This is a genomic window from Ekhidna lutea, assembly GCF_900188325.1.
Classification (GTDB): domain Bacteria; phylum Bacteroidota; class Bacteroidia; order Cytophagales; family Cyclobacteriaceae; genus Ekhidna; species Ekhidna lutea.
Window position 1 is genome coordinate 1 of record NZ_FZPD01000002.1, and the last position, 115,343, is coordinate 115,343.

The 115,343-nt window shown below is 40.6% G+C and carries 66 protein-coding genes (1 of these 66 running past the window's edge); 42 read left to right on the forward strand and 24 right to left on the reverse strand.

Annotation, left to right across the window (positions count from 1 at the left end; translation table 11 throughout):
- The 3 genes from CHB71_RS04030 to CHB71_RS04045 form a co-directional block, all read right to left on the reverse strand.
- Nucleotides 1-10,532: LamG-like jellyroll fold domain-containing protein (locus CHB71_RS04030; protein WP_221406673.1), on the reverse strand; the 10,532-nt coding region annotated here is incomplete at its 3' end.
- Nucleotides 10,533-10,756: 224 nt separating this feature from the next.
- Nucleotides 10,757-14,074 carry an FG-GAP-like repeat-containing protein gene (locus CHB71_RS04040; protein ID WP_179213299.1) on the reverse strand — a complete coding sequence of 1,106 codons (3,318 nt, stop codon included), beginning with the start codon at nt 14,072-14,074 and terminating at the stop codon, nt 10,757-10,759.
- A 44-nt stretch (nt 14,075-14,118) separates the two neighbouring features.
- Nucleotides 14,119-15,912: a PorP/SprF family type IX secretion system membrane protein gene (locus tag CHB71_RS04045; RefSeq protein ID WP_179213300.1), complete on the reverse strand. Its 1,794-nt coding sequence runs from the start codon at nt 15,910-15,912 to the stop codon at nt 14,119-14,121.
- A gap of 218 nt (nt 15,913-16,130) precedes the next feature.
- On the opposite strand from CHB71_RS04045, the gene CHB71_RS04050 reads away from it, so the two are divergent.
- The 7 genes from CHB71_RS04050 to CHB71_RS04080 all read left to right on the forward strand — a co-directional run bounded on the left by CHB71_RS04050 (nt 16,131) and on the right by CHB71_RS04080 (nt 45,776).
- The gene (locus tag CHB71_RS04050; protein WP_089355623.1) at nt 16,131-16,949 is read left to right on the forward strand and encodes a porin family protein; all 819 of its coding nucleotides are present in this window, start codon (nt 16,131-16,133) and stop codon (nt 16,947-16,949) included.
- 111 nt (nt 16,950-17,060) lie between these two features.
- On the forward strand, nt 17,061-20,315 hold the full coding sequence (locus CHB71_RS04055; RefSeq protein WP_089355624.1) for a cyclic nucleotide-binding domain-containing protein: 3,255 nt from the start codon (nt 17,061-17,063) through the stop codon (nt 20,313-20,315).
- Between the two features lie 75 nt (nt 20,316-20,390).
- Nucleotides 20,391-21,902 (forward strand): DUF4062 domain-containing protein, encoded by a 1,512-nt coding sequence (locus tag CHB71_RS04060; protein WP_089355625.1) that lies wholly within the window; start codon nt 20,391-20,393, stop codon nt 21,900-21,902.
- Entirely contained in the window at nt 21,902-25,186 is a 3,285-nt protein-coding gene (locus tag CHB71_RS04065; RefSeq protein WP_089355626.1) for an nSTAND1 domain-containing NTPase, read from the forward strand. The genes CHB71_RS04060 and CHB71_RS04065 overlap by 1 nt, the downstream gene beginning before the upstream one ends.
- Before the next feature lie 9 nt (nt 25,187-25,195).
- Nucleotides 25,196-26,317: an outer membrane beta-barrel protein gene (locus CHB71_RS04070; protein ID WP_089355627.1), complete on the forward strand. Its 1,122-nt coding sequence runs from the start codon at nt 25,196-25,198 to the stop codon at nt 26,315-26,317.
- A gap of 9 nt (nt 26,318-26,326) precedes the next feature.
- Nucleotides 26,327-27,709, forward strand: a complete 1,383-nt coding sequence (locus CHB71_RS04075) for a delta-60 repeat domain-containing protein (protein WP_089355628.1) — start codon at nt 26,327-26,329, stop codon at nt 27,707-27,709.
- Nucleotides 27,710-27,887: 178 nt separating this feature from the next.
- Nucleotides 27,888-45,776 (forward strand): T9SS type A sorting domain-containing protein, encoded by a 17,889-nt coding sequence (locus CHB71_RS04080; protein WP_089355629.1) that lies wholly within the window; start codon nt 27,888-27,890, stop codon nt 45,774-45,776.
- Between the two features lie 137 nt (nt 45,777-45,913).
- Here CHB71_RS04080 and CHB71_RS04085 read toward each other — a convergent pair whose 3' ends face one another.
- Nucleotides 45,914-48,829, reverse strand: coding sequence for a leucine--tRNA ligase (locus CHB71_RS04085; RefSeq protein WP_089355630.1), 2,916 nt, complete (start codon nt 48,827-48,829; stop codon nt 45,914-45,916).
- A gap of 223 nt (nt 48,830-49,052) precedes the next feature.
- On the opposite strand from CHB71_RS04085, the gene CHB71_RS04090 reads away from it, so the two are divergent.
- The gene (locus tag CHB71_RS04090; RefSeq protein ID WP_089355631.1) at nt 49,053-49,820 is read left to right on the forward strand and encodes a hypothetical protein; all 768 of its coding nucleotides are present in this window, start codon (nt 49,053-49,055) and stop codon (nt 49,818-49,820) included.
- Nucleotides 49,821-49,899: 79 nt separating this feature from the next.
- Here the strand turns inward: CHB71_RS04090 and CHB71_RS04095 are convergent, their stop codons facing one another.
- On the reverse strand, nt 49,900-52,449 hold the full coding sequence (locus CHB71_RS04095) for a DUF7151 family protein (RefSeq protein ID WP_089355632.1): 2,550 nt from the start codon (nt 52,447-52,449) through the stop codon (nt 49,900-49,902).
- A gap of 222 nt (nt 52,450-52,671) precedes the next feature.
- Here CHB71_RS04095 and CHB71_RS04100 point away from each other — a divergent pair, with 222 nt between their 5' ends.
- Nucleotides 52,672-55,125: an ABC transporter permease gene (locus CHB71_RS04100; protein WP_089355633.1), complete on the forward strand. Its 2,454-nt coding sequence runs from the start codon at nt 52,672-52,674 to the stop codon at nt 55,123-55,125.
- Here CHB71_RS04100 and CHB71_RS04105 read toward each other — a convergent pair whose 3' ends face one another.
- Both CHB71_RS04105 and CHB71_RS04110 read right to left on the reverse strand, forming a co-directional pair.
- Nucleotides 55,126-55,575, reverse strand: a complete 450-nt coding sequence (locus CHB71_RS04105) for a peroxiredoxin (protein ID WP_089355634.1) — start codon at nt 55,573-55,575, stop codon at nt 55,126-55,128.
- Nucleotides 55,559-57,787, reverse strand: a complete 2,229-nt coding sequence (locus CHB71_RS04110) for an efflux RND transporter permease subunit (protein ID WP_221406674.1) — start codon at nt 57,785-57,787, stop codon at nt 55,559-55,561. The genes CHB71_RS04105 and CHB71_RS04110 overlap by 17 nt, the downstream gene beginning before the upstream one ends.
- Before the next feature lie 79 nt (nt 57,788-57,866).
- Here CHB71_RS04110 and CHB71_RS04115 point away from each other — a divergent pair, with 79 nt between their 5' ends.
- From CHB71_RS04115 to CHB71_RS04160, 10 genes are all read left to right on the forward strand, one after another.
- Complete coding sequence (locus tag CHB71_RS04115) at nt 57,867-58,661, forward strand: thymidylate synthase (protein WP_089355636.1); 795 nt, start codon at nt 57,867-57,869, stop codon at nt 58,659-58,661.
- Between the two features lie 42 nt (nt 58,662-58,703).
- Nucleotides 58,704-59,381: an L-serine ammonia-lyase, iron-sulfur-dependent subunit beta gene (sdaAB, locus tag CHB71_RS04120; RefSeq protein WP_089355637.1), complete on the forward strand. Its 678-nt coding sequence runs from the start codon at nt 58,704-58,706 to the stop codon at nt 59,379-59,381.
- A 1-nt stretch (nt 59,382) separates the two neighbouring features.
- Nucleotides 59,383-60,819, forward strand: a complete 1,437-nt coding sequence (locus CHB71_RS04125; protein WP_089355638.1) for a TolC family protein — start codon at nt 59,383-59,385, stop codon at nt 60,817-60,819.
- A gap of 33 nt (nt 60,820-60,852) precedes the next feature.
- Entirely contained in the window at nt 60,853-62,208 is a 1,356-nt protein-coding gene (locus CHB71_RS04130; protein ID WP_089355639.1) for an efflux RND transporter periplasmic adaptor subunit, read from the forward strand.
- 101 nt (nt 62,209-62,309) lie between these two features.
- On the forward strand, nt 62,310-62,840 hold the full coding sequence (locus CHB71_RS04135; protein WP_089355640.1) for a DUF5004 domain-containing protein: 531 nt from the start codon (nt 62,310-62,312) through the stop codon (nt 62,838-62,840).
- Nucleotides 62,841-62,852: 12 nt separating this feature from the next.
- A complete protein-coding gene (locus CHB71_RS04140; RefSeq protein ID WP_179213301.1) occupies nt 62,853-66,161 on the forward strand; it encodes a SusC/RagA family TonB-linked outer membrane protein in 3,309 nt (1,102 codons plus the stop codon).
- A 1-nt stretch (nt 66,162) separates the two neighbouring features.
- On the forward strand, nt 66,163-67,635 hold the full coding sequence (locus CHB71_RS04145) for a RagB/SusD family nutrient uptake outer membrane protein (protein ID WP_089355642.1): 1,473 nt from the start codon (nt 66,163-66,165) through the stop codon (nt 67,633-67,635).
- A 50-nt stretch (nt 67,636-67,685) separates the two neighbouring features.
- Nucleotides 67,686-68,516, forward strand: a complete 831-nt coding sequence (locus tag CHB71_RS04150; protein WP_221406675.1) for a substrate import-associated zinc metallohydrolase lipoprotein — start codon at nt 67,686-67,688, stop codon at nt 68,514-68,516.
- Nucleotides 68,513-69,904 carry a DUF4302 domain-containing protein gene (locus CHB71_RS04155; RefSeq protein ID WP_089355644.1) on the forward strand — a complete coding sequence of 464 codons (1,392 nt, stop codon included), beginning with the start codon at nt 68,513-68,515 and terminating at the stop codon, nt 69,902-69,904. The genes CHB71_RS04150 and CHB71_RS04155 overlap by 4 nt, the downstream gene beginning before the upstream one ends.
- Nucleotides 69,905-70,021: 117 nt before the next feature.
- On the forward strand, nt 70,022-72,847 hold the full coding sequence (locus CHB71_RS04160; RefSeq protein WP_089355645.1) for a M16 family metallopeptidase: 2,826 nt from the start codon (nt 70,022-70,024) through the stop codon (nt 72,845-72,847).
- A 46-nt stretch (nt 72,848-72,893) separates the two neighbouring features.
- On the opposite strand, the gene CHB71_RS04165 is transcribed toward CHB71_RS04160, so the two are convergent.
- Nucleotides 72,894-73,577, reverse strand: a complete 684-nt coding sequence (locus CHB71_RS04165) for a hypothetical protein (protein ID WP_089355646.1) — start codon at nt 73,575-73,577, stop codon at nt 72,894-72,896.
- Nucleotides 73,578-73,632: 55 nt separating this feature from the next.
- Nucleotides 73,633-74,193: a hypothetical protein gene (locus tag CHB71_RS04170; RefSeq protein ID WP_089355647.1), complete on the reverse strand. Its 561-nt coding sequence runs from the start codon at nt 74,191-74,193 to the stop codon at nt 73,633-73,635.
- 109 nt (nt 74,194-74,302) lie between these two features.
- Between CHB71_RS04170 and CHB71_RS04175 the strand changes: the two genes are divergently transcribed.
- Entirely contained in the window at nt 74,303-76,219 is a 1,917-nt protein-coding gene (locus CHB71_RS04175; RefSeq protein ID WP_089355648.1) for an OmpA family protein, read from the forward strand.
- Here the strand turns inward: CHB71_RS04175 and CHB71_RS04180 are convergent.
- Nucleotides 76,216-76,578 (reverse strand): DUF5615 family PIN-like protein, encoded by a 363-nt coding sequence (locus tag CHB71_RS04180; protein ID WP_089355649.1) that lies wholly within the window; start codon nt 76,576-76,578, stop codon nt 76,216-76,218. The two genes, CHB71_RS04175 and CHB71_RS04180, sit on opposite strands and share 4 nt — an antisense overlap.
- A 64-nt stretch (nt 76,579-76,642) precedes the next feature.
- Here CHB71_RS04180 and CHB71_RS04185 point away from each other — a divergent pair, with 64 nt between their 5' ends.
- Nucleotides 76,643-78,163, forward strand: coding sequence for a GH3 family domain-containing protein (locus CHB71_RS04185; protein ID WP_089355650.1), 1,521 nt, complete (start codon nt 76,643-76,645; stop codon nt 78,161-78,163).
- On the opposite strand, the gene CHB71_RS04190 is transcribed toward CHB71_RS04185, so the two are convergent.
- The 4 genes from CHB71_RS04190 to accC are packed head-to-tail and all read right to left on the reverse strand — an operon-like array spanning nt 78,151 to nt 82,141.
- Complete coding sequence (locus CHB71_RS04190; RefSeq protein WP_089355651.1) at nt 78,151-78,726, reverse strand: M48 family metalloprotease; 576 nt, start codon at nt 78,724-78,726, stop codon at nt 78,151-78,153. The two genes, CHB71_RS04185 and CHB71_RS04190, sit on opposite strands and share 13 nt — an antisense overlap.
- A 39-nt stretch (nt 78,727-78,765) precedes the next feature.
- Complete coding sequence (locus tag CHB71_RS04195; protein WP_089355652.1) at nt 78,766-79,338, reverse strand: Maf family nucleotide pyrophosphatase; 573 nt, start codon at nt 79,336-79,338, stop codon at nt 78,766-78,768.
- Nucleotides 79,322-80,623, reverse strand: a complete 1,302-nt coding sequence (locus tag CHB71_RS04200) for a DUF1015 domain-containing protein (RefSeq protein ID WP_089355653.1) — start codon at nt 80,621-80,623, stop codon at nt 79,322-79,324. Before CHB71_RS04200 ends, CHB71_RS04195 begins: the two co-directional genes overlap by 17 nt.
- Before the next feature lie 24 nt (nt 80,624-80,647).
- Nucleotides 80,648-82,141 (reverse strand): acetyl-CoA carboxylase biotin carboxylase subunit, encoded by a 1,494-nt coding sequence (gene accC / locus CHB71_RS04205; RefSeq protein ID WP_407918762.1) that lies wholly within the window; start codon nt 82,139-82,141, stop codon nt 80,648-80,650.
- 101 nt (nt 82,142-82,242) lie between these two features.
- On the opposite strand from accC, the gene CHB71_RS04210 reads away from it, so the two are divergent.
- The 7 genes from CHB71_RS04210 to CHB71_RS04245 all read left to right on the forward strand — a co-directional run bounded on the left by CHB71_RS04210 (nt 82,243) and on the right by CHB71_RS04245 (nt 88,095).
- Nucleotides 82,243-83,505 carry an aminotransferase class I/II-fold pyridoxal phosphate-dependent enzyme gene (locus CHB71_RS04210; RefSeq protein WP_089355655.1) on the forward strand — a complete coding sequence of 421 codons (1,263 nt, stop codon included), beginning with the start codon at nt 82,243-82,245 and terminating at the stop codon, nt 83,503-83,505.
- Nucleotides 83,506-83,594: 89 nt separating this feature from the next.
- Entirely contained in the window at nt 83,595-83,771 is a 177-nt protein-coding gene (locus CHB71_RS04215) for a histone H1 (RefSeq protein WP_089355656.1), read from the forward strand.
- Nucleotides 83,772-83,971: 200 nt separating this feature from the next.
- Entirely contained in the window at nt 83,972-85,012 is a 1,041-nt protein-coding gene (locus tag CHB71_RS04220; RefSeq protein ID WP_089355657.1) for an RHS repeat-associated core domain-containing protein, read from the forward strand.
- A 3-nt stretch (nt 85,013-85,015) separates the two neighbouring features.
- The gene (locus CHB71_RS04225) at nt 85,016-85,609 is read left to right on the forward strand and encodes a hypothetical protein (RefSeq protein ID WP_089355658.1); all 594 of its coding nucleotides are present in this window, start codon (nt 85,016-85,018) and stop codon (nt 85,607-85,609) included.
- A 232-nt stretch (nt 85,610-85,841) separates the two neighbouring features.
- Nucleotides 85,842-86,387, forward strand: coding sequence for an REP-associated tyrosine transposase (locus CHB71_RS04230; protein WP_089355659.1), 546 nt, complete (start codon nt 85,842-85,844; stop codon nt 86,385-86,387).
- A gap of 131 nt (nt 86,388-86,518) precedes the next feature.
- The gene (locus CHB71_RS04240) at nt 86,519-86,854 is read left to right on the forward strand and encodes a type II toxin-antitoxin system HicB family antitoxin (RefSeq protein ID WP_089355660.1); all 336 of its coding nucleotides are present in this window, start codon (nt 86,519-86,521) and stop codon (nt 86,852-86,854) included.
- Nucleotides 86,855-86,994: 140 nt separating this feature from the next.
- The gene (locus tag CHB71_RS04245) at nt 86,995-88,095 is read left to right on the forward strand and encodes an outer membrane beta-barrel protein (RefSeq protein ID WP_089355661.1); all 1,101 of its coding nucleotides are present in this window, start codon (nt 86,995-86,997) and stop codon (nt 88,093-88,095) included.
- Nucleotides 88,096-88,121: 26 nt separating this feature from the next.
- Here the strand turns inward: CHB71_RS04245 and CHB71_RS04250 are convergent, their stop codons facing one another.
- The 4 genes from CHB71_RS04250 to ligA all read right to left on the reverse strand — a co-directional run bounded on the left by CHB71_RS04250 (nt 88,122) and on the right by ligA (nt 92,205).
- Nucleotides 88,122-88,547, reverse strand: coding sequence for an ester cyclase (locus CHB71_RS04250; protein ID WP_179213302.1), 426 nt, complete (start codon nt 88,545-88,547; stop codon nt 88,122-88,124).
- An 80-nt stretch (nt 88,548-88,627) separates the two neighbouring features.
- The gene (dapA, locus tag CHB71_RS04255; RefSeq protein ID WP_089355663.1) at nt 88,628-89,497 is read right to left on the reverse strand and encodes a 4-hydroxy-tetrahydrodipicolinate synthase; all 870 of its coding nucleotides are present in this window, start codon (nt 89,495-89,497) and stop codon (nt 88,628-88,630) included.
- Nucleotides 89,498-89,651: 154 nt separating this feature from the next.
- On the reverse strand, nt 89,652-90,131 hold the full coding sequence (locus tag CHB71_RS04260; RefSeq protein WP_089355664.1) for a DUF6913 domain-containing protein: 480 nt from the start codon (nt 90,129-90,131) through the stop codon (nt 89,652-89,654).
- Nucleotides 90,124-92,205, reverse strand: coding sequence for an NAD-dependent DNA ligase LigA (gene ligA / locus CHB71_RS04265; RefSeq protein ID WP_089355665.1), 2,082 nt, complete (start codon nt 92,203-92,205; stop codon nt 90,124-90,126). The genes CHB71_RS04260 and ligA overlap by 8 nt, the downstream gene beginning before the upstream one ends.
- A 92-nt stretch (nt 92,206-92,297) precedes the next feature.
- Here ligA and CHB71_RS04270 point away from each other — a divergent pair, with 92 nt between their 5' ends.
- From CHB71_RS04270 to CHB71_RS04280, 3 genes are read left to right on the forward strand one after another with little or no spacing between them, the layout of a single operon-like run.
- The gene (locus tag CHB71_RS04270; RefSeq protein ID WP_179213303.1) at nt 92,298-92,945 is read left to right on the forward strand and encodes a TetR/AcrR family transcriptional regulator; all 648 of its coding nucleotides are present in this window, start codon (nt 92,298-92,300) and stop codon (nt 92,943-92,945) included.
- Between the two features lie 20 nt (nt 92,946-92,965).
- Nucleotides 92,966-94,417: a CCA tRNA nucleotidyltransferase gene (locus tag CHB71_RS04275; protein WP_089355667.1), complete on the forward strand. Its 1,452-nt coding sequence runs from the start codon at nt 92,966-92,968 to the stop codon at nt 94,415-94,417.
- 34 nt (nt 94,418-94,451) lie between these two features.
- A complete protein-coding gene (locus tag CHB71_RS04280; protein WP_089355668.1) occupies nt 94,452-95,171 on the forward strand; it encodes a tetratricopeptide repeat protein in 720 nt (239 codons plus the stop codon).
- 2 nt (nt 95,172-95,173) lie between these two features.
- On the opposite strand, the gene CHB71_RS04285 is transcribed toward CHB71_RS04280, so the two are convergent.
- Both CHB71_RS04285 and CHB71_RS04290 read right to left on the reverse strand, forming a co-directional pair.
- A complete protein-coding gene (locus CHB71_RS04285; protein WP_089355669.1) occupies nt 95,174-95,629 on the reverse strand; it encodes an SRPBCC family protein in 456 nt (151 codons plus the stop codon).
- A gap of 31 nt (nt 95,630-95,660) precedes the next feature.
- The gene (locus CHB71_RS04290) at nt 95,661-96,881 is read right to left on the reverse strand and encodes a cation:proton antiporter domain-containing protein (RefSeq protein ID WP_089355670.1); all 1,221 of its coding nucleotides are present in this window, start codon (nt 96,879-96,881) and stop codon (nt 95,661-95,663) included.
- Nucleotides 96,882-96,989: 108 nt separating this feature from the next.
- On the opposite strand from CHB71_RS04290, the gene msrA reads away from it, so the two are divergent.
- Nucleotides 96,990-97,517: a peptide-methionine (S)-S-oxide reductase MsrA gene (gene msrA / locus CHB71_RS04295; RefSeq protein WP_089355671.1), complete on the forward strand. Its 528-nt coding sequence runs from the start codon at nt 96,990-96,992 to the stop codon at nt 97,515-97,517.
- Here msrA and CHB71_RS04300 read toward each other — a convergent pair.
- Nucleotides 97,514-98,044: a hypothetical protein gene (locus CHB71_RS04300; RefSeq protein ID WP_089355672.1), complete on the reverse strand. Its 531-nt coding sequence runs from the start codon at nt 98,042-98,044 to the stop codon at nt 97,514-97,516. The genes msrA and CHB71_RS04300 overlap by 4 nt on opposite strands.
- 147 nt (nt 98,045-98,191) lie before the next feature.
- On the opposite strand from CHB71_RS04300, the gene CHB71_RS04305 reads away from it, so the two are divergent.
- The 8 genes from CHB71_RS04305 to CHB71_RS04345 all read left to right on the forward strand — a co-directional run bounded on the left by CHB71_RS04305 (nt 98,192) and on the right by CHB71_RS04345 (nt 105,604).
- Entirely contained in the window at nt 98,192-98,566 is a 375-nt protein-coding gene (locus CHB71_RS04305; RefSeq protein ID WP_089355673.1) for a rhodanese-like domain-containing protein, read from the forward strand.
- A 396-nt stretch (nt 98,567-98,962) separates the two neighbouring features.
- Nucleotides 98,963-99,526, forward strand: coding sequence for a carbonic anhydrase (locus CHB71_RS04315; RefSeq protein WP_089355675.1), 564 nt, complete (start codon nt 98,963-98,965; stop codon nt 99,524-99,526).
- 243 nt (nt 99,527-99,769) lie between these two features.
- Nucleotides 99,770-101,203: a sodium:solute symporter family protein gene (locus CHB71_RS04320; RefSeq protein WP_089355676.1), complete on the forward strand. Its 1,434-nt coding sequence runs from the start codon at nt 99,770-99,772 to the stop codon at nt 101,201-101,203.
- Entirely contained in the window at nt 101,200-101,649 is a 450-nt protein-coding gene (locus CHB71_RS04325) for a GNAT family N-acetyltransferase (RefSeq protein ID WP_089355677.1), read from the forward strand. Before CHB71_RS04320 ends, CHB71_RS04325 begins: the two co-directional genes overlap by 4 nt.
- Nucleotides 101,631-102,767 (forward strand): amidohydrolase, encoded by a 1,137-nt coding sequence (locus CHB71_RS04330; RefSeq protein WP_089355678.1) that lies wholly within the window; start codon nt 101,631-101,633, stop codon nt 102,765-102,767. The genes CHB71_RS04325 and CHB71_RS04330 overlap by 19 nt, the downstream gene beginning before the upstream one ends.
- The gene (gene alr, locus CHB71_RS04335) at nt 102,760-103,911 is read left to right on the forward strand and encodes an alanine racemase (protein WP_089355679.1); all 1,152 of its coding nucleotides are present in this window, start codon (nt 102,760-102,762) and stop codon (nt 103,909-103,911) included. Before CHB71_RS04330 ends, alr begins: the two co-directional genes overlap by 8 nt.
- Before the next feature lies 1 nt (nt 103,912).
- Nucleotides 103,913-104,983, forward strand: a complete 1,071-nt coding sequence (locus CHB71_RS04340) for an alanine racemase (protein WP_089355680.1) — start codon at nt 103,913-103,915, stop codon at nt 104,981-104,983.
- 42 nt (nt 104,984-105,025) lie between these two features.
- Nucleotides 105,026-105,604 (forward strand): EF-hand domain-containing protein, encoded by a 579-nt coding sequence (locus CHB71_RS04345; RefSeq protein ID WP_089355681.1) that lies wholly within the window; start codon nt 105,026-105,028, stop codon nt 105,602-105,604.
- Here CHB71_RS04345 and CHB71_RS04350 read toward each other — a convergent pair whose 3' ends face one another.
- From CHB71_RS04350 to CHB71_RS04360, 3 genes are all read right to left on the reverse strand, one after another.
- A complete protein-coding gene (locus CHB71_RS04350; protein ID WP_089355682.1) occupies nt 105,605-107,605 on the reverse strand; it encodes a urocanate hydratase in 2,001 nt (666 codons plus the stop codon).
- Nucleotides 107,606-107,684: 79 nt separating this feature from the next.
- Nucleotides 107,685-109,265 (reverse strand): histidine ammonia-lyase, encoded by a 1,581-nt coding sequence (hutH, locus tag CHB71_RS04355; protein ID WP_089355683.1) that lies wholly within the window; start codon nt 109,263-109,265, stop codon nt 107,685-107,687.
- 63 nt (nt 109,266-109,328) lie between these two features.
- Entirely contained in the window at nt 109,329-112,373 is a 3,045-nt protein-coding gene (locus tag CHB71_RS04360; protein WP_089355684.1) for a T9SS C-terminal target domain-containing protein, read from the reverse strand.
- Nucleotides 112,374-112,628: 255 nt separating this feature from the next.
- On the opposite strand from CHB71_RS04360, the gene CHB71_RS04365 reads away from it, so the two are divergent.
- Complete coding sequence (locus CHB71_RS04365) at nt 112,629-113,852, forward strand: ATP-grasp domain-containing protein (RefSeq protein WP_089355685.1); 1,224 nt, start codon at nt 112,629-112,631, stop codon at nt 113,850-113,852.
- Between the two features lie 23 nt (nt 113,853-113,875).
- Nucleotides 113,876-115,343, forward strand: the 5' portion of a protein-coding gene (locus CHB71_RS04370) for a hypothetical protein (RefSeq protein ID WP_089355686.1). It continues 521 nt past the right edge of the window; the window shows 1,468 of its 1,989 coding nt (coding positions 1-1,468); it begins with the start codon at nt 113,876-113,878; the stop codon falls past the right edge of the window.

Sequence of the window (115,343 nt, forward strand, 5' to 3'; positions counted from 1 at the left end):
CTCATATTGACGAGCACATTGTTGACATAGATACTGTTGACTCTGATCGCTCCGTTCGGTGTACCGAAACAGTTGTTATTATCCACAAAAGTGATGTTAGACTGTCTGATCTCGACGACCGGATTATTTTCTTCGACCTCATAGGTAACCAGCGCTTTACATCCAAGGAATGGTTGCTCGCGATCATAAGCCACTACGGTATAGATACCTGACGGTAATCCAAGTATTTGCGTACTGTCAGCATTCGCAGCGATTGTACCAGCGGTGGCATATCCACCATCGGTGATTTCGTTTGCGACTATCGTTGTATCGGTACCGATCCACCATCTGAAGTAGTAGTTAGTAGAACCATTACCATCGACATCCACGGTGATCTGTCCGTCTCCTGTATCAGCGCTAGGATCACAGAATGTGTCATCTGTAAGGCTAGTTAGACTGATGACCGGATTAGTTGTGTCGTCATCAATAGTGAATGAAATAGAGTCACTAGAGCAGTAAGTAACATTGTTTGTAATAACAGCCTTGTAAGTGCCTGCTGAAAGGCCACCTAAGCTATCGCCAGCGATCGTTTTAGTTCCAATACTTGCGCCAGGAACATTCGTACTCCACGCAATTGAATAATCAGCTGATACTGGGAAAGCAACTCCATCTTCTCTGACGGAATTAATCACAATAGTTCCATTATCTGGACCAGCACAGTTATTATTATCAGTTGCAACAGCATCACCAGCCGCAATATTTACATTGATTGTTTTAACATCTTCATTAACAGTTATTGTGGTGAATACAGCACACTCATCATCAGGAGTGGATCTGTCTACAATCGCTAGCGTATAGATACCTTCATCTACATTTTTTAATGTGTCAACAAATGTTGCACCAGCTGCAACTGTTTCAGTAGACGTAATATTTTCAATTATACCTCCACCACCATTGTTATTGATGACAGTAGTTGTATCAGATCCGGCAAACCATTTATAATAATAGTCACCGGCGGTCGCAGTTGTATTTTCTATTACAAATCGGATTTGACCAGCTCCTTCATCTGTGCCAGGATTAACAACACATGCACTGTCAATTGCAACAACTGAGGCAGTAATAGCAGGTAAAGTATTGATAATTGGAACTTCTACAATTAATGAATCTGTGATACACCCTGTATCGTTATGTCTAGCAAGTACATAGTATGTGTCAGGTTCTAAATTGGAGTAAATAGGACCACCACCATACGCTTGATCAATAGTTGCAGGGCTTAATGTTCCAAATTCAAATTGATAATCTGTTCTGTCACCACTTGAAACATCAATGTCTCGGATTTCTATTTGTCCTTGATTAGTTGGACTACAATCAAATACCGTATCGATATCTGCTGCAAATAAGCTATGGACTTCCAAATCATTTTGAATGGTGAAAGTTATTGTGTCAGAATAGCAGGTATTAGCACCTGTTATTGATGAAATTGTTTCCAGGACTAATGTATAATCTCCAGCAGCCAATAATGAGTCAGCAGAGGTGTCTCCATATACCGCTTCAAATGGAGCTGTATTGTCCGTATCCAGATCAACCACTCCTCCTGAAACATCTGGTCCTGCATACCATCTAAAGTTAATTCCTATAGTCGTTGAATCGTCCGGGTCTAGCTTAGCTCTGGCATACAGAGCTCCATTACTATTACCTACAAACCCCGGATCACAAATTGAATTGTTTGTAACCCGACTTGAATCAAGCTGAGGGAAGAATGCTTTTTGAGCAACCGTGTCAGTTGCTGCTAATGTCCAACATTCTGAGGCGCTGAACGCACTAATTTCTCTTGCTATGGCAGAATAAGTTCCGGACGGGAGTGAACCAAAAGTGGCTTCCGCAGCTCCTGATATTCCTCCAGGTGAAGTTACCACTGAGCTATCACCATTGTATAAATCTCCATTTAGCGCATCAAAAACATAAGGGAATATTAAGGTTCCTCCCGTTGAGTTTGTGACATTATATGCAGAATCTCTTTTTGGAGGCACACCACTACCTGAATAGAGGTAAATAGCATAGTTCTCAATTGCATCTACACCTGCTCTTGTTCCAAACCCAGCTACTGTTGTTCCGGTCATTTGGCCTGTTAAAGATGAGTTATCAATCACGTCTCCATTAGAAAATGTTCCAGAAATTAATGATGCCTGAAGCGTTCCTGTTGATTGATTTGTGGTATCATTTACAATTGCAAATGCGGAACCGTTAGTAATTGTGTCCAATAAATTAAAGTTTCCGGTAATTGTCCCAGAAAGTGAGAAATTATCAGAAAGGGCAACCCGAGCCTGACCATTGTCAGGACATTCATCCACATCTTCAATAGTAATCGTTGTAGTGGTTTGAACACCATTATATGGTAGGTCAAACGATTGCTGATAACGGCAAAGTGTATTCTGATCAATGATAACTAAGGTATAAAGACCTGAAACAATAGAATCTAATTCAGCAGTAGCAGTTGTTCCTGCTCCAGGATTAATCGTTATATCCAGTACTCTTCCCCCTGGATTGTTTGCCAAATTGTCCCCTGTCTGAAGTTCATTTCCAGATCCTGTCGAATATAAATTGGCATAATCAGCAGATCCCTCAAACCATTCAAAAGTCAGTGAATTACCTAATGGGTTATTAGTAACTGTGACTGAAATCTCACCATTATCGCCATCGCATGCACCTGGGACAACATCTGCAGTGAATTCAACAGTAGGGGCATTTGCACTTACACCATCAACAACCTGAATTGTTTTTGCTGTGCTTGCGCATGTAGTTCCCTTTAATGTTACAACTACTGTATAAAAACCTTCGGTTACATTGGTTTCTTCAAAGTTTGTTCCCAAAGCTGTGCCAGAGGTATTTGATCCTTCATACCATTGGAAATCATAACTATCAGGGAATGTAGGCACAAAGGCTGCATTTGCTGAGTCTGGAGTGCCTGAGCTAAATGTCGTAGTAACACCTGTAACTCTCGCAACTCCGTTTGGCGAACAATTAGTTTGATCTGTTTGACCAAGCGTTACTGCTAATGAAGGTTGAGTATCTAAAATATTCACTTGAGATGTGCTAAAGCAATTTGTAGCATCATCTATCAATTTCACCGTGTACAAGCCACCTGGAATATTGAATATTGAATCATTATTTGCACTGAAGGTTACTGTTGGGATAGTGGCAGCACTAACCAGATTACCTGGTGATGTTGAAGCACCTTGATACCATTCAATTGAATATGTCGATCCTCCATCTACAAAATCAAGAGCAGCAATACCTATTGGAGAATTAACAGCGCAATTGTAGTCATCTTGCACATTTTCGACCGAGTTGATGGTTGGGTTTGTGGTCGCATCATCAACAGTAAATGTTACTGATGGTGAAGTACAACCTGTTTCTCGATCAATGATTTGAACCGTATAAGATCCAGGATCAATGTTTTGAAGGAACGTCGAATCAGATAAATCCACATTTTGGCTGAAGGCACTTCCACCTTTAAGGGTTCCGATATTATCACCATCAGTAATTATGTTAGAAGCGTTAACTGACCCTCCGAAATACCAGTTAATCTCAAAATTTGATGAGCTGTTAGGAATCAAATCATTTATCCTAAGTGATCCATTTGGATAGTTAACGTGACCAACACAAACAGTAACGTCAACTGTATCCACGTCAGCTATATCAGTGACATCTACCTCAGAGGAAGCTCCGTCATCGATTATGTCAAATTGTAATACTTGCCCACAACCATTGGATTTACTTTCCAGAAGAAGAGAGTAAGTTCCTCCTGGCACATTATTCAAAATAATAGATGTTCCATTTGATGTAGTATCGGAGTTTGCAATATTATCCGGAAGGATATTACCAGTTGTATCAGAACTTTCATACCATTTATAAGTGTAGTCTGAAGGAGTTCCAACGTCTGGAATTACAGTGATTACCCCGTTATATGTATTTGTGCTGGTTAATGAAATATCACATACGGTGTTATCAAAAGTATTGCCACCATCTAGTGTAGCAGTTGGATTATCCGGTATAAAGTCGATGTTTCCTGTGGCAGACTGAGAGATACATCCGGAAAGGTTATCTACGACAGTGACGGTGAAGTCCCCAGCCGGTAGGTTATCGAACACGCCATCGGTGTTAGTGCTGTCCGGAGCACCCACAGCAGAGTTTCCTTCATAGATTCGGTAGGTATAGTCACCAGATCCATCAGGGAACCCACTGACATCTACGGTAAGGGTACCATTATCGTCATTACATGAAGTATCGTTGGTCACATTGGCGACCGGAGTATTGTCTTCGATGTTGGTAGTAATATCATCGATGATATTTACTTCAATTAGTGTATCACATGCATTACCAGCGGTATTAATAATGTTGGCAGTATATATGCCACCCTGGAGGCCGGTGTAAGGGTTTCCAGTAAAGTCAGCAGCACCTGTAGTATCGGTACCATTGTACCATTCGATGGTGTAGTCACCAATACTTCCTGTTACGATATCGACCTGAACCTGTCCATTGTAAGTAATCGCCGGGCTTGTCAGCGCCGGATCACAGACGGTGTTGTCGGAGGTTCCTGCAGCAGAAGCTTCAAAGTCGGGGACGGTGGGGTTAGCGTTGATGGTAACATTCAATGTATCCGAATAACAACTCGAAGTACTTGAGGTTACTACCACTTTATACGTATCATCGACAACTCCAGTCAAGTCAGCTGTAGCGCTTCCGGATACCGTTCCTCCATCAGTTACCTGGGTGCCGTTTGAATAGAAGTATTCAAAAGTGTATGTATCAGCTGGTGTTGCTGATACATGTATTTCCCCAGTGTTTGAAGCAGCATCACAACTGGTATTGTCTTCAGTACTTACAAGAGAAAGGGTAGGGTCAGTTTCGTTCTCTGTCAGGATGATTGACTCATTTCCTGAACATCCCAAATTTGTATGCGTCATCACTACAGAGTAGTTGTTCAAGTCCCCTGTAAGCCCTGAGACGGTTGCTGAGGTTACACCAGATGGATTGGAGTTGTTCCCCGGATCTACTCCATCTGTCATGTCTACTCCATTATATCTCCACTGGAAAGTATAATTAGACGTACACTCATTACACGATGCTAAATCAGGATCACTTGTAGCATAAGCTCTCAGAGAGCCGTTCCCCACATCACATGAAGTGTCAGCATTCTCTTCAACAATAACCACATCCGGAGTGAATAAATCATCTGTAATGTTCAGTGTTAATTCTACTGTCTCACATCCTGTTGTTGTATTTCGGGCAACTACAGTGTAGTCTCCCTGATCAAGGTCGTTAATTTGATTAGAAGATGAACCTAATACAATAGATGGAGATGCTGATGAGGCTCCATCGTACCAATCAAACTCATAACCTGCATTACCGCCTTGGATATTTACTGAAATGAATCCATTGGCAGTTGAACATGATGTATTGTCAACTACTGTTGGTGTTGCAGTGAATTGTGGTGTGGTAGGGTTGTTCCCCACAAGTACATCAACATAGTCTGTACATTGGGTGTCGTCATTAGTAACCCTGATTCGATAGCTTCCGTCTTCAAGGTTTTCGAATGTGTGCCCAGTCGATCCATCAGCTACTGAAATATCAGAAATTGAAGTTAACTCGGTAGTAAAACTATGGCCATCGAAAATTTCATAGGTATAAGCAGAAGGCTCGGTTCCATTTACCTGACTCGTGACGGCAATTTCACCAGAACCATTTATACAATAGGTATCATCTGTAATCGTAGTTGCAATGATAGGAATGTCAGGAGCGGAAGCAATCGATAAATTCAAAGGATCTGTTTCACAATCTGAGTCAGTATCTCTTACAACTACGGTATAAAATCCATCAACAAGATCACTGAAGATGCCAGTTGTGTTGGTTGTACTAGTGCTATCTGTACCATACCCAAGATATAATGTGTATTCATAGTTACCACCAATGGGATCAACCTTACCGGTCATATCAATCTCTCCGTTTGGAAGAGAGGGATCACAACTGGTATTACTTACCACATCAGATAATGGGCATGTGTAGTCGGCCGCCACCCAATTAATCGCACCTGCGGCATTTCCCGTTTTTTCTACTGTTCCATTTAATCCATTGCCGCTTTGGTCAATAATAGGATCACCATCATTTGTTCCGGTTTCCGTATTAAAATTATAATATAGGTATGGACCGCTTGCTGCGGCAGTAGGATCACAAACTGCAGCTAAAATATCGTCAGAGGTGAGTGCTCTATGATAAACTCTAAATTCATCGATGTTACCAAAGAATTTATTTTTACCAAGGTTTCCATCGCGAGCAAAATACATATCTGATCCGCCATCATCCAGACCTGTACCATGAGGACCAGGGTGTGTAATTTCACTTACTTTCACCCCATCTATCAATAATTGTAGAAGATTGGTAGCTTCATCCCAACTGAAGGCTACATTCACCCAACCTACAGGAGAGAAGTTTGAGTAAGCAGTTGCTGCTCCTGCGCCCGTCGTGATTGTGGCTGATATACCTTCTGTTTCATCTGCCCAAATTCCCATTACTGTTTTAGCATTATCTCCAGCAGAGAAAAATGCATGATTGTTTGCATAGTTGTTTGCTGAAAGCTCTACCCAGAACGAAACGGTAACTGCTGATTCTCCTGCAAGTGCCTGAGGCATGGTAGTATATGCTTTATCTGTAACTGATAAGACATTTCCTGCATTAATATTTGTAAGGAAGTTATATTCCAGTTCCACAACATTATCCGGAACATTTACCGTAATTGTATCGGTACAATTAGTGGCATCATCTTCAACTATAATCGTGTAATCACCATCCAGCAGTCCAGTCATTTCATGGTCTCCTGCTCCGAACGCTGAACCAGCCTGCGCGGCAGGAAGCTCATTAGCCGGAAGGGTATTATTACCCTCAAACCAGGTAAACGTATAACCGGCAGTGGTTCCAGCACCATCACCGTCTGCAATTGCAGTTCCATTTCCGGTTGTTTCACAACTTGTATTAGCAGTGGCCGTTGCGGTTGGGGTAGGGGCATTTGATAAGTCATCTACAGTTACAGTTACAGGATTTGATGTACACCCTGATGAGTTTAGGGTTGCAGTTACTGTATATTGACCTGGATTAGAAACTGTGTATGTATCACCCGTAAAGTCAACAGATGGTTTAATGCTGTTTCCATTGTACCATTCGAAAGTATACCCTCCGGTAGATCCTCCGACTGTTGCGGACATTTCCCCAGTGCCCCCGCAAGTTGCAATGTCAGTAACACTTACAGTTGGTGCAGCAGGATTTGAAACTGACGTTGATACTGTTCTACTTTCAGAAACTGTACAACCGGATATATCTTCTGTCACTTCAACTGTATAACCGATTGCATCAAGGTTGGACATAATATCACCAGTACCAATTGGAGTGACACCCTCAGACTGGATGAACCATGTGAATGCGTATCCATCTGCTGTAGTTAAAGTATCCTGCGGGATTCCACCGCTTTCTTGTGTGAAGGCAAAAGCTCCTAGAGATCCATCAGGGGATTTACAATCTGTTAACGGGCTTATTTCATACACGTGAACATTGAACTCGGGTGTATTTATCAAATTGATCGTTACAGTATCTAACTCAGAATAACATTTGGTTGCATCATAATAACCTTGAACGATGTAATCTCCATCAGCCATTTGAGGGAACTGACTTCCTGTATAAATTGAGTTGCTAGTATCTCCTGGTAGGTACCAGTCAAATACAAATCCGTCCGGTTCTGTGAATTCTTGCGTTATGCTTGGGCCGGTTCCATCAAGGGTGATATTATCAATGTAGTGATGCTCTGAAGAGCTGGTACTGTGGATTTGAACTGTTATTACAAGAATGGAATCAGTTCCAGCGGAATTTAGGTTAGATAAGGACGCTTGTTCATACGAGTAATCACCATACTGAGATCCGTTGGATAATGTGCCAGAAGCGGAAACGGAATTGCTTTTATCTCTAACTTCATAAGTTGCTATTACAAAATCTCTCCACTTACCAGAACTTTCCTGATTTCCGCTTTCGAAAATATCTATGGTCAGATTTACATCCGTGAAATTGGAGATGTCAATGTCCTCAGATGTCCATGTGACAGATCCTACGTCATTACCGGTACCTGTTTTTGTTGTTCCAAACATATTAGAACCATTGTAAGAAGTAACACCATAAAAATCGGGTGTTTCACTTCCTCCATCTGAGCTCCACGCTGTTTCATCTGTGTCTGATTTAACTCCGGCTGATCGGTCTTCAAAATTTTCAGTCCAAAACGTTTGATTACCCCCAGGAGTTGGACCAAAATAGTAGGCTCTGGCACCACCATTGTCTGGTTTAGAAGGATCACACTTTTGATTATCACTTAGTTTCTCAACAGTCAATTCAAAAGGCTCAAACCCCACTTGAGTACTCTGAATGTTGTTACCTGTTTCACATTCAGGAATTGTTGCAGTAGGCAATGGATCGTCGAGTGGGGGAGTGCCACCATTATCATTGATTACTACAAACAGTTCAAAATCACCTCCTAAACCACTGATGGTCTGAGAGATGGTGAGTGTTTCGCCAACATCAAAACCTTCAAGTAATGTAACTTCTGTATCTAATAATGTGGAATTAGCTGTTTGAGGATCACCTGCATAATACGAAACTGGGAGGTTTCCTGAAATATCAATATCACCCGTATTGGTGATCTCAAATATTACAGTGATTTCAGCATCAGGACACTGTGCAGGAGTGGCTGAAACAATTCCTACAAAATTTATATCTGGGGAAGCAAACTCTACACATCCTTCTTCATTCAGGATGGGTGCCTGGTTGAGAAATGTATTTAGAGGCCGACTGGGAAATGGAACTAAAGTGCCATCTGCATATTCACATTGCCCTGATGAGAATACAACTGAGTGGTCCTGAACTTCTTCAGGGATAGTTAGGTCATCATTGATATTTACGTTGTAATAACCATGCTGATTCCAAACACCACGCGCCGGCATCCAGGCTTCCCCGTCTGATTCATAAACTCGTATTTGAGAATATCTAGTATTGCTATATGGACTAAATGGAGTGGAATTGTTGAAGTAACATGAAACGCATATTTCGCTACTTCCATCACCATCAACGTCTGCTATTACAGGGTATTCTTCCTGTGTTCTTGATACACACGCAATTTCATTTCTTTCGGAAGTAGTATTGTCACCATTCCCTACTCCATCAACAATGAGAAGAGATTCTTCACTTCGGTAAACTACTTCAACTGCACCATCACCATCAAAATCAAAAAGGGAGCACCCAGTAAATCCGGATGATCCCTCTTTGATTGGGTGAATCCAGTGGACATTGAAATTCTCATCTAATGAGTAAAGTTTTTGGTCCATTACGAACGTGGCATTTAACTGCCCATCGCCATCTACATCTCCAATATTCACTCGACCAGGACCTCTAACAAAATCATTTGTGGGGTCATGGTAAGTGATTACGTTTCCGTTTGTTATGTCCCAAAAGAATATGGTGGTTTCACCATTATATTCTTCGGAAGAGGTACCAAGCGCACCGGTTATAATTACATCAATGTTTCCATCCAGATTATAATCTGCAGCTGAAACCGTAGACCATTGATCATCCCAACTTGGATAATATTTTGGATAATAGTTAAGGTTTGGATCTATATCATCATGAATATCATCATCCATATCAGCAACCAGGGTGCGGGTTCCGGCAGCCTCATTGATAGACCACACTTCATTACCTGAAATCAGCTCAAGTCCATCGCAATCGGCGCAAAAAGCGTCTGGGAAAATATCCACAGCAATTGTACCATGAACATAATCTTCTTCCCAATTCCCATCACCTGCTACAATCACATTTCCTGTGAGTGCGTCCATCACCTCATTACGATAATAGATTTCAACATCTCCATCTTCGTCAAAGTCAGCTACACCAGGGAGACCAATGGGTTGATTTTGAGAGGCTGTCTGTCTCCATCTTTCGGTCAAGGTACCAGTTGAGAAATCAACATTATAGAGAGCTATGTCATCTCCCTTATTTTGTGATACGATTATATCACCAATTTCGTCTCCATCAATTTCAGCTACAATCGGGGCGTTTTCGGGAGTGAATCCGATATCAGCGGAAGCTATTGTTGCGCCTGTGGCTCCATTAAGTACAAAAAGGTCTAACGTACCATAGTTATTGATTGAAATAACCTCAGGTATTCCATTTCCATCCAAATCACCTATAGCAGGTGTGACATGACTTGTTGCAGTCTCATCTGCCGAACCCCATTGTTGTCTGATCGCAAACGTTGTTACATCAATGTCGTCAGCACAAACTATCTGATTACCAAAAAAGAAATCATCACATGCCCCAGCTGTAGAGCAGTCTCCATCATAGCAGTCAATGAGGCCATCGCCATCATCATCTGTTCCGTTATCACAAATTTCTGTTTGTGCGCTTGCTACGACTGTGGTGACAGAAAAAAATATTAAAAGGAATAATTTCCAGTAGCTTTTCATGGTATTAGTTGAAATGGATACGGACATAGATACACTTTTAAGGCATAATGTAACCCATACGGGTAAGGTAGATAAACCCCTTGAAAATCAAAAGGTAGACCAATCCAATGTAAAGGTACACTATATTTCAAGGCAGAATTATATCAATATAAAATATAATTATTCAAAGGTCAATTATTAGATAAACCTATGATTTTTATAGGTAAAATCATTTAAATGGGTGATTATCTGGCTAGTAAAATGCTTCCAGATTTAGTAAAATTGGAATCATCGCATTTTAAAACGAAATAATAAACGCCTTCCGGGACAGGAGAATTATTGAAATTCCCATCCCAAACACAATTATTATTTGCTTCAAAATTATCTTTTGTGTTTATGTTTCTGCCTCTGGAATCAAAGACAAAAACTTTACACCCATTAGCATTTCCAAGCTCACCAATATTAAGGATTTCCCAGCAATCGTTCATCCCATCTCCGTTAGGTGAAAAGGTTCTCTTAGGTCTAATATTATCTAAAATAATTCTGACTTCTGAGGAGACGGGACATCCGTTTGCATCTGTTGCTGTAAGCGTAACCACACTTTCTGGATTTTGAGGAAAGAAGGTTGTATTTGCCGCGACCGGGTCACTGAAATTTTCAGCTGGTTCCCAGGAAATGTTTGAAGCGGCATTTTCAGCAGTTAGGCTTATTGAAAGCGCTTCTTCCAGAAGAGCAGAATCAAATTCCAGAACGCTTGAAAAGTCTTGAGAACTTATGTTTAAATCTGATTGGAAATTTCGAATTCTAATGCTGTCTCTAACCTGGCAACCTATGTTAGTTGTAATGTTCACAACTGCCCAGACAGTATCCACATTTACTGGTGTTGACACATCTATTGTGTTCGTGCTAGCGGTGCTTATAACACTGTTGTCATTTGGATTACGGATAGTCCATGCATAAGAATCGATCGAGCCAGCATTGGGTGATGAAACGCCAACTGTTACGATATCAGCCTGACACTTTGCCGTAAGGTCAGCTTGATCCAGTGAAAGGGTAGGAGGATTTGAAACGGTAATGTTAAACACTTCAATATCACTACAACTTTCAACCTCTGTGGCTTCATATGAGGTTGTTAATGTAACTGTGTGGTTTCCAGCGGTAGTAAAGGTTGTTAAAAGTTGGGTAGGGTCTGTTGGGTTAACAGGATTTCCATCTACCTGCCAAGCATACGTTAAGGTAAACCCAGCTTCTCCTGTACTACCTGCGGTAAATGCGGTTTCAAAATCAACACATGTTTCGGTTGGACCATTGACTACTGAAGAAGGCTCAGCAATTTCGTTTACGGTATACGATGCTGTCTCTGAAATACAGGAACTTGCGTCTGTAATTTCAACGGTATAATCACCTGTTTGATTTGCTGTTAGTGAAGCTCCGGTTTCTCCGGTTATGTCTGTTCCATCTCTTTGCCATTGATAGTTAAAGTCGGAGGTAAAATCCGGAACCTGTAAGGTGACCGAGCTACCAGCACAAAAGTTATCCAGATCCTGGTTTATGATCTCAAACACAGGCAGTTGTTTCACGTCAATATTTTGAGCTACCTCAACACTCGAACATCCTCCATCGTTTCTTACTCGTAAAGTGTACTCACCTGCATCCGCAGTTGCAATAGAATTAAAACTAATGGTTGCAGAGGTACTAGTTGAGCCATCAGGCAGTGTCCACAAGTATTCGTTAAAAGTGCCAGAAGTTGCCAATGTAATATCATCACCTGCACAGATATCTCCCCCATCAGTATCGGTGACTGTAATTGTTGGAGTACTGGTTACGGATCCAGGTTCATAATTTACAGTGTACTCAGTTGTAGGAGGGGATGCACATCCGGTTTGGCCAGTGATTTGTAAATCAATTCTTGCATCAGAAGCAGAAGTTAAATTAAAGGTGGCAGAATTCCCTGACTGTGAAACTATTGTGCCTGTTCCGCTCCCTATACTCCAAGAGTAGTTACCTTCTACTATGTTTGTTGCAGATAGTGTAAAATTTTCTCCGGTACAAAATGAGAATGATTCAGGGGAAATGACCGGTTCAATACATGTTTGATTTATCCGGATTCCTAAATCCCCTTGACGATTACTTCTGGAATCATGTGAGTAGGCAATATCAGGCTTGGAATCTCCATTAAGGTCTCCTATATAAATATTTCTTGCATCTGCTTGTGTTGATAATGCAGTAGGAGTGTTGAAACTTATACTACTACTAGAGGTATTCTCAATGACATAATTAGAACCAGTGCTTACTCCCAGCGCGGCAACCACCAGGTCGATTAATCCATCACCGTTTAAGTCACCTGCATCTAGCCCCCAAGGTAAGTTAGCCGGAATGGTAATCGTTTCTGCAGTTGAAAATGTAATCGATGTGCCGCTTGAGGTATTTTGATAGATAGTAACTGTCTCATTTCCTGTAATGCCGGAGAGGGTCGCATCAGCAGTTGCCGCTAAATCGTTCAATCCATCATTGTCAAAGTCTGCAATTAAAATGTTTCTTCTCTGATCTGTAGTTGAAATTCCGGCTTGTAAAGAAAAGTTAAAGCTTCCGGGAATGCTTTCATTTCTAAGAACATAGATCTCTTCATTAGACTGAACAGCAGGGACAACAACGATATCAGGTTTACCATCGTTATCCAAATCTCCAATATCAATTGCACCAGTCGTAGTTGCGTCACTAACAGTTACTTCAACAGCAGTTGAAAATGAGTAGCTTCCAGGGCTGCTTGTGTTTGGAAAAATATGTAAAGTGTTGTCATTCTCATTACCAATAACAATGTCCATTTTCCCATCTCCATCTATGTCCGAAACCTTGACACGACGAGGTACTCTTTTATCGCCATTACCATCTGTTGGCAAGCTCAAACTCAAACTACTTACGTAGCTCAATGATACACTTCCAGAACTGGTGTTATCATAGATGTAAATCTGTTTGATATTTGTTGTATTATCAGTTGTGAAAATAACTTCTGGATCTCCATCATTGTCGAGATCAGCACATGTAGTTGCAATAAATCCACCTACACTATTGTCGGCATTATCTGTTAAGCCAATATCTGAGAAAACCTCATTTGAAAAAGTGCTTTGATTTTCAAAAACAGTAGCTTCTTTTCCCGTTCCTGTAACCAGGTTGTGAGTTAGAATAACATCATTCAGGCCATCACGATCCAAGTCACACAAACAAACATCATAAACATTTTTATTTGGAGCTATGCTTTCCAGATATTCAGCTCGCCAAGTGCTGCTAGAGGTACTCGAGAAGCTCAGGAAAAATTGTTGCCTTGATTCAGTAACCAGATTGCCAGTTGTTCTTACTGCTACGGGTCCGTAAGTGGCACCTGCAGGTACAGTTGCTTCAATAAGGTTATCAGAAATCACATTAATATCTGCGCCAGTTACGGATGCTGCTCCAAAAACTACTTGGTTGACATTTGTCAAATTAGTACCCGTGATAGTTATTGTTCCACCTACTTCAACATTAGTAGGTGAGATGCTATTGATGAATGGCTTTTGTTGCGCCATTATTAGCAACGGAGAAAATAATAGTATGATTAATGCTTTTCTCATCATTCTGTCACTTGAAGAACCCATGCTTTTGACAGCTTAGGTATTTTTCTAATGTCATCTCTTTTTGAACGTACCTGACTCATATTACCAGATTCATAAACAACAACATAATAGTAGCCTCGCGCGCTGTTATAGCCAACTATGGTGTCATGAAATCCCATTTGAAATAGCTCGTCACTGTAATCTTCTGCATTCTGAAATACTGAAAAGGCTCCAGCTATCACATAATTACCTTCAGGTAATTCAAGTAGGTGATCTCCTCTTTTAGTCACAACATGATCATTGGATTCAGCTAGCTCATCATGTGTCCTGAAATCCTGAGTTAATTCCGGATCCCCTTTGGCCACTTCATCATGATGTTCTTCAGTCAATTCTGGATTTTCAGATATTGTTTCTGCTTGTGTTTCGTTGATAGCTTTATCCCATTTGATAATATGCTCTACGCTTCCATCAGGATTAGATTTCTCATATTTTACACCAACTTCTTTTGATCCGTCAGGCAATTCACGCTCTAGATGACCATCATCGGCAACATTGAGATTATCAGCTTCTTCGGATGGTACCCAGCTAATGACTACATTTTTTTCTCCTTCAGCATTTGGCTTTTCCAATCTAATTCCAGTTTCTTCTTCCCCAAACTGATTTACTCTGGAAATTTTCTCATGTTCTTCCTGATGATCCCAGTCATCTGCTTTTTTGGTTGGCACATCTGATTCAGTTTCGGTCTCGTCCAGCACAGTTGGTTTGGCAATGCTCAGTGCATCCTCATCATCTTCTTCATCTGGTCTACTTTGTTGCAATGCTGCCAGCTGCCTTTGCCTTTCAAGTTCAGCTTTTCGCGCACGCTCTTCAGCCGAAAGTCTGTGACTTTTTATAAATGACGATACATGTTCAGCATGCTCTTTCTTTGTACCTAGATGATAACCAAGATTCACTTCAAGTGTAGGCCCAAGTTGAGAGGAGATGTTGGAATTGCCAAGTTCGTAGGCAAACCCAACTGCAAATTTCTCTGCCACTTTTGCGCCAGCCAAGCCAATAATTCCTGCATCTTGTCTGTATGATGCTCCAACCCATACTATGTGATAGAGGTGGGCGATCATCACTGCTTCGTATTGATGGGGAATTACATTGCTGTATCTATATATAATATGAGGCTCAAAAGCGAAATCGTCGCTAATGTGTCCCCGATAGTTCATTTTGAATAACACATTATCAGTAGGAGAAAATTCAATATCGGCTACTTCCTTCTGTGTAATAGGGTTATAATTAAAAAGATTAGGTAATGAAACTCCAACATTGAAATGGCCAAAGTGATAGGCGACCCCAACATCCCCAATAAAAAAAGTGGATTGATCAAGAAAGTTATCAAACGCAGCATCTCCAGGAGAATCAAACTCTGTGATATTTACAGAATTAATTCCTGCGCCCAAAGACATTCCAAACCTTAAGAAATGAGTCCTGTCTATATTTAATAGGTAAGAAGCTGAAGCTTTTGCTGCCGATGTGGTCAGCAGGCCCTGAGAAATATTAAAAGCAGCCCCACCAAATGCAATCCCTCCTTGCATTGGAACATGAAAGCTTGCATGAGAGATTTGTGGCGACCCCTCAACATTTGTCCACTGGTCTCTATACATAACGAAAATAGCAGCGTGCCCTTCAACACCCGCATATGCGGGATTGTACATATATGGGTTCATGAAGAACTGATTGTACACCTGCGGTTGTTGAGCATTAGCTGTAAAAAGAGAAGTGACGAAGAAACCAATAAGGGAAATTTGGCTTACCCTTTTCACACAGACCATTGTAGAGAGAATTAATCGTTTCAAGTACAGCTGATTCCTTTGATCTAAACCCTAAATTAGGGAAAATATTGTATTTAACATCACCCGTAACAAATATGGCGGAATAAGTTGATCTTTTTATGATCAATCTTTGAAAAGAATGTAGTTTAGTAGATAATAGTACTCATAATGATTTCGTATTATTACAGGAAGAAAGAATATATGTTGAAATGAGAGGCATTCTATCGTTTTGTTTGGTTACCTGCCTGGCTTCAGTTGCGTACACTCAATATTGGTTCGGACCTAAGGTAGGGGTAAGTTATATCGATCATGTATATCAGGATAAGTTATATAAAGATACTTTTGATGTAAAGCCAAATGTCAATATGCAATATGGAGTAGCTATGAGCTATACAGCTACAGATATGTATGCGGTTTATGGGGAGTTGGTATATGAGCGCATAGGAAAACGAGTAAATGATATTAGGAGTGGTGGTGAGGATGTCAATATGAGTATGACAAATCATTTTCTTTCAGCTCCAGTAATGTTGAGAGTTACACTTGGTACCGTACCATTTCACTATTATGTTAATGGTGGTCCGAGGTTAAGCTATTGGCTTGGCGGATCAGGAAAGCAGTTTTTGACTGAATTTGTAGAAAATTTACCGGACCCGGAAGATACAGATGCAGCAATTAAAGATTATACAATAAAATTCGATAGAAGTAAAGTTGAAACTAACGGAAACACAGCTTATATTGATCGTCCTAATCGATTACAATTTGGACTGACGGTGGGAGGAGGAATGTTTTTTGATATTCAGGGAGGAGCCAGGTTGCAACTTGATTTTCGTTATACCTGGGTACATAGTAACATGGGATCTAATTCAGGTCCAGATGACATTAACTTTAACTACGAAAACTACAGGGAGAATTTTGAGTACTATCATAATATAGCAACAGTAGGAGTTGCTTATTTATTTGGATATAACAGTGAGCTAAAACGCAAAGGAAAAAGCACAAGTAAGGAAAGTAATAAAAGGAAGAAATAATAGTACATTTCCATGTTAAATACCCCGTAAATACTGTCTTTTATTGTTTTATTCCTATAATTACCACTAAATACCTAACTTAGGCTTAAAGCCTGTAAATTTTCACTAGCTGTGGTAAAAGCATTCTTAAAATTCCTCGGAGGGGAGCAAGGAGAAGAAAAGCAAATGCTTCTCTTATTAGGCAAGGGTTTCTTTATGGGAATTCTTTTGGCTACCTATCAGATTGGTGCTGAGACGCTTTTTCTTACAGTAATGGGTGATGAGTGGCTGGATGTTGCCTTTTTCACCGCTGGTGGTGCTGGAATTATTTCTGCAGCATTGTTTGTATTTCTTCAGAGAAAAATAAACTTCTCAACACTCGTAATTTCCACAACATTCGTAATACTACTTTTTATTGGGGGCATTCGCGCCGCATTTGAATTTATAGGGTATGATAATACCATATCGGGAGAATTTCAGATCATTCCTTTTATTCTGTTTGTAATGATTGGTCCTGTGACCTCAATTATCCTTTTGGGTTTTTGGGGCGTTTTTGGACGAGTATTTGATTTGCGGCAGAGTAAGCGTATAATAGGAGGTATTGATACTGGTCAATTAATGGCCACTATGATTGCCTTTTTCAGTATTCCAATACTGACAAACTGGGTCATTGATCAGACCTATGATCTTTTGTTTGTTTCGGCGATTGCGAGCTTTGGTGTTTTTATATTCACTCTACTATTAGCTATTAATTATAATCTGGATAAGGCTACAAAGGTTATAAAAGGAGAAGAGGTTCAGAAGGTGAGTTTCTTCACTTTGATGAAGGATAAATATTTGCGACTACTTTCAATATTTCTCATTTTCTCCATGGGTGCGGCGGTTTTTGTGAATTATACGTTTTTAAGCGCGACAGAAACGATGTATCCTGATGAGAAGGATTTGTCCAATTTTTTATCATTTTTCTCCGGAACTGTTATAGTTGTTTCATTCCTTATTCAGAGTTTCATTAATGATATTATAATTGGGAAGTTTGGATTGCGTGTTGCATTGATGACAATGCCTCTAATATTGATTTTGTTCACAGTTGGTGCTATCGTGGTTGGGCACATTTTTGGTTATCAATCCAAAACGGATGAATTTATCATGTTCTTCGTATTAACAGCTGTAGGCAAACTCTTTACTGCTTCCTTAAAAGATGCACTTGAAAACCCCGCATTTAAACTTTTCTTCCTTCCACTTGATATAAAAATCAGATTCGATATTCAAACTAGAATTGAAGGAGTTGTGAATGAAATAGCTACTTTCCTTGCTGGAGGTGCTCAGATGGCTCTTGGTTTGCTGGTTTTCTTTGAATTAATTCACTATTCCTATTTTATTCTAGTACTTGCAGCAGGAGTTATCTATCTGGCTGGTAAGCTGTTTGAGGAATACAAACGAACACTAAAAACCACACTGGAAAAACAAAAAGCCAGCCTGGAAGGGCAAGGAAAAAGAAATGAAAATAATACATTAAGCATCCTCAAAGATGAAATAGTTTCAAAAGATGTGGATCAGGTTCTGACAGCTTTGCGACTTTTCGAAAAGTTGGAGCCTATTGAATTTGAGTTTGTTTTACTAGACCTGTTAAATCACCGAAAGCCAATATTGCGAAGTTTCGCATATAAGAAATTAGGGGATCGGTTATGCTGGGAAGCAATCGATATTATAGAGAAAGATCTTAATACCGAAGGGAACGAAAAGGTATTAAAAGTAGCCAAAGCATCTTTTCAGAAACTTAAAGAGGCTGCTGAGTTTAAGCTGACCGATGTATCAATAAAAGAATTGGTTCGATCTACAGATGCAACTGACCGTGAAAGGGGTGCAAGATTATTAGCCAAGGCAACAGAAGACAGGCACATTGCATTCATAGTTGAGCTTTTAAGAGATATTAATCCCAATGTAAGATCAGCTGCGATGATTACTGCAGGAAAGGTAAAACGACCAGAGTTGTGGCCAATTTTGATTGAAAACTTACATTTATCTACTTACGGAAATGTGGCAATGTCTGCGCTCAAGGCTTCCGGAGAGGCGGCATTTCATACTGTTGATACAGCTTTTTACAAGACTGGTCAATACCATGCTACCATGCTGAGAATTATTCAGGTTTTGGGAAGAATAGGAGGAAGGGGTGCCACTGAATTGCTTTGGAAAAAAATTGATTATCCAGACAGGAAAATTGTATCTCAATTGCTGCTTTCGTTATCCTATATAGGATTTGTTGCGAGAGATTTTCAGTCAGCACGGATTAAAATAGCCATAGAGGGTGAAATCGGAGATATAGCCTGGAATATAAAGTCTTCACTAGAAATTCCTGATGAAGACCCTGTTGATAGTTTAATTAAAGAAGCCATGTCTGAAGAGGATGTGAAAAACTATCAAAACATTTTCATGTTGCTGGGGATGATATACGACCCCCAAAGTGTATTACTAGCAAAAGAAAATATTCAAAATGGTACAACTGAGAGTATAACTTTTGCGGTAGAGATGATGGATATCTTTATCGATGAGGAGTTGAAAGATAAGCTTCTTCCGGTCATGGATGAATTAAAAATTCATGAACGTCTTGCAAAACTTCAAAATCATTATCCGCCAGAATACTTTGATTCATACGAAGATTTGTTGCTTCAGATAATAAATCGGGATTATAATAGATTAAACAGGTACACGAAAGCATTGGCCATGTACCGATTTAGCCAAATAAGTACACATGTCACTGCTGATTTGATTGCTAACTTGTTTAATCCTGATCCATTCTTACTTCAAACGGCCGCCTTGTCGATTTATAGAATTAACAAAGATTCATATCATGAACACACGAAACGTCTGCGTCCAATAACGAAGAAGGAACTTGATCGAGCTATTTTACCACCGGTATTTAGGCATGAAGACGAGGAGTATCATCAAAAGCTTTTGCTTATTGAACGAGTTGTTGAGTTGAAGAAAATAGAGATATTCAAAAGTATTCCGGGTGAGTTAATCACTTATATGGCTGAATGTCTAGAAGAAGTAAGGGTTAAGCTTGGCTCAACTATAATCAGAGAAGGGGATAGTGGTATGGAGCCAATGTATATTGTGCTAGAGGGGTCAGTAGACATATATGAAGGTGATCATAAAGTAGCTGAGAGAGAAAGAGGCGGGGTGTTTGGTGAAAAGAATGTAACTGAAACTGATACATTTTCATTCACAGCTCTCGCGAGAACAGAGTGCACACTTTTGCTAATGAGAAAAGAGGAACTACTTAATCTGATGTCACGACATATAGATATTTTGGATTGTTGGGTAGATATAATGAATGGAGTGGCAGAAGAGGATGAGCCTGAGATTGTAGATGTACTATTTGGATGATATTTCGACGAACCAACTTTGGAGAGAGTAAAAAAATAAGTTATTTCACTATATAAAAACCACCTAATCGCATAAATGAGTAACAATAGGACCATAGCATTAATTTATTCGGAGCAGGATGATGCGATGATAGAAGGTGGCATTAAAGGATGGGTTTCAAACTTTCATAAGTTCCTGTCCACACTGATGTACCAAATCACCAGAGAGAATCCTGAAATAAAGCTGATAAATGAGTCTGAATTTTCAGCTGCAGAGCTGGATGATTACAGCGTTATTATTTCGGTTATTACCTCAAATCTGGCGAAAGAAAAGGCATTAATGAAAGCCCTCAATGCTCATGGTAAGGAGATGAAAGATCAGGGAAGGCTAGTTGCAGATGGTGTTTCAAGATTTTTCAAAGTACTTAAAAGACCATATGATCCTGATGGAGTTCTTCCTGAACTCGAAGATCTCTTAACTTATGATTTTTATCTTGTAGATCCTCTCACAGGCGATCCGCAAGAGTTTACCCGCTTTTTCGGCTCAGATGCGGAGCGTAGCTATTGGATGAAGCTGGTAGACATGGCATATGATATCAATCATGTTTTGCATGCTAAGGATATTTCTGAAGGTGGCTCTTATGAAACAATTCCCAGAGAGAAAACAGTATATCTTGCCAGCACCGGGGTAGATATGGTAATTCAGCGTGACATTATAAAAAGAGAATTGATCCGTCATGGGTATAAAGTACTACCTGATCATAGTTTACCAAAAGAAGTAAAAGCGCTCGATCGGATGGTGCGTGATGATTTAGATAGGTGCCGTTTATCAATTCACCTGGTTGGAGAAGATTACGGGTACAAACCTCGTGGGTCAGAATTATCTGTTGTCGACATTCAAAACAGGGTAGCCTCAGATCATACCTACCAAATGGTGGAAAAGAATAAAGAAGCAAAAGATGGGGAGAAAAAGCCTTTTAGTAGGCTTATTTGGGTTTCTCCGGACCTGAAAAATGTAACAGAAAGACAGAAAATATTCATCGAGGATTTGAAAAGTGATGCTGCTGCTTTAGAAGAGGCAGAGGTTTTGCAAATCTCACTTCAGGAATTGAAAACCATCATTAGAGAAGAATTAGTTACTGGTGGGCGTTTCAATACTAAACGTGATATCAAAGGACTGGGGCAGGAGAAGAAGGATGATAAAACCAAAATGATTTATCTAATTGCAGATAAACGAGACGTTGATGATATAGATGATATTCAAAGTTACTTGAAAGATCAGGGGTTCAATGTTGTCTCACCTAGTTATGAAGGTGATTTGGTTGACCTCAGATATATTCATCAAGAGAATTTGAGAAGGTGCGATGCATCGATAATATACTTCGGTAAAGCAACCGAAGATTGGATTAAGACAAAGCTACAGGACCTGTTGAAGGCGCCTGGATTTGGCCGTGAGAAGCCTTTAACAGCAAAAGCGGTTTACTTTAGGGGGGAGAAGGATGTGGATATGGAGCATTATAAAAAAAATAAGGCTATGGTTTTGGGGAATAATGGCGGATCATTTAATCCGGAGCACCTCAAGCCTTTTCTAACTAAAATAGAAAGCTGATGAGCGATAAAGAAATTGATGTTCAGGACCAAGAGGTTCAGGATATTGTTGACATTACCCAATTAATCAATCCCTTCCCGGGGCTAAGGCCTTTCGGGATTGAAGAAAGTCACCTTTTCTTCGGAAGAGAGGGACAAAGTGATGAGGTATTAGTCAAGCTATCAGAAAATAAATTCGTTGCAATACTTGGTGCATCCGGTAGCGGAAAGTCATCTCTAATGTATTGTGGTCTGATCCCGACACTTTATGGGGGCTTCATGACGGAGGCAGGCTCCAACTGGCGAATAGTTGTCACAAGACCCGGTGGTGGTCCAATCGATAATCTGGCTGAAGCGCTTCTTATTAAGGATAAGGAATATTCTAATCTGGGTGCTGAGGACAAATTGATACGAAAAACGATCATCAGTACAGTGCTACGAAGTAGCTCGCTAGGTTTGGTGGAAGTTGTTCGTCAGCTTAAAACAGATGATTTTCAGAATGTACTTATCCTGGTTGACCAGTTTGAAGAACTTTTCAGGTATCGTAAACTTGAGTCAGCCACATCAGATTTAGATGAGTCATCAGCTTTTGTAAACCTTTTACTGGAAGCCATTCATCAATATGATGAGCCGGTATATATCGCGCTGACAATGCGTTCTGACTTCATTGGAGAGTGTGCACAGTTTCCTGATCTAACACAAATGATCAACGACTCTCACTATCTGATTCCACAGATGACACGAGATCAAAAGCGTACTGCCATCGAAGGTCCGGTTGCAGTGGGAGGAGGTAAAATAGCGCCACGTTTGACCCAGCAATTACTCAATGATGTAGGAGATAATCCGGATCAGCTCCCGATTTTGCAGCATGCTCTGATGCGTACATGGTCCTATTGGACTGACAACAGGAAGATCGGTGAACCTATTGACCTTAGGCATTATAATTCCATCGGTACTCTGAGGGAGGCGCTATCTATGCACGCCAATGAAGCATACGATTCATTGAGCAAGCGCGAAAAAGAGATTTGTGAGGTAATGTTCAAAGCTCTCACAGAAAGAGGCTCTGAAAACCAGGGCATAAGACGACCGACAAAAATGGCTACAATAGCCGCTATTGCCGGGGTGAATGAGGAAGAAGTAGCAAGGGTTGTAGGTAGGTTTAGAGAACCTGGTAGGTCGTTATTAATGCCACCTTATGGAGTGAATCTGGAATCTGATACCGTTATAGATATTTCGCATGAAAGCTTGATGCGGATTTGGGTACGATTGAAGCGGTGGTTGCAGGAGGAATCCAAAGCTGCTGAGATGTACCTCAAGCTATCAGAAGCAGCGGAAAGATATCAGGAAGGAAAAGCTGGACTTTGGCAAATGCCAGATTTGCAGTTGGCACTAAACTGGAGAGAAGAAAACAGGCCAACATTAGTTTGGGGTCAGCGTTACAACCCTGCCTTTGAGCGTACGATGGTGTTCCTGGAAACCTCAGAGAAGGCCTACTTAACAGAACAGCGCAATAAAGAGATCCTCCAAAGGCGTCAGGTAAAGCGGATGCGTATCACAGCTATTGTACTTGCTATAGCTACCTTGATTACACTAACACTTGTAATCTTCGCATTTATTAAAGCCAATGATGCTGAGAAGGAGAAACAAGCAGCTGATGAAGCCAGGATTGAAGCAGAAAAGTTGAGAGATAATGCGGTTATACTTCAAAAGAACGCTGAAGAATCTGCTGCTGAGGCCTTACGTGAAAAGGCTAATGCAGATAGAGCACGAGAAGATGCTGAGAAAAATCTGATTATAGCTAATCAGCAAACCGAACTAGCCAATCAAAGGCAAAGAGAAGCTATGGAAGCACAGCAACGTGCGGAGGATGCTCAAAAAGATGCTCAAGAACAGGCGAGAATTGCACGTGAACAAGAACAAGCAGCAAAAGACGCAGAAGCATTGGCCCAATTAGAAAGAGATAATGCAGAACGTCTTCGTTATCAAGCGATCGCTCAGTCCATGGCCATCAAAGCAAAAAACATTTTGCCAGATGATCAGGATCAGGCGGAGTTGAAAGCCATAGTTGCAAGGCAGGCATATTTATTTTACCAGGATTATAAGGAAGAAGGAAGGGATTACAATGGAGATATTTATGCCGGTATTTACAATGCACTTCAGGGTTTGTATGAAAGAGAAGCGGTAAACAATGGATTAGAATCTACGAAAGGAGATTCGATTTTCAATCACTATCATAAACCGGTAGATCCTAATTCAGAGAATACAATAGTCGCAGTTAGATCAGTGGTATACTCAAGGGATGGAAAGTCATTATACTCAGCAAATGCTGATGGTGAAGTAATCAAGTGGGATGTTGATACAAGAGCGTGGAGTCAAATCTTCCAAAATGATGATATCGCTCGGGTTGTCAATATCAGTCCAAATGAGCAATACCTGGCATTGGGAACAGACGAAAACAACATTCTTCTGTTTAATGCCCGAAATATTGATCAGGAACCAACTAAAATAAGTGGGCATCAGGGAGGTAAGGTTTTTGACTTATTGTTTTTACCGGACAATTCTGGTTTTATCTCAGTTGGCGCGGACAACCGAATCCTTAGAAGCGATTTTAGAACTTCAGCAGAGCTAGCTCGATCTGCTGTTAGAATCAAAAAGATAGCACTTTCAAATGATGCCAAAACATTAGTTGGTGGTGGAGTTGACGGGAATGTTTATTTATGGGATTTGACGGATATTGGCTCAGAGCCAACAACACTTATTAATAAGGATCAGTCCGGAAATACCAGAAACAGGTCCAGAGCAATTGAATCTGTAAAATTCAGCAACAGTGGCAGGTACTTAGCTTATGGTAGTGAAGATGGAAGGTTAGTTATTTGGGATATGGAAGAAGATAATCAAGTACAGCCAACACTTACTGGGTTTAGAGCTCCAATCACAGATATTGAATTCAGCCCGGATGATCGTCTTATCCTGGGTACTTCTACCAATAGTCAGGTGCGCGTATGGGACATGAATAATTTGTTTGATCTCCCAATCGTCCTTGAAGATTATCCTGGGACACGTGCTCAGGGTTGGGTTTACGATGCTGATTTCAGCCCAGATGGTGCACATTTTGTCACTGCAGCAGGGGATGGCAATATCAGAAGGTATCCTACTAAAGCAGATGATATGGCTGAGGAAATTTGCTCACATATCACTTTAGGTAACATGTCCGCAAATGAATGGCGACAATATGTGGGGGACCCTGAGGATATTAAGTACGTTGAAACTTGCGAAGGATTACCTCAAAGAGGATCCGAACTTTAAGGAAATTTTATGAAGAAACACCTAATCGCTATTGTTCTTACTGTTTCTGGCCTATGGGTTTTTGCCCAATCTTCATCTCAATGCGCACGTGCCTTAGCACAGGCTGAGTTAGCATTTGAGCAAGGTAGGCTTACAGACATTATTAATATATATAACAATGACCGTAGTGGTTTTACCAGATGTCTTGATGGGGGTGTTTTTTCCATAGACGAACGCATTCGAGCTTATAAGTTGCTGACTAAAGCCTACTTGTTTCAAGACAATGAAAAAATGGCTGAGGAAATGTTCGTTAAACTACTTGGAGTTGATAAAGAACATCAGTTGGCTGCTGAAGATCCTGCAGAACTTTACCTACTAAAAGCCAAGTTTAAAACAGAGCCTATTCTCCGTGTTGCCATTAGGGCAGGAGTGAATAAGTCTATGCCTCAGGTGTTTCCGGGACAAAAGTTTAATACGTTCCAGACAGGTAATAAGCGATACAATGAGAATGGAGGGGACACAGGTTTCGGTGTTGGATTCTGGGCAGAAGCCCTTGCTGAGAGACATATCACTAAAGGAATTGAGGTTGCTGGAGGATTGCAATACCGGATTGCAACTTATGAGGTCGAGGGTGATATAATAGAATCAGTTCTAACCTATGTGGCTAAGAATACCAGTAATATGTTGCGATTTCCGTTAATGGCAAGGTACAGCTTGAATTATGATAAGAAAGACGAGGATAACAACAGAATTGGATTTCTTCCATACGTTTTTCTTGGAGGTTCATATGATTTGACACTTAAGGCAAAGTATGTAGATACACGTAGAACTGGAGGAACAGCATACACATTACCTGATGGCAGTGAAGATCTAAAGTCAGAAGGTCAGGCTGCTTCATCCAATCTCTCAATAACTGGAGGAATAGGTGCGAGAATGAGGGTAGGTAGAGCAAAAGTTGATTTTTTCTCCATCGAAGTAAGGTATGATAACTCACTTTTTAATTATATAGATCCGAATAACCGGTTCGCAATAAATGATGTGGCCTATGGAATAGGGCATGTTGAGGATGATCTGACTTTAAATGCGGTTTCCTTCTCGCTGGGATACACCAAGTCCTTGTATCTACCAAGAAAAAGAAAACAATACCGTTAATAGATATATATGAAATATTTATTCCTTTTATCTATAATTTCAGTTGCCATTACGTCTTGTCAGATAGAAGATCCGGACGCACCAGCACCTGATGAAGCTTTTATTAAATATTTTGGCGAGTTAACCAGCTATACTGCCACTGATATTGAAATCGTTTATGATGGAGGGGGGGTGCCTCAGCAGCTGGTTGTGTTCGGCAGCAAAACTTCACAAGCTGGAGATGATGATTATTTTGTGTTAAGAACCGATCTTGAAGGAAATCTAATCGATTCTGTTTCTTATGGTTTTACAAATAATGCTGGTAGAGATTTAACAGGTGATGGCAACCCTGATGTTTTTATTGGTGACGAAATTGGTGGTCAAATTCAGCCTCTCGCTGGTGGCGGTTTTATAACTATTGGGACATCCTCTATTACTGACAATAATAGAGGAATTTCTGATTTCAGAATACTTACAGCAGGAATCTTAAACGAAAGCTTAGAATTACAAAACGACACGCTATTCGCGCTTGTATCATCAAAAGGTAATCCCGACCTTGATCTAATTGGCAATGATGTAATTACCCTTTCAGATGGGTCAGTACTATTTGTTGGTGCAAAAGAATTTGATAGAGGAGGGGGTGTCACTGATTTTGATAATTACTTCTTAAAATTTGATTTCACTGATCGGGTGGTGTTTGACGGAGTGCAAGGAGTGCACGGTGATGGTGAAGATGAGATAGCTGTAAGAGTTTTTGAAAAGCCAGGTAGAAACATCGTAATAGTTGGAGATAGTAACACCCCAAGTGACCGTGGTGAGAACGGTGGAGACAATGGAACGAATGTTCAGCTTCTTGAAATTGATGAAAATGGGTCATTTGTGAATACTTCAACTTATGGAATTAATGCCGGAACTGGTGGAGTAGTATCAAATGAGTCAGTGAAGAATGCAATCATGACGCCATCAGGTTTCACTATTGTAGGAACAACAGTCACTTCTCAAAATGATGAATTTGCATTTGTAATGAGTACGACCCGTAGTGGTGTATTTTTAAGTGGAAATTTGCATGACAGTTCAGCTTACGAAGGCATTGAAACACGAGGACTTGGAGTCACACTGGCAGCCAATAGTGATGTAATAATTTTAGGGCAGTACCCTTCTTTCAATTTTTTAGAAGAGGGTCAACCTCGAGTTTCGAGGGGAGGAGAAGGAATGTTTGTTCGATTTGATCAGGCTTGCAGACCGGTTGATGGTGTGGAATCCTTTTTTGGCCTTGCTGACGGAAACGATCAGATTGTGGATGCTGTCACACTTCCAGATGGAAAAGTAATTGCAGTTGCAAATGTAGATTTTGGCGGAGGTGTACGTTTGATTTCAATTATGAAGCTAAATGCGGACGGATCATTGGATTAATCTTTAAAAAGTACAATTTGTGCTTACTATTGTCTCATCTTGTTATTCTAGGTCTATATCGAAAAAATGGGACAGTATTTTGATTTAGAAAAGGCATTTTTGAACTTCACTATAGCGTAGATTTGAGTGTATTGTTCTCTTTTATTAGTTGTCACCTGTTTTCATTAATTAACTCAATATGAGAAGGTTATTTTTATATTTATTTATAGCTACAATTTCATTTTTATCTTATTCTCAGCCAGTAATATCTAATGCGGATTGGTTTGATCAGAATTCGGATGGGCAAATAGATCAGGTAGTATTGACGTTCGATGTGAATGTAGACATCACAGATGCAACTGCCGCAGCAGGTTCCTTTGATGTGATTTTAATAAATGGAGGAGCAATCACTTTTGACGATAATGACTACTCAAATGCAAACCAACCAACACTTACGCTAAATTTTACAGGAAATCAACTGAATACAACCAGCATCTCTGGTTTAACCGTAACCTATCAGCCTGGAGCAAGCTCAATCGTCAATGCAGGAGGAGCAACGGAAGTACTTACAGGTGAGGTAGGTGCTAATGGCGGTACCTATTCAGACTCTGCAGCTCCTCAAATTGTTGACTTTAGGTACGAGGATAATGACTCGGATGCTCAAATAGATCAATTTGTTGTAAGCTTCTCAGAGGCACTTGATGCTGCCAGTGTACTTAGCGCAAACGATCTACTATTCACGAACGACGGGGACTTTGATGGAGCACTTTTTGGCACCAACAATTCCAACTTACTTGGTGCAGGAGGCGAGACCAATGTAACAGTAGTTTTAGGAACAGCATCTACAGTGACAGATACAGAGGAGAATTCAGGTGCAATAGCTGTTAATACTCAAAATACCTTCAGCCTGACTGATGGTACAAATACAAATGCTACACTTGGTGCTCAGGGTCAAGCTACATTTAGTGATGGAGCCGCTCCCCAGATTTTGGACTTTGAATACGAGGATAATGACGCTGATGGTCAGATAGACCAATTTGTGATAACCTTTTCGGAAATACTAGATGCGGCTAGTACTCTTAGTGCTAATGATCTGACCCTTACAAATGTTGGTGATTTCACAAGCGCTGCTTTTGGCGCAGATGCAACTGATTTAGTCACCGCAGCAGCTGCGAATGTTACGGTTCCGTTAGGTACCGAATCTACTATCGGAGATACGGAAGAAAATTCAGGGACAATAGCAATATCTTCTCAAAATGCCTTCAGTATTACTGATGGCACGAACATCAACAATACGCTCGGAGCGCAATCTTTGGCATCTTTCAGTGACGGGGCAGCTCCACAGATCACAGATTTTGAGTACGGGGATAATGATGCAGATGGTCGGATTGATCAATTTATTGTAAGTTTTTCAGAGGCGCTGGATGCAGCCAGTGTCCTAAGTGCCAATGATCTCTCTTTTTCAAATGATGGGGATTTTGATGGAGCATTATTTGGTCCGGATGCTACTGATTTAGTTGTTGCGGCAGTTTCCAATGTAACAGTAGTTTTAGGAACTGAGTCTACAGTTGTAGATACAGAAGAGAATTCAGCTGCTATAGCTGTTAATACTCTAAATGGTTTTAGTCTAACAGATGGAACGAATGTGAACGCTACGCTTGGAGCACAATCTCAGGCTACATTTAGTGATGGAGCAGCTCCTCAGATTACGGACTTCCAATATCTGGACAATGACCTTGACGGTCAGATAGACCGTTTTGTTGTCAGTTTTTCAGAAGCTTTAGATGCAGCCAGTGTGCTTAGCGCAGATGATCTACTATTTACAAATGATGGAGACTTTGACGGAGCACTTTTTGGCACCAACACCACCAACCTGCTTGGTTCTGGCGGTGAAACTAATGTAACTGTGGTATTAGGAACAGCGTCTACGGTGGCAGACACTGAGGAAAATTCAGGAACAATAGCAATTAACACCCAAAATGCTTTTAGCCTGACTGATGGTACGAATACAAATGCTACACTTGGTGCTCAGGGTCAAGCTACATTTAGTGATGGAGCCGGCCCTGTTATTATTTCAGCTGTTACATCAGACAATAACCTTAATGGTCAGATAGACCGCATGACGCTGACATTTTCTGAAAATATTGATGATGGTAACTCGGGAATATTTGACAACACTACCGTAGATGTAGCAGGCTATGTTGGCGAAGCGAAAGTATCAGGAGATGATGATAATGCAGAAGTGATAATAAGTTTCACAGAATCAGGTAGCGGTGATACCGGTGCAACACCGAATGTGACCTTACTATTCGGTCAGGTAGAAGATGCATCAACCATTTCCATTGGAAGCAGTCAGGTATTCTCAGGAACTACAGACGGAGCAGCCCCTCAGATCACCGACTTTGAATATCAGGATAATGATAATGATGGGATGATTGACCAGTTGGCACTTTCGTTTTCAGAGACGCTGGATGCAGCCAGTGTCCTAAGTGCTAATGACCTAATATTTACAAATGATGGGGATTTTGATGGTGCCTTATTTGGTGCAGATGCTACTGATTTGGTAACAGGAGCAATTTCCAGTGTCACAGTAGTTTTAGGAACAGCGTCCACAGTTGTAGATACAGAAGAGAACTCAGCTGCAATAGCTGTTAATACTCAAAATGCATTCAGTCTCACCGATGGAACTAACATTAACAATACGCTTGGGGCTCAGGGTCAGGCCACATTCACTGATGGTGCAGGTCCGGTAATTCTTTCGGCAGTTACTTCTGATAATGATTTGGATGGCCAGATAGATCGTATAACGTTGACATTTTCTGAGAATATTGACGATGGCAACTCAGGAGTATTTGACAACACTACTGTGAATGTGGCAGGCTATGCTGGCGAGACGAAAGTATCAGGAGATGATGACAATGCAGAAGTAATAATAAGCTTTACTGAATCGGGAAGTGGAGATACCGGAGCAACGCCAAGTATAACCTTACAGGCAGGACAAGTGGAAGATGGTTTAACCAATTCTATTGCCGGAAGTCAGGTCTTTGCAGGAACTACTGACGGAGCAGCGCCACGGATCACAAATTTTGAGTATGAGGATAATGATGCAGATGGTCGGATTGATCAATTTATTGTAAGTTTTTCAGAGACGCTGGATGCAGCCAGTGTCCTAAGTGCCAATGATCTCTCTTTTTCAAATGATGGGGATTTTGATGGAGCATTATTTGGTCCGGATGCTACTGATTTAGTTGTTGCGGCAGTTTCCAATGTAACAGTAGTTTTAGGAACTGCGTCTACAGTTGTAGATACAGAAGAGAATTCAGCTGCTATAGCTGTTAATACTCTAAATGGTTTTAGTCTAACAGATGGAACGAATGTGAACGCTACGCTTGGAGCACAATCTCAGGCTACATTTAGTGATGGAGCAGCTCCTCAGATTACGGACTTCCAATATCTGGACAATGACCTTGACGGTCAGATAGACCGTTTTGTTGTCAGTTTTTCTGAAGCTTTAGATGCAGCCAGCGTGCTTAGCGCAGATGATCTACTATTTACAAATGATGGAGACTTTGACGGAGCACTTTTTGGCACCAACACCACCAACCTGCTTGGTTCTGGCGGTGAAACTAATGTAACTGTGGTATTAGGAACAGCGTCTACGGTGGCAGACACTGAGGAAAATTCAGGAACAATAGCAATTAACACCCAAAATGCTTTTAGCCTGACTGATGGTACGAATACAAATGCTACACTTGGTGCTCAGGGTCAAGCTACATTTAGTGATGGAGCCGGCCCTGTTATTATTTCAGCTGTTACATCAGACAATAACCTTAATGGTCAGATAGACCGCATGACGCTGACATTTTCTGAAAATATTGATGATGGTAACTCGGGAATATTTGACAACACTACCGTAGATGTAGCAGGCTATGTTGGCGAAGCGAAAGTATCAGGAGATGATGATAATGCAGAAGTGATAATAAGTTTCACAGAATCAGGTAGCGGTGATACCGGTGCAACACCGAATGTGACCTTACTATTCGGTCAGGTAGAAGATGCATCAACCATTTCCATTGGAAGCAGTCAGGTATTCTCAGGAACTACAGACGGAGCAGCCCCTCAGATCACCGACTTTGAATATCAGGATAATGATAATGATGGGATGATTGACCAGTTGGCACTTTCGTTTTCAGAGACGCTGGATGCAGCCAGTGTCCTAAGTGCTAATGACCTAATATTTACAAATGATGGGGATTTTGATGGTGCCTTATTTGGTGCAGATGCTACTGATTTGGTAACAGGAGCAATTTCCAGTGTCACTGTAGTGTTAGGAACAGCGTCCACAGTTGTAGATACAGAAGAGAACTCAGCTGCAATAGCTGTTAATACTCAAAATGCATTCAGTCTCACCGATGGAACTAACATTAACAATACGCTTGGGGCTCAGGGTCAGGCCACATTCACAGATGGTGCAGCTCCGATAGTAGCTGATCTTGAAATTTTTGATACCACTGTTGATGGCTTTATTGATCGGATTGATATCACATTTAGTGAAAATATTGATACAGATGATGGGGCTGCTCCGGCTACCGCAGATCTGGGTACATTAACATTACCTGATGGAGAGACGGTCAGTAACGCTATCTCTATTCCTGTAATCTCTGATCCGGCCGGAGGAACAAATATCGTTTCTGTAACTGGTATAGCAGACCAACTCGCAGAAAACACCGGTATTGGATCTCTAGATATAGACGGTTTGACTGGCCGATGGGAAGATGCGACGGGAAACGCAATAATTGCAGCGGGAGATGATTTCGAAACACTTACGGATGGTGCAAATCCTGCGCTTGTTAGTTCTTTCCCGGCGGATAATTCAGCAAGTTTTCCACCAGCCAGCAATATCACATTGACCTTCTCTGAAGATGTGGTTTTTGGCAGTGGAAATATTGACCTGAACAACATAACTACACCTGCTTCTTCTGTTTCATATGATGTGACTTCAGCTCCTGAATTAAGCCTTGCTACTAATACGGTCACTATTGATCCAGCTAGTGACTTGACATTAACAAATGAGTATGCTATTCAAATTGCTGCTACGGCAATTGATGATGGTACAGGTAATTCCTATCCCGGCATTTTAAATAACGATGATCTTGATTTTATAGCTAATAATACAGCACCTGTTGAGTGTCCGTATGATTACCAGACAAATTACAATGAGTCAGGCTCTGGTAGTAATAATGGACACCTCGCGTCCTCTCAATGTAATACCGACCCAGCTTCTATTTCAAGTTTGATAGATACTCAAACGGAAGCTGTTAATGTTTTTCATTACCATTTACAAAATGGAGATAATACTAGAGAAAACGTCACAAGCGTTACGATCAGAAGAGGAGCAGGCGATGATGTTGATTGGTCGGTAGCTCTTGGAGGAGCAATCCTGATTGATGAAAATGGACAATCTCAGGCTGGCGTCATTAGTGCAGATAATATAGCATTTACTTCAATACCGCATGGAAATGGCGCTCTGGGAGATTTACCAGGAAATGATGATGGTGATGATGGTACCTACCTCGGAAAAGAATATGCTTTACGCATTTGGTTTAATACTAATCTTGGTGCTGAGGCTATTGATATTGATGGAAAGGATTTGGAATTTGAATTGAGCACTGATGATTTAACCAATGTTGATAGGGTTTCATTTGGAGGTAATTATACTACTAGTAGTACACCAATAACCACCTCTGTGACTGTTAATGTAGTTGCAACAGAATATGTTTTTGATGTGCAGCCTTCTGATGTAAGTGCAACCGCTGTAATGTCACCTCCAGTCACACTTGAAGCCATTGATGAGAATGGCAACAGAGACCTTGACTATGATAATGTTGCTGATGCGGTACAAATTACTTCTACCGGCTCTCTATCACCTATTTATGCAACGCCAAGTGTGGCTAATGCCTCAGATTGGGTGAATGGTATTGGTACCGTAAGTGAAATTGTTCACAATGCTCCAGCTTCAGGAAGAGAGCTTAATACAACAGGCGGGGCTTTAACCGATGCTCCAACAAGTACGACTTTTGAGATTACCGCAGATGTTGCGCCTCCTGTTTTTCTTAATGCATACTATTATGATACCGATGGAGATGGTGATATTGATGAGATAGCCGTTGAAATGGGTGAGGAGATTGATGAGACTACAGCCGTAGCTGGTGAGTTCACATTAGGGTCCGGGTCCGTTGATGATGCCATTTTTAGTGGCCCTGCAAATAACCCACTGGATGCAACAGACACTGATGAATACTTCACACTTCAGGTGACTGTACCTGGTACACAAGTAACAACTTTGGGATATACACAAGGTACTTTAGCTGATGTATCTGGAAATCTTGCGAATTCAAATGCATCCATCACAACCGTAGATGTAGCAGATCCGGTATTTGTAGCTGCACACTTCTTTGATGCTGAGACGGTTAATGGGGTTATAGATGAGGTAGTTATTGAAATGAGTGAGCCCATTGAGGATGGAACAATCGTACCGGGAGATTTTAGCATTGATGGCGCGACACCTACCCTGGATGCATCTATATCTAACTCTTTGGACCCTGACGTTACAGATGACAAGTACTTTACTTTCACGGTAAGTCTGGTAGGAACCACAACATTTCCAACTTCATACACAGCCGGGTCACTAACAGATGTTGGGTCAAACAATGCTGCGTCTGATGGGAGCATTACTGAAAGTGATATGGCATCACCTGTTATAATCAACTCATTATCTCTTGATACAGACGGCAATGGAAATACTGATGCAATCGAGTTAGAGTTTTCTGAAAGTGTCAAGGATATCACATTCTCCCTATCTATAAGCGACTGGGCTGTTTCTTCAGATAATTTCGTTTCAGGCCTTCAGGATGATGTAATCACAGGGTTTTCATCGGAGGTTACTGACCTTGCGGCAGTTGATGTATTTGATGACCAATATGTCCGTTTAGAATGGAATCCAACCAATACATCCGGTACGGGTGCCTATCACCTGGAATACACCAATGGCGGAGATGATATTACTGATAATTCATCCAACCTAAATGCAATAGTAAACCTCTCTAATCAGGCCATAACAGATGGAGCATTACCTGTTTTTCTTTCAGCTAGCACTATTGATGATGGAAATGGATATTTGGATGGCATTCTGGTTAGGTTTTCAGATGTAATTGATGTAGCAGGAACCCTCGATGAAGATCCAACAGGTGGGTTTGATGATTTTTCGATAGCTGGTGGATATACAATTACTGCGGTAACTCCTGTAGCAGGAGCAGGCAATGACGATGATGAAATAATATTAACTGTGACAGAAATGGGATCTTATGATACAGATGCCACCCCGGGTGTTACGGTAAATGGAGGTGAATTAGATGATACAGATGCAAATACAATTCCAGGAGCAACGTTAACAGCTATTGATAATGCCGATCCGGTATTTGTCTCGGCAACAACCGCTGACTCAGATTCAGATGGACAAATTGATGAAATCAATATTCTTTTTTCAGAGGATGTGGATGCGGGTACCATAGATGAAATATCAGCAGGAGGTTTTGATGATTTTTCAGTTGTAGGATATACCATAAGCGCTGTTACTCCATTAGCAGGTACTGGAGTCGATGATAACGAAATAGTGCTTACAATAACTCAAAGCGGCAGCAATGATACCGGAGCTACTCCGGATGTAACAGTAAACGCAAGTCAGGTAGATGATTTGGTGGCAAATACAGCAGCTACTGCTACTTTGACATCCATTGATGGGGCACCAATTCTGATAACTGATGCCACATGGAATGATGCGAATACCGTAGATGGAAATATTGATCAGGTTGTATTAACATTCAGTGAAGCAGTAGATATCACCGATGCACTCTTTGCAGCGGATGGGTTTGATGGAATTGAAATTAATGGAGGTGCAAATGTTATTGATTTGGGCGACTACTCTGGAGATGGTGTTACCACACTCACATTGGATTTTGATGGCTCTCCGATTACTGGTACAGGTATCTCCGGTCAAACAGTGGCTTATGTTGCAGCTGGCACCAATGATATCATTGAAGATGGAATTTCAGCAAATGAAATGGCTGATGCTACTGCACCAATTAATAATACGGATAATGCAACACCGATTGCTAACACAATTTCAATCTCTTCAGATAATGCTACCAGCAATACACATGCCGTCACAGGAAATACGGTAACATTAGCTTTTACAGTTGATGACGATTTTGGCACAGATCCTACAGTTACATTTAAAAGTGGTGGGGCAAATATCAATAATGCGATTACTGTTGATAATTCATCTGCTCCTAATTATGAAGCAACGTTTGATGTTAATTCGTTAGATACGGATGGGCTTGTCACTTTTACAATTGACTTTACGGACGATGGTGGGAATGCTGGAACTACAGTAACGGCTGTTTCTGATGCAACCTCTGTAACAATTGACAAAGTAGCGCCAACATTAGTCATAACCAGAAATGCGGTTACAAATGGATCAATCAGCGGTACCAACGATAATGCTGTTTCATTTGACCTGGCTTTTAGTGAAGTAATTGATGTAGCAAACTTTAATGAGAGTGATATTACCCTTAACCTTGGAGGTGCTACAGCAGATCCATTGGCTGGTGGAGATTTAGTTGATGATGGGGATAATCAAAATTTCACACTTAATGTGTCTAATGTTGGCGGTGATGGTACTATTGATATAACCGTTTCAGGTACAGGCACACAAGATTTAGCTGGCAATACGCTGGCAGGTGATGAAACATCAGAATCATTCACAATTGACAACACAGCTCCAACGGCCACTATTACTCGAAATGCAGTAAGCAACGGGTCATTTACGGGCACCAATGATGCTTCCGTATCTTTTGACATAGCCTTTAGTACACCAATCGATAACAGTACATTTGTTTTAGGAGATGTCACAATAAATAATCCGGGTGGAGTTACCCTGGGAGCAGCTTCACTCACTCCTGATGGAGATGATCAAAATTATACGTTCACTATACCTGTAACTGCGGGAGATGGTGATTTAAGTATTTCAATGGCCGCAGGTTCAGTCAATGATGCCGCAACGAATGGATTGGGTAGTGCAGCTGCATCAGGCACCATTACGATTGATAACACAGCTCCTACAGCTTCTAATGTGACCATTACATCAGACAATGGAACTAATAATAATCAGGCTGTTACAGGAAACACAGTTACGCTTTCATTCACGGTAGATGATGACTTGACAGGAAACCCTTCTGCTACTTTCAGAAGCGGGGGAGCAGTCATCAATAACTCAGTATCTATTGGAGGGTCAAATCCTAATTATAATGCAAGCTTCGTTGTGGATGCAGCAGATGAAGACGGGAATGTGACCTTTACGCTTGATTTCACTGATGATGCCGGAAATTCAGCTACTCAAGTTACCAGCGTTTCAGGAACAGGTGCAGGCTCGAGTGTGAATGTTGATAATACAATTCCTACACTGACCATCACACGAAATACACCTGGCGCAGGTACGGTTAATGGAACCAATAGTGCCTCAGTTTCATTTGACCTGGCCTTTAGCGAAGTAATGGATGCCGGGTTTGACTTCAATGATATTTCCTTGGACGTTTCAGGTGTAACAGCAGATCCATTAGCTGTCGGGAACCTGGTAGATGATGGAGGTGGAGATTATACCCTGACGGTAAACAATGTAGCAGGAGATGGCACATTGGGTATAACAGTTTCCGGGGCGGGTTCACCTGACCCTGCAGGAAACACCTTAGCCAGTGATGTAACATCTGCTGTATTCACTATTGACAATACCGCCCCAACGGCCACTATTACTCGAAATGCAGTAAGCAACGGGTCATTTACGGGCACCAATGATGCTTCCGTATCTTTTGACATAGCCTTTAGTACACCAATCGATAACAGTACATTTGTTTTAGGAGATGTCACAATAAATAATCCGGGTGGAGTTACCCTGGGAGCAGCTTCACTCACTCCTGATGGAGATGATCAAAATTATACGTTCACTATACCTGTAACTGCGGGAGATGGTGATTTAAGTATTTCAATGGCCGCAGGTTCAGTCAATGATGCCGCAACCAATGGATTGGGTAGTGCAGCTGCATCAGGCACCATTACGATTGATAACACAGCTCCTACAGCTTCTAATGTGACCATTTCATCAAACAATGGAACTAATATTAATCAGGCTGTTACAGGAAATACAGTTACACTTTCATTCACGGTAGATGATGACTTGACAGGAAACCCTTCTGCTACTTTCAGAAGCGGGGGAGCAGTCATCAATAATTCAGTATCTATTGGAGGGTCTAACCCGAATTATAATGCAAGCTTCGTTGTGGATGCAGCAGATGAAGATGGGAATGTGACCTTTACGCTTGATTTCACTGATGATGCCGGCAATTCAGCTACTCAAGTTACCAGCGTTTCAGGAACAGGTGCCGGATCGAGTGTGAATGTTGATAATACAATTCCTACACTGACCATCACACGAAATACACCTGGCGCAGGTACGGTTAATGGAACCAATAGTACCTCAGTTTCATTTGACCTAGCCTTTAGCGAAGTAATGGATGCCGGGTTTGACTTCAATGACATTTCCTTGGACGTTTCAGGTGTAACAGCAGATCCATTAGCTGCCGGGAACCTGGTAGATGATGGAGGTGGAGATTATACCCTGACGGTAAACAATGTAGCAGGGGATGGCACATTGGGCATAACAGTTTCCGGGGCTGGTTCACCTGACCCTGCAGGAAACACCTTAGCCAGTGATGTAACATCTGCTGTATTCACTATTGACAATACCGCCCCAACGGCAACTATTACTCGAAATGCAGTAAGTAGCGGATCATTTGCCGGTACTACAGATGCCTCTATTTCGTTCGATATTTCTTTCAGCACACCAATTGATAACAGCACGTTTGTTTTAGGAGATGTCACAATAAATAACCCGGGTGGAGTTACACTGGGAGCAGCTTCACTCACTCCTGATGGAGATGATCAAAATTATACGTTCACTATACCTGTAACTGCGGGAGATGGTGATTTGAGTATTTCATTGGCCGCAGGATCGGTAGAAGATGATGCTACCAATGGGCTGGGAAGTGCAGCAACTTCAGGAATCATTTCGATAGACAACACTGCTCCAACAGCATCTAATGTGACGCTTTCATCGAACAATGGAACTAACGCGGATCAGGCTAATACAGGCAATACAGTATCGCTTTCATTCACTGTGGATGATGATCTGACTGGAAATCCGACGGTAGCCTTCCGTAGTGGAGGTGTAGCAGTAGCTGGTACTGTGACCATAAGTGGTGTGAACCCTACCTATACGGCCAGCTATGTGGTGGATGCAGGTGACAGGGATGGGAATGTGACGTTCACGCTGGACTTTATAGATGATGCTGGCAATGCTGCAACTCAGGTTACAGCTGTTTCCGGAACAGGAGCAGGTACGAGTGTAAACGTTGACAATACCAATCCTACACTGACCATCACACGAAATGCACCTGGTGCGGGTACGGTTGATGGAACAAATAGCAACTCCGTTTCATTTGACCTTGCTTTTAGCGAAGTAATGGATGCAGGATTTGACTTCAATGATATTTCCTTAGATTTTTCAGGAGTAACAGCAGATCCTTTAGCTGCCGGGAACCTGGTAGATGATGGAGGTGGAGATTACACCCTTACGGTAAATAATATAGTTGGAGATGGTACACTAGGTATCACTGTTTCAGGTGCTGGTTCTCCTGATCTCGCAGGAAATACGCTGGTAAGTGATGTCACTTCTGATGTCTTCACTATTGACAATACAGCTCCAACTGCAACCATTACTCGAAACGCTGTAAGTAGCGGTTCATTTACTGGTACCAATGATGCGTCTGTATCTTTCGATATTTCTTTCAGCACTACGATTGATAACAGCACCTTTGTTGTTGGAGATGTCACAATAAATAACCCGGGTGGAGTTACACTTGGCGCTGCATCTCTCACTCCGGATGGAGATGATCAAAATTACACGTTTACCATACCTGTGACAGGGGGAGATGGTGATTTGAGTATTTCAATGGCCGTCGGATCTATAGCTGATGACGCAACTAATGGGTTAGGTAGTGCGGCCTCTTCAGGAACAATTACGATAGACAACACAGCTCCAACGGCATCCAATGTGACGCTTTCATCGAATAATGGAACTAATACCGATCAGGCTAATACAGGAAACACAGTATCACTTTCATTCACTGTAGATGATGATCTGACAGGAAATCCGACAGTTGCCTTCCGAAGTGGTGGAGTGTCAGTTGCTGGAGGAGTGACCATAACCGGAGCAAATCCTAACTATACTGCCAGCTATGTAGTGGATGCCGGAGACAAAGATGGGAATGTAACATTCACATTAAACTTCACAGACGATGCTGGTAATGCAGCAACACAGGTTACAGCTGTCTCAGGAACAGGTGCAGGCACCAGTGTAAATGTTGATAATACCATCCCAACGCTTACAATAACTCGAAACGCACCTGCCGCTGGTACGGTGGACGGTACCAATAGTAATTCAGTCTCTTTTGATTTGGCCTTTAGCGAGGTTATGGATGCCGGGTTTGACTTCAGTGATATTTCGCTGAATCTTTCAGGAGTAACTGCTGATGTATTGGCTGCCGGCGATCTCGTAGATGATGGAGGTGGAGATTACACGCTAACGGTATCAAACATAATAGGCGATGGCACACTCGGAATTACAGTTTCCGGTGCAGGCTCACCTGATCCTGCAGGAAATACACTGGCGAGCGATGTAACATCAAGCGTATTTACCATAGATAACACGGCTCCAACGCTTCAAAGCGCTACGGCTAACAGCTCTACTTCTATCACAATAACATTAGATGATAATGTTCAAATACTTTCAAATACCCCTGGAGACTTCATTGTTACTGATGCACAGGGTACCACCTTTACGGTAACGGGTGTATCTGATGGAACGGCTGGTGACGCTAGCCTTAATTTAACGGTAAATGATTTTTCAGGCTCAGTAGGGGACTTGACGGTCACCTATGCTTCAAGTACCAGCAATTATGCTGATTTATCTACAAATCAATTAGCAGATGATGCAACAGGATTATTGATTGAGAGAAACCTGAATGTTGCTCCAAGTCTTACAGAGAACTCCACAGGACTAACAGAGGATACAGCTTCAGATGTAGCTATGTACCGCTCAAATACTACTGGTGTTGAAACGTCCACACCTGTGGATATTACGCCAAACATTGCCGGAACGAGTACGATTACGGTTTATAGCGATGCTGGACTGAGCACCATGGTTTATCAGGAGACCAATGTGACTGGATCTGTATCACCAACACTAGCTGACTTCTTCCCGTCTATTGATTTTTCTGATGGAAATGCCGATCATGGAATCTATACTTTCTACATCACTGAAACAGCAACCAACAGTGCAGATAGTGAAGGTCCTTCAGCTAAGTATTCAATCGCTTTGTTAGATGCAGTAAGCCTTAGTCCAGATGCTAATGCATTTAGTGAAGATAATAACACCGGTACAACGCTTACTGTAAATAATCACCCATCCGACCAAACGCTGAGGTTCACTGGAAATGGGTTAACTGATGTTAATTATGGTTCAACAACCTCGAGCTTAAGATTTGTACCAAGTAGTGCCGGTAGTACAAATTCACCACATGATATCAGGCTGGAATTTGAGAATGCAGATGGTGAAACTGCAAATTTCATTGCACAAACCATTGTAGTTAACTCTGCAAATAATGTTTTAAGTTCAGGCCAAACAACCAGCTTTTGTCGAGTAGATGGGATTGAGGTGATTAATGTAAATAGTAATCCTTCAGGTATTGATACTGGAGAAGATACTGATACATCGCAGCAAGATTTTTATGATGTTGAAGCTTATTACATTAAAAATGGTTCCAGATATACTGGAATTACAGGAAGCACTACAGGAATTGCCGGAGCGGGTAATATATCACGCATCATTTTACCATATGATAGAAATGGGGACGATGTGGATGATAGGGATGATGGAACACTTGGTATAACTGCTGGTGATCCAACTTTTGCAGCTAATGGTATATGGAAAATTGATCCATCTGCATTAACCGATGATCTTTTCACTCCATCAACAGAACGGGCTGATATAGATACTATTAGGCTGATTTATTATGTGGTTGATGAAGTTAATACCACGGTATTCCAGCAAATTAGTCAGGTCGATATTTACATCTATCCGGATCCGGTGGTTGAAATTACGAGTTCAAATGATGTGGTGTGTGAGGATGAGGATCCATTTGCGCTAACAGCTACCTTAAATGGTGTTTCTGTTACCGTAGATAGCTATGAAATTAGCCTGGGAGCTAGCTCTGCCACCATCACAGGAAATCTGTTTGATCCGGCCAATCCATTGGGTATGGCTACCGCACCGGATGATCCATCTGGTGATTATGAGATCATTTATACGTCGGACTTGAGTGATGGGGGTAATGGATGTACCGATATGGATACCATCAATATTGAGGTGCTTGCTAAACCGGGAATTAAAGAGCTTGATACCGATATATCGGGTAGAGGTGAATTTGATGCCATTAACAATATTTATACAATTGAGTATTGTGAAGGTGAGACTTTTGACGATTTATCGATCACATTAGATGGTAATGATGAAATTAGATGGTACACGAATTCATTTCTTACTACAGAACTGGATATTGTTGACGGGAACGCTGACGGATCATTGGTGACAGCCACAGATTTCTTTGGTATTTCTGAAGTTCAGGGCGGTGAAGATGAAGACTTCTACTATGTCCTGGTTGATAATTTGGATAAAGGTGGCGTTTGCCAATCTGATGTAATACAGGTAAGGTTTATCGGACATAGCACACCGGATACTCCTGAAGCTGACTTAACATCATCTACCGCTGGAGGGTCGATCAATGCCACGTCAGTAGAATACAATTACTGTGTAAATACAGGTGCAAGCGCGACAATAGAGGATATAATCCTAAATCCACTCCCGGCCACAGGAGAAGCATATTTTACTGTACTTGCGGCTGATACTGTTTTGTTCGCTCAGTTGACCAATACAACCATGCAATTTGATTCATTGTTGTCTGACCTTACAGCTGGGGCTTCTTATGAATTTGAAATCCTGATCGTGGATTACGATAATTCCTTCCCGGCTACCGAACCGGCAGAAGGTACTGAGTTTACCGGGTGTGCAAGTGATACATTAACGGTAGCCATCAACGTATTTGAGATACCTTCAGCTCCTGTTCAATCAGAATTTGCAGATAATCCAAACATGGTCGGAGATGTAATAACCTATTACATGTGTGCAGGAGAAGAACTTCCAGATATCAGTATTAACCCTCCGAACGGAGTAAATGAGTATTTGTACGAATGGTCACTGACGCGTGGCGGAAGTCCATTGACGATTAGCGATAACCAGGGAGATAGACTTCAGGTTGACGATTACAATAATTCCTTCGGTGTTGATGTGATTAATACTCCGGGAACGTATTCCCTTTATACAGCAATTAATTCAAACGTAAGGAACGATGCGGATTTTACAGGTTGTACCTCTGATACCACGCAGGTTTCGTTGATTGTCTATCCTGTTCCGGGTACACCAACAATAGATGCGCCTACCAATACTTCTGTTGGTACGCCTACTGGCGGGTTTGATTACTCATTCAATTATTGTGTGGGTGCTGGTACGGGACTGCCATCGAATACACCTTTTGATGTGACAGTTCCAAGCTCTGCGACAGCCGGAAATGATGAACGCTTGATTTGGTTTACAGCAACGGATGATGGAACTGCCATTGCCAATGCAAACCCTGTGGCCTTCGGAACAAATGTGACAGCTACAAACCTTGGTATGGCAGGTGCTACCAATGAAACCTTTGAGTTTGCAGTGATCCACAACACAGATTTGGTTCCTGGATACGATGAATTTGAAGGCTGCTTTAGTGATACGGTATTTGTTCAGATATTGGTGAGCACAATTCCTGCAACACAGTTTAGAATTGACGGTATCACTGCAGGTGAAACAACAACATTTAGTTTCTTCGATGTTAATGCTTCTATTATCGCTACTGATGGCGTGGTGTTTGAAATTCGTGACGCATCTAATGCACTAGTGGATGGATCAACGCAAAGTGATTTAACACCTGCTGCTTTTTCAATTCCAACTGCCGGTAGATATACAGCTAGTTTGAGTATTACTACTAGTGCAGGATGTGAAGAAACTGAAACGAGGGAATTCCAGGTTCTGGAGAAGATTACCGTAACCGGACTTTATACTCAGGACTTTGAGTCCTCTGATGGTGGATGGTTTGCGGAATTCCAAAGCGACGATGGATTAACAGGCGACCTAAACACTCCGGCCAGACAAAGCAGCTGGGCATGGGGTGCTAAGACCAATGCGAGTGTACCTGAAATTGTGAACTTCTCGGGTGGGGCAGATGGAACATCCTCCGGGTGGCATACAAACTTAACAGGTACATATCAAGGAGGAGAAGAGTCTTATGTTTACTCACCGGCATTTGATATAAGCACCTTAGTGAATCCAGCTTTGTCGATGTATACATTTAGAAGTTTAGACAGCTCTAAGGATGGTGTGGTGATGCAGTATTCTACGGATGATGGAGAAACCTGGAAGAATATTGGAGACTATAATCCGGCTAATACAGTACCGTCAACAGGTAACAACTGGTATACAGAAAATGGCATATCGAGTGCACCTGGTGATTTGACTGTCGGCTGGGATGCTGGCTTAAGTACTGATTTCAATACTGGTGATGTAGGGTGGGCAAACCAATTAGCAAATCCTGATTCTATTGTGTGGAAGGAAAGTGTTCATGCATTGGAGTTTGATGCGACCGATGATTTGACAAATGTTAGGTTCAGATTTGCATTGGGTGCTTCAGGTGCAATAACTGATGTAAAAGAGGGATTAGGCTTTTCGTTTGATGAGTTGACCCTCTTCCAGCTGGATCGAAATGTACTTGTTGAACAGTTTTCAAGCATGCTTTCGGCCACAAGTAGATCTGTAAATAATGCCATTCGTCAGTCGACACCAAATGTTCTGGCTATCAATTACTTTACCGGGATATCTAATAGTGGTGCCAGATTTGATCAGCTAAACAGAAGAAGCAAAGCAGGTCCTGCTGCACGGTCGTCTTATTATGGAATTGATCGGGTACCAAGCTCTGTATTGGATGGGGACCTTTATCCCCAAACTAATAGCCTAAACTGGGATGAAAATGATGTGGAAATTAAGTCGATTCAACCAACTAAGTTCTTGCTACCGCTCGGGACAAACGGTGTGAGAATCGATAATAATGGAGCTGATGATCAGCGTATAGAAGCTTCTATTTCGTTTGTTGCGCAAAATTCAGAACCGGAAAACTTTGATATCACCTTCCACTTCGCAGTTGTTGAAAAAGAGGTACTCATTACGGATATTCTTGCCGATGATCCAAATTTCGATACTGGTGTGTATCAGAACGATGATACTCTCAGGAATGTATTAAGAGTGATGCTGCCGGATGCTGCCGGCTTTAGTCACAAAGGTGTGGTGAATCCCGGGCAAACGTTCGATTATACCATAGAGTGGAATATCACAGATGTATATGCGCCTGATGAACTGAGAGTTATCGCTTTTGTGCAAAACAGAAAAACAAAGCAGATTTTACAAGCCGGATGGGGTGAAGTAAATGGCAAGACACAACTTGCCCTTGGTTTAGATGAGCAATTGGATGATATGGATATATATCCAAACCCGGCTGATCAGGTGGTCACCTTAGATTTTGCAGATCCAATTGTGGAGGAAACCGAGTGGGTGATCTTTGATCAGGCTGGCCGAGAGGTGCTGAAAGGGCAAATAACGAAAGGCACGCGAACATTGACCATTGAAACCAAAGATGTTCCTTCAGGACTATACTTCATCTACCTTTATGCGGAGGAGCGTAAGCGACAGTCCAGACGAGTTCTGATCCTTCATTAATTATAAACCAGCAATAAAAAGCCCCTGTTGATTTCCAGCAGGGGCTTTTTTAATCCTATCAGGATTTTAAATCCTGATAGGGTTGCTTTCTATTATTGATATAGTCGTCCAACCACTTGGGGTGGTGGGACGACTAGCTACACCACAATATTCACGATCTTTTTAGGAACAACAATCACCTTACGAGGGTCTTTCCCGTCCATCCATTTTTGAATCGTTTCATTGGCTAGCGCTCCGGCTTCTACATCTTCTTTACTCGCATCAGCAGGGAAGCTGATTTTCGCTCGCATTTTTCCATTAACAGAAACAGGGTATTCGATGGAATCCTCAACCAGATATTTCTCCTCGAACACTGGATATGCCGCATCAACAACAGAGGTTTCATAGCCAAGTAAGTGCCACAGCTCTTCGGCAATGTGCGGAGCAAAAGGAGATAGGATGATTGTCAACGGCTCCAGAATTGCTCGTTTGTTACACTTTTGAGCTGATAATTCATTCACAGCAATCATAAATGTGCTGACTGAGGTATTTAAAGAAAGCCGCTCAGCATCTTCAGATACCTTTTTGATGGTACTATGAAGCACTTTCAATTCATCTTTCGTTGGAGCATCCTCAGAAACAGCAAACTGATCTGCGTTGTGAAATAGCGACCAGAACTTTCTCAAAAACTTATAGACACCCTCGATACCATTGGTATTCCAGGGTTTGCTCTGCTCGATAGGGCCGAGGAACATTTCATACATTCTGAGTGTATCTGCACCGTATTTTTCAACCAAGTCATCAGGGTTGACTACATTGAATTTGGATTTGGACATTTTTTCTACTTCCCAACCGCAATGGTATTTTCCATCTTCAAGGATGAATTCAGCATCTGAAGTATCCGGGCGTGATTGTTTGAATGCTTCAATATCAAGGATGTCATCTTTTACAATATTGACGTCCACATGTAAGGGAATGCTTTTAAAAGTATAGTCATAACTATAGGATACTCCTTCTTGACTATCCTTGATTACTTTATCAATAACTCTTTGAATTTTCAGATGTTCTTTTTCAGTCAGTATTCCTTTTTCTGCTTTTTGATGATATCCCGCTGATATAAAAATTGGTTTTACAAATTCTGATATCTTTTTAGATTCTTCACTCGTTAGGCTAACATTAAGTCTATAAACAAAATTTGATCGTCCCTGGATCATCCCTTGATTCACCAGTTTCTTTGCATACTCATCTACTTCTATGATGCCCATGTCGTTGAGAAACTTTACCCAAAAGCGGGAGTATAATAAGTGACCTGTAGCGTGCTCGCTTCCGCCAAGATAGAAGTCCACCTCTTTCCAGTAGTTCATGGCTTCTTTACTGCAAAACTCCTTTTCATTGTCAGGATCCATATAGCGGAAGAAGTACCAGCTGCTGCCGGCCCATCCGGGCATGGTTGAAAGTTCATACGGATGACCTTTATAGTTCCAGTCGTCAGCCCGGCCTAATGGTGGATCACCGTCTTCTGTAGGGAGATACTCATTGATCTTGGGCAGATTAAGTGGCAGTTCCTCATCCGGGACAAGCTTTGGAATTCCGTCTTCATAATAGACAGGGATGGGCTCGCCCCAGTACCGCTGACGACCGAAAATGGCATCTCTGAGTTTATAATTCACTTTCCTTACCCCAATTCCCCGCTTTTCCACTTCTTCAATGCCTTTTTCCATTGCCTCTTCAGGCGAAAGACCATCTAGAAAATCGGAGTTGATGATCTTTCCTTCTTTGGTTGGGTCCGCTTCTGTCTCTGTTAGCTTTTGAGCATCATTGATGATCGGGATTGGAAGGTTAAACTTCTTAGCAAAATCAAAATCCCGCTGATCACCGCTCGGAACGGCCATTACTGCACCGGTACCATAGCCAGCTAATACATAGTCAGCTACATAGACTGGAATTTTCTCATTCGTGAATGGATGAATAGCATAACTTCCTGTGAATGAACCAGTCACATTCTTAGCGTCACTCATTCGTTCACGTTCCGATCTGTTCTTTGCAGCTGTCACATAGGCATCTACATCAGCTTTCTGCTCCTGAGTTGTAAGCTCGGCTACCAGCTCACTTTCAGGGGCGACCACCATAAAGCTCACCCCAAAAATGGTGTCAATCCGCGTGGTGAATACCCTGATTTTACTATCAGAATCTGCAACCGGAAAGTCAATCTCTGCACCATATGACTTACCGATCCAGTTCCGTTGCATCTCTTTTATAGGCTCTGGCCAGTCAATCTTATCCAACCCTGACAGTAGCCGGTCAGCATATGCAGTGATGCGCATACTCCATTGAGGCATTTTCTTCTTTACCACCGGGTGGCCTCCACGTTCAGAGAATCCATCCTTTACCTCATCATTGGAAAGCACGGTACCAAGTGCCGGGCACCAGTTTACAGTGGTTTCAGCCTGGTAGGTCAATCTATACTTCAGCAAGAAAAGCTGCTTTTCTTTTTCAGAATAGCTATTCCAATCGTCTGCGGATATTATTGGAGTATCTGCATCACAAGCTGCATTAATGCTTGCATTGCCATTTTTTTCAAGTTGAGCAATCAAAGTATCAATATGCTCAGCCTTGTCTGTTTCATTATTGTACCAACTATTATAGATGAGCTTAAATATCCATTGCGTCCATTTGTAGAAGGAGGGATCGCTGGTTCTGACCTCCCTTGACCAATCATATGAGAAACCAAGTGCTTTAAGCTGCTCCTTGTATCGTGTGATGTTTTCTTCTGTTGTGATGGCGGGATGTTGCCCCGTTTGAATTGCATATTGCTCTGCCGGCAAACCAAAACTATCGAACCCCATGGGGTGTAGGACATTAAACCCATTCAGACGTTTATACCTGGCTACAATGTCTGATGCGATGTATCCCAGGGGATGGCCTACATGCAGTCCAGCTCCCGAAGGGTATGGAAACATATCCATGATATAGTACTTCGGCTTGTCTGATAAGTTGGACACCTCATATACTTTTTCGTCCTTCCAGTACTTCTGCCATTTTTTCTCAATATCCTGGAAATTGTATTCAGCCATCTATCTAATTTTTTTAAGCTCGCAAAGGTAAAAGATGAAAAGAAGAAATGAGCATAAATATTCTAGGCCGAATATATGCCTTGTAGTGCGTGGGACTATATTTATGCGAATTCCATGTGTCCTTTTAAAAATTAACTATACACACATGAAATAGGTTTACAAATCAAGGAAACCATTGGTTATTTGTGCTGTCTTTACCTCAAAACACACTCAATATAAAAGGATGAAATACACACTGATTTTTTTACTCGCAATTTCGATGGCTGGAGCAGCACAGGCGCAGGAAAGTGACACCACCAAAACGGAGAATAAACCTGCAGTTTCGGATACCATTCCAAATTCTGCACAAAAGCAGACATCAAAAGAGGATGACACGCCTAAAATCATTTATTATCAGTCAACGGAAGATAATAGTAGAGATCATAAAAGAAAGCGTAGGCAAGACATCAAAACCTTAAGTGGGTCCATGAGTCATAGTGGTGGGTTTGGGGCTCTCTCATTCCGTTCTACTGAGTTTAGAAATGAGTCGCTGGTGCTTGCAGGACTTAGAGGCGGATGGATCATTAATCGAACACTAGGGATAGGAGTAGAGGGTCATGGAATTATTCCAACGGCGAAATTTGATGATATTGAAGCTGGTAGGGAAGTGAACATTCTGGGCGGATATGGCGGTATGTTTCTTGAGCTGATCTTTTTCTCCAATGAGGTCGTTCATGTAACCTTCCCGGTATCCGGTGGTGCGGGTTGGTTAGGCTACCATCGAACAAGTGAGGATGTAACCATGCCGGGCCCGATAGATCAGGAGGTAGATGGTGATGTGTTTTGGTATTTAGAGCCGGGGGCTGATCTTGAGTTCAATGTTAGCCGCAACTTCAGACTGGCCTTGGGAGCAAGTAAAAGATTTACACAGGATTTGGAGCTTGTTAACACCAAATCAAATGCCTTTGATAAACTCAACTACTTTATCACGCTGAAGGTAGGTGGGTTCTAGGTCAAAACATTGAAAAAGTAAAAAGCCCCTTCCATTGCTGGTTGGGGCTTTTTGATTAGCGATTAGGTATATTTTAACGCTATTTCCGTCGACTTAGTGGAGTTAACTTCTCTTCATAAGTGAGCCTATTCCACCTGGTCTTGTATTCTTCATCAGAGATTGTCGCAGCACGACCCTTAATGCCCGTTTTTACTTTAATGTAAAGGGTAGGTCTGTAATATTTATCGTCTGTGTACTCACTACTATAGAAGTCAATTTCATAGTTCACAGGATTAAGCATTACTACAACCATCCCTTTATTGGTGTCTTCATCGGTTGCCCAAAAGGATATTTCCTTGCGGTTCAAAAGGAAGGGCACGGTTCCGTTAAAGTAGAAACCTGATGGAAGTCTATACATATCTGAAAAATCATTGGCTCCTTTAGCTTCGGTTTCAGCGGCTCCAGGGCTAGTCCACTTAATGCTACCGTCGGAGGTTGTCCAATCTGCTTTACCTTCAACAACAACTGGAGCATCACTTCGAAGAGTTTTAACACCTATCCAATTTTCACTATTGGGAGGGCTTCCTTTTTCTGAAGGAACTGCTGCTCTTAAGTATAGAATTGCTTCTACTATTTCGAAAGTCGCTCCTTCAAGTTCATTATTAATAAGATCACGAATCTTTGGAAAAAATAATAGGGAATGCGTGCTATCATTTTCTACTGAGCTATTCACACTTAAAACCTGACCATATTCATTATTCCCTCGGTCATCGATAGATAGATCAATTGCTTCGTTGTAAGCGTTAAATCCATTTGAGAAGTAAAATTCAAAAACATTATCTGAGTTTCCGTCCAGCCCATCAGAGCCGTCTGATCCATTATCGCCATCGCATACATATGCGGTAGCATCGATCTCAGCGACATCTAAGGTGCCATTATCATTATCATCAATACCTGTTCTTATTCGGATTCCGCCACTTGTACAATCTCCCAGAGCGCCTGAAAATGAAAAGATGTCAATTAAGCTATTGCTACCATTGGAACCATCATTGCCATCCAGACCATCGCAAACGTAAAATGACACGTCTACTTCAGGGTTATCAAGATTGTTATTCATGTTGTCATCTATGCCAATCTCAACAAGAGTGCCGGCATTTGCACAATTTGCTCCGGCAGGCTCAAATGTGGTTCTGACTACACTGTTTTTACCGTTAGTACCATTTGTTCCATCACTTCCATCTGCTCCATTGCATACCGAGTGAGTGGTCAAAACCTGATCGCCTACATCTTCAAGATCGCCATCTCCATTATTATCATAACCAAAAGTTAACTTCGTGCCACCATTGCCGCAGGTTCCAAGATCAGGTTCGGAAGTAACGATGACACTCTTTCCATCAGCACCATTTTCTCCATTGGTGCCATCTTGCCCGTTACAAACGTATAAAGGACTTCCAATTATTTCGCCTGGTTCAAGTGTGCCATTTGCATCACTATCCAACCCTACTTCAATCTTTATTCCTCCACTACTGCAGTTGACTCCTGGTTCTTCAGTCGTTGTTTTAATTAAACCATTTAACCCATCTGTGCCGTTGTTGCCATCTTCACCATCCTGACCATCAGTGCCATCTAACCCATTACATACATAATAGGTATAGTCAATTTCATCACTTTCAAGTGTGCCATCCACTGTTACATCATCCATTCCAACATCTATTCTAAGTCCACCATTTTCACAGCCTCCCTGGCTATCATTAAAGGATGTAACAGTCATTAAGCTACTTACTCCATCGGCTCCATCAATACCATCAGCTCCGTCATTTCCATCGCTTCCGTTGCATACATAGGAAGTCGCGTCAACTTCACTTTCACTCAAAGTATTGTCATTATTTGTGTCTATACCGACCTGAATGAGCAACCCACCATTTGCGCAATTAGCTCCTGATTCCTCAGTAACGACATTTATAAGAGTGGAAAGGCCATCTGATCCATCAGTTCCGTCAGCCCCATCTTCCCCGTTGCAAATGCTATAGGAAGATTGCACTTCATTAGGATCTGCGGAATCAAGCTGTCCATTGTCATTTTGATCAAGACCGACTTCTATTTGAATACCTCCATTCGGGCAGGAGTCATCGCTGGATACTCTGATCAGACTGGTTAATCCATCAGCACCGTCCGTACCATCTGATCCAATCGCACCGTCTTGTCCATTGCAGACGAAAAAGGAGGTTTGTACTTCATTGTCATCTAAGGAGTTATTACCGTTTATGTCGGATCCAACCTCTACAAGGGTACCGCCATTCTCACAGTTATTGCCCGGTGTTTCCGGCGAGGTTCGCGCAACAAGTTGGTTTGCGCTAGAGCCGTCTGAGCCATTAGATCCATCAGATCCATTGCAAATAAAGCTTACCGTGGATATTTCACTGTCATCCAATGTACCGTTTCCATTAGCATCTTGCCCAACAGATATTTTGACTCCTCCGTTGGAGCAATTGTCTCCGGCTTGCTCATCCTGAACATCTACAAGTGCATTAAAGCCATCAATACCATCAACTCCATTAACTGGGTCGGTGGTGGTTTCGCTGCATGAATAAATTAGAAATGTAAAAAGTAAGAAGCTGGTTCTTAATGATTTAAGGGTGAGTTTAATCATTGTTGTAGTGATTGAATTAGAACGATTAGTTTTTAAATGTAATATTATCACGAAAAAATATAATTATTCTTTGAGAAACAAATTTTTTCGACGAACACCCTATTGTACACTATTGAACAATTGATTAGTAGGTATATAAGTTAAGTGTTTGTAAAATAGGTTGTTACAATTTCTGGCACCTTTTCTGTCACATAATCAATCGAAAATTGAAACCTTTGCACCATGCTTACATCATTCAAACTTTTTATACGATCATTTAGGAGGAATAAACTATTCTCTGTCATCAATATCCTGGGATTGACTGTAGGCTTTTTTGCCTCCATATTGATCTATTTGTATGTTCAGAATGAACTCAGTTATGACCAATTTCATGAGAATGGTGAGCAAATTTATCGGGTGAACCAAACATTTATTTGGGGAGAAGACAACCCCAATCAATTTGCAAGTACAGGGCCTGGTGTTGGATATGCGATCTCTGAGGAAATACCTGAAGCAAGGCAAATTGTTAGGATACACACTCCGGAAATGATGCCTGTTCGTTTCAAAGATAAGGACGAGGAAAAATTTTTTAATGATGAGTATGTGTTGGCAGCAGACTCAAACTTCTTTGAGGTGTTTACCTACCCATTGTTAAAAGGAGACAAGTATACGGTCCTGGATAAACCAAACTCAATGGTGCTTACAGAAAAGGTAGCTAAGAGATACTTTGGCAATGAAGATCCGGTTGGTAAGCTTATAGATTTAGCAGGTGGACCTATACGACAAACTTTTGTAGTGACCGGTGTTGTAGCTGACAAAAATCAGAATTCCTATATCGATTTTGATATTTTAATCTCACTAAACAGCATTGATCGAGTGAAAAGGAGTAATTGGAGTTGGATGTGGACGACTTTCGAAACGTTTATTCTTCTAGAAAAAGGCACAGACCCTGATCAAGTTCGAGCTAAGCTCAATCATCTACCTGAAAAACACGCGATTGAAACCCTGGAGGTAATGGGGTATACCTATGAAGAATATATTGCTGCTGGTAAGGAGTGGAATTTGTATCTACAGCCTTTTCAGGATATCCACCTGCATTCATCCAATATTTATAGTCGATTAAGCGAAGTTGGAGATTTTAAAATAGTTGCTGCCTTGATCGGGTCTGCATTTTTTTTGGTTATCCTATCATGTATTAATTTCATAAACCTGAGTACAGCGCAGTTTACAACCAGAGCAAAGGATGTAGCTCTTAGAAAAGTATTAGGTGGGAGTAAGTCAGCATTCATCAAAAGGTTTTTTGGTGAATCGCTTGCCTATTGTTTGATAGCCATTTTTGTGGCACTAGCTGTTTTATTTTACACGATTCCATTTATCAATCAGGCGATGGGAACTGATCTTTCTCTTTCTTTAATGAAAGAACCGGTTCTTATTGTATTTGTATTTGCACTGGTTTTATTGGTTAGTGCGGTCGCTGGATTATATCCTTTTATATTCTTCAATTCCTTTAATCCTACATCAGCTATGAAAGGGGAGATGCGTTCAGGCAAGAGAGGGTTGAGATTGAGAAACGGGATGTTGGTTACGCAATATGTACTTTCCTTTCTTTTAATTATCGGAACTATCACGATATATAAGCAACTCAATCACTTCATGAATGCGGATATGGGTTTCAGCAAGGACAATCTAATGATTGTTGAAAACGCACACTGGTCAGGATCGCAAGAAGAGCTAGCTGATGAGATTGCAAATCTAGATGGTGTTACAGGAACTGCTGTTTGTGATGCAACTCCTATGATTGTATATAATGGTGATCGCTTTATGCCTGACAAGCCTGAGGGTGGATCATTGCCATTGAATTATGTGCTCGGAGATGATGATTACATAAAATTGCTGGAAATTGAAATGGCAGTAGGGCGCAGCTTTGATCCTTCTTTTTCTGATGATGTAAATGGAATTGTTATTAATGAAACAGCTGCACGAACCATTGGCTGGGCTGTGAATGAAGATATCTTAAATCGAAAAATCACCAACTGGAGTGGTACCTATCATATCATTGGAGTGGCAAAAGATTTTAATTTTCTATCGCTACATTCTCCAATAGAACCTTTTGCTATTTTCCACTCAAATTCTAATGCGCAAGGAGAGAGACCTTTAACCCGAATAATGGTTAAATCTCATTCTACCGAAGCTGACTTTAAACAGTTGCTTACATCGATTGAAGAAAAGTGGAATGAGTTTGCTCCTGGAAGACCGTTTGAACACTTGATATTAAGTGATCATTTCGAGCGAACGTATCAAACTGAGGAGCGCTTTGGAAGTGTGCTGTCCTTCTTTGCTTTGCTCACAATTATAATAGCGTCACTTGGATTATTCGGCATAGTTGTGTTTACCATAGAACAAAAGCTTAAAGAAATAGGAGTGCGGAAAGTGCTGGGCGCTTCTATTAGTAGTATAGTAGTACTTTTTTCCAGGAGCTACGTGAAACTGCTAATAGTTGCATTTTGTATAGCTGCTCCGTTTGGCTACTACTTTATGAATATTTGGCTATCTGATTTTGAATACAAGATCAATATGAGCGCAGGAATATTCTTGATGGCACTGGGAATCCTCCTGATAATCTCTTTGGTCATCTGCATTGTTCAGACCGCTAAAGCTTCACTTATGAATCCCTCAGAAGTACTTAAAGATGAATGATTATTGTTCATTCAACACTTTGAGAGCACCTTTAATGTGAGGTTCTGATTGAAATTCAGCTCGGAAGGTATGAATAATGATACCTTCCTTATTCACAACAAAAGTGGCTCTTCCGGGTAGAAGGCCAAGAATAGATGACACCTTAAATGCCTTTTGAGCTTCCTTTTTAGGATCACTCAGCAATTTAAATGGCAACTCTCGTCGATTAGCTACTTTTTTGTGTGACTCAGGGCTGTCCTTGCTTATTCCTATTACCTCGGCACCCGCAGCTTTAAAGTCTTCATAGTTATCGCGAAAACTGCAAGCCTGTTGTGTACAAACGCGAGTATTATCCTTGGGATAAAAGTAAATAACCAAAGGCTGTTTGCCTTTATAATCATGAAATGAAACCATTTTTCCATCCTGATCCTCGAGGGTAAGATCCGGAATTAGTTCACCTTTTTGAAGCATGCTTTCTAAATCTCATAAGTAAAAGTGGAAGTATGGTCAAATCGATAAGTAATGCAATTAAAAGTGAAAGACAAACGAAGAGCCCAAGGTAAAAGGTTGCACCAAAGTTTGAAAAAAGATAAAGAGCAAAGCCTGCAATCATGATAATTGTAGTAATCAACATCGCACTCCCTGCATGCTTAAAAGTGTTTTCCATCCTTAAATGTGGGTCACCCTCTTTATTTTTCAGGTAATAGCTCATCATGTGAATGGTATCATCCACGGCTATCCCAAAAGCAATGGTAAATATGATGGCGGTGGTCATTTTCAATGATATGCCCAGCCAGCCCAATATTCCTGCAATAAGAATAAGTGGGATCAAATTAGGTATCAGACTAATAATCATAAGCTTCCAAGATCTAAAATATAAACCCAAAATCAAGCCAATAATGCCAACGGCAGTGACCAGACCTTTAAGCAAGTTGATGGAAAGCAATTCATGACTTTTGTCAATTAGGAAGGTTGTGCCTGTTATTCGATAGTTGATTAAATCCTTATTAATTGTATCATCCAGATAAGAAAGAAGCTTTTTATTTCTAAGATCTGTCTCATGAGAACCTAACTCAGGAAAGAAACCAATTAGTCTGGCCACTTTTCCATCTTCCGTTACCAGCTTATCCAGGCGCTTAGGATCAATTCTGTTTTTTAGTCGAATGTTTCGTTTGTATTGATTTTGTTGAGTGGGGTATTGAAAGTTTTCATTCAGGCCACCATTTTGCACCATATTAAGGTACTTTATGATTGTGGCTGGCGACTGAACCTTGGCAATCGGGTATTGATTGAGTAAATAATCTTCAATTTTCACAATCTCATCCATTACTTGCTTGTTCCAAATTGTAAGTGACGTATCAGCTACTTCCACACGCACCTCATAGGGTTTAGACCCTCCCAGCTGTTCATCTGCATATTCAAAATCGCGTCTAACCTGCGAATCTTTTGGGAGGTCATCAAGTAAAAAGGAGTTGATTTTCAATTGGCTTATACCGGGTATAAGTATAGCTGCCAATATGATTACACTTATAGATATTTTACCCTTATTGCTGATAAGTATTGGCAGCCAGGAACGAGGGATTTCTATTAAAGATTTCTCTGTGGAATAGGAGGTTACGGATGCTACAAGCAGCCCAAAAGTGAACGTAACTATAAAAGCGAAAAGGATTCCAACAGCAGCGAGTACACCCAGGATTTGCACAGGTTCAGTAGTGATCCAAATCAAACTAAGAAACCCAATAGCGGTAGTTACTGATGTTAGAAGTGTGGGAATCCAGACAATGCTGAGTGCCTGCTTAAGTTTATCCGCTTTTTGATTGGCCTCTGTTTTCTTTAGTGCATTCATTAAATGAACAGCATCAGACATGGAAACAAAGAAGAGAATAGGAGGGAGTAAGGAACTTAGCAGATTGATTTTGACACCAACCATGCCAACCAATCCAAATAGCCAGACGATAGAAAGTAAGCTAATGAGAAATGGAAGTAAAGCAGACTTGAAATTTCTAAAAATCAATAAAAGCAGAGCGAAACTTAAAATAAGAGATCCTATAAGAAACTTACCAAAATCATTCTGAATATATGAGATGAACACTCCCGCAGCACTGAGTTTGCCTACTAATCTGATTTTGGGGATTTCATATATCTGAGCTTTTAAACGTATGGCGTCCAGCAACCGCTCACTTCGCTTTTGATCATTGAAATGTGCATGGTTCAAATAGATACTAAGCGCATCACGATTTGAACTAAAGGCTGCCTTGTAAAATGGATTGCCAAATATCCGAAGGCTATCCTGCTTCATCTGATACTCAGATGGAGAATCCGTATGCATTAGCGGAAAAATTACAAGCCCTGTTGGCGACTTAATTACGTGTTGCAATGAAAGCGGTGAATAGACGTTTTTTACATCCGGAATATTGTTGAGTGATTTTTCAAATTTTGCGGCATTGGCCAGATAGGATTCATTAAATATCCCTCCATCATTTTCGATGATTATATGCAGGTAATCATTGTCGTACCCAAACTGCTCTACATGCTTCTGGTATGCTCTACTATCTGGATGATTATTTGGGAAAAACTTCTCAAATTCGAAATCAAAAGCCAGATATTGGAGGTGCCAGCCCAAAACGGCTGTAATGACAACCAATAAACTGGTCATTATCACCTTTCCCTTTAGGGTTATCAACCGCTCGACATATTTATCTAATCGTGGGTTCAGGGTTTGTTCGTTTAAAAGTTAATTTTGTTACCAAACTACGAACAGAATGCAACAATACCTGAACCTAATGCAACATATCCTGGACAATGGTACCCAAAAGGGTGACAGGACAGGAACTGGGACAAAAAGTGTCTTTGGGTATCAGATGCGTTTTGATCTAAGCGAAGGGTTTCCATGCGTGACAACCAAAAAACTTCACTTGCGATCAATCATACATGAATTGCTTTGGTTTTTACAGGGTGATCAAAACATCAAGTACTTAAAAGAAAACGGTGTAAGGATATGGGATGAATGGGCAGATGAAGAGGGAAATCTCGGTCCTGTTTACGGTGTTCAATGGAGAAGCTGGGAAACACCGGATGGTCGAAAAATTGATCAGATTAAAAACCTGATTCATAACATTAAAACAAATCCAAACAGCAGAAGACACATTGTAAGTGCGTGGAATGTCGCAGATGTTGATAATATGGCCTTGCCGCCATGTCACACACTTTTCCAGTTTTATGTGGCTGATGGAAAGCTGAGCTGTCAGTTGTACCAGCGTAGTGCGGATGTTTTTCTAGGCGTCCCTTTCAATATCGCATCTTATGCTCTGTTTACCATGATGATTGCGCAGGTGTGTGATTTACAGCCTGGAGATTTTGTTCACACGTTTGGGGATGCACACTTGTATTCCAATCATATGGAACAAGCGCATTTACAACTTACCAGGGAACCAAGAGAACTACCAACAATGAAGATTAATCCAGGTGTTAAGGACATTTTCGGATTTAAGTATGAGGATTTTGAGTTGATGAATTATGATCCACACCCACACATAAAGGGTGCGGTCGCAGTGTAACATTTTTGCTCCATAGATAGTCAACTAATCAATTAGTAATTCATGGCAGAAAGCAGCGGAATATTTGATATGATCGGACCTGTTATGATCGGGCCTTCAAGCTCGCATACAGCAGGGGTGGTGCGTATAGGCAGGGTTACAAATAAGATATTGGGAGGTGTACCTGAGCACGCAGATATCATCTTCTATAACTCATTTGCCAGAACCTATGAAGGGCATGGTAGCAATCGTGCTATACTAGCCGGCTTAATGGATTATCGGACAGATGATAAACGAATTAAAAATGCGCTGGATCTAACAGAAGAAGTAGGTCTTACCTATAAGTTTCGTTCAATTGGAAGCGCCTCAACCTTTCATCCAAACTCGGTGCGTGTAACTGCCAGAAAAGGAGATAAATCGGTAGAGGTTTTGGGTGAAAGCAGAGGAGGAGGCGTAATCAGGATAAAAGAAGTAAACGGGTTCGATTCCAACTTCACTGCGAGTCTGCACACGATGATAATAGAAGCAGATGATGTGAAAGGCAGTATCGCATTTTTTGCAGAGGTATTGTCACAGGACGAATGCAACATTGCGACTATGACGGTCTCCCGAAAAGGTAGAAATGATCTTGCTTGTTTGATACTGGAAACCGACTCAGGAATTGACGATATAACCCTACAATATTTAAAGAAAAGGAAATGGGTGCATAAGGTCATCTACATACCGGATATTGATAAATAACATGATGAAAAAACTAGGACTAATCACAACATTGGCAGTCATATGCTCAGTTGCATTTGGTCAGGAAAAGCGCGTGCTTACCCTGCAAGAATGCATCGAAATAGCTGTTGATAACAATCTGAATGTGAAGCGAAGTGAACTTAATCTGCAAACAGCAGAAGTAAATCTAATGCAATCACAGGCGAGCAGGTATCCTTCACTTAACGCGAATGGTAATTATGGCTATAACTGGGGTAGGGGGATTGACCCTACAACTAACCAGTTTATTGATCAAAGAATCAATTTTAACAGTGTTGGTGCCTCCACTAACATTCCAGTCATTCAGGGACTTCAGGTCACCAATAGCATCCGACAGGATAAGCTGAACACACAGGCGTCCAGAAAGGATCTGGAAAAGGCTGAAAATGATATTTCTTTGAATACAGCCAACTTTTATCTGAATGTGATTTTCAATAAGGAATTGCTGGATAATGCTCAATTTCAGTTGGAATCAAGCCAGCAGCAACTTGATCGAACAAAAAAACTGGTTGCTTCAGGCGCATTGCCGCTTTCTAATGAATTACAACTCGAAAGCCAGGTAGCTACCAATGAAGTAAATCTTATAAACGCACAGAACAACCTGGATTTAGCTCTGTTGTCGCTGAAACAGGCACTCTTACTTCCTCCAGGGCAGGAAATAGACGTTATAATTCCTGATATTACGATTGATCAGGCTGAAATAGAAAATAGCAGCATCATCGATCTTTATAATCAGGCACTAGCGAATATGCCGGAGATTCAAAGCGCTAAACTTAGAGTAGAAAGCAGTGAAGTAGGAGTGGAGGTTGCAAAAGGCGGAATGTATCCTTCTCTAAGCGTTTCCGGGCGAATGGACACCCGCTATTCGGATGCATCACAGCAGTTTGTACCAACAACTGACCCTGTAACTGTTCAGGTTCCTACAGATTTGGTTACGGAAAATGGTGATGAGATTTTCTTACAGCAAGAAATCGCAGATGGAAACTTTGAAACCGTATCGATATCTAATCAATATGATAACAATTTCAGCAGAAGTTTGACACTCAATTTGAGCATACCTATATTCAATGGTTTTAATACACGAGGACAAATCCAACGATCAAAGATTGCCTTTCAGCAAGCCAAGATCAATGAAAAAGAACAACAAAATATTTTGTATCAAACGATTGAATCGTCATACAGAAACGCTGTAGCTGCCGCAAAAACCTATTCCGCGTCGCAAAAGCAGGTGGCTTCATTGGAAGAAACTTTCAGGGCAGTAGAAAATCAATACAACAACGGAGCAGCAAACTTTACAGATTATCAGGTCGCTTCCAACAATTTATTTCAGGCAAGAACTGATCTCTCAAGAGCTAAGTACGACTTTGTTTTCAAACAAAAAGTGCTTGAATTCTATCAGGGCAAACCATTAACATTCTAAAAAACGGATCTCCAATTATTTACAAGAAAAATCATGGCTAAGAAGAAAAAATCAAGCAACAAAATTTTATACATACTCGGAGGGGTTGTAGTGGTATTGGTGCTGTTTGCTATTGTTGGCAAGTCACAGGGCTGGGTAGGACAAAAGAAGAAGATTGAGGTCGAAATTGCCAAAGCAGAAAAAAATACTATTATAGAAAAAGTGAGTGCTTCAGGGCAGGTGCAGCCAGTGGTTGAAGTTCAGTTAAGTCCTGAGGTATCTGGAGAGATCATCAAACTTGATGTGGAAGAAGGAGACTCAGTTAGCAAAGGAGACTTTTTACTACGAATCAGACCTGATAATTTCCAATCGGCACTGGATCAAATGGTAGCCGGTTTGAATCAACAAAAAGCTAACCTGGCTCAAGCTAAAGCAGCACGAGCCAGGGCCGCCGCTAATTTCAAGCGTGCAGAGCAGGACTACAACCGACAAAAGAAACTGTATGAAGAAAAAGTGATTTCTGAAGCTGACTTTCAGTTGGCTGAAGCAAATTACGAAATCGCGGAGCAAGACTATGAATCTGCCAAGGAAAGCGTAAATGCCGCAGAATACAGTCTTACCAGCGCAGAAGCGAGAGTTTCTGATGCAAGAGAGAACCTTAGGCTTACTAGTTTAACTGCGCCAATGAGCGGGATTGTTTCTAAGCTCCCTGTTGAACTTGGTGAGACGGTTCTTGGGACGTCTCAGTTTCAGGGTACGGAGGTCATGCGTATCGCTGATCTATCCAAAATGGAAGTAAAAGTGGATGTGAATGAAAATGACATCATCCGTATTTCTGTAGGTGATACTGCAATCATTGATGTCGATTCATATTCATACATGGATAAGACCTTCAAGGGAGTGGTGACGCACATAGCCAATACCGCAAATGATAAAATATCTGCAGATGCTGTTACCGAATTTGAGGTTCGGATTCAAATACTAAATAGCTCATATCAGGATTTAGTGCGAGAGGAAGGGATAAGGTATCCTTTTAGACCCGGGATGACAGCAAGCGTTGATATTATTACAGAAGTGAAAAAAGATATTCTAACTGTACCTCTTGCATCTGTGACCACACGTTCTGATGAGGAAAAAGAAGATGATGGTGACGAGGATTCTGCTGCCGATAAACTGGTAGACGAAGAAGTGAAAGAAGTTGTGTTTGTTGTTTCGGAAGGAAAGGCAGTTAAAACAGAAGTAAAAACGGGTATAAGTGACTTTGATCGAATCGAAATCATATCTGGAGTTGATGAAGGAACAGATGTAGTTTCTGGTCCATTTTTGGCGGTTTCGAAGAGGCTAAAAGATGGAGACGATGTGGAAGAGAAAAAAGATGACAAATCTAAACGAGGAAAAGACTCAGAATAAACTGAACATTTCAGCTTTTCGAGTAAGGGATTTGATCTTTTGTGTTGCTAATAGCTAAGAACAGGCGTATATTAGATTTCTGTTCTATTAACACGGAAAATATGAAAAAAGTACTTTGTCTATTAGCAGCATCTATGATTCTCTTGTCCTGTGGTAAGGATGATGGACCTGTAATTACGCATGAAATGGGAAGTTGGGATTTAGATAGTTTCATCTTGACAAACCTCCCGGCTGAATATTCAAACAATGAAGGTCGGATTTTTCTTGTCAACCAAATTTCTTTTGGCGGCCTGGTTTTTGAATCTTATGAAATTACATTCAACTCTGATTTGACGTATGAGAGAAGTGTAGGAGTGCCAGGGCCTGATATCAAAGACAATGGAACGTGGGAGTTAGATGGTGATGACTTGATCCTAATGTCTGAGGATGCTGATCAGGAGGAAGAGTATAGGGTAGAGCAAAATGAGGATGACCAGCTCTGGTGGAGTATAGAATCTCAATTTTCGCTAGTAAAAGACGCAATAGCCGATACCATTACGCAAGAGTATATTGACACGCTAACAGATGAAGAGTTCTTTGATCTTTTCGATGCAGTAAGTGTAGATCTTGTATACGCATTTGAAAGACAATAATAGATACTAGTGGTGCATACAAGGAGTATATCCTTTTTTTTAACACTGCTCATATCCACAATTACACTTTCTCAGAGGGTTATCAACGGGAAGGTTAATGACGCCAATGGAGAAGCCCTCATAGGAGTAACGGTTTTCAATGAAAATACAGAAAATGGAGCTGTCACTGATATAGATGGCAACTTTTCTATTGCTGCAAATCAATCCGATGTTTTAATTATTCGTATGCTGGGCATGAAAACTCAGCGAATAACTGTTGGACAACAATCATCTATTGATGTTACTTTAGTTGAGGATATTCTTATTACAGATGAAGTTGTCATAACAGGCTTTCAAGAGGTCGACCGCAAGCTTTTCACTGGTGCTTCTGAAAGTTTAAAAATGGATGACATCCGTCCACAGGGAATGGTGGATGCCAGTAGAGTATTGGAAGGTCAGGTAGCTGGCGTCAATGTGGACAATGTATCAGGTACTTTTGGCACCTCAGCCAGGATTCGAATAAGGGGAAATGCATCCATAAATGGAAATAACCAACCACTGTTCGTTGTTGATGGTGTAATACTGGAAGACCTTTCCAATATTGATACCGATGATTTGATTTCTGGTAATGCCAATACCCTGGTAAGCTCCTCCATCGCCAATCTAAATCCCAACGACATTGAAACGTTTCAGGTATTAAAAGATGCCTCGGCAACCGCTATCTATGGAGCACGTGCTGCCAATGGTGTGATCGTCATTACAACTAAAAAAGGAAAGAGCGGAAGATTACGCGTAAACTATAATGGAAACTACTCGGTAAAACTAAGACCAACTTATAATCAGTTTGACTTACTCAATTCGGCAGAAGAGCTATCTGTCTATCGGGAATTGAGCAGGAAAGGAATTGTAGACATCAGCTCGTCGGTACGTGCCAGGAATTACGGAGCGCTTGGTAAGATGTACACGCTTATCGCCAACCACGAATTAAACTGGGGGCCGGGAGGTGGACTTAATGAAACATTCCTCAACCAGTATGAAAATGCCAACACGGATTGGTTTGATGTCTTATTCAGAGATTTTGGATTGCAGCAACAGCATTCGCTGAGCTTCATGGCTGGAAGTGAAAAATCCAACAGTTATTATTCCATAAGCTATCTGCATGATCAGGGTCAAACACTTGCAGATCAGGTTAAGAGATTTACCGGAACCGCCAGAAATACCTACTTTATTTCAGACCAGTTCATATTTGGGTTGAAACTTGGAGCCAGCTACAGGGACCAAACTGCACCCGGGACTAGAAACAGAGAATTAGACCCAATAACAGGTCAGTTTAACCGTGATTTTGACATTAACCCATACAGTTACAGCCTGAACACCGCAAGGTCAATTCGACCATTTGACGAAAATGGGAATCGCGAGTTCTTCAGAAGAAACTTTGCTCCGTTCAATATTCTACACGAGCTGGAAAACAATTTTATTGATATACGAGTACTGGATGTATCCGCTCAAACGGATTTTGAATTTACTCCTCGAGATAATATTTCGCTGAAGGGCGTACTTCAGGTACGATATGCTAATACCGAAAGAGATCATACAATCACCGAAAACTCTAATCAGGCTGAAGCCTTTCGGGCAAATGGAACACAGTTTATCCAACAGTCGAATAACCTGCTGTTTAATGATCCGGATAATCCGGGCCTGAACCCGGTCGTTGTGCTTCCGCAAGGAGGATTTAAATACTTTGATCGTAGCGACTTGCTTAACTTCTTTAGTCGAGTGAGTGGCACCTGGTCCAAAACATATAATGAAGTGCATGAAGTCAATGCCCTGGCTGGACAGGAGCTACGATTGACAAATAGGACAGAGTCATCAGCGACAGGTTTAGGAGTTGTGTATGAAAGTGGTGGAGTAGTGGTAACTGATCCAAACATCATTGAGTTTTTCAATCTTCAAAACATCGATTACTTCAGTCTTGATCAGGAAAAAGACCGATTTATAGGTTGGTTTTTGAATGGAGGTTATGCTTACAACTCTAAATATGTAGCCAATTTCACTTTCAGATATGACGGATCAAATCAGCTTGGAAAAAGTCAGGAAGCCCGCTTCTTACCAACATGGAATGTGAGTGGGGCCTGGAATATGTACAATGAATCGTTCATGGATCAGGTTCCGTTTATTTCTGATGTTCGCATTAGAGGTACTTATGGAATATCAGGAAACCTTCCACCACAAGCAAGCGCAAGGCTTAATCTGCAGTCTGACGTCACTATCCGTCCAACGGACGTAGAACCATACTTGTTCATAGCTGCATTGACGAACGAAGACCTTACGTGGGAAAAGTTAAAAGAATTTAATGTAGGGGTTGATTTTGCTCTGTTTGACCGAAAGATTGATGTGACTTTTGATCATTACATTCGAAATTCCTTTGACCTGATAGGAATAGTTCAAACCAGTGGTATTGGAGGTCAGGGGTTAAAAGTTGGCAACTTCGCAGATATGGAAATCATCGGTTATGAGTTTTCCATAAACACAACCAACTATGAGCGAAATAACTTTACCTGGAGGTCAAATATCAATATGGGCTATAGCAGGGATCGCATTACGAAACTAGACTTTGGTCCCAGGTATGTTGATGCGGTTGGCCAAAATGGAGCTGCCGTTTTAGGTAGACCAAGGAGGTCATTATACTCAGCCAATTTCTCTGGATTAAATGATGAAGGGGTTCCTACATTTATTGATGGAAATGGTGAACAGGTACTACAGTTTGATTTGCAGAGCCGAGAAGGAATAGAAGACGCCCTGGTATTCGAAGGTTCAACTGAGCCTCGTGCTTCAGGTGGGTTTAGTAACATTGTTTCTTATAAAGGCTTCAGCCTCAATGTATTACTATCCTTCAAATGGGGGTATAAGATCAGACTGAATGATGCTTTTTTTGAAACATATACTGATTTTGATGCACTCCCTGGTCAGCTTGTTGACAGATGGGCCGTTCCTGGTGATGAGGAACTCACAAACATTCCAACGATTGTTGATCGAAATGTAGCACAGGCAGACGGTAACATTGTTTTGGCTTATCGCTTATATAATAAAAGCACAGAACGTGTTGCAAGTGGAGATTATATCCGTTTGAAAACGGTGAGATTAAGCTATCAGTTGCCTACTGTAATGATCAATAAAGTAGGATTTGACAATGCAAATATTTCGCTCGAAGCACAAAATCTGGCTTTGATCTATTCAGATAGAGAAAATCTTAGAGGACAGGATCCGGAGTTTTTTAGTACTGGAGGTGTTTCATTGCCTCAACCAAAATTGATCACTTTTTCACTGAACGTTGGTTTTTAGAATGAAGGACCTCAAAACCATATTAAGATTTAAAAAGATAGGGATTGTATTGCTGCTTCTCAGTTCATGCAATGCGTTTTTGGATGAAGATCCTGATAACCGGGTTACGTTGGACAACCTTGATAAAGCTGCCCAATTGCTTACTAATGCATACTCGATTGCGAGTCCAAACTTCACCGATTGGATGACCGACAATGTACAGTTCACTCAAGGAACGAACAAAAGACTCAGCCACCAGCAGATGTACAGCTGGCAGGATGTGACCACTGGGCCAACAGAGCAAGACACACCTAACTTCTACTGGTTTCAGACCTATTCAGCAATTTCACATGCAAACGAAGTATTGGCCATATTAGACGACCTTCCGGTAATGGAAGGCGAGGATCAAGCCAGGAAAGATGCCATAGAAGCAGAGGCACTACTCACTCGAGCCTATGGTCATTTTATGTTAGTAAACATGTTTGGGCAACATTTTGGTGAGTCCGGTGATGGCGTACCATACATTAAAGAGCCTGAAACAACATTCCTGGGTACCTATGAGCGAAAATCTGTTCGCAGGGTTTACGATGATATAGAAGATGACTTGTTGGATGGATTAGAGAAAGTGGATGATAGCTTTTATAGCAATTCTGGTAAGTACCATTTCAACAGAAATGCTGCTTTAGCATTTGCTTCCAGGTTCTACCTCTTCAAAAGAGATTTTGTGCGATGCAAACAATATAGTGATGAGCTATTAGGCTCAAACCCCGGAGCTTTTGTAAGAGACTTGACTTCACAGCAATTCCAGCTGGCTAGTTCTTCTGTCACAGAATATCCCAGACAGTATACTTCACCAGAGCTGGCGGCAAACCTGCTGTTAATAAGAAAAATTTCACTGACTCAACGTCCGGACTTTGCTTATGGACCTGAATCTAATTTTTACAGTGCGCTTTTTGGCACATCTATTTTTGGCGGGTTAACGGATGAAAGGGAAAATCCGGCTTTTGTAAAAGGGTTGAACGCGGTTTTTCCTGCCAGGTATGAGAGTTTGTTTGAAAGAAGTAGCTTGAATTCATCAGTTGGATTTCCATACTACATCCATATGGCTTTTACGGGTGAAGAGGTGTTGCTTAATAGGGCAGAAGCAAATGCATTCTTAGGAAATCTGGATGAATCCATCGCTGACCTGCAGGTGCTTAGTGAAAAAAGGTTCAGTGGCGGCACACCAACCGTTACTCTTCAAGATTTACGAGACTTCTATAATGATACGGATGATGTCAATAACGTACTCTCATACATCATTTTCTTGGAACGTAGAAAAGAGTTCATCATGCAGGGTTTGCGTTGGTTTGATATCAAACGCTATTTTCTCCCGGTCGTTCATGACCTTGAAGATGGCTCCACTATTCTTTTAGAAGGTGATGATTTGAGAAAAGCACTTCAGATTCCAACATCTGCCATTGAAGTGGGAGGTTTAGAACCAAATCCTAGATAGTTATGAGAAAAAGGACAACCTATCAGCATAGGAGCTTAAGTTTTATATTAATGATAGGCTTATTGATAGGGTGCTACCCATCAGAGGAATTAAATGTGCCTGTCAAAGATCCGGAAATCGAACTTGAGTCAGATTTGGACATATATATAGAAGAGAATTTCACTCAAGAGTACGGCATGGCCATCAGGTACAAATTTGTAGACAATTATGTGCAACCTGATCAACGTGTTTCACCGCCAAGGCTTGAGGTGGTACGGCCCATGCTGGATTTTATTGAAGAATATTGGATCAATCCCTACAAAGAGGTAGAGAATGGAGAGCACTTCTTCAGGAATCACGTTCCGGCAGAGATTGTATTTCTGGGTGGCCTTATTTTCAATAACGACGGAACTGTCACGTTGGGAACTGCTGATGCGGGTGCTCAAATTACGTTTACCAATGTAAATGCTATTGATGTGGATGATGAAGACTGGCTGGCATTGCAGCTTCAAACAGTTTATCATGAGTTTGCCCACACCGTTCATCAGCGATACAAACTCCCAAATGCGTTTGAGACGATTGCTCCTGCTGGATATACAGGGCCGGGTTCGTGGTTTGTATTAACTGATGAAGAGGCACTACAACGCGGATTTGTCACGCCATATTCCACAAGTTCGCCCAATGAAGATTTTGCAGAGGTTGTTGCATTGTATCTATATGATCCGGATTTCCATGAAAATTTCATTGAACAGGAAAGTAATTGTGAAACGGATGACTGTGTAAGTAGAAATGAAGGAAAGATGAAGATTGCAGAAAAGTTATCAGCAATTTCTGATCATTATCAAAACGTAACTGGCGTTAGCCTTGAAGGTTTAAGGCAGGCTATTCAAAGTAGGCTATGAAGTCATACAAACATATCGTCAGTCTAATTTTCCTTGTTATTACAATTGCTAGTTGTGTCAACGATGATAAAGCTAACCTGCCATCTGTAGAAGATCGAATTGATGAAGCTGTTGGTGAGTTGAGGGAATCTTTACTCGCTCCTGCCGATGGGTGGAGGCTGGATTATCGCCCAACCAATCAGACGGGGGCATTTCTGATTTTACTTAATTTCAACGATGATGGAACAGTAAGAGTCCAGTCAGATGTTTCCGCAAACAATGGTGAGTTCAGGGATCATGTTATTGCTTATCGAATTGATAGCTCACAGGGCTTAGAACTAATAATGGAGACCTATGGAGTTTTTCATTACCTGTTTGAACTGCAGCGTGCATCATTTGGTGGAGAGTTTGAGTTTGTGTTTGAAGGAGAAGAGGGGGAAAACTTGATTTTCAGTAGCAAAACAGATCCATCATCTGATGTGACAGAGCTACTATTTGTTCCAGCTTCTACTAGCGATGCTTCTCAAATTTCAACAGAAGCTACAAGTACGCTAAGTAAGGGACATTTTCAAACAGAGAACCTGGGTGGAATTGGAAATTTTGGAACATTTAATTTTCACCTTCAGGATCAGGATTATTTACTCTCTGCAATATTTGATTTGGAAACAAGGAACATGAAAATTCTGGGAATAGCAGAAGGAGGTGATATGTCAGCCGTGGTGGCTAATGACAACATAGTAGATATTGGTGCAGAATCGACCTTTAGTTTAAGAAGTGAAAAAGTTGTTCTCGACCAATCAATCACAGCAACGCTAAATGGAAACTCAATTGAGATCAAAGAAATCCCTGTATCGAACGCCTCCATGTTTGTTGATAGTTTTTGTGACGGACAGCAGGATTCAGTGGTTAGGTTCAATGCCTCATCCGGTGATTTAGGCAATTTTGAAGCAAACGGATCACTCTTCCAGGTTGCCAATGGATTCAAACCGTCAGATGATGTCTATTCTATCAACCACGTCTTTTTATATGACGAAAATGACAACTCTATAGCAGATCAAATTGAAGCGGTATTTCCTGATGTAGTAGCTTTTCAATGGTATCACGGGATTGAAATTGCCGACACTTTATTTAATGGGATTGGTTTTGTGACGGTTGACGAATTCAACAATGCGGAGTTTTTTCTACGAGGATATGATTTCACACAAACTGGAAATTTTCTTCAAATCACATTCAATGGAAACGACCTTATCACAGAGGATAATCCATCTCAGGAACAGCTCGACGGATTGTATCAATTAACTGATGAGATATATTCCGGAGGAGAGGTTTATATGCTCGAACTCCTGAACATTAACGGACTCTTTGAATTCTACAATCCCTGCAATAAATACAAGGGATTCCTCTTCTGATATTTCTCGAGAGGAGCAAAAGTTTACAACTTTTATTCGTTTTCGGTGACCGATCATCACATCTGATTTTTCATTTTCATTTCATTGTTTCAAATTGTGAGACTAAATAATTTAAAAATGAAACTCACACACATCTTATCACTATTTATTGCAGCAGCTGTATTTAGCTGCAGTGCACCAGGAAGTATGGAGAAAAAGGAATTTAAGATCGAGTATGAAAAATTTACACTCGATAATGGTCTTGAAGTAGTCTTACATGAAGATCATTCAGATCCTATTGTAGCGGTCGCTACCTTAATGCATGTAGGATCAAATAGAGAAAAGCCCGGAAGAACTGGCTTTGCTCACTTTTTTGAACACATGTCTTTCAATGATTCGGAAAACGTACCACGGGGAGCAAACAGAAAATTAATACCGGAGTGGGGTGGAAGTAGAAACGGTGGAACATGGTCTGATGGAACCATTTACTATGAGGTAGTACCAAAAGATGCCTTTGATAAAATTTTGTGGATCGATTCAGACCGGTTTGGTTACATGATCAACACGGTTACAGATGATGCACTTGAGGCTGAAAAGCAGGTTGTTAAAAATGAAAAACGCCAAAGAGTAGACAATGCTCCTTACGGATATACCGATGAGGTGATTCGTAAGAACCTCTACCCGGAGGGACATCCTTATAGCTGGACAGTGATTGGGTCACTTCCCGACCTTCAGGCGGCCACATTGGACGATGTAAAGGAATTCTATGAACAATATTATGGAGCTGGAAATGCCACGCTTGTAATTGCCGGAGATATTGACCCGGTTGAGACAAAAGAAAAGGTTAAGCAATGGTTTGGTGAAATACGGAAAGGTCCTGAAGTCGAAAAGCCACAGCCAATGCCGGTAACGCTTGAAAGCACAAAATCATTGTACTTTGAAGATGAGTTCGCGAAGCTTCCTGAATTGAGAATGGTGTACCCAACTGTTGAAGATTACAATGAAGACATGTATGCGCTTAATGTGCTTGGTCAGCTACTCAGTGGAAGCAAAAAAGCTCCGCTCTATCAAATCATCGTAGAGGAAAGTAAACTCGCACCAAATGTGAGTACTTACCAATTTTCTAATGAAATGGCCGGGGAGTTTATTTTCAGAGTCAGAGCGAATGCTGGCGTTGATTTGGATAGCGTTAAACTTGCCATAGAGCAGGGACTGGATAGGTTTGAGAATAATGGTATAGACGAGAACGATCTAAAGAGAATTAAGGCAGAACTGGAAACCAACCTTTATCAGGGGGTAAGCACCGTATTAAATAAAGCCTTTCAATTAGTAACCGACAATGAGTTTGGTGGAGATCCAAGCTATATAACTCAAACTGCACTTAAAACCCAGGCGGTTACATCTGATGATGTAATGCGCGTTTACAACAAATACATTAAGGGGCAGAATTTTGTAATGACAAGCTTTGTCCCAGCCGGACAAAGTGAGTTAATGGTTGATGGAGCAAAAGAAGCAGAGGTTTATATAGAAGAAATTGTGGCCAATGTAGAATCTGAAAATGTGACACGGGGTGAAGTTGCTGAATATGAAAAAACAGCTACGGAGTTTGATAGGTCTGAACCGGAATTTGGTGAATTACCGCTTCTGAAGTCTCCGGAAGTGTGGAGCAGCTATTTGGATAATGGCATGCAGGTTTTCGGAATTGAAAACAACGAACTTCCACTGGTTTACTTTGACATTACATTAAAAGGTGGTCATTATCATGATTCAATTGACAAATCAGGAGTTGCTTTTTTGCTCTCAGATTTACTTACAGAGGGGACTCAGACAAAAACGCCTGCCGAATTGGAAGAAGCTATTGGACTTTTAGGTGCTTCCATCAATGTGAATGCAGGTCGTGAGGAGATTACGATTTCGGCATCTTGCCTGGCTAGAAACTTTGAAGAGACATTTGAGCTTGTCAAAGAAATTATTCTGGAGCCTCGATGGGATGAAAAGGAATATGACAGACTGAAACAGTCATTAATTACAAGGCTGAAAGGTAGAGAAGCAAGCCCTACCGCCATTGCTTCTACAGTATTTGATAAACTCATGTATGGAGAAGATCATATTTTGGGATACTCCACCCTGGGGACACTAGAGAGCGTAGAAAACATTTCAATGTCTGATTTGAAATCTTATTATGCAGCAAATTTTTCTCCATCAGTAGCCAGCTTTCATGTTGCGGGAAATGTGAGCCAGGATGAAGTGATGGATCAATTGGATGATTTTAATTGGGCTTCTACTGATGTTCAAATAGCGAGTTATGAAGCTCCTGAAATAGCAAATGCCGGTAATATATATTTCATTGACTTTCCAGGTGCAAAACAGTCTGTTATTTACATTGGCCAATTAGCAATTTCTGGTGTCAATTCGGAGTATAATGAAATGACGTACGCAAATGAAAAATTAGGTGGTGGTTCAAGCGGTGAGCTTTTCCAGACCCTTCGAATCGAAAAGGGATATACATATGGTGCCTATTCATTTGTTAGACAAACCACAGAGAAATCACCATTTGTGGCAACTTCAAGCGTTCGGGCCAACGCCACATTGCCATCGCTAGAGATTATGAAAAGTATGATCGCTAATTATGCTGACAACTTCACTGAAGAAGATGTAGAGGTCACAAAAAATAAGGTTTTAAAAGCTAATACCCGTGCTTTTGAGAGTCTTGGCTCTAAGCTTAACATGCTTCATGAAATAACCAAGTTTGGGAAATCTCCAAAGTATATGGAAAAAGAGCAGGAGGAGCTTACTTCAATGAAGCTAGAAGATTATAAAAAGATGATCAATAAATACATGGATGAAAGCCAGATGATATATCTGATAGTAGGGGATGGAGCTACCCAGCTGGAAGAAGTGAAAAAGTTGGGAATGGGAGATCCTATTTTACTTGATATAAATGGTGATCCTTTGACTCAATAAGTTGACAGCATAGTAAAAGAAAAGCCAGCATTATTGCTGGCTTTTCTTATTTAAACTCTTCAAAAACCTTTATCAGGTTTTCTTCATCATTAAACTTCCCTTTGATTTTGTTTAGGTAATTAGCAAGCTCGGGGTACTTATTTGATTTTAAGATTATGCTCTTTTTGTTGACCTTCAGACCAAGAGGTTTGCTATTTTCTTCCACTTTTTTCACATAGTATTCAACATCCCATTTATACTCATCATTGGTGGCTTTTATTATGCCATTGGATGGTTTACCCCTGTTTACTCTGCAAATATGTTTCTTTAAGAAGATCACTTTATCTGTATCTACCAGCACTTCAAAAAAACCAAAATACCCTTGTCCAAAAGAACTGCCTAAAAATTTTCTGTCATCAATGTAGAAGTACTTAATCTGTCTTTTGTTGTCAACTAGAAATTGTGTGTCATCAATTTTCGCAATTAAATCTTCGGATTCCACATGATATTTTGCTTCGGGTGCCAATAGATTTAATCCATCAACTCGCTCAATTTTCACTTCCTTCCATTCTTCAAATAGGAAAGGAGTTCCGTCGATATTTTTTTCATTTGGATTAAGGTTATAAGTGATGGTCATAGGAACACCCTGAATCTCATCCATCCGCACATAATTTCTTTGTGAGAAGCCAGAATTTATGAAGATGAGAAAGGTTAAAACGGTAAGCGCAAAAAGGTGTTTTTTATTATTCATAATAGGATATTTTGACAGCAATTCTAAGTTAGTGATTTATTAAGTAAACATCCAATCAATCCATTTCCATTACTCTTTCCACTGCATCTGTGATTTCCTGCATTTTGGTTTTGGTGTATCTACCGGAAGTTGCGTAAACAATCTTGCCCTCTGGATCTAATACATAGAAATAGGGCAAATCCTTTCCGTCAAAATTCAGTGCTTCTTTGTATTCCTTTAATGTGCCCTTATAAAACAAGACGTTAGGCTGTAATCGTTGATCTATTGTCTTTTTTAGCTTATTCATGACCTTCTTATATGCAGGTCGTTTAGCACCGGTAAACATAGGGACAAAGTAGGTGTGAACATCAAATGAGAAGTCGAAAGGACCAGGGTTTGGATTCTTATAAATAAACTGATTATAAACAGGCTCAAACCAGCCTTTCAAATAATCTTCAGCTTTCTTTGAGTACGCCAGACCGATTAGGCTGTATTTTCCTGAAATATCGGATGGGATATCGACAAATTCATTTGTTAAAGATTCTGCCTCCATCGTTGGAAATGAATTTCCTACTTGTGCAAAACTCAAACTTGATGTGAAAACAGTGAGGGTTATAAGTGTTAAAATCTTTTTCATGGGGTTACTTTTTAGTGAAATTACTACACTTAACTCTAACGGGAGAAACAGAATTCTATTAGATTTTACCTAATTTCATCCTTACATATTTTAACCTAAACAACCACACATGCGTCAAATCAGCTACTCACTACTTTTTGTTCTATTTGTTTTTAGTTCCTATGGGCAAGCACACCGAGATGCTTATCGACAGGGATTACAGGCTATTAAGTTTGAAAGCTACGAGACAGCAATTGAAAAATTTCAGGAAGCCGTTAAAATCAACCCACAATATGCGGATGCATGGTATTACCTGGGCAAAACGTATGACCACCTTAATAGATATGAGGAGACAATTATGGCGTTCAGAAATCTCGAGAGTGTTGATTCTGACTATAATATCTCCATCTATTATGATATTGCCAAGAGCTATATCGAGTTGGAAAACTTAAGAAGTGCCCGTATTTATATAAAAAGATACCTTGAGAAGGCTTCTAAGGGACCTAAATCTCAGAAACTTATTCACCTGGCGATGAATCGACTGAATTACATTGATATCAGTCAGGAGTTGAGAGAGATGCCACCCAATACATCAGAGCCGGAACCCATTGCATCTGTGAATAGTGTCTCAGGAGATTATATGCCTTCTGTAAACCCAACAGGAACAAGGCTATACTTCACTAGTGTGAGACAGGGAGGATTTGATTTTAAAGATGAGAATAGCGCAGAGCTGGATTTTGGAGAAGATATCTACTTTTCAAAATTGATTGGAGAAGAGTGGAGTACACCTGAGCTATTGCCAAAACCAATCAATTCCATGTCCAATGATTTTGGTTCAGCATTTACAGGAGATGGTCAGAATATGGTTTTTGTTCGTTGCGATGAAGATGGCGCGATCGGGAGCTGTGACTTGTATATAACTCAACTGAATGGAAGCACATGGAGTGTTCCGGTGAATATGGGAAACGTCGTTAATGATAAAGACTGGGATAGTCAGCCTACGATTAACTCTGATGGAAATAGGATCATTTTTACTTCACGAAGATCTGGCGGCTATGGTGGCTCTGATCTTTACATGGTAGAAAAAAATCATCTTGGTCTCTGGGGTGTTGCTCAAAATCTGGGAAGTATTGTAAACACACCATTGACTGAAAATAGTCCGTTTCTGGCTGCAGATGGTAAAACACTATACTTCTCATCAACCGGGCATCCAGGCATGGGTGGAGCGGATGTTTTCTATACCGTTTTTGAAAATGGTAAATGGTCTACTCCCAAAAATTTAGGAAAGCCAATCAATTCCAAAGGAAACGATACCAACTTTAGTATTTCTGCTGCGGGTAATGCCTACCTGGCATCATCAAGACTTGATGAGAATAACTTTGATATTTTCAAAGCAGAATTACCGGATGAATTGAAGCCAAAGCCAACTATTATTGTTCAGGGTATAGTTTCCAATTCAGAAGACAAAAAGCCGTTGAGTGCTTTGGTTTTGATTGAAGACCTGAATTCAGGAGAACTAATAGCAACAAACAAAAGCAATACAGAAACAGGAGAATACCTTGTAGTTCTTCCGGCAGGTAGAGACTATAGTGTTTCAGCAAATGCCGAAGGTTTCTTTTTCTACTCACAGAGCTTTGAGCTACCAAAGGATACAGCCTATGTAGAAATCACGAATGATATTGCACTTGAACCTATTCGTAAGGGAACCAAGGTGGTACTCAATAATATCTTCTTTGAGGTAGGAAAAGCAGAGCTAAAGCCCATTAGTTACGTTGAGCTAAATAAGGCGGTTACATTGATGAAGAACAACAAATCCATGAAGATAGAAGTAGGGGGACATACAGATAATGTGGGAGCAGATGCCAACAATCTGAGCTTATCCCAAAAAAGAGCTCAGTCAGTGGTAGAGTATATGGTGCTCGCAGGAATAGAGCGTGAGCGTTTGATTGCGAAAGGGTACGGAGAAACCGTGCCAATCGCTGATAACAGTACCAAGGAGGGCAGAGCGAAGAACCGTCGGACAGAGTTTGTGATTGTAGAATTTTAATCAGCAAACGGAAACCTAACCTCATGGGCATTGATTTCAATGAAATCATGCTTTTCAAGAAGAGGAGTTAAATCTGGAATCACTTCTTCCATGCGTGTGAGGAGTGATTCTTTTTGCTCCAGTCCATAAACAAATATCAGCTTTTCAGGAATCTTCCTACTTACGAATGATTTCACAAAATCATCGTCTTTGGTGACAATAATGTATCCTTTATGGATGGTCAGGCTCCTGAGCTGATCATCTTTGACACGTTGCTTTTTGTTGGATTTCATTTCATTGATGTGGTATGCATGCAATCCATGCGATCGGAAAATCACTGCTACCTGCGGAGAAATATTTTCGTCAATAATAAATTTCACTTTCAAAAAACACTTTGTCAAAGATGAAGTTACCTAACTAATCCAAATTAAACTTGTCAAGAATATGGCCTTATTAGGCAATCTCATAAAGACTGGAATAGAGCTAAATCAGAAACTAAGTTTTGATCTCAAATCAAGTGCTAAACAGCAGGAGGATCAGCTGATCTCCTTACTAAATAAGGCCAAAAGCACAGCTTTTGGCAAGTATTACGACTTCAACACTATTCTCAAATCACCGGATCCCATCAAGGAGTATCAATACAAGGTTCCCATTCATAATTACAATCAAATCCATGAGAGGTGGTGGCATCAACAGCAATCAGTGGAAGATATTACCTGGCCTGGAAAGCCACCATTCTTTGCATTGAGTAGCGGAACAACGGGTAAGTCCAGCAAACGAATCCCCATAACGGATGATTTTCTTCAGAGTATGCGAGAGGTAGGATCGTCTATGATTAGATCACTTCCTAATTATGACTTTCCTGAAACACTTTTTGAAAGTGAAATGCTGATGCTCAGTAGTAGTGCCAATCTAAGTAAGAATGAGCAAGGGCATTTGGAAGGGGAGATAAGTGGAATTAACGTAAGTAACTTTCCGGGGTGGTACGATTTTTTTTATCGTCCCGGTAAGGAAATAGCAAGCATTTCCAATTGGGATGATCGAGTGAAAAGGATCGTAGAGGAAGCTCCGGGTTGGAATATTGGAGCCATTGCCGGAATTCCTTCCTGGGTACTCTTGATGCTTCAGGAGGTTATCAAAGTCCACAACCTTGAAACAATCCATGACATCTGGCCTAATCTCACAGTATATGCCAGCGGTGGGGTAGCTTTTGAAACCTACCGAAAAGATTTTGAGAAAATTTGTAAAAAGCCGCTGACCATAATGGACACTTATTTGGCATCTGAAGGCTTCTTCTCTTATAGCACAGATCCAAAATCGATGAACATGAGACTCGCGCTTTCTCATGGCTATTTTTACGAGTTTATCCCATTTGATGAGCGGGGAGTTGATGATTTTGGACAGGTGATCGATAATCCAATGACCCTAACAATTGATGAGGTAGAAATGGATCAGGATTATGTATTGATCATTAGCACATGTGCCGGGGCATGGAGGTATATGATTGGTGATACGATCAAATTTACAAGTCTTGATCCTCCTGAAATTAAAATAAGCGGCCGGACAAAGTTTTTCTTGAATGTAGTGGGATCACAGTTATCTGAAGAAAAAATGGATGAGGCTATTCTTGCAGTTTCTGATGCGATGGGAATTACCGTAAATGAATACAGTGTTTCTGCTATAAAGGATGAAAAAGGAGCATATGTTCATCAATGGATTGTGGTCTCTGAAAATGAAATTGACGAAAAATCGTTTGCTGAGCAATTAGATGAAGCACTGAAAGATGCTAACAAAAATTACAATGTTGCTAGAAATAAGGCTTTAAAAGAAATCAGGGTAAGGGCTATAGGTAAAGATCTGTACCACGAATTTTTAGAGGCGAATAAGAAAAAAGGAGGTCAGATTAAAACACCTAAAGTGATGGGAGAAGATAGAATGAAGGAATTTCTTGACTATACCTCATGAGCAACCGGTTGTAGTGGCGACTTATCACTTGCGCACATTTCCACCTCTTCAATAGACATGTAGTATTTCCTCATCTGATTTTTATAGCCATCATCGATGAGGTCATGATCAAAAACAAATCGTTTCGTCGCAAGAATTTCTTTATGAAATCCAGCTTCGATTGCAATTTCATCTGCTCTATGTTCGACCATCTTTCTAAATCTGTCTGAAACCAGATACTTAATCCCGTACCTGATCATACCTAAGGTACTGTGCGGTGCATAGTCAACTACATGGCCCAGCTCATGCGCAAACCATCCTTTCAATACTGCTTCCGGCAATTCGGATACTTTGATGGATTCACTATCCCTTACATACCTGGCAAGCTTAATTTTGTATCGATCAGGACCTCCAAATAGCTTGGTGAGATTGATTACAGGTTGAGCCTGCATAGTGGTCCCCTTTACTTTTCGCTGCTTTAAAATAAGTTTATAGCCGTCTAAGCTATCGTATTGATTTAGCACATTTAGAAAGGTTTTTCTTATATGCTCATGTTCTACGTTTTGGAAAACTACTGTTGCCATGTTGGGTCAACAAGCAAATGGCAAATGAGTTTCGAAAAATTAAAAATCTTCCTTGAGTACGGTATAGACCTGATCTACCGGTAGGCCAACAACATTATAAAATGAGCCTTTGATCCATTCTACTCCAATCTTGCCAATCCAATCCTGAATACCGTAACTACCGGCCTTATCCAATGGAGGCTCAGCTTCTATGAAGTAGTCAATTTCCCCTTCGGTGAGCTCTCTAAACATCACTTCAGTGAGGTTGGAGAAAGAAACCTGCTTTTCACCTTTGCTGATACAAACCCCGGACATCACCTGATGGATTTTCCCTGATAGTATCTGAAGAATCTTTTTTGCCTCTTCTTTGCTTTTTGGCTTACCCAGAATTTTGTCAGTAAAAATCACTACTGTATCTGCAGTAATAATGGTGCTATCATCTCCGAATGCTTCTCTATGCGCTTTGTTTTTCTCAATAGCCAGATATTCGGCTACTTTATCGGAAGCCAGGTCCTCAGGAAAGGTTTCTTCGAAAGGGATCGTTTTCACTTCAAATTGTAACCCAATCTCTTCTAAGAGTTGCTTTCGTCTAGGGGAGTTAGAGGCCAGAATTAGGTTATTGAAATGCTTCATCAAAAAAGGAGTTGAATTCGTTTTCTTCAATAGACCCAAAGAGGAAGCCACATATAACCTTTGGGTAAAAGTATGTGCTCTTTTGAGGTAAAGTATAGCCGCTGTAACATACCTCTTTCACGGTCTCAATGGAGATGTCCTTGGTGATAATCGCACATTGTGATTCTCTTTTAGTTACAGAGGTAAGGCACTTGGTGAAGTTTCGCTCGAACGTTAGATTTTTACTTCCACGCTGATCTTTTCCTTTGATACCCAGGCATTTTTCAAAGATGAAATAATGCATCACGGTAAGATCAAGTTCCTTTATTGTGCGTGGAAATTCCCATTCAATAGTGTCGATTAATTCGGGCTTTAGACGAATTTTATAAGCTTCATCACCAATTAATAATCCAAATGCCCATTGTTTACCCAGAATTACTTCATTTACGTCAGTAGCTTCTTCAATGGGTTTAATAAAGAAGTATTTATCAATCTTTTGGAGTAAGTCTTCCTTAGAGAAGCCTTCAATGCCCTGAATAACCCGATGTGTGGGCAAAATTCGCAAGTCATCTGACTCAGTATTGGTAAAATACATCAAATGATAATTGTAGCCCTCTTTCCCTGTATGTTCAGGGTTTTTTGCCTGCGCTTTTTGGTACAACAGTGAGCCTTCATATCGATGATGACCATCAGCCAAAATGATTTGTTTATCCTCGATGATTTCCATGATACGCTTAATGATTTTCGCATCATGAATCACACTAAAAACATCTCTTACCCCTTGATAATCCTCAGTTTCATACAGTGGATCCAGCATTGCTTCATCAAGGTATCTCTCAATCTCATGGGTTGGGTCAGTATACAGCCCATGTGTCGGGCTGACGTTTAGTTGGGTTTTGTCCAGGATTTCCATTCGGTCATTCACTGAAAAAGGCATGGTATTTTCGTGTCTTAAAAGCACTTTCTCATGCCAATCATATACTCGTAAATTGGCTATAAACCCCTTTCGGATGCGTTCCTTGTCCGAACCAGGAAGAGTAAAGTATTGATAGTAGACGTAAATAGCAGGAAGGTCGTCCTGCTGAATAATTCCATCACTTTTCCACTGTTTGAGTCTTTCTGCAGCTCCATCGGCAGAATCTTCTCCACGAGGTACAGATAGATGAATGCTGTTGAGTTCTTCTTCATACAGGGCTTCCCTTTGACTTTCCGAAACAACATCAAAAAGGGGAGAAACTAACTTATCTATATCCTTAATTAAGTCAGCATTGTATCTCCAGGCCCTAAGGGGTTTTATTTCTGCCATTCAGTTCTTTTTTAGCAATGTTGATCAGGATTTCAACATTCGCTCTTTCCATTTACTTTTAGTCTGACGGTTAGATTGTGGTATCGCCTTCTTCGCTGATTTATAGGCGATTTCATTAGCTACAAGTGCAGCAACCTCAGCAACCTCCGATGTAGGCTGTTTTTTCAAGATTTCAGGGTCATAATGAGATTCCACAAACTTGGTGGTAAATGAACCATCCACAAATTCTTTATGACCAAGCACAAAATCACAAAACGGGAGAGTAGTTTTTACACCAGTAATTTGATATTCAGCTATGGCTCGTCTCATCCGATCGATTGCTTCAGTCCGATCTTTGCCATACGTAATTAGTTTGGCTATCATAGGATCGTAGTAGATTGAAACATCCTGACCCTGCTCATAGCCATCATCTACTCGAATACCAGCTCCCTGTGGCCGAATGTATGTTTTTAGCTTACCAGTATCAGGCAGGAAGTTATTCTCCGGATCTTCCGCATAGACACGTACTTCCAAACTGTGTCCATTGATTGAAAGGTCTTCCTGCTTGAAGCTAAGTTCCTTACCATTTGCGATTGCAATCTGCTCCTTCACCAGGTCAATTCCTGTTATAAGCTCTGTGACAGGGTGCTCTACCTGCAAACGAGTGTTCATCTCCAAAAAGTAGAAGTCCATGTTTTCATCAGCAATAAACTCTACTGTTCCAGCCCCAAAATAGCTACATGATTTAGCAACATTTACAGCTGCTTCACCAATTTGCTTCCTCCGCTCTTCAGTCAGTAGGGCAGAGGGCGCTTCTTCTATTACTTTCTGATGTCTTCGTTGAATACTGCACTCACGCTCGAAAAGGTGAATAATGTTACCATGCTGATCCCCAAGGATTTGTACTTCAATATGCTTAGGCGAGGAAATGAATTTCTCAATGAATACTTCATCGTTACCAAATGAGTTTCGTGCTTCACTCATAGCCCGATCCATTTGTTCTTCAAAATCTTTGGGATCATTCACAATCCGCATCCCTTTTCCACCTCCTCCGGCACTTGCTTTGATCATGACAGGATAGCCAATGTCATTGGCCACCTTTTTCGCCTTAGGCACATCATTAATCGGTTCATCCATCCCAGGGACCAATGGAACATTGAATTTCTGTACCGTCTGCTTAGATGTAAGCTTGTCACCCATGATTCGGATGGCTTCTGGAGAAGGACCGATAAATATGAGCCCTTCTTTCTCTACTCTTTCTGCGAATGAGGCATTTTCGGACAAAAATCCATAGCCTGGATGAATAGCATCAGCTCCTGTTTGCTTACAGGCATCAATGATTTTGTCTTGAACTAAATAAGATTCAGATGCAGCAGCCGGACCAATATTCACAGCTTCGTCTGCATATGAAGCATGTGGAAGCAGTTTATCTGCATCACTGTAGACAGCTACCGTCTTGATTCCCAGCTCTTTGGCTGATCTCATGACTCGAATGGCGATTTCGCCTCTGTTGGCGACTAATATTTTCTTTATAGACATAATTTCAATCGTTAGCGCAAGTTTATTGAAAAGGCGACACTCATTATATGCACATTCCTACTAAATTTGCAACTTGTTTGAAAAAAGGAGAACACAAGTAAATGGATTTATTTGAGAAATTACTCAGTGACAAGGGAGCGTTAGGCCAGTATTCGTATTTGGATCAGGATGTAAACTATTACTTCTTTCCAAAACTAGAAGGTGAAATACAGCCTAGAATGAAATTCAAGGGGAAAGAGGTTCTGGCCTGGAGTTTAAACAACTACCTGGGACTAGCCAATCACCCTGAAGTACGAAAAGCTGACACTGAAGCCACTGAGAAGTGGGGACTGGGCTATCCGATGGGTGCCCGAATGATGACTGGAAATTCTGATTATCATGACCAATTGGAGCAGGAGCTTGCGGATCACGTAAGCAAACCTACCGGGATGTTACTAAACTACGGTTACCAGGGTATTATGTCCGTAATCGATGCTTTAGTAGACAGAAAAGATGTTGTTGTTTATGATGCTGAGTGCCACGCATGTATCATTGATGCGTTGAGAATGCACATTGGGAAACGATACGTTTTTCCTCACAATGACATTGAAAGTTGCGAAACGCAGCTAAAAAGAGCTACTAAACTTGCTAACGAGCAAGGTGGTGGTGTGCTCTTGATTACTGAAGGAGTCTTTGGTATGAGTGGAAACACCGGAAAACTTGATGAGATTGTCAAACTAAAAGAAAACTATGAGTTTAAGCTTTTGGTGGATGACGCACATGGTTTCGGTACGATGGGTGAAACTGGAGCAGGAACTGGTGAGCATCTTGGATGCCAGGACGGAATAGATATCTATTTCTCCACGTTTGCTAAGTCTATGGCCAGCATCGGTGCTTTCATAGCAGGACCTACAGACATCATTAATCACTTAAGATATAAAGTAAGATCTCAGATTTATGCTAAGTCACTTCCAATGCCATTGGTAGTGGGAGGATTGAAGCGATTGGAAATGCTAAGAACCATGCCGGAGCTGAGAGAAAAGCTTTGGACGATCGTAAATGCAATCCAAAATGGGTTCAAAGAGCGTGGATTTAACATTGGATCAACAAATTCTCCGGTAACACCTGTAGTGCTCAAAGGAGACGTTATGGAAGGCTGCAATATGGTAGTAGACCTTAGAGAAAACTATCACATTTTCTGTTCAATGGTTGTTTATCCTGTAGTACCTAAAGGTACTGTTATTCTGAGGATTATACCTACAGCCATGCACACCATGGATGACGTTAAACAGACCCTGGATGCATTTGATGAAATCAAGGAAAAGTTGGATAGTGGGGTCTACAAAGAAGCAGGTGTGGAAGGAGCATTGGTAGCGAAATCTTAAAATTAACCCTGAGAAAGCTGGATATTAACGATTTTGGGCTATATTGCCTCAACTTTAAAATTTATCGATAACCTTAATTACCTTATAACATGAAAAGATTTGAACAACTAAAGTCAATGGTTGAATCTCTAGAAGCAGATTTCGAAAAGTTCTACGATAAAAACAACAATGCCGCTGGTACGAGAGTTAGAAAAGGTATGCAAGATATGAAGAACCTTGCTCAAGAAATCAGACTAGAAGTTCAAGACATTAAGAACAAAGGATAATCGATTTTTGATCGAACCGATAAAGAAATTAGGGAGCCATTTGGCTCCCTTTTTTTATGCGTTAGGTTTTGTTTGTTTAGCGATATAATACATAGATCCGTGATGATGGTTTTTGTTCATTTCCCACCCATTTACTTTTAGTTTTTAATCAGGGTAATCGAGTAAAACTTGAACAGGACAATATAAAGACTTACGCTTCTGTGACGGGTAATTTTGATTCAAACGAGAATGGCTTTGAAAAGCTAACACTTGAACTAGATGTTCCTGAAGATGGCTACATTTATGCATATATTGTAAATGAAAGCGATAAAGTCATTCACTGGGATGATTTCACATTTTCAGTCATGGGAACCAGAGCCATTAGAAAAACAGATTACTATCCCTTTGGCGCTGTAGCGAAAGTGTGGAACAACCCCGATCAGACCCAACAAGAGACTTACAGGTTTGGATATCAGGGAGCTTACTCCGAAGCTGACTCTACGACTGGTTGGAATGCGTTTGAGTTGAGGATGTATGACCCGCTGATTGGGAGGTGGCTGCAGGTGGATCCGATGAGGCAGCATTCTAGTCCATATTTAGCTATGGGAAATAATCCTATGAAAAGAGTTGATCCAGATGGAGGAATGGATGGAGGTTGTTGTAAGCCATTGAAGACAGTAATTGCGCCTTTTGATCGTACTGTAGCTAATGCAGAATCAGGTTGGGTATGGGAGCTTGGTGATGATCAAAGTCAATTTTATATTGATGGTGAAGGAATGTATGGTGGGTATTTGTGGAACTATGATGACTATTTCTCACAAAATAACACGAGTGGTATGGTGGATCAAAAGGGAGGTATCGTGTTTCTAACAGATGGAGATTTAGGTGGAAGTGGAATTGGGGCTGTGGCAAATTTCGCAAGCTCAGTTGTTGATATTTCTACTGGAGGGTTGCCTGGGAGAACTCCTGGAAATGGATTAAAAGGGTTTATGGAACACCTAAGTGATTTAGTTAATGCAGCGAACTTATTGGGCGATGGACCTGGTCAACTTAAAGACGAGGTGATTTTAACACTAAATGCTCCACCAATGCCAGAAAGAAAGGAATGGATAAGCACTGATACAATACCTGGTCCGGAACATTTAAATCTGGCAGATGGTAACTTTTATAAAGTTGATACAATTAAAGAGAATTATTCAAATGGTAGCCAGAATATTTATATACGCAACTTACAGTATGGTATTCATTATCATAAAAAATAGTTTATGAGAACAATTCAAATTATTTTAATTATTAGCTTATTTTTTGGATGCAGCAATTCTAAAGATGAAAATATTCATAATGAAATCGTCGAGAAAGTAAGCTCTGACCTATTTCGTTATAGACTTGATTCTCTTAAAAAATACTCAAGCGAAGAATTCATCTTAGAAAAAGAGGGCAGAGTATACAATTACAATGATGGATTTTATACGATAGAAGAAGGTCTCTCCAATTATAAAAAGATGGAGACTCAATTTGATTCAATACAGTACGTAGATGATGGGGTTGGAGGAAGCATAAAGGTCATGTATACTTTATCTAATTGGATTATGGAATGTTTCGGCAATCAGAAACTGTTAAGAATCGACACTTATTATTTATTGGATAAAGAAATAGTCAAAATAGAACAATCAGTTTTAAATAGAGAAATTGTTGATTCTGTGTCTATCTCAAATCAAAGAAATTTTTTTAGTTGGGCACAGTCAAAAGGCTTAGATGATCTTTACTTGGATGATGGGACTTTAGATCAAGACAATTTCTTTTCCTACTTAAGAAAATATTGTGATCAAAAGAATGAGGAGTCTGCTTTTATTGATTAGCTCCCCCTAACTAAGCGTAGTTTATAAAAATAAGAACACTAAGCATAGCTTGTAGCTATGCTTTTTTTATTTTGTTGCTTCCAACTAAGCGTAGTAGCACCCCCTCAGAGTCACCCCAACTAAGCGTAGTTTATAAAAACAAGAACACTAAGCATAGCTTGTAGCTATGCTTTTTTTATTTTGTTGCTTTCATAGCAACATAAAACATTGTAAACATAACAATACCAGAGCCATGTCTGACAGCTATCAAATCAAAGATCAGGAAGGTACGTATTTTCTAACCTGTCAGGTGGTTGGGTGGGTAGACGTATTTAGTCGTCAAGTTTATCGGGACATAATCATTGACAGTTTGAAGTATTGCATTAAAGAGAAAGAGTTGATTGTATATGCCTATGTGATAATGACTAATCATGTGCATTTAATAGTACGATCAAATTCGGGAAGACTTTCAGATACAATTCGAGATTTTAAGCGATTCACATCAAATCAAATAATGAAGAGCATAGATGAAAATGGAGCAGAGAGCAGAAAGGATTGGATGAATATTGTTTTTGAGTATCATGCCAAGTTCAACAAGCGAGTGAAGGATAAACAATTCTGGACGCATGAGAATCATGCAGTTGAATTGAGTAGTAATGACATGCTTGATAGTAAGTTGCATTATATCCATGAAAATCCGGTAAGAGCCGGTTGGGTGGAAAATGCGGAAGACTATTTGTATAGTAGCGCAAGGAATTATGCAGGATTGAATAATCTATTGGATATAGAAATGATATGAAAGCGTAGGTACAACCTACGCTTAGGTAGGTTTGAAAATTCGGAAGGTGTTCCAATCATGCTTCATAAACCGCATCCAAGCGGAATAATGAAGCGTTATCAAATGAAACAAGTGAAAGAAATATTAGACTTATGAAAAACCTAGAATACAAAGGATACACTGGAAGTATTGAGTACAGTCCAGAGGATAGTTTGCTTTTTGGAAAGGTGCTTGGAATACAAGGACTGATCTCTTATGAAGGAGAAACAGGAAGTGATTTAGAAAAAGATTTTCATGAAGCGGTTGACACTTACTTAGCTGATTGTGACGCTAATGGGGTTAAACCTGAGAAACCATTTAAAGGAAGTTTTAATGTCAGGGTTTCACCATCACTTCATCAAAAGGCTGCTTTACTAGCTAAAGAGGCAAAAGTGTCACTGAATAATTTTGTTGCAGAAGCCATCCGATTAAGGGTTCAGAAATCATAAAAAGTTTAGATTTCTTCGCCTCTCTGTTTAAGGAGCAACATTGAAGTTTTTTAACCATAAATCTGTATTTTTCTGTTGTATTTAGTCACCACCAATTATTGCAGATTGCTGGATTTGTAATAATTGTAGCCAACACGTAAATGAAGAAAATTGCTAGTGTTTCTGCCGCTCTGTGTTTACTTCTGGTTATCCAATCGAATGCTCAGAATGATACGACCATAATTGAGCTTACCGGATACATTGACACCTACTATGCATCCTATAGCAATAAGCTGGCAACTGGCGAGATGCAACCATACATCACTGTAGCACCAAGAGACAACCAGTTTGGGCTAAATATTGCAGAAATTGGAGCTACCTACAATACAGGGGAGGTGAGGGGCACCTTCGTGATACAGTATGGTGATATTGCTGAAGCGACCTGGTCAGAGCGGTTTAAAACCATACAGGAAGCTTGGGTTGGAGTGGAAATAACAGAGGGTGTCTGGCTCGATGGCGGCTTTTTCACCACTCATATTGGAGCAGAAAGCTTTCTGCCGAAAAATAATTATTTAAGCTCAACGGATATTGGGACTTACAACGAGCCATTCTACCAAAGCGGAGCACGGGTCTCTTATGAGCGTTCGGAAAAGTTCGATGCTCAATTTCACCTTGTAAGTGGTTACAACCTCTTTCTTGATAATAATGATGCTAAATCAGTTGGGATGCTATTCTCCTATAAATTCAACGAAGATATCTCCTTAGCATATACCAACCTTTATGGTAGAGAATCTCCGGAAGATTCCGATAAACAAAATCGATTTTATCACAATATTTATCTTACCTGGGACCCGAATGATAAGGTGTCGACAATCATAGGGGGAGATATGAGTACCCAGACCAATTCCAAGTTGAATGAACCCACTGAAACGGCTGTTATGTTCAATGCAGTAGCTATCGCCAGGTATCGATTTACAGATCGTTATAGTACAACAGGTCGTTTAGAGTTTTTCAACGATAAAGATGGCTTTATTTCAGGCGTACTTGTCAATCAGGACGGGGAGAGGCAAGGACTCAAAGCTTCTGCCTTTACTCTAGGACTAGAATATGCTCCTACACGTCAATCTTACCTCAGAGCGGAAACCAGGTGGACCTGGGCAGACAAAGACCTGTTAATATTCAATAAAGGTGGAAATGCTTCCAACACACGAACAGAGTTTGTTATCAATATGGGGTTCTATTTTGATAAGAGGTTGAAGTAGCTTGAATGTATGTCTACAATTGGAAATTAATTGATAAGTTCCTGATAAAGCTCAAAGGCACTTCGCTCAACCCAACACGCACTCAATAGGTCACCGCGTACCTGCCAAATGGCAATCCCAGTAAAGCTCACATGCTCTCCATCACCGGGTATCCCGAAAATACCATTGTTTTTACCAGAGCAAATCCACCTTGAAACAATCATGTCGTTCTTATGGTTGGTGAAAATGTCTTGACTTATGGTAGCCGCATTAGTGAGTTTGGTTTGAAAGTCAGCAACCCAGGCTTTAAAGTTTTCTCTTCCTTTGATGATTTTACCACCAGTAGTAATGACGTAATCTTCGGTCATCAATTCATCTATGGCGTCCAGATCATGTTCGGTCCCCCAAACCCTGCTGAGAAACTCAAGCACCAGTTTTTCAGCTATGTTTTGAGATTGTGCTGATGTGTTCATTTGCATTTTGTCGTGCAATGAAACACACCACAGTGTATTTTAGTTCTTAACTAAATAGCAGGATTTCGATTCAAACAACTTCATTTGAATACCCTTTTCCATTTTGCAACCAAAGCATCAGACGCATCAAATAACGGTGGTTTCACTGTTCGTTTGCAGAGATCAATCGCCTCCAGTCCGGCCTTTAAAGAACTGGGGTTTCCTTCTTCTGAAAGCATTTTATAAACGATCCTCAGATCCTCATTCATGCGATTAGCTGATGTGAAGTCACCCTTAATAGTGGTGTTGACCATTTCAGTGAATGCTTTAGGCATGATATTTCCAATTACCGAAATCACTCCTTCACCACCCATTTTTATAATTTCATAGGCCAGGCCATCATCGCCTGAGAGTAATATAAAATCAGCAGGTCTGTTTTTATTTATCTCCTCGCATTGCGATAGATCACCGGACGCTTCTTTTACAGCAACGATATTCGGATGTTTAGCCAGCTCCAGAGTTGAGCCTGCGGCAATATTGGAAGCTGTTCTGGATGGCACATTGTATAAAATAATAGGATGAGGAAATGCATCAGCTAAAAGCTGATAGTGCCTTATGATTCCCGCTTGTGAAGGCTTGTTATAATAAGGGCTGGCAGAAAGGATTGCAGCGATTTTGAAGTCCTTTAATTCTCTGGATTTTTCAATAAGATCGAAAGTGTTATTTCCACCCAGGCCAAAGACTACAGGCTTGCTTCCATTGAGGTGGTCAATGACGAACTGAAGTATTTCTAACTTTTCATTCCATGAAAAGACTGGAGATTCACCTGTTGTGCCCTGAACAACAATATAGTCCGCATTCCCTCCTGTAATATGATCCAGGAGCTTACCCAATGATGGGTAGTCAATGGTATAATCTTCATTCATAGGAGTGGCAAGTGCCACACCGGTTCCTTTCAATTCTGCTTTCATTGAGCGTAAATTTACAATTGGTTCGATACACTTCAGTCTAAGGGCAAACAAAAAGCCAAGAATGTAACTTCGAATGCTGTGAGAAGTTCCTTATTTAATTAACTCTGTGAAACAGGAGACCTCTTTATGTTGTGGGATGACGTTGAAAAAACCCTCAAATCATTTTCAGGTACCTTACCATATTGGTAACTGCCTTAGGTTTACTATCATCCATCCTCAGGGATAGTTGCAGTAAGTCATAATATTGCTCCGTCTCAAAGCCCACCTTGCAGATAGCTTTACTAATGGCTAATACATATTTGTAGTTTAGATTTTCGGAGGTATCCAGGGAGATCAGAAAATCAAACGACTGATTGATGAAAAAGTTAAGGTTGTCCTTTTTGATGTTTCCTGTTCCGGAGATATCCTTTCTGTTGAAGATCAGCGCATTCTCAGAGGGCTTTTCTGCAAAGCCGATTTTTGCCACGTTTTTTCCATCATTTTTCAAGAGCTCCTCTAACTTATTGATGGTCTCTGAACCAAACTCATTGGAGTTATAAAGTATCCCAATGTTGGATGCTTCGGCATACGTACAATGTTCCTTTTCGGCAATGGTTGGCTTGCCTTTATACTTAAGGAAAAGGGTTTTAATCATTTTGTAAAAGTTCTCTAAATGATGACTCGTCCAAAATAGTAATTCCTAACGAATCAGCTTTCTCTTTTTTTGCCGGACCCATATTGGCACCAGCAATCAGGTAGTTGGTTTTGGATGAAATGCCGCTCGCAACTTTTCCTCCGTGTTGCTTTATCAGATTTTTCAATTCATCCCTTCCAAAGGTCTCAAATACACCCGACACAACAAAGGTCAAGCCTTTGAAGGTGTCAGCGGCTCCCTCTTTCTTCTCCGTTTCAAGTGATAGCCCGGCTTCCTTTAAAGCTTCAATCATTTGTCTATTATCCTCATCAGCAAAGAAAGCTGAAACACTTTCCGCAATCCGTTCTCCAATTTCATGGACCGATACGATTTCTTCAAAGCTCGCTTTCATCAGACGATCGATCGTCACAAAATGTTGTGCCAGTTTTTCTGCCACAGTCTTTCCTACATATCGAATTCCCAGACCAAAGAGCACACGTTCAAATGGAATCGATTTGGATTTTTCAATAGACTCGATGATATTTTGAGCAGACTTTTCTTTGATGGAACGTTTAGAGACTTCTCCAGTCGCTTCGTCAGTTTCTTCAAACTGAAGGTTGTTGATATCTTCAAAGGTTAGCGTGTATAGATCACTTAGGTTTTTGATTAAACCTCGCCTCAAAAATCCTGCAATCGTTCGTGGACCTAATGACTCAATGTTCATCGCATTCCTACTGATAAAATGCTCGATCCTTCCCTGTACCTGGGGTGGACAGGTATCCTTATTAGGACAATAATGTGATGCTTCACCTTCTTTTCTGACGAGCGTAGTATTGCATTCCGGACACTCAGTGAGGTATGAGACTTTTTGTGCATTTGATGGACGACTCTCAAGGTTTACGCCTGTTATTTTTGGAATAATCTCACCACCTTTCTCGACATTCACGCTATCTCCAATGCGCACATCCAGGCGTTCAATTTCATTCGCATTGTGAAGCGAAGCTCTTTTTACCGTAGTGCCAGCGAGCAAGACCGGTTCCAGTTCTGCCACGGGAGTAATTGCACCTGTACGTCCAACCTGATAAGTAATGTCTTTTAGAATGGTGACAGCTGATTCGGACTTGAATTTGTATGAAATTGCCCACCGAGGATTTTTTGCTGTAAACCCCAACTCAGACTGCTGAGCTAAGCTATTTACCTTGATCACAACACCGTCTGTTTCTACCGCTAGTTTGTGACGCTCCTGATCCCAATGATTGATATATTCAAGTACTTCATCAATCGTTTGGCATTTACGATAGGTTTGAGAAACATTGAAGCCTGCTCTTTCCAAAAACTGGATTGACTTCTCATGGGTATTGTACGTATCAGAATCATCAAGATAGGAGTATAGGTAGCAATCCAGCTTCCGGTCGGCTACTATTTTAGAGTCCTGCATCTTCAATGTTCCGGAAGTGGTGTTTCTGGCATTTGCATAGAGAGTTAGCGGAGTTTTTCCTTCTGATTCCCTTTGTTTGTTTTCTTTTAGTACACCATCGTTGAGTTCCTTGAAAAATTCTTTCGGCATAAAAACCTCTCCTCTTACTTCGAAAGAAGGTGGGTAATCGTTACCCTGCACTTTTAGTGGAATGGATCGTATGGTTTTTACATTCGTAGTGATGTCATCACCTTTCGTACCATCTCCCCGAGTGATGGCTCTGTCCAGGTATCCGTTTTCGTACTTTAAGCTTATCGCTACTCCGTCAAATTTTAATTCACAGATATATTCATAGTCGTCAGTGCCTAGTCCCTTTCTCACACGTCCATCAAAATCCATCAGCTCCTCTTTGGAGTAGGTATTTCCAAGCGAAAGCATAGGGTACTTATGCGGTACTGTTTCAAATTCCTTTGTTATGTCACCACCCACACGACTTGTAGGTGAGTAGGGTAGTTTTAGGTCAGGATACTGCTGCTCAAGTTGCTCCAGCTCCTTCAGCTTCGTATCAAATTCATAATCAGAAATTACCGGCTTACTCTTTTGATAGTAGAGATAGTTGTGGTGATTTAGCTCTTCGGTGAGCGAGGCGATCAGATCTTTTACTTCTGCTTTATTCATCAAAAACAAATCTATTCCATTCGTGTAGAATCTTGATGATTTTTTGTGAACTGAATCAAGGCAATCTATTTTCGAGCCAACTATCACCAAGAATGCTGGATAAAAAAGAGAAAGTTCTTTCCGAAGCGTTTAATCGCTTTGTGAAAGATGGAGTAAAGAATACGACCATTGAAAAAATTGCTCAAGATCTACAGATGAGCAAAAAGACTATTTACCTGATGTTCCGAACCAAGGAAGATCTCCTTATAGCATCCTTTCAGTGGAAACTGGATCATATGGCTAAAATGGGAGAAGGCATAGCAATGGCAGAAATGGAGGTAGTTTCTAAACTGCTCGCTTTACTGGAAGCAATACATCTGGAACTAAAGGATATTACCATGAATGGGCTATTTAGTGCCTACCCATTTAAATCCCGCACTTCATCAATTCTTGAAGACTACCTAAGAGGTGCAGTTTTTGTCAGATTTAAAAAAATATTCGAGCAATGCCATTCTGAAGGGTTGGTGGACTCTAAAGTAGATGTGAATTCTACGATGCTGATGTATTGGGAAACCTTAAGTATGTTCATTTTCGCCAGGCCCGCAGGTAGACCTACTGAAGTAACGATCACTCGTCCATTCAATGAACACCTTAATATCCAGTTGATTAACTTTTTCAGAGGATTCCTAAATGCGGAAGGTATTAAAAAATTTGATCAGGAACTGGCTAATCATCCACTTCTGAAGGGCTTTTATGCCTGATTGAAAACTATCTTTGCGTAATGCAGAAGAATTTTTCAGCACATTTCAAATCAAATCCCGTTTTTGACCATGTTTCAGCAGCAGGCAAGGAGTTGAAAGTACCTGTTTATGTTGTAGGTGGATATGTTCGGGATCTCATTCTTAAAAGACCCTCAAAAGACATTGATTTTGTATGTGTTGGTAGTGGAATCGCCCTTGCTAAGGAAGTTGCAAAGCATTTGGGAAATGACGCGAAGCTTACTGTATTTAAAAACTTTGGCACTGCTGCTATCCATCACAAAGGATTTGAATATGAGTTTGTCGGCGCAAGAAAAGAGTCTTATAGGGAAAATTCAAGGAATCCTGTTGTTGAGGATGGGACACTGGAGGATGATCAAAACAGAAGAGATTTTACCATTAATGCCATGGCAATCAGTCTGGATGAAGAATCCTACGGAGAGCTGTTGGATCCATTTAATGGTATGGAAGATTTAAGGAATATGCTCATACGAACGCCATTAGAGCCTGGCGTGACCTTTTCTGATGACCCATTACGCATGTTGCGTGCTATTCGTTTTGCAACTCAACTAAAATTTGACATTGAGCCGGATACTTTTCAGGGAATCATCGATCATGTAGATCGGATTAAAATCATTTCGCAAGAGCGCATCACCGATGAGCTTAACAAGATTATAATGACAGATAAGCCATCCTATGGCTTTCAGCTATTGTTTCACTCCGGTTTGCTAAAGCTTATTTTTCCTGAGATGACAGACCTGCAAGGGGTGGAGAAAATCCACGGCAAAGGACATAAGGATAATTTCTATCACACATTACAGGTTCTGGATAATATCTGTGAAATGACAAATAACCTGTGGCTGAGATGGGCCGCTATTCTCCATGACATAGCCAAACCGGCAACTCAGCGATTCCATGAAAAGGCGGGCTGGACGTTTCATGGCCATGAAGATCTGGGCGCCAAATGGGTTCCGAATATCTTCAAGAAGTTTAAGCTTCCGTTGGATGAGCGCATGAAATATGTTCAGAAGCTAGTTAGACTCCACCTAAGACCCATTGCGTTGGTAAACGATCGAGTGACAGATTCTGCTGTAAGAAGAATGGTATTTGAAGCAGGGGAGGACGTAGGTGATCTCATGACTCTTTGTAAAGCAGATGTGACCTCAAAGAATCCTGAACGGGTGAAAAAATATCGTTCAAATTTCAAAAAAGTAGAAAAGAGGATAAGGGAGGTGGAAGAAAGAGATCATGTGATGAACTTTAATCCTCCAGTATCAGGGGAGCAAATCATTGAAGTGTTTGATATCAAACCATCAAAGGTAATTGGAGATATAAAAACAGAAATCAAAGAGGCAATATTGGATGGAAGGATCAAAAATGATGAGAAAGAGGCATTTGAATTAATGATTAAACTTGGTCAAAAGCACGGATTAACTCCTGTCGAAAAATACCTTTCGACCTCTTCAGACAAATAGTTATGTTTGCACGCTTATTGCTAATAGAAAAATTATGAAAAAGATATTTTTTGCATTAATGATTGTTGGAGCAACTTATGTAAGTGCTCAAAGCCTGGAAAAAGCCCCTGGTGACTCCATTCCATGGGAGCTTAGAAAGCAGTCATTCATATACAATACTGCCAAGATGTTTAACGATCCCGTGGTGGCAAGAACAGCTCTATATAACCTGCTTGCTGAAAACCCTGGAAACGTTGCATTATACGATTCACTTGCTATTATTTATCTTCAGTACAATCAGAATGCTTCCGCCGCATTGGTTGCACAGCAAGCACTTAAAATCAATCCACAAGATCAGTTTGCTATGGAAGTAGCTGCTACAGGACTGGATAATCTTGGTGCAAAGGACAAGGCACTTAACCATTATGAAAAACTTTACCTTGCAAACGGAGACATTAACACGTTGTATAAAGTGTCATTCTTACAGTTTGAATTAGGTAGATATGCTGAGTCGAACACCTCCCTGGATATCATTATTGGCAACCCAAAGGCAGACGAAAGAACAGTCCGTTTTCCAACTACAGATGGAAGAGGGCAGGACATCAAACTAAAGATTGCGGCTCACAGGGTAAAAGCGATGATCCTTGAAGATAAGGGGGATACTGAAGGAGCCAAAGCGAAGTATCTGGAAGTACTGGAGATGCAACCAGGCTTTCAACTGGTTCAGCAGCAGCTTCGCGAATTAACAAAACCAAAAACTGAAGGTGGGGAGTAGTTTTACTCCTCAGCTTTGTTTTTTAGGCACTCAAGCCAGCTTAATAACTCATCATAGACTTTCTGGTGGTTCTGGGCCAGGACCACCATGAAGCCTTGAAACGATGCACTCACGGTAGCAATCGTTTGCCCTTCATCTGATTCCAGCGTCCAAACATAAATTCTTTTTACCATGCTTGCTTTGCTGGTCCATGTTAGCAGATTTGGTTTACTCAGTGCCTGAATTTGAGAAACTCCGTGCGTTCTACCCTGAACCCACTTAAATACAGTCCCCTCTGCAAGCTCGCCTTCTTTAGTTACCTTTTTTACTTCAGGGTTCCATTTTGGCCAATCCTCCATATTGACTAGGATTTTCCACACCTTATCAATATCAGCATTAATGATAATGGAGTGCATGTCCCTAATACTGGCATTTTCGTTTATCTGTCCTTTCTGTGCGAGTGCATTCAGTCGTTTCATCTAATAGTTATTGTAGGCTGTGTCAGCTAAGTTATTCAACTTCGGAAATTTCTTCGTCATTTTTTTTATCCTTCTTCACTAATCCGGATGTCATGACCAAACTTGTTACAATTATGATAAATAATAGAATTCCCGACTTAAATCCTTCGAATATAAATTCATCTGGGATTGAATAGAAAAGCAGTAGGGTGATTAGCCCTCTGGGGGCAATGGATATTGCTCTTCTGAGATTTTCATGCTTATATGGTAAAAAGGAAACAACGCGAGTTACATAAATGACGATAAGTATAGCCGCACTGATTATGGCCACTTTAATGTCCAATAGCGTTGATAGAGCAATGGAAAATCCAAAAATCACAAAAAAGAATGTTCGGACTACAAAAGCTGATTCAATGGTGATCATCAAGAAGGTTTCTCTAATATTTTCAATAGCCATTGGGCGTAGATACTTTTTCAGTCTGCCCACGAAGAAAAGCTTATAATTATTCAGGATAAGTCCGAAAACCAAGATGATCAATAGCGAAGAAAGATGCATCAGCTTACCTATACTGAATAGAAGAAACAGAACTCCAATCATTAAGAATAGCTTTACTTTCGTTTCCAGGTTTTGGAATACATAGATTAGCACATATGAGAGGATGATTGATAAAACAATCGTTACGACAAGTCCAAAGGTGAAGTCACCCAGCACCATTACATTACTAGTAGAGCTACCTAATTCTACCAAAAAATAGAAAATCATGATTCCCAGGATATCGGAGAATGTACTCTCATAAATATGAAACTCTTCGTCCTTTTCATTCAAATTAACAACGGAGGGGATTACGATTGCACTACTCAAAATGGATAACGGTGTGGCATAAATCAATGCGGTAGACCAATCCATCTCTTTGAAAGAAAATATTAAGATAGTAGCTATAGCAAACATGCAAAGAATTAGCCCTGATAAGGCTATGATGAATGATTTAGAAATCAACTTGAGCTTGTCCTTTGCAATCTTCAACTCAAGAGCGGCCTCCAGAACAATGAGAATCAATCCAAGCGTACCCAGTACCTCAAGAATTCGTATTCGTGAAAATATTTCAAGAATCCGTTCTTTTTCAACTCCCAGTAATCCTATCAACTCCCTTCCAACAACTCCAAGCAGGATTAACAACAAGACAGAAGGAATACTTGATTTATCCGATACCATATTGAACAGGTAGGATAAGATGATTATTAGAGAGGCAGCTATGATTATGTAGTACTCCATTCTTGATGATTAGGGTGACTAAATTAATAATTCAAAACATGTGAATGGAAAGAGGAACTAAATGATTCCACAAGAAGTTAGATTTGCCAAATTATTTTTACAACTAGTATGGAAAAGGCCACATTTGGATCCGGTTGCTTTTGGTGTACAGAAGCTATGTTTCAGCGACTTAAAGGAGTTTCTAATGTTAAATCCGGATATACAGGGGGTAACTTAGTAAACCCAACCTATAAAGATATATGTTCAGGTCAATCAGGTCATGCAGAAGTAATTCAATTCGAATTTGACCCATCTATTATCTCATTTGATGAATTGTTGGAAGTTTTTTGGAATACCCATGATCCAACCACACTTAATCGTCAGGGAAATGATGTTGGTTCTCAATACAGGTCAGCCATATTCTATCACAATGAAAAACAAAAAGAACTTGCTGAGGCTTACAAAATGAAACTGGATGAGTCTGATATTTGGAATGATCCAATCGTTACTGAAATCAGCCCACTGGGTGTGTTTTATCCGGCTGAGGTAGATCATGACGACTATTACAATCAAAATAGAAGCCAACCTTATTGCAATTTTGTAGTTGCGCCTAAGGTTGAAAAGTTCAAGATGGTCTTTTCAGATAAGCTTGCTTAGTTGTAGTGCTTGCTTAAGTGATGTACATGTAATCGTATTTTATCTACTCTTGCAGTAACATGTTTGACGTATTTAAACAGCTCTGTTTCAAGTATATATACCTGGCCAGAATATGAATTAATTCCTACATCATTTGAAGTTACCTCAGATTCGCGTTCAATTTCACGCATGGCCTTGCATTCTTCGTTCATAAAGTGAACAAAGCTCTTAGTGTCATATTCTTCCTCGAATTTCTTAATGTCCTTTAAAGTTTTCTTAATCTCCTTGTCCTTAGATTTTTTCGAAAGCTTTACCAGAACATCATACAAAACAGAGTCGTAATGATGTATCTCATTAAGCAAGTGAAGAATTTTACCTCGATAGGCTTCATCTGTACATAGTTGCTGCAATCCGGAATAATTAGAAAGCTTGTCTGCTTCAAGATCCCAATCGTAGGTAATCTGATCAATTTTCTCATCCAGACGCTCGTCTTGAGCCCATGAGCAAAGAGAAAGAAGGAATAATGTGCTAATAAAAAGGGTTTTCATTATTTATGCCTTAGTATAACTGGTTTTAATCAATTTTCGATCCAAACTGGTTGATTCAGGCTAAATTAAGTAGCGTTTGGTATACCAACACTACGTAAAAAGACTGATTTTTGGATAGTTGTTACAACAACATACATAATTATTACGATGATAAGAACATTATATTTTTTATTTGTCCTCTTTGGATGTTCAGTAAATGAACAAAATACTATTGAAGTAGTTCAATCAGAAAGAGTAGTTGAACTCCAAAAAGAAGGGGTGATTATTGTAGATATTCGCACACCGGAGGAGTATAGCAAAGGACATATTCCCGGAGTTAAGCATATTAATTTCTTTGAATCAGATTTTTTGGAGCAAATGAAAGGACTGGGCCTTGATAATCCTATGATTATTCATTGTGCAAGCGGTGGTAGAAGTGGAAAAGCTTCAAAGTTGTTGAAAGAACAAGGATTCAAGAAGGTCTATGATTATTCTGGAGGGTTTTCAGATTGGAATTCAAAAGGTTTGAAAGTTGAGCGATAAATGTATTTCTGGTAAAAAATGTTTTGAAAGCGAAGAACTCGCGGAGGAAGCTTTAATCCAGAATCACATTCGAAATAACTATAGAGGAGGTGAGGGACCAGTTAATGTGTATCAATGTGACAATTGTGGATATTGGCACTTTACCTCAAAGGGAGACAAAAGTGAAAAACTAAGAGATCCCGAAGTATTGGAATTTATTGAGAGAGAACGAAGAGCATTTGATTGGGAGCGCAAATTAAGATAAAAAAGAACCGCTTCGTTGGACGAAGCGGTTCGGATTCAACCGTTTTATTATGAGAAGATTAATAATTAGTGATGAATCCTGATACAAATAGAACGAATTTTATTGAAATAGTTATATTATTTTACATTAACGGTTATTAAATAATTGTAAACATGAATCAAGATCAAGTATTACAACGCTTAAAAGATGGAAATGCCCGATTTGTGGCTAATAATTTAAATGGTGAACTAGCAGATGATAGTAGACGGTCTGAATTAGTGAGCGGTCAGGCTCCATGGGCTATTGTACTAAGTTGTGCAGACAGTAGAGTTGTTCCTGAGTTGGCTTTTGATACTGGGCTGGGAGAGCTTTTTGTTCTTCGTGTAGCTGGAAATATCGCCAACACAGACACCATTGCAAGTATTGAGTACGCTGTAGCCCATTTGGGAACAGGCGTAATAGTAGTCATGGGGCATGAAAGCTGTGGAGCCGTAGGAGCAGCATTAGCTGGTGGCGACAATGGCTATAACCTTAATCATTTGCTTGCACAAATAGAACCTGCAAAAGCTCAGGCTGGCAGTGATGATGTTAATGTAGTTGTTAAGAAAAATGCAGAACTGTCTGCCAAAGATTTAGTCGACCGCTCAGATATAATAAAAAATGCTGTGGACGGAGGTAAACTTAAAATCGTTTCGGCTTTCTATAATTTAGGAAGTGGCCAGGTTGACTTCCTCTAATTAATTTAATAAACAGAATTAGAAATTGAAAAGTCCGCTGTGAAGCGGACTTTTTTCTTTTGAGGTTGTGAAAACAGCATTTAAATAAGGATAATTAGCACAAAACTTTTATCAGGGGTGTGTATGTTTTACTTTTGCATCTCAATTTTAAACAAAGCGACAAGAAGTTATCTTCTTTTTAAAAGACCAAAAGACCAAAGATCAGCAATTTTCACCCAGCGCCGGTAAAGAAAGGAGTGGTCTGTGATCTTAGACATAGCAATCTTTGCTACTTACGTCGTTTTAGTTTTCCTCGTAGGCCTTTATTTCTACAGAAAAAACAAAACCAGTGATGACTATTATGTGGCTGGAAGAAATGTATCCAGCTGGCACATTGGTTTATCAGTAGTAGCCACAGATGTTGGTGGAGGTTTTTCTATAGGACTTGGTGGACTCGGGTTTACCATGGGACTATCTGGCTCATGGTTATTATTTACAGGTCTGATAGGCGCATGGATGGCTGCTGTTTGGCTGATCCCCAAAGTGTATCAGCTTCCGGGTATTCAAAAACTTACGACACTGCCACAAATCTTTGAATTCTTCTATGGGAAAAGGGTAGCTATTCTTGCCGGTATCATTACCACTATTGGTTATCTGGGATTTACCAGTTCTCAGATTATTGCCGGCGCAAAATTAGCCTCCGGGACGTTCGTAGATTTTTCATTTACCCACGCAGTTCTTGTCATGGGCATTGTAGCTGTAGGTTATACCATCCTAGGCGGCTTAAAAGCGGTGATTTACACAGACACCTTTCAGTGGATCATTTTGATGGCAGGGCTACTTTTCGCAGGCATTCCTTTTGCATATGAAGCCATTGGCGGATGGGAAGCTGTAAACGCCATTGTTAATAAAGACTACCTCACATTGACCAACCTGACATGGAAGGACCTGGTCAACTGGTCGGTGACTATTATTCCTATCTGGTTTGTAGGGATGACCCTCTACCAGCGAATATTTGCCAGTAGAGGTGAAAAACAAGCAAAGAAAGCCTGGTTCATTGCCGGATTGTTTGAGTGGCCTTTAATGGCATTTCTAGGTGTTATTCTAGGTCTTTTTGGTAGAGTGGCTTACGAACAAGGTCTCTTTGAAGTAGTTGGATTTGCAGCAACTGCTGATATGGATCCGGAATTAGGTCTTCCGGTATTGTTGAGAACGGTTTTGCCTCATGGCCTCATGGGACTTGTTTTAGCAGCCTATTTCTCAGCGGTTATGTCAACAGCAGATAGTTGCCTGATGGCTTCTTCAGGCTCATTCCTTACCGATATTCTGCGATTTAAGGATCGTGGTGCTGAGGATATGGACAAGAAATCGCTACGGGCATCACAGCTGGCAACTCTGGTCCTTGGAGTGATCGCCTTGATTATTGCGCTATCCCTTGAAAATGTGTTAGAGGCTATGCTATTTTCGTATGCCTTCATGGTTTCCGGTTTATTCGTACCCATTGTTGGTGCTTTCTATTGGAAAAAGGCGAATAAAGTAGGTGCTTTTGTCGCGATGATACTGGGAGGTCTAACAACTACGACCCTGACCTTGTTAGAAATACAATGGTTTGGGCTTGACCCCAATCTTTATGGAATAATTATCGCCTTAATCGTGTTTATTAGCATAGGATTAATTAAAAATCATACAAACAAATGAATATAACCTTTAAGAAATACTTCCCTGCTCAAACAGTAGGGCTATACGAAAAAGAAGAGATTGTTAGTTTCTTACATCGTTTCCTGGATGAATTTGGAGATCCGAAAGAAGACATCAGAAAGTGCATAGAATACGCATTAAATGCTGGTAAGCATCCTGGAGGTTTGATTTTATCCGCCTGGGATGGTGATACCATTGTAGGAGCTACTATTATCAATAAGACAGGAATGGAAGGCTATATTCCTGAAAATATTCTAGTCTATATAGCTACTCATTCAGAATATCGTGGAAAAGGTATTGGTGGACAATTAATAGAGCGAGCTTTCAAGGAAACAGAGGGCGACATTGCATTACATGTTGAGCCAGAAAATCCGGCTAAAAAGCTTTATGAAAAACTTGGTTTCACCAATAAATACCTTGAGATGCGATGGAAGAGGGAACAATAAAAGACCTTATTGATTTTCGTCTAGACTTACATAAACACCCTGAAGTATCACAGAAAGAATTTGAAACGCAAAAGCGGATCATAAACTATCTGGACAGCAAAGGGATTAAAGCCTTAAAAGCAGGTGGAACAGGAGCCATGGTCATTATGGATTCAGGGAAGGCAGGTAAAACCATCATGTTGCGTTCTGATCATGATGCTTTACCCATTCAGGAGATAAATGATTTCGATCATAAATCAAGTGTGGATGGCGTTTCACATAAGTGTGGCCATGACGGACATACGGCTATTATGTGTGGTGTGGCACAATACTTTCAATCTAACCCAATAAAGAAGGGCAAGCTTGTACTGGTATTTCAGCCTGCCGAAGAAAATGGTGAAGGAGCTAAGGCAATTCTAGCCGATGACAATTTCAACTTTGAGCCTGATCTTGTTTTTGCTTTGCATAATTTACCTGGATATCCATTACATCAGATTGTGATTAAGGACAAAAACTTCACCACAGCGGCAAAAAGTATCATCATTAAATTGTCAGGCAAGACTTCTCATGCAGCAGAGCCTGAATTAGGTATAAATCCAGCCAGAGCTATTGCTGAATTGATCAATATGTTTGAGGCAGAAAGTCAGCCTGATTTGACTCGGGATGATTTTGCATTAGGATCGCCCGTCCACATCAATATGGGTGAAAAATCCTACGGAATCACCGCCGGATATGGAGAGGTACACTATACCCTCAGGACCTGGAATGGAAAGATGATGAAGGATTTTGCAGAGCGAGTAGTACGCCAAACGGAAGAAACAGCAAAAAATCATCAATTGAAGTTAGACATTAGCTGGACGGAGGAATTCGACTCTAATAACAACCACCCTGATTCAATGAAGGAGATAAGAGCGGCTATTGAAGTGAATGGGTTTGATTCTACAGAACGAGAGCGACCGTTCAAGTGGGGGGAAGATTTCGGATTGTTCACACAAAAGTATCCGGGAGCAATGTTTGGAATTGGATCAGGAGATGATTGTCCGGCGCTTCATAATCCGGACTATGATTTCCCTGACGAAATCATTCCCACAGGTATTAAAATGTTTACCACGATCGTAGAAAAAGCGATTAATGAATAGTACATCATATATTGAGCTGAGCCGTGAGGCCTATCAAAATAATCTTGATTTTTTGCGATCCTACATTAAAAAAGGAACCCGTATCTCTTCTGTTGTAAAAGGTAATGCTTATGGCCATGGGATTGATGATTTTGTCCCCATGGCTGAATCTATGGGGATAGACCATTTTTCTGTTAACAGTGCTGATGAGGCACTGGAAGTCTTAAAGGCAAGAACAAATCCTAAAACAGAAATTATGATTATGGGATTTATTGCCAATGAAGACCTTTCATGGGCTATTGAAAATGAAATTTCATTTTTTGTATTTGAATTTGATAGAGTGCGAACGGCCATTGAAATAGCCAGGTCGACCGGCAAAAAGGCACGTATTCATATTGAGCTGGAAACCGGAATGAATCGAACCGGGTTTGATCAGGAAGAAATTACACGTTTAATCCCTTTGATTAAAGAAAATAGAGATAAGCTTGAAATTGAGGGGCTATGCACCCACTATGCAGGGGCAGAAAGTATAGCCAACTATCTCAGAGTGGAGGAACAAAAACGGGACTTTAAGCAGATGGCTGAACTACTGGCAGAGCATGACATAATTCCTAAAATGAAGCATACATGTTGTTCTGCGGCATCTATTCGCTTACCAGATATGCATGAAGATATGGTAAGAATAGGAATACTTCAGTATGGTTTCTGGCCTAGCCGAGAAATATTTATAGAATACCTGAAAGGCAAAAAAGACAAAACTGAACCCTTGCGAAGGCTAATTTCCTGGAAAAGTAGTGTTATGAGTGTAAAAAAGGTGGAAATGGGTGAGTTTGTCGGGTATGGAACCACATATCTGGCACAGCGAGACATGAAGATTGCAATTGTGCCGATCGGCTATTCGCACGGTTTTAGTCGGTCTCTTAGCAATACAGGTAGGGTGTTAATTAATGGATTCAGAGTACCTGTTGTTGGTATGGTCAATATGAACAATATGGCTATAGATGTTTCCGAGCTGGAACAAGTAAAAAAAGGAGATGAAGTAACTTTAATAGGGAAAAGCGGTGATGTAGAAATTAGTGTGGCATCTTTTGGCGAACTTAGTGATCAACTAAATTATGAGTTGCTCACACGTTTACCAACCAAAATCCCGAGAATAATAAACTAGCATGGCTTACGTAGAATTATATAAAGACAAACTCAAAAAGAATTATCAATTCCTGGATAACGTATTTAAGGAAAATGATATCGCCTGGGCTGTTGTATCTAAGCTTTTGTGTGGTAACGAAAAGTTCTTAAAAGAAGTTATTGATCTGGGCACCAAGGAAATTTGTGATTCACGAATAAGTAACCTGGAGACGATAAAGAAACTTGATGAATCTGTTCAAACAGTATACATTAAACCACCGGCTAAAAGGAGTATTCCCAGGTTAGTCAAATATGCAGATGCAAGCTTTAATACTGAGTATAAAACCATCAAGTGGATCTCGGATGAAGCAGTAAAGCAAAACAAGAAACATAAGGTCATCATTATGATCGAGTTAGGTGATTTGCGCGAAGGAGTGATGGGTGATCATTTGATGGATTTCTATGAGTCAGTCTTTAATCTTCCAAACATTGAGGTGACAGGAATTGGTGCAAACCTGAACTGCCTGTACGGGGTGATGCCTTCCGAAGATAAACTTGTTCAACTATCTCTATATGAGCAGCTTATAGAGGCTAAGTTCAACAGAAAAATCCCGTGGGTAACTGGTGGAACTTCAGTGGTAATTCCACTGATTTTTAGAAAGCAAATCCCCGATGGAATCAATCATTTTAGAGTAGGTGAAACCCTGTTTTTCGGATTGGATTTGTTTACCCAGGAAGTTGTTCCAGGAATGGAAGGAGATGTATTCAAGCTCTACTCAGAGATTATTGAAATCACAGAAAAACCAAAAATTCCAAGTGGGTATATGGAAACCAATCCATCAGGAGAAACTTTTGAAATCAATGAGGATGATTACGGCAAAACATCTTACAGAGCTATTCTGGATATTGGACTTTTGGATGTATCAGAAGACTTCCTGATACCGGAAGATGATTCAATAGAGATAACTGGTGCTAGCTCGGATATGCTTATTGTAGACCTTGGGGGATCCAGTGAAAAATACAAGGTAGGAGACCTTGTTTCATTTAAGCTCAAGTATATGGGGGCTCTTGGCATTTTCAACTCGGACTACATTGAGAAGCGCGTGGTTTAAAATTCTAAATAGTTTCTACTTTTGTGACTAAATCACACGCCAATGTCAGCAGAATTTCAACGTAAAAAGCTCGGGTACTTCTTTCGTATTCTAGACCTAAATAGCAATAGCAGTCTTCAAATGGATGACTTCACTGAAATGGTGGAGAAAGTCCGTGTCACGATGGGGTATGATCCCGGTGACAAGGGTCACCAAAGAATCACAGATAAAGCTGTCAGGTTATTTAACTCCTTGGTAGATGATATTAAGCCCTTTAGTTTCAACCAGGTGACGGAAGATGAGTGGGTTGATTTCTTTCTGAAAAAAGTAATATTATCTAAAGACGAGGATATTCTGGACGAGTATAAAGAGCTGATTTTCAACTTCATGTTTGACTTCTTCGATCAAAACCGTGATGGATATATCTCTAAGAAGGAGTACGAAGATTTTTATGAAATTTTTGGTATAAACAAAGAATACTGTGACAAGGCATATCACTTGCTTGACAAGTCACAGAGTGGTAAGCTATCACGGTACGACCTGATGGGAGCCGTTGAAGACTTTTTTGCTGCCAGTGACACCACATTACCAGGAAACTGGATTTTTGGTAATTGGGAATCAGAGCCGCATGCTGTTTTGTAATTAAGCTAAATCATCCAGGTACGCGTCATCTACCAAGTTGGGTAGCGTCACTTTAAGCTCTGGGGTTCGCTCCATTTCCCTTTTGATGGCGAATAAAGCTTCGTCATTTCTGGCCCAGCTACGTCTTGCTATTCCATTATTTACATCGTAAAAAAGCATGGATTTTAGCCTTCTATCTGCTTCATCAGAACCATCCAATAACATACCAAAGCCACCATTGATCACTTCGCCCCAGCCTACGCCACCGCCATTGTGGATAGAAACCCAGGTAGCACCTCTGAAGCTATCACCAATCACATTTTGGATCGCCATGTCTGCAGTATATCGACTGCCATCATAGATGTTGCTTGTTTCTCTGAATGGTGAATCAGTACCGCTAACATCGTGGTGGTCACGACCCAGCACGATAGGCGCAGAAATATCGCCTGACTTGATTGCTTGATTGAATGCCTCAGCTATTTTGGATCGGCCTTCTGCATCAGCGTACAGAATTCTGGCTTGTGAGCCAACCACCAGTCTGTTCTTTTCTGCTTCCTCAATCCATCGGATATTGTCCTGCATTTGCTGCTGGATTTCTGCCGGTGATTGAGATTTGATCTCTCGCATGACCTCTACGGCAATCTGATCTGACTTTCTCAAATCTTCTGCTTTTCCGGATGTGCACACCCATCGGAATGGTCCAAACCCATAATCGAAACACATAGGTCCAAGGATATCCTGAACATAAGAGGGATACTTGAAGTCGATTCCATTTTCAGCCATCACTTCACCACCAGCTCGTGAAGCTTCTAGCAAGAAAGCATTGCCATAGTCAAAGAAGTACGTTCCTCTTTCGGCATGCTTATTTACTGCAGCAGCATGTCTCCTCAGCGTTTCTTGCACATGCTCTTTGAATTTCTCAGGGTTGTTACGGATCAGGTCATTCGATTCTTCAAAGCTTAATCCGGCAGGGTAGTAGCCTCCTGACCATGGATTGTGAAGGGAAGTCTGATCTGACCCTAGTTCAATAAGGATGTTTTCATCATAAAAACGTTCCCAAACGTCCACCACATTACCAACGAAAGCAATGGACACAACTTCCTCATTTTCCTTCGCCTTTTTTACACGATTTACTAGTTGGCTGATATCCTCGATAATCTCATCTACCCAACCTTGTTCATGACGTTTACGAGCAGCATTTGGATTGACTTCAGCACACACAGTGACACATCCAGCAATGTTTCCGGCTTTTGGTTGAGCGCCGCTCATGCCGCCAAGACCAGCCGTAAGGAAGATTTTACCGGCAGGAGAGACGCCTGAACCTAGTTTCTTGCGAAAGGCGTTCATCACGGTAATCGTTGTACCATGTACGATTCCTTGTGGCCCGATATACATATAAGAGCCTGCGGTCATTTGACCATACTGTGTGACTCCAAGTGCGTTGAACTTCTCCCAATCATCCGGTTGTGAGTAATTTGGAATCATCATTCCATTAGTTACTACTACTCTTGGAGCTTCTTTATGCGACGGAAATAAACCCATCGGATGACCGGAGTACATGTGTAAGGTTTGCTCATCTGTCATTGTGGCTAAATACTGCATGGTGAGCAGGTACTGGGCCCAGTTTTGAAACACAGCCCCATTTCCACCATAGGTAATAAGTTCTTCTGGATGTTGGGCAACAGCCGGGTCCAGGTTGTTCTGGATCATTAACATGATGGATGCTGCCTGTTTTGATTGAGCCGGGTACTCTTCGATCGGACGGGCATACATGTCATATTCAGGCATAAATCTGTACATATAGATCCTACCGAAATCGTTGAGCTCTTGCCAGAATTCTTCTGCTAACTCTTTATGCCAGGTTGAAGGAAAGTATCTAAGCGCATTTCTTACCGCCAGCTTCTTCTCATCTGGAGAGAGTATGTCTTTTCTTTTAGGAGCCCTGTTTACTCCATCCTTTAATTTTTTTTTAGGTGGTAAGCTGTCAGGTATACCTTGAAGTATGTGTTCTTGAAATGTCATATTCTTATCCTTTTAACCTCTGAGTAAACTGAGATGCTCACAGAGTTTTCAGAAGACTCTCAGCTATCTCTTGGTTATTTTAATAATTATCAAACTCGTCACTAAATGATGTTTCCAGCGAAACACCTTCCGTTTTTGCAGTTTCGGTTGCAACAGTAATCAACTCCTTATTTTTCACCATCTCAATGGCAGTCTCCATGATTTCATTCATCACGCCATCTTTTGTAATGTGATCAATTTTAGATCTCACATGGTCGTGGATAGCAGCCATCACTTTGCTTGACTTTAACGGGCGATGGAAATCCAAGGCCTGTGCAGCACAGAATATCTCCACACCAATGATCTTCTCTACGTTTTCAACAACTCTCAATGCTTTTCTTCCTCCTATGGACCCCATACTCACATGATCTTCTTGTCCGAGTGAAGTAGGAATACTGTCTGCACTGGCAGGGAAACAAAGCCCTTTGTTTTCGCTTACCAGACCAGCAGTGGTATACTGAGGAATCATAAACCCGGAATTCGTTCCCGTTTCTTTAAGCAATAGTTTAGGCACTCCTGGTGTATCTCCTTCCAATGAAAGGTAGATTCTCCGGTCTGAGATGTTACCAACTTCCGCAGCTGCCAGACATGCATAATCAATAGGTAGCGCCATTGGTTGCCCGTGAAAATTCCCACCGCTAATGGTATGCTCAGCACTGAACACGATAGGGTTATCGGTGACAGAGTTGATTTCCACCTCCAGCATTTCCTTGACGTGAAGCCATGCATTTCGCGAAGCTCCATGAACCTGCGGCATACATCGAAGCGAGTACGGGTCCTGCACTCGTGCACAATTGGCGTGGGAGTGGACTACCTCAGAACCGTTTAGTAAATTGCTAATAAAGGCTGCAACATGTCTGTTTCCTTTAAAAGCTCTTACTTCATGCAGCTCTGGTGAGAATGGTTTGACAGAAGCTAAAAGCCCTTCAACCATCATTGACCCGGCAATGTCGGCATGTACTAATACATTTTGTAATCGCTCAACAACCTTGACCGCATGCGCTGCGATGAACTGGGTGCCATTGATCAGACCCAACCCTTCTTTTGCTCCTAGTTCGATTGGTTCCAGCTTTTCAGCTTTCATCCATTCAGACGTTTTCACAAAAGCTCCTTTATGTCTCACCTTGCCTAATCCAATAAGCGGGAGAAAGAGATGTGAGAGAGGAGCAAGATCACCTGACGCGCCAACCGAACCCTGCTCCGGAACCAACGGTATAATATCATTATCAATGTGGAAGATGATGCGATCGATGGTTTGCTCTTGCACGCCCGAAAATCCTTTCGCTAACGCATGCACTTTCAGGATCATCATCAGTTTAGCCAGTACATCGGCAATTGGATCACCCAGGCCGACAGCATGACTCATCAGTAGATTTTTTTGAAGAGTACCGGTTTCTTCCTTTGAAATTTGTGTTGTGCACAGAGGACCAAAGCCAGTATTGATACCATAAACTGCCTTTTCGCCATCGGCAATGGTTTTTACATCATTTGCGCTTTTATTAACTGCGTCACGTGCCTTTGATGATAATATACCCTTGATTTTCCCCTCTGCTATCGCGATTGCAATACCAGCTGTAAGGTAATCTTCTCCGTAATGAAATGAATCAGGAAATGCTGCCATAATAAAAGGTTGTTATGGCAACAAAGTTAAATTATGAAGTTTTTATAATAGAATGATAAATGATTAATTAACTATGAGCCTAAAATCATAAACCTTTCCCTTAATAGTACATTTTAATATGTAAAGGCCGCTTTTTAAATCACTAAAATCAAGTAATTCACCGTTATTTTTCTCAATAGTTCGACCATTTATTGATTGCAGCTGCATTTCAGATATATTTTCTTGAGTTGAAATATTGACTCTTCCTGATGTTGGATTTGGATATATGATTACATTAGGTTGATCCTGCAGGCTCAAAATTTCTATAATCACTTCTGTGAAATTAGAATACTCAGTATGGCCACTTTTCGAAAATCCTCGTACCCGATACCTAATGTTTTGCTCAAGCTCATCAGTAAGCTCTGCATATTGTTGGATATTGCCTCCTATTGTATCTATTACTACAAAATCATTAGAATCAACAGATCTTTCGATTTCAATATGCTCATATTCTGTCGAATTATTTAGCCAATTAAGATTAACGGTAAAATCAACTAAGTTTGATTGCAATTCTGATGGTCCCGCTGGTATTCCAGGTATAGTTGTATTTGAATATGAGTAGCTTGATGATCCGTGAACATTAAAAGTCCGTAACCTGTAAAAATACTGCTCACCAGGAACAAGAAGTGTGTCTGTAAATGAATTAATTGAATTGTCAACTTTCAAGAAGGGTTCAAAATTTTGATCATTTTCTGTCGATTTATCAATAATAATCGTATCTCCAATTGTGTATATACTATTATCCCACTCAAGTTGAATTGAAGCAACTTTTTTAAATGAGGTAAGAAAATCATCCTGCTTCAATGGTATTAAAGTGTAAGACCACATACTCCCACCTTCATCTAAAGCATAGATAATATTACTGTTTTGAAATACAATCGATGGTTTTTCCAGAGTTGGAAAATTTTCTAAACTTATAAGTTGATTTGATTTTAAATCAAAGCGTGATAATGTACCTGACTCGTCCATTTCAATGGTGTAGAGTGTGCCATCAACGACAACAAAATTGAGGAAATCGTGATGTAGGTCATTATCAATTATTAGTTCCCATTTGTCACTGTTTGAATTATAACTCCAAAGAGTAGAATTAACATTTTGCCCAAGTCCTATATAGGTTATGCTATCGTTTAATGAAGCTACATTTGGCCTGAACCCTATAGTCCCTGGAAAACTTTCAACTTGATCCCATGAATCATTCGTGTCATTATATTTCCATAAATCTTTTAGGATGTCACCATTTCCTGGATACGGCTCATAGCCTAGCCCAACATATCCGGTGTTATTAGACTCGAATCCAATTCCAGCTCTTCGATGATTTCCAGGGAAGTCGTTTAACTGAGTCCAACTATTATTACTAGGGTCAAATTTCCATACATCATTTATGATTGAGTCACCCGCCGGGCTATCTCCACTTACAACGTAGGCATAGCCATTAACTGTAAATATGGAAGGCTGTGACCGAGCCGGACCGGGGAAGTTAGCAGCCCTGGACCAACTGCCATCATTGAGTTCGTATGACCACACCATTCGCACACTTCCTGTACCATTTCCTTGAAAGAAGTAATAGGTATCATTTATACGAAAAGGGATTAAGTCATTTGAATAATCATCATACTTCCAAGGCATTGAGTTCTCCAAGTGCCAATTAGGACCACTATTATAAATGGCGATATTGCTTTTCAAAGTATCGGTTTGACTTATTGACTTAATCCTAAAAAAGTAGCTAACATTTTCTTTTTCTGGGATGAATTGATATGATTTTATACTGCTGACTAATGTATCTAAAGAATGAAAGCTGTTTGAATTATTTTCCGAAACTTCAACAATAAAGCTATTTCCAATATTACTATAATATTCCCACGACAGATTTAGTAAATTATTTTCGGGTTCTGCCACTAGAAATATATCGGTTTTATGAGGATCGCTAGGGTCAAAAATGTAAATATTATCGTAAGCAGAACTGCGTCCATTGCCTAGGAAGATTGCTTTCGATTGAGATGCGAAGGCCAATGAGTAATAAAGATTATAGTTTTGGTTGATCTTGTTCCATTGCATTAATTCCAAATCAAATTTCCATAATTCCTCGTTAACACCGGAACCAAGGGTTGAATAGTAATAAAAGTCTTTGTCAATATTGAAATAAAGTGGACCATTACGTTTTAAGGGAAGTGAATCTATCGCGTAGTTGAACTCTTCATTGAGGAGATCATAACTGTGAATAAACTCCAAATGTGAGACAAGAAAAACAGTCTTATCATGTACAAAAATATGATTGATGTACTCATCAGCAAGCTCATTAGAGAAGTTGCCAATCTGAGTCCATTGGTTGTTTAATATATCATAGCTCCATAGGTCATGAGTTGGCATTTGTGAGTTTTGTACTCCAAAACCATAATAAAGTTTGTTACCTACTACTTCAAATTCAGAAGAGTTATTGAGGGTAGGGCCGCCAGTATAATTTATGACGGACCAGGAATTATTAACTAAGTCGTATTTGTGAGTTTGTGATGATTTAAAATTATAATAGACAGAATCATGTACAAAACCTCCTCTTTCTAAAGAAACAGGATAATTGGAGCTCAAAGTCCACTTTTTATCCTGCAAGTTGTATTTGTAGAAAATAGTAGAACTATCGTTCGGGACTCCATAGTACATGTCGTCACCCAGAAGAAAAGTAATTGGTGCTAAATGATAAATCGAATCTGGGCGCGCATTGTGGATTGTACTAAATACCCCTGGGGATTGGGCTAAAATAGTATCTGAAATCACTTTATTATCTAATCCTTTTAGCCTGAAGTAGTTCGCTTCTGGTATTGATATCCCCTTCACCAAAACTTCAGAGGCAAACGTTGTTATAGTGTCGTATGGTTGGAATGAAGCCGTATTACCATTAGAAACTTCGATTATAACCTGATCATAGGTTTGATTGTCATCAAGATATTTCCATTCCAGCAGAATAGAATTACTACTTTCGGAAACTGCTTTTAAAAGATCGATTTTTTTATTTTGGGATGTAATGGAATTGATAAATGACAGATTAATCAATAACAATAAGATGGTTCTAAGCATGAAATACTAATTTGATCGAAATGCAACCGCAAACCTGTGAATTTTGCTTAGAAAAATAAAACTATATTTCATTTTTCCTGGATCTTAATCATAAGAATCCAGTACGTGTTTAAATATTAAAAAGGTAAGAATCCTTTGCACTATTCTTATGAATGCAAATTAGTTTGAACTTTATGATCAAAGACCATTTATACTGTTAAGACTATTGAATATTAACTAGTAGATTTAGAATCTTAGAACCTAAAAAAACTAAACATGGCTAAATGTTTCGCACTCATGGGATGGAGTCTTCCCGTCATAGAAAGTATGCAAAAGACCGGAAAACCATTTGTGGTGGTTTCCTTTCCCGACTTTGAACCATACGCCAAGGAGAATGACATTCCCTTTGTTCCTTATCAACTTGATGAGTGGAGCGATACCTCCAACTCACTGGATTTGGTAGAAAAATTAAATGCATATAATGCGGATGTTGCGGTCCCTTTATTTGAAGAAACTGTAGAGTGGGCAGGAGCACTAAATTCCATTTACCGAAATGATCCTCGGGTACTTAACCGTGCCTTTTTGTTTAGAAATAAAGCCATGATGAAGCGAAAAGCTTTGATTGGTGGCTTGCGAGTTGGGTTGTTTGAAGAGGTTCACAATAAAGAAGGTGTCAAAGCTTTCATGAAACGATTGAATGAAGCCAACCTCCAGTTGGATGGTGAAGAAGATAGCTGGGTACATATAAAGCCTTTTGCTTCTGCTGGTACAGTAGGGCATAGACTATTAAAATCCATGAATCAAATTGATGAAGAGTGTGAGGATGGTGATTTTCCATGTCTTGCTGAAAGCCATCTTTCCGGAAGAGAGTTTTCATGTGAAGCATTTATACACGGTGGAAAAATCAAGTTCCTGAATATCACCGAGTATGTAAAACTGGGTTATTCAAACTTCATTCCGGAAGGGCATTACCTTGAATCCAAGCGTGATTTGATTTATAAGCATGTGCAGAAACTGGTAGACATCTTTGGTATTGAGTACGGGATGGTTCATCCGGAATGGTTTCTTACCGAAAATGATGAATTGAATTTTGGGGAGACAGCCTGTAGAATACCGGGAGGTCATATCCTGGAGCTTTGTGGCAAATCGTATGAATTTGATGCGCTGGCTGCCTTTGTCCAAATCCATGATCCTAGCCTGACCGATGAGGAATTAGCAGAAATCTTGCCTCCTGAAGGGTTTAAGCCTAAAAACTATCATGGAAATGTCATGATCTACCCTCATAAGAAGCAGTTTTCAAAACTTGAAATCCCTGAGGAGCTGAATAATGAATCATACTTTGTTGATCATACGCTGGTACCTCCATTAAGCACTCAAAAGATCAGTGACGAGCGTGCAGGATTTGGAAACCACTTCGGTACAATCAATTTTAAAGGCGAAGATCCCGACCGAATGACGGAGTTGCTTAAATACTACCAAAAGGTTGATTTTTACGTCTGAATATGTGTTATTAACGACCATTCATGGAGATAACCAAAAATCAGACATTCGAAAAATTTGAAGAAAGTTTCAAGGCTTTTCAAGAGGCATCTGATCTCACCAAAAGAGAGCATGCTTCAAAGCTTGCGAGCCAGATAGATATCCTGTCTTTAAGTGAAGATGGGATTTCCTATTTGTATAAAAGAAGTGTTGAATTAGATGAGCAGGGCCTGTTTTCCGGCACCTCCTGGGCTGAACCAACGAAGTTGATACCAACTCTGGTAAAAGGTACTTTGCTTGCAGGTCATCCATCTTCCAGCTTTGAAATCGTTTCTGATCTTCGCTTGCTGGCATATGCCAAAGGAGCAGAATCTAATATGATTTCTCAGCCGGTAGCAAAGACACTTCTGGAGGAAGTATTGGTACACAACCTTGAATTTGCGCTCAATGATCTATCGGAAGATACCCGGCAAACCATGAGTGAGCGTGAGGTGAAGAAAGCTATCAACCTGTTTAGCTTCCTGCTATCAGAAACACCAATTGAAGGTATTTATGAAAAGTTGGCTCTGGAAGTAGATCTCATTTGTAGTCAGCGACCGGTGGAGACTCGAAAAGCACGAGAATTGATTCGACTTATAGATCAAAGATTCCAACCATCTGGTGAATCAAAGCATGATCAGTTGGTTCGTACATTTATTAATGCGCTCAAAGCACCAACGACCTTCATTGCCAAAGAACGATCTACGCCTGAGGCTTATATTGATTTTATCCAGTCTTGCTCAGCTGATGAGTTGAAGTCAGAGGCTATTGAGATGGGCGAATCGATGGTCAGAACGGGGCTCGTTAGTCAATACCATGCGTACCTGCTTCTCTATCTGGTAAAGGACAATCACGCTTTGGTGCCAGCATGTCTCGGACTAAATGAACGGGGGAGTGCTGAATGGGAAAAGTTTAAAGACATTATTGTTTCATTGATCAGTGAAATTGTAACTCCGAACAATTATCAATGTATCTACGGACTAAGCTGGGTTTTGGGTCGAAACCTCTTGTCCAGACGTCCGGTCAGAGCCGGTTTGGAAAACTTAAGAAGAGCCAAAATAAACCCACAGGTTGAAAAAAGGATTCTAAAGTCTATTGATGATCCGGACAGCTCGGTGACAGCACTTCAATATTTGCTTGGAGGTACATTGAAAGTTTTAGGTCAACCATTGGGTGTTGGGCAAGGAAACAATCCAACCTGCCAATCAGCACGAGGGATAAGCATGTGGAGTCAACATGCACCGGCTAAGCTGATCGATATGATTATTACGGTAGCCACTCAGAATAATTTGATCATGCGTTTTGAGAATCAGGATCTTGAATCGATCAAATTGGGGAAAGGGCTTGTTGAAAAGCTGGATTTTAACCTGGATGTTGTTTCTGCAATTCTGGTTCCTCACCTGGATCGTATTTACAATGAGATGATGAAACGATCCATGGGCCGTGCTGATGATCCACATCGATGGGTAAACC

Excerpts from the sequence above, each read along its gene's own strand:
- CHB71_RS04065 (WP_089355626.1), top strand. The coding sequence starts at position 21,902 with ATGAGCGATAAAGAAATTGATGTTCAGGACCAAGAGGTTCAGGATATT.
- CHB71_RS04095 (WP_089355632.1), bottom strand. The coding sequence starts at position 52,449 with ATGATTAAACTCACCCTTAAATCATTAAGAACCAGCTTCTTACTTTTT.
- CHB71_RS04165 (WP_089355646.1), bottom strand. The coding sequence starts at position 73,577 with ATGAATAATAAAAAACACCTTTTTGCGCTTACCGTTTTAACCTTTCTC.
- CHB71_RS04315 (WP_089355675.1), top strand. The coding sequence starts at position 98,963 with ATGAATCAAGATCAAGTATTACAACGCTTAAAAGATGGAAATGCCCGA.
- CHB71_RS04330 (WP_089355678.1), top strand. The coding sequence starts at position 101,631 with ATGGAAGAGGGAACAATAAAAGACCTTATTGATTTTCGTCTAGACTTA.
- CHB71_RS04105 (WP_089355634.1), bottom strand. The coding sequence starts at position 55,575 with ATGCTTCAAAAAGGTGAACTAATTCCGGATCTTACCCTCGAGGATCAG.
- CHB71_RS04345 (WP_089355681.1), top strand. The coding sequence starts at position 105,026 with ATGTCAGCAGAATTTCAACGTAAAAAGCTCGGGTACTTCTTTCGTATT.
- CHB71_RS04230 (WP_089355659.1), top strand. The coding sequence starts at position 85,842 with ATGTCTGACAGCTATCAAATCAAAGATCAGGAAGGTACGTATTTTCTA.
- CHB71_RS04350 (WP_089355682.1), bottom strand. The coding sequence starts at position 107,605 with ATGACATTTCAAGAACACATACTTCAAGGTATACCTGACAGCTTACCA.
- ligA (WP_089355665.1), bottom strand. The coding sequence starts at position 92,205 with ATGAATAAAGCAGAAGTAAAAGATCTGATCGCCTCGCTCACCGAAGAG.
- CHB71_RS04050 (WP_089355623.1), top strand. The coding sequence starts at position 16,131 with ATGAGAGGCATTCTATCGTTTTGTTTGGTTACCTGCCTGGCTTCAGTT.
- CHB71_RS04150 (WP_221406675.1), top strand. The coding sequence starts at position 67,686 with ATGATAGGCTTATTGATAGGGTGCTACCCATCAGAGGAATTAAATGTG.
- CHB71_RS04260 (WP_089355664.1), bottom strand. The coding sequence starts at position 90,131 with ATGATTAAAACCCTTTTCCTTAAGTATAAAGGCAAGCCAACCATTGCC.
- CHB71_RS04275 (WP_089355667.1), top strand. The coding sequence starts at position 92,966 with ATGCAGAAGAATTTTTCAGCACATTTCAAATCAAATCCCGTTTTTGAC.
- CHB71_RS04040 (WP_179213299.1), bottom strand. The coding sequence starts at position 14,074 with ATGGCGCAACAAAAGCCATTCATCAATAGCATCTCACCTACTAATGTT.
- CHB71_RS04290 (WP_089355670.1), bottom strand. The coding sequence starts at position 96,881 with ATGGAGTACTACATAATCATAGCTGCCTCTCTAATAATCATCTTATCC.
- sdaAB (WP_089355637.1), top strand. The coding sequence starts at position 58,704 with ATGGCAGAAAGCAGCGGAATATTTGATATGATCGGACCTGTTATGATC.
- CHB71_RS04200 (WP_089355653.1), bottom strand. The coding sequence starts at position 80,623 with ATGGCAGAAATAAAACCCCTTAGGGCCTGGAGATACAATGCTGACTTA.
- accC (WP_407918762.1), bottom strand. The coding sequence starts at position 82,141 with ATGTCTATAAAGAAAATATTAGTCGCCAACAGAGGCGAAATCGCCATT.
- CHB71_RS04325 (WP_089355677.1), top strand. The coding sequence starts at position 101,200 with ATGAATATAACCTTTAAGAAATACTTCCCTGCTCAAACAGTAGGGCTA.
- hutH (WP_089355683.1), bottom strand. The coding sequence starts at position 109,265 with ATGGCAGCATTTCCTGATTCATTTCATTACGGAGAAGATTACCTTACA.
- CHB71_RS04090 (WP_089355631.1), top strand. The coding sequence starts at position 49,053 with ATGAAATACACACTGATTTTTTTACTCGCAATTTCGATGGCTGGAGCA.
- CHB71_RS04060 (WP_089355625.1), top strand. The coding sequence starts at position 20,391 with ATGAGTAACAATAGGACCATAGCATTAATTTATTCGGAGCAGGATGAT.
- CHB71_RS04115 (WP_089355636.1), top strand. The coding sequence starts at position 57,867 with ATGCAACAATACCTGAACCTAATGCAACATATCCTGGACAATGGTACC.
- CHB71_RS04130 (WP_089355639.1), top strand. The coding sequence starts at position 60,853 with ATGGCTAAGAAGAAAAAATCAAGCAACAAAATTTTATACATACTCGGA.
- dapA (WP_089355663.1), bottom strand. The coding sequence starts at position 89,497 with ATGAAAGCAGAATTGAAAGGAACCGGTGTGGCACTTGCCACTCCTATG.
- CHB71_RS04240 (WP_089355660.1), top strand. The coding sequence starts at position 86,519 with ATGAAAAACCTAGAATACAAAGGATACACTGGAAGTATTGAGTACAGT.
- alr (WP_089355679.1), top strand. The coding sequence starts at position 102,760 with ATGAATAGTACATCATATATTGAGCTGAGCCGTGAGGCCTATCAAAAT.
- CHB71_RS04285 (WP_089355669.1), bottom strand. The coding sequence starts at position 95,629 with ATGAAACGACTGAATGCACTCGCACAGAAAGGACAGATAAACGAAAAT.
- CHB71_RS04360 (WP_089355684.1), bottom strand. The coding sequence starts at position 112,373 with ATGCTTAGAACCATCTTATTGTTATTGATTAATCTGTCATTTATCAAT.
- CHB71_RS04185 (WP_089355650.1), top strand. The coding sequence starts at position 76,643 with ATGGCCTTATTAGGCAATCTCATAAAGACTGGAATAGAGCTAAATCAG.
- CHB71_RS04135 (WP_089355640.1), top strand. The coding sequence starts at position 62,310 with ATGAAAAAAGTACTTTGTCTATTAGCAGCATCTATGATTCTCTTGTCC.
- CHB71_RS04280 (WP_089355668.1), top strand. The coding sequence starts at position 94,452 with ATGAAAAAGATATTTTTTGCATTAATGATTGTTGGAGCAACTTATGTA.
- CHB71_RS04100 (WP_089355633.1), top strand. The coding sequence starts at position 52,672 with ATGCTTACATCATTCAAACTTTTTATACGATCATTTAGGAGGAATAAA.
- CHB71_RS04300 (WP_089355672.1), bottom strand. The coding sequence starts at position 98,044 with ATGAAAACCCTTTTTATTAGCACATTATTCCTTCTTTCTCTTTGCTCA.
- CHB71_RS04245 (WP_089355661.1), top strand. The coding sequence starts at position 86,995 with ATGAAGAAAATTGCTAGTGTTTCTGCCGCTCTGTGTTTACTTCTGGTT.
- CHB71_RS04270 (WP_179213303.1), top strand. The coding sequence starts at position 92,298 with ATGCTGGATAAAAAAGAGAAAGTTCTTTCCGAAGCGTTTAATCGCTTT.
- CHB71_RS04145 (WP_089355642.1), top strand. The coding sequence starts at position 66,163 with ATGAAGGACCTCAAAACCATATTAAGATTTAAAAAGATAGGGATTGTA.
- CHB71_RS04340 (WP_089355680.1), top strand. The coding sequence starts at position 103,913 with ATGGCTTACGTAGAATTATATAAAGACAAACTCAAAAAGAATTATCAA.
- CHB71_RS04175 (WP_089355648.1), top strand. The coding sequence starts at position 74,303 with ATGCGTCAAATCAGCTACTCACTACTTTTTGTTCTATTTGTTTTTAGT.
- CHB71_RS04080 (WP_089355629.1), top strand. The coding sequence starts at position 27,888 with ATGAGAAGGTTATTTTTATATTTATTTATAGCTACAATTTCATTTTTA.
- CHB71_RS04195 (WP_089355652.1), bottom strand. The coding sequence starts at position 79,338 with ATGAAGCATTTCAATAACCTAATTCTGGCCTCTAACTCCCCTAGACGA.
- CHB71_RS04215 (WP_089355656.1), top strand. The coding sequence starts at position 83,595 with ATGAAAAGATTTGAACAACTAAAGTCAATGGTTGAATCTCTAGAAGCA.
- CHB71_RS04225 (WP_089355658.1), top strand. The coding sequence starts at position 85,016 with ATGAGAACAATTCAAATTATTTTAATTATTAGCTTATTTTTTGGATGC.
- CHB71_RS04085 (WP_089355630.1), bottom strand. The coding sequence starts at position 48,829 with ATGGCTGAATACAATTTCCAGGATATTGAGAAAAAATGGCAGAAGTAC.
- CHB71_RS04170 (WP_089355647.1), bottom strand. The coding sequence starts at position 74,193 with ATGAAAAAGATTTTAACACTTATAACCCTCACTGTTTTCACATCAAGT.
- CHB71_RS04160 (WP_089355645.1), top strand. The coding sequence starts at position 70,022 with ATGAAACTCACACACATCTTATCACTATTTATTGCAGCAGCTGTATTT.
- CHB71_RS04155 (WP_089355644.1), top strand. The coding sequence starts at position 68,513 with ATGAAGTCATACAAACATATCGTCAGTCTAATTTTCCTTGTTATTACA.
- CHB71_RS04250 (WP_179213302.1), bottom strand. The coding sequence starts at position 88,547 with ATGAACACATCAGCACAATCTCAAAACATAGCTGAAAAACTGGTGCTT.
- CHB71_RS04305 (WP_089355673.1), top strand. The coding sequence starts at position 98,192 with ATGATAAGAACATTATATTTTTTATTTGTCCTCTTTGGATGTTCAGTA.
- msrA (WP_089355671.1), top strand. The coding sequence starts at position 96,990 with ATGGAAAAGGCCACATTTGGATCCGGTTGCTTTTGGTGTACAGAAGCT.
- CHB71_RS04075 (WP_089355628.1), top strand. The coding sequence starts at position 26,327 with ATGAAATATTTATTCCTTTTATCTATAATTTCAGTTGCCATTACGTCT.
- CHB71_RS04125 (WP_089355638.1), top strand. The coding sequence starts at position 59,383 with ATGATGAAAAAACTAGGACTAATCACAACATTGGCAGTCATATGCTCA.
- CHB71_RS04365 (WP_089355685.1), top strand. The coding sequence starts at position 112,629 with ATGGCTAAATGTTTCGCACTCATGGGATGGAGTCTTCCCGTCATAGAA.
- CHB71_RS04210 (WP_089355655.1), top strand. The coding sequence starts at position 82,243 with ATGGATTTATTTGAGAAATTACTCAGTGACAAGGGAGCGTTAGGCCAG.
- CHB71_RS04070 (WP_089355627.1), top strand. The coding sequence starts at position 25,196 with ATGAAGAAACACCTAATCGCTATTGTTCTTACTGTTTCTGGCCTATGG.
- CHB71_RS04190 (WP_089355651.1), bottom strand. The coding sequence starts at position 78,726 with ATGGCAACAGTAGTTTTCCAAAACGTAGAACATGAGCATATAAGAAAA.